We start from the raw sequence: 115343 nt of genomic DNA, 5'->3' as shown, positions 1-115343 counted from the left end.
CTCCCGGTCGAGGAACTCCTCCGCCTCGTCGGGGCCGGCCAGGTCGGGAAGGTGGGCGACGACGGCGTCCTCCCCCGGGCGGACCGGCACCTGCCCGGGGTGGCGGGCGCGGCAGGCGGCGTCGGTGGCGGCCACGTAGTAGTCCAGCAGCCGTACCACGGCGGCCTCCTCCTCGGGCGCGGACGCCGGCCCGTCCTGCTCCGCCAGCCGCCGGGCGAACTGCCGCACCAGGTCGTGCAGCGCGTACCGGCCGAGCTCGTGCTGCTCGACCAGGTGGCTGTCCATCAGCTGCTCCAGCAGGTCCTCCGCCTGGTGCGGCCCGAGGCCGAACAGCGCGGCCGCACCGTGGACGTCGATCCCGCCGCCCGGGCAGCGGCCGAGCAGGCGGAGGGCGCGCCGGTGGCCCTCCTCCATCACCTCGTAGGAGAGCCGGACGGCGACCTCCACGCTGCGGTCCCCGGAGCGGAGCTCGTCCAGGCGCCGGGACTCGTCGGCCAGGCGGTCGGCCAGGTGCCGGACGCTCCACAGCGGACGGTTGCGCAGCCGGGCGGCGGCGATCCGCAGGGCGAGCGGCAGGTGCCCGCAGCGCTCGGCCAGTTCGCTCACCGCCTCCGGGTCCTGGCCGGTCCGGTCGGCGCCGAGGGTGGCTGCGAGCAGCCCGGCGCTCTGGCCGGGGGTGAGCAGGCCGAGGGAGACCGCGTCGGATCCGTCCAGGCCGACCAGGCGCCGACGGCTGGCGACCAGGACCCGGCAGCCGGCCGAGGCGGGGAGCAGCGGGCGCACCTGGGCCGCGTCGGCGGCGTTGTCCAGCACCAGCAGCACCCGACGGCCCGTCAGGGCGGAGCGCCAGAGCGCGGAGCGGGCGGCCACGCCCTCCGGCAGCTGCTCGCCGGGGACTCCGAGGCAGCGCAGCAGGGTGCCGAGCACCGCCGCCGGGTCGCAGGGCCGTTCGCCGGGGCTGAAGCCGCGCAGGTCGGAGTAGAACTGACCGTCGGGGAAGGACGGAGCCAGCCGGTGTGCGGCCCGCACCACCAGGGCGGTCTTTCCGCTGCCGCCCATGCCGTCCACGGTGAGGATGCGCACGGCACCGTCGGTCCGCACCACCCCTTCGGCCGACCCCAACCCCTCGGTCAGCCGGGCGAGTTCGGCCTCCCGGCCGGTGAAGTCGGCCAGGTCGTACGGCAGGGTGCACGGGGCGGGAAGCACGGGCGCGGCCGCGACGGCGGGAGCTCCGGCCGCGGCGGACGACCGCGGGGGCTGCGACGGAGAGGCCGGAGCGGGCTCCACCGGCCTCCGGTCGCCGGACACTTCGGGGCTTCCGCGCAGGATGGACTGGTGCAGACGGCTCAGCTGCTGCCCCGGCTCGACGCCGAGCTCCTCGACCAGCAGGGCCCGGGTGGCCGCGTACTCGGCCAGGGCCTCGGCCCGTCTGCCGGAGCGGTGCAGGGCCAGCATCAGGTGCCCGCGAAAGGTCTCGCGCAGCGGATGCTCCGCACACAACTCCCTTAATTCACCGACCAGTTGCTCGGACTCGCCGAGCGAGAGCCGCAGGTCGAGGAGCTGCCCCACGGCGGCCAGCCGCCGCTCCTCCAGGACGGCCGAGGCGGCCGCGATCACCGAGCCGCCGTGCCCCGCCATCACCGGGCCGCGCCAGAGGGCCAGTGCCCCGCGCAGCCGCTCGGCCGCCTCCGGGAGCCGTTCACCGTCGAGCGCCTCGCGGGCCTGCCGCAGCAGGTGGGTGAACATGCTCAGGTCCAACTGCTCCTGCCCGACCTGGGCCTGGTAGCCGGGGCCGTCGGTGAGCAGCAGCGCGGGGCCGTCGGGGATCCGCTGGCGCAGCTCGGCCACGGCCTTGCGGATCTGGTGCGCGGCGGTCGCGGGCGGGTCCTCCTCCCACGCGGCGGCCACCAGCCGGCTGACGGGAACCATCCGTCCCGGCGACAGCAGCAGCATGGTCAGCACCCGGGCCGGGATCGGCCCGCCGACCCGCAGCCCGGCTCCGCCGAAGCGGATCTCCAACGGCCCCAGCACTCCGAAAGCCGGTCGCTCACCCATCGGGCCCCACCGTCCCTTCCGGTACGCTCCGCTCCGGTTCACCCTGCCAACTCCGCATCGTGACACTCCGTCGGCACGGGACGCGAAGGGCTCGAACAGACTTCCCGACATCGGCCGGCTCCGCCCTCCCCCCTGTGACCACCTCAATCCCGGCGCCGGACGGCGCGGCTGCGTAGGCTGGCGGTGCTTGTCACTCGTCCGTCGTAAGGAGACACAGAGCATGCCGCAGCAGGTGCAGGGCGTCATCGCGCGCGCCAAGGGTGAGCCGGTCCGGTTGGAGACCATCGTGGTGCCGGACCCGGGGCCGGGCGAGGCGGTGGTGAAGATCCAGGCCTGCGGGGTCTGCCACACCGACCTGCACTACCGGGAGGGCGGGATCGGCGACGAGTTCCCGTACCTGCTCGGGCACGAGGCGGCGGGCGTCGTCGAGTCGGTCGGCGAGGGCGTCACCGAGGTGGCCCCGGGTGACTTCGTGGTGCTCAACTGGCGTGCGGTCTGCGGCCAGTGCCGGGCCTGCAAGCGCGGTCGCCCGTGGTACTGCTTCGCCACCCACAACGCCAAGCAGAAGATGACGCTGCTGGACGGCACCGAGCTCTCCCCCGCCCTGGGCATCGGCGCCTTCGCCGAGAAGACCCTGGTGGCCGCCGGGCAGTGCACCAAGGTGGACCCGGCCGCCTCCCCGGCCGCCGCCGGCCTGCTCGGCTGCGGCGTGATGGCCGGGCTCGGCGCGGCGGTCAACACCGGCGCGGTCGGCCGCGGCGACACCGTCGCGGTGATCGGCTGCGGCGGGGTGGGCGGCGCGGCGGTGGCCGGTTCGCGGCTGGCCGGGGCGTCCCGGATCATCGCGGTGGACATCGACGACCGCAAGCTGGAGCTGGCCAAGGGCCTGGGCGCCACCCACACCGTCAACTCCCGTTCGGCGGACCCCGTGGAGGCGATCCGCGAGCTGACCGGCGGCTTCGGCGCGGACGTGGTGATCGACGCGGTCGGCCGCCCCGAGACGTACAAGCAGGCCTTCTACGCCCGTGACCTGGCGGGCACCGTGGTCCTGGTCGGGGTGCCGACGCCGGAGATGCAGCTCGAACTGCCGCTGCTCGACGTGTTCGGCCGCGGCGGGGCGCTCAAGTCCAGCTGGTACGGCGACTGCCTGCCGGAGCGGGACTTCCCGCTACTGGTCGACCTCTACCTCCAGGGCCGGCTGGACCTGGACGCCTTCGTCAGCGAGACCATCCCGCTCGACGGCGTCGAGGGCGCCTTCGACCGGATGCACCGCGGCGAGGTGCTGCGTTCGGTGGTGGTCTTCTGATGACCGCGCGCATCGAACGCCTGGTGACCGCCGGGACCTTCTCGCTCGACGGCGGCACCTGGGAGGTCGACAACAACGTCTGGCTGGTCGGCGACGACCAGGAGGTGCTGGTGATCGACGCCGCCCACGACGCCGAGGCCATCGCGACCGCGGTCGGCGACCGCCGGCTGGTGGCCATCGTCTGCACCCACGCCCACGACGACCACGTCGGCGCGGCCCCCGCCCTCGCCGACCGCGCCGGCGCCCCGATCCTCCTCCACCCGGCGGACCTCCCGCTCTGGCGCCTCACCCACCCCGACCGCTCCCCCGACGGCGACCTGACCGACGGTCAGGTCCTCTCAGTCGCGGGCACCGACCTGACGGTCCTGCACACCCCGGGCCACGCCCCCGGCGCCGTCTGCCTGCACGCTCCGGAGCTCGGGACCGTCTTCACCGGCGACACCCTCTTCGCGGGCGGCCCCGGCGCCACCGGCCGGTCCTTCTCGGACTTCCCCACCATCATCGACTCCATCACGGACAGCCTCCTCAAGCTGCCCCCGGAGACGGTGGTCCGCACCGGCCACGGCGACACCAGCACCATCGGTGACGAAGCCCCGCACCTCGCGGACTGGATCGCCCGGGGTCACTGACCCCCCGCCCCCTGACGCGGCGCCGGGCGAGCGGCCCGGCCGTTCCCCCGGCGCCGCGTCCGCCGTACGGTCCGCGGCTCGGCGCGAAACTCGTGGGCGAGGTAGCGGCCATAGGAGCCGATGCCGCCGGGGGCCGACGTACTCGCCCTTGATCCGGCCCCAGACCTCGGGGCGCTCTCCCAGATCCGTGCGGCAGCACCAGCGGGCATTCCTGTCGGAGCCGTTCCGTAGGCTGCCGCGCATGAGCATGAACGGCGAGTACCTGCGCGTCACCCCGGAGGAGCTGGCCCGGGCCCTGGAGGATCCGGAGTGGGCCTGGGACTTCGCCGACGAGGCCCAGGACCGGAGCGCGGAGGAGGACGGGGGACGGTTCTTCAGCACGCACCGCGCCTGGGACCTGCTCGGGTTCCTGCTGAAGCGCTCGGGCTTCCCGGTGGACGTGGTGCACGGCGAGGAGCCGATGCCCGGAGCCGAGGACTGGGGCTACGGGCCTCCGCGCCACCTGACCGTCGCTCAGGTGAGGTCGGCCGCCGAAGGGCTGGAGCGGCTGAGCTACGACGAGCTGATCGCGGACGTGGTCCAGGCCGAACTGGACGCCACCGAGATCTACCCGCAGATCGACGACACCGCGTCACTGGACTGGGCCCGGGAAGCCTTCACCCCGCTGGTCGACTTCTTCCGCACCGCCGCCTCCGCCGGCCACGCCGTCCTGGTCTGGATCGACTGACCGTCAGATCGTCATACGCCTTGAGTAGCTTCGCTGATCACTGGGTGATTCGTGAAGCTAGAGCGGAGTCCCCAACGGGCCGTACTCCGGCTCCAGTTCGGCGGCCCAGTGGGCGGCGAAGTCCGGCTGGGTGCCGTCGGCGTCGGTGAAGCCGTACTCGCGGTACAGGCCCCAGGTGGCCAGTGCCCGGCCTGACTTGGCCATCACGTCCGGGTCGGCGGCGAGTGCCGCCACGGCGCGGCCGAGGTAGGCCGGGGTTTCGGAGTGGGCGAAGTTCGGGTCCTTGGCGACGGCGTCGCGCCAGTTCTCCTCGGTGACGCCGAAGTGCTCCAGCAGGGCCTCGGAGCGCAGGAACCCGGGGGTGAGCGCCACGGCCGCGACGCCGTGCGGCTTGAGCTCGGCGGCCTGGGCGACGGCGAGGCGGATGACCGAGGACTTGGCGAGGTCGTAGAAGAAGGAGCCCCGGTAGCGTGCGGTGTTCCCGTCGGTGACCTCGACCACCAGGCCGCTGCCCCGCGCGACCATCAGTGGGAGGGCGTGGCGGCTGGTGATCACGTGGGTCTCGACCGCCTGCCGCAGCAGGCGCAGCCCGGTGTCCAAGTCCTGCTCCCAGAGCGGGTGTTCCCAGTCGGTGAGCGGGTCACCGCCCCAGACCGAGTTGACCAGCACGTCCAGCCGCCCGCCCTGCTCGGCAGCGATCCGTTCGACCAGCCCGCGGACCGACGCGGAGTCGGCGTGGTCGACCCGGACGGGGATGCCCAGCCCTCCGGCGGCGGTGACCAGTTCGGCGGTCGCCTCGATCGTCTCCGGCCGGTCCAGCTCCGAACGCCCGCCGCCCGCACTGCTCCGCCCGGTGACGTACACCGTGGCACCGGCCGCGCCGAGTTCGACGGCGATGCCGCGACCGCCGCCGCGGGTGCCACCGGCCACCAGGGCGACCTTGCCCGCCAATGGGCGCTGTTCGCTGCTGCTCATGTGTCCTCCTGGGTACGGGGTCCGGTGGTGAGGCACGGGCTGACCAGGGTGCGCAGTTCGCGCGCCAGCCGCTCGGCCAACGGGCCGTCGCGTTCGACCGCCCAGACCAGCCCGGCGCCCGCCGTCACCGCCTGGATCGATCCGGCGAGCGCCCTGAGGTCGGTGCCCTCGCGCAGCTCGCCCGCGAGCCGCGCCTCTGCCAGCAGGGCTTCCACGGCGCCGAGTTGGGCCAGGTGGGCGGTACGGGCGTGCGCGTGCAGCTCGGGGTCGGCGAGGTCGGCGCAGAGCATCGCCAGGTGGTTGGCGAAGCGCTCGGGGGTGTCCATCGGCGCCGTCCAGTCGGCGACCAGGGCGGTCAACGCCCCCAGCAGGTCGCCGTGCTCCGCCCGTACCCGCTCCGGCCGGGCGGCCGCCTCGGCTGCGGAGTGCCGCGCCAAGGCGGCCAGCAGCCCGGCCTTCGACCCGAAGCGCTGCACCAACGTGGCCGGCGCCAGCCCGACCTCCCGCGCCACGGCCGCGAGCGTCAGCCCGGACGGTCCGCCGCGCCCGATCACCTCGGTGGCGGCCCGCAGGATCACCTCGTCCGGGACTCCTCTGGGTCGACCGGCCATCTGTACTCCCCGATTAGTAAATGAACGTTCGTTTATTAAAGCAGCCGCGCGTACGCCCCGCAAACCGGCCGCACCCTTGGATACGGTGGCCCCATGGCCAACTTCCGCTCGCTGCACTCCCGCAACTCGGCCCTGTCGATCGGATCGGTGGGCTCCGTCCTGTCGATCGGCTCGGTCGGCTCGGTGCTCTCCGTCGGCTCCGTCGGCAGCTTCCTCTCGATCGGGTCGGCCGGCTCCTCCCTGTCCGCCTTCTCCGCCGCCTCCTGGCTGAGCGCCGGCTCCCTGCTCTCCGCCCGCTCCCGCTGCTCGGTGCTCTCCTGGCGCTCCGACCGGGCCGCCCTCGCCACCGGCGCGGCCGCGGCGCTCGGCGTCGCCCTGCTCATCCGAGCCCGGGGTCGCTGACCACCTGTCAACCTGACTACGCGTGCTGCCCGTCCGCCAGGACGAGGTCCGCCAGGAGCAGCAGGCACTCCGGGGCCACCTTCGCGAGCTCCGGGAGCACCTGCTCCCACGGCCCGAGGGCCAGCGCCTCGACCAGCAGGGCCCGCCCGCGTTCACCGGTCCCCCACGCCTCGGCGACGGAGGCCAGGGACTTGCTCCGGCGCTCCAGGTCCGTGACGCTCTCGGCGACGGCCAAGGCCGCCTCGGGCTGGCCGGCCCGCGCCATGCCACGGGCGACCAGGGGCTTCGCCCGGTCACACATGACCGGGGAGTCGATCTCGGCCAACCTCTGTACGGCTTGACCGAAGTCGCCCGCCGCCGCCAGCCCCCCGGCCAGGTACCCGAGACTCCGTTCGTGCTCCATCGCGTCGTCGATGGAGTCGGTCACCGCCACCGCCCGCGCCAGGTCGCCCGCGTCCACCAGCTTCTCGACCGCGGCCGACAAGAGTTCGGGAATCGCGTCCAACGGCAGGTCCTCGCTCAGGGCCAGCGCCGTATTGACGTCCCCTGCCGCCAGGTAGGCGCGCGCGGCGCTGTACCGGTCCCAGCCCCTCCGGTACGGCGAATCACCGGCCTCCGCCAACTCTCCGAGCTGACGAGCCAGTTCGTACGCCTCGCCGAATCTCCCCGCTCCTCCGAGTGCCTCGGCCATGGCCGCCAAGGCGCTGGGCCGGTCCACGAGCCGGAGGCTCCCGACCTCCTCGGTCAGGCTCTCCAGCATCCGCTCGGACTCGCCCTCGCTCTGAACGGCATACGACCCTCCGAGTACGTGGGCCAGGTCCATCGCGCGACCGAGACCGGGCTCCGCCTCGTCGGCGAGTCCGGCGGCTCGGAGGAGCACGCGGCGCCCGAGGTCGTGATGGCCGGCGCCGCCCAGCACCCGGGCGAGGACGGAGAGCTCCTCGACACTGCCACGGGAGACGACGGAGTCCCTGGCAAGGCTCGTCGCAGCCGCCGCCACCGAGCGGGCCTCCTGGACAAGCCCGGCCGTGCACAGGAAGTCGGCAGTACCGACCAACAGCTCCACCCGGTCCCTCGGCGGGACCCACTCGTCCACCGCGTCCAGCGTCATCTCCGCCAGCGCCCCGCACTCCTCGGTGGCTCCGGCAGCTCCCAGCACGGCGCCGGCGGCGTTGAGCACCGCCACGGCGTCGCGCGGGTCATCGAGGTGCTCCGCCAGCCCGAGGGCGGCGGCCAGGTCCCCACCGGCCGCGACCGCGCACCCGACGAGCGCCCTGGCCCACCCTCGCTCCGCTTCGTCGGCGGGAAAGCGGTCGGCGAGCAGCAGCGCCAGGTCGGCGCGCCCGGCCGCCACCAACGCCGGTGCGACGTCGGCGAAGAGCCACTCCATCTGCTCCGGCTCGGTCACCGTCTCGAACAGCTCGGCCATGGCGACCGCCGTCTCCCGGCCGAGCGCTCCGAGAACCGGATCCGACGAGATCTCCCGAGCGACGATCGCGAGGACGTGTGCGCGACCGGAGGCCCAGTCCCTCGCGTACGCGGTGGCGAGGACCCCGTTCACCAGCTCCGTCGCCCTCTCGACCTCACCCATCCTGCGGAGCACGACCGCCAATGCACACCGGTGTTCGGCCTGGGCCATCACGTCGGTCGCGTCGTCCAGGGCCTCAAGGGCCGCGGCGGCGTACGGCTCGACGGTCACGACGTCGGCGGCTCCCCCGCCGCCGTCTGCCGCCACGAGCGCCTTCAGCGCCCCTAGCAAGGCCTCTGCCCTCTCCTTCCCTGCGGGCATCTCCAGGGCGAACCGCAGGGCGTCGCCGTACCGCCCGGCCTCGGCGAGGCCCAGCACGATCGCGGTGAGGACCCGCGCCCGGTCCTCCGGATCCCCGACCGCGTCGGCCAGACCGACCGCGTGGCTCAGGTGACCGCCGGCCGCGAGCTGCTCCGCCGCTGCCGCGAAGGCGAACGGCCGCTCCACCACGCCCCGTTGTGACCGGGCCAGGCCGACCGCGCGGTCCGCGTCGCCGAGCCGCGCCCAGAGGGCGATGAGCCGGTGTGGCAGGTTGACCATCCGGCCGTGCAGCCGATCGCGCGCCACCGCGACCGCCACGGCGGTGCCCACGTCGTGGCGCCCGGTCCGGCGCCCCTCGGCCAGCGTCAGATCCATGGCGGCGGACAGTTCGCTCAGCCCGTGGAAGTCGGATCCGGTCAGCAGCCAGAGCCGCTCGTGCCGGGCCGGGTCGCACACCAGCTGCGCCAGCCGCCGACTCCCTCCCACCTCCTGGAGCAGCTGGGCGTAGCCGCGCAGCAGGTACTCAGGCGTCTCCTCCGGCCACCCCGCCTCCCGGTAGGTGTCGGCCCAGGCGTGCAGCCGCTCCTGATGGGCCTTCAGCTCCACCTCCATGACGAGCTCGGCGGCGCTCCGCTGGATCTCCTCGTGCGCCAGCAGGTAGGCGTCGGGCCCGTCGGCGCGCCAGGTGGCCGAGCGACGCCGGAAGCTCCGCCCGTCCACGGCGGAGAGTTCACGCTCGACGAGGCGCGGGCGACTACCCGTCAGCGCGGCCAGGTCCGCTGCGGTCAGCCCACCACCCGCCGCCACCGTCAGCCCGACGAGCTCCCGGCCGAGGCCGCCCCCGTCGAGCAGTCGCACCAGGTCCCGTTCGGCCAGCGACCGCACGGCCTGCGCGTGGGGTGACGGTGCGAGCCAGTGGTCGATCTCGGTCGAGCGGAGCGGGTGGGCCTGGCCGACGTCTTCGGGAACCGGCGGGTGCGGGCGGCCGGCCACCACGATCCGCATGCCGTGCGCGGGCACCCTCGGGAGCAGCGCGGCGATGCTGTGGCTTTCCGGACCCGCCGTCACGCCTCGGTCCTCGTCCAGGCCGTCCACCACCAGGACCAGCCGCCGCCCGCGCTCCGCGCACCGCCGCGCCGCCCGGTCGATCGCGAGCCGCAGCTGCTCGTCCCGGGTGTAGGGGGTGGTGAGCGGTTCCTCCTCGCCCAGCAGCTCGTACAGCTGCCGTTGGACCACCGCGCAGAAGGCGGCCGCGTCGTTCTGCGCGGCCATGCGGGAGGTGATGAAGAACGAGACGATGTCGACGCCGGGCGGGGGATCCAGCACCAACTGCGCCAACAGCGCGGACTTTCCGGCCCAGGCGGGCGCCAACCACCTCCAGTAGGAGGCGGCCACCGCCTCGGCCGTGCAGAACGCCGCCAGCTCGGCCAGCTCCGCCTCCCGCCCCCTGAACTCGGCCGCCGCGATATCGCCTACCTGGTGCAGGTAGCCGGACGGCGCGGGGGCCCGGATGCCGACGTGCACGTCGCCGTTGATGACCCCGCTGTTGGCCACGGAGGACTGGCCCGAGGCCGTCGCACTGCCGGAGCCCTTGACCGCGTGCCCGCCGCCCTCGCGCATTCTCCGGCGCCCTCCGTCACTGCCGTTGCCGCCCACCGGTCGGTCAATCGTAGTGGCGGCGCCGGCCCGGATGACGCCCCGTCAGCCCCGTCAGCCCTCTCGGCCCCGTCAGCCCTCTCGGCCCCGTCAGTCGGCGGTGGACACCGTCCGCGCGCGGAGGCGCCGGAGCATGCGGGCGTCCTGGAAGCCGACCTCGCGGGCCGCCGCCTCCACCGTGGTGCCCTGGGTGATGAGGTGTTCGGCGCGTTCCACCCGGAGCTCCTGCTGGTAGCGGAGCGGGGTGAGGCCGGTGGCCTGGGTGAAGCGGCGGGTGAGGGTGCGTTCGCTGAGGCCGGCGGTGGTGGCGAGGTCGGTGAGGGTGAGGCGGTCGGCGAAGCCGGCGTCGATCTGGTCCTGGACGCGGTGGACGGAGTCGCTGAGGTGGGAGCGGTGGCGCAGGACGGCGCTGGCCTGGGGCTCGTCGCCGTTGCGGCGGGCGTAGACGACCATGTCGCGGGCGACCCGGGCCGCCGCGGCGGGGCCGTGGCGGACGGCCAGCAGGTGGAGGGCGAGGTCGATGCCGCTGGCGATGCCGGCGGAGGTGATCACCCGGTCGTCCTCGACGTAGAGGACGTCGCGCACCACCGTGGTGGCCGGATAGCGGTGGGCGAGCTCCTCCTGGAGCTCGTGGTGGGTGGTGCAGCGGCGGCCGTCCAGCAGGCCGGCCCGGCCGAGGGCGTCGGCGCCCGCGCAGACGCTGGCGACGGTGCCGCCCGCCGCGTGATGGGCCGTCAGCCGCTCCAGGGTGGAGGAGCACAGCGGCACCTCCACCGAGAGCGAGGAGGAGTGCCAGCCGGGCACCACCACCAGGTCGCCCGCCGCGAGGGCGGGCCACTCGGTGGAGGCGCGCAGGGCGAGGCCCTGGGCGCTGGACACGTCTTCCCGCTCGGCCACGTACCCGGTCCGGTAGCCGAGGCCGAAGTCGGCCGCGGTGGAGAACACCTGGGCGGGGCCGGCGAGGTCCAGCAGGTGCAGGCCGGGGACGAGCAGGAAGAGCACCAGGGTCACGATCCGGTCAGCTCCTTCACGGTGGTGACCCGCGCGAAGCGGCCGGCGAGGGCGTACTCGGTGCGGGCGATGATCTCCTCGGTGGACAGCGTACGCGGGTCGGCCAGCACCTCGGCCAGGGTGCGGTCGGCGGGGGCGTCGCGGTGGGCGATCGGGTGGGTCGCGGTCGCGTCGACGACGAAGGTGACCTCGTAGCCGAGGTCGGCGGCGACCCTGGTGGTGGTCTCGCAGCACTGCTCGGTGCGGATGCCGCAGACCGTCAGGTCCCGGATGCCCTGGAGGGTGAGGAGCTGCTGGAGGTTGGTGGTGGTGAAGGCGTTGTGGCTGGTCTTCACGAGCGTGGGCTCGCCGGAGGCGGGGGCCAGGCCGTCGATCAGGCGGACGAAGCCGTTGGCGGGGTCGAAGACGGTGCCGGTGCCCGGGTCGGCGTGCAGGACCCAGACCACCAGGTCGCCCTGGGCGCGGGCGTGGTCCACCAGCCGCTCCACCTTGGAGACGATCTCCGGGTCGGAGACGGCGGCCCAGTCCTCGCGCTGCCGGAAGGACTCCTGGACGTCGATGACGATCAGTGCGTTGGTCATGCCTCCATCCTGGCCGCCGGGGAGCGCCGGCTGAAGGCACCATCGGGGCCGGATGCGGAACGATCCGGTCATCGGCGGGCGGCATCCGAAGCAGGATTCGGACGGGATCACTCCGGTTCGGGGCCCCAACGACCAGCCCTGCCGGGGGTGTTGACGCATTGAGGCGGGCATGGCATTTTTCAGCGGCCTGAGTGTGCGCATCCGTTCGTGCGCTCGGCGTTCCCCCACAAGGAGACCCATGTTCAAGGGACTTACCGCCGGGCTCGGCACGGCCGCGATCGTCGCGGGCCTGCTGACCTCGGCCGTCACGCCGGCCCAGGCCGTACAGGCGGGCGACCTGACCTCCACGATCGCCCTGAGCAACTGCTCGGCCTCGCTGGTGCGTTACCCCTCCTCGGTGTCCACCGACCGCGCGCTGATGCTGACCAACGGGCACTGCCTGCCGAGCATGCCCTCGGCCGGCCAGGTGATCCAGAACCAGACGGCCAGCCGCTCCGGCACCCTGCTCAACGCCTCCGGCGGCTCCCTCGGCACCGTGAACGCCGACAAGGTCCTGTACGCGACCATGACCGGCACCGACGTGGCGCTCTACCAGCTGACCGACACCTTCGCGTCGATCACCTCCAAGTTCGGCGCCACCGCGCTGACGATCGCCGACACCCACCCGGTCAACGGCTCGTCGATGTTCATACCGTCGGGTTACTGGAAGCAGACCTGGAACTGCTCGATCAACGGCTTCGTGGGCACCCTGCGCGAGGACCAGTGGACCTGGCAGGACTCGATCCGCTACAGCGCGGGCTGCAACACCACGCACGGCACCTCGGGCTCGCCGATCGTCGACGCCACCAGCAAGCAGGTGGTCGGCATCAACAACACCGGCAACGACGACGGCGCCATGTGCACCCTGAACAACCCCTGCGAGGTGAACGCGGACGGCACCACCACCGCCACCAAGGGGCAGAGCTACGGCCAGGAGGTGTACTGGTTCACCACCTGCCTGGGCACCAACCGCGCCATCGACCTCAGCGTCAGCGGCTGCCTGCTCACCAAGCCGGCCGGGACCTCCCCGACCGTCACCAACCCGGGCAACCAGACCACCGCCCTGAACGGTGCCGTGGACCTCCAGATCAGCGCGACCGGCGGCACCGCCCCGCTGACCTTCTCGGCCACCGGCCTGCCGGCCGGCCTGACCATCTCCTCCTCCGGCCGGATCACCGGCACCGTCACCACGGCCGGCAGCTCCAACGTCACCGTGACCGCCAAGGACGCGGGCAACCGCACCGGCTCCACCAGCTTCTCCTGGACCGTCAACGGCGGTGGCGGCGGCACCTGCACCCCGGCGCAGCTGCTCGGCAACGCGGGCTTCGAGTCCGGCAACACCACCTGGACCATCACCTCGGGCGTGATCGACAGCGGCACCAGCAAGCCCGCCCGCACCGGCTCCTACAAGGCCTGGCTGAACGGCTACGGCTCCTCGCACACCGACAGCGCCTCGCAGACCGTCTCCATCCCGGCCGGCTGCAAGGCCACCCTCGGCTTCTACCTGCGCATCGACACCGCCGAGACCGGCACCACCCAGTACGACAAGCTCACCGTGACGGTGAACGGCACCGCGCTGAAGACCTACTCCAACGTGGACGCCGTCTCCTCCTACCAGCTGCGCACCTTCGACCTCTCGGCCTACGCCGGCCAGAGCGTCACCCTGAAGTTCAACGGTGTCGAGGACGCGTCGCTCGCGACCAGCTTCCTGATCGACGACACCTCCATCGCCACCAGCTGACGCACCGACAGTTCCCGGCCCCGGCAGACCGTTTCGTCAGCCGGGGCCGGTAGCGTGCCCGCATGGACAACCTGAAGAACGACGGACCCCCGGTGACGGTCGAGCAGATAGCCGGGGCCCTCGCCGCCCTGGGCTACTTCCAGGGCGAGCCCGGCGCGGAGGCCCTCGCCCGGTTCGCCGCGATGCACAGGACCGCCGAGCTCTACCGGATGGGGCTGCTCAACTCCCTGCTGGGCGTGGTGCAGGCGGAGGCGATGAGCTCCGACTTCGAGTGCCCGGACGACGACGACATGCAGTCGGTCTGGCCCGCGCAGCTGGTCTCCGCCGGGGTCGGCGAGAACGACCTGCTGCAGGCCAACTTCGTCGCCTGGCAGATCTGGCGGGCCTCCTTCCCGCTCTCCCTCTTCGCCCGCAGCGGGAACGCGGGGCCGGTGGCCGTGGCGGCCGCGTACTCCGCCGAGGCGGCGCAGCTGCTCACCAACACGATGGCCGCCGGCTTCGACGCCATCGAGAACGGCGACGACGAGGTCCTCGCCGCCCAGCGCCAGATGCTGGCGATGGTCCGGCAGCGCCTGCAGGACTCCCTCACCCACGTCGACGGCTACCTGACGGAGATCGGGTCGTAGCCCCACGCCGCGTCAGAAGCCGGGCTGGGCCGTCGCGGTGAGCAGGTGGGCACCGGTGGCGGCCCAGCGGCCGGCGAAGGAGCGGGGGGCTCCTGGGGTGGTGGGCAGGCGCAGGTGGGCGTGCCAGGTGCCGTCCGGGCTGAGCGTGACGTCGGCCTCCTCGAAGCCGAGCGGGCGGTGGGTGAGCGGGTACCAGGCCTTGAAGACGCTCTCCTTGACGGAGAACAGCAGTCGGTCCCAAGGGAGTTCGGGGGCGCGGCGGTGCAGGGTGGCCAGCCGGGTCCGTTCGGCGGGGAGCGAGACGGCCTCCAGCAGGCCGGGGCCCAGCGGCGCGCGCGGCTCGGCGTCGATGCCGAGCGTGGGCAGCTCGGCGCGGCGGGCGACCACCGCGGCCCGGTAGCCGGTGCAGTGGGTCATCGAGCCGACCAGTCCGGCGGGCCAGCGCGGTTCGCCCCGGGGGCCGGGCAGGATCGGGGCGGGCGGCTCGCCGAGCCCGGCCAGGGCGCGGCGGGCGCAGGCCCGGACGGCGGTGAACTCGCGCAGCCGCCCGGGGACCATCCGCTCCGTCAGGGCGGCCTCCTCGGGCAGGAGTCCGGCCGTCTCCGGCTCGGCGGTGGACTCGGCCCAGGCCACGCCCCCGGGCAGCAGCCCGCCGATCACCGGAACCCACCGCCGCCCGCCGTGGCCTCCCCCGCTGCCGGGAAGACCCGGCGCAGGCCGCTCGGTCCGCCGCGCGGCCGCCACTCGCGGGGGTAGCCGAGCGAGACCTCCTCGAAGCGGACGCCGTCGTGGACGGTGCTGCGCGGGATGTGCAGGTGGCCGTAGACCACCACGCCCGCGCCGTACCGCACATGCCAGTCGGCGGTGTGCTCGGTGCCGCACCAGAGGGCGAACTCCGGGTGGCGCAGGATCAGGGTCGGCTCCCGGCGCAGCGGGAAGTGGTTGACCAGGACGGTGGGCAGGGCGGGGTCGCGGGCGGCGAGCAGGCGCTCGGACTCGGCCAGCCGGGCCGCGCACCAGGCGTCCAGGCCCGGGTACGGGTCGGGGTGCAGGAGGATCTCGTCGGTGCCGACCACGCCGGCGGCCCGGGCCACCGCGAGGGCCTGCTCCTTGGTGGTGGTGCCGCGCGGGCGGAAGGTGTAGTCGTAGAGCACGAAGAGCGGGGCGACGGTGACCGGGCCGCCCTCGCCACGCCAGACGGCGTACGGGTCCTCGGGCGTCAACACGTCGAGCTCGCGGCAGAGTTCGACCAGGGCGCGGTAGCGGGGCTCGCCGCGCAGCTGCACCGGGTCGTCGGGGGTGGTCCAGAGCTCGTGGTTGCCGGGGGCCCAGATGACCTTGGCGAAGCGTTCGCGCAGCAGGCCCAGGGTCCGGCCGATGTCCTCGAAGGTCTCGGAGACGTCCCCGGCCACGATCAGCCAGTCCTCCGGCGAGGTGGGGTGCAGCCGTTCGGCCACCTCGCGGTTCTCGGGATAGCCGACGTGCAGGTCGCTGACGGCGTACAGGGTGCCCCCGGTCATGCCGGTACCTCCAGGGTGGTGACGGCCGCGAGCAGGCGCCGGGTGTAGGCGGCGGCCGGGCGGGCGAAGACCTCGGTGACCTCACCCGTCTCCACCAGCCGGCCGTCCGTCATGACCGCGACGCGGTCGGCCAGGTGGTGGACCACGCCGAGGTCGTGCGAGATGAAGAGCATCGCGAGGCCCAGGTGCTGCCGCAGGTCCGCCAGCAGGTCGAGGATCTGGGCCTGCACCGAGACGTCGAGGGCGGAGACCGGTTCGTCGCAGACCAGCACCTCGGGCGCGGGGGCCAGGGCGCGCGCGATCGCGACGCGCTGGCGCTGGCCGCCGGAGAGCTCGGCCGGGCGGCGGGGCAGCAGGGCGGCGGAGAGGCCGACCTGGTCGAGGAGTTCGGCCACCCGGGCCCGGCGGGCCCGGCCCCGGACGCCGGTACGGGCCACGGCGGCGCCGACCACCCGCTCCACGGTGTGGCGGGGGTCGAAGGAGCCCAGCGGGTCCTGCGGCACGGACTGCAGGCGCAGCCGCTGGGCACGGCGCCGCCGTTCGGGCAGCTCGCTCCAGGGGGCGCCGCCGAGGCGGACGGTGCCGGAGTCCGGCTGCTCCAGCCCGAGCACCATCCGCGCCACCGTGGTCTTGCCGGAGCCGGACTCGCCGACCAGGCCGAGCACCTCCCCCGCCGCCAGGCTCAGCGAGACGCCGCGCACCACAAGGCGGCCGCCGAACGCCTTGCTGACCTGGTCGACCTCCACGACGGGGGCGGCCGCCGGGGCTGACGGTCGGTCAGGGGCGGTGAGCGGCCCCGCGGTCGCGGCGGAGGGCTCCAGAACGGGGTTCCAGCAGCGGGTGCCGTGGTGGTCGATGGCCGGGAGGGCCTCCAGGCAGGTGCGGTCGGCGCGGTCGCAGCGCGGCGCGTACGGGCAGCCGTCGGGGGTGGGGCGGGGGCGGTCCACGACGGGCGCGGAGAGCCGGCGGCCCCGGGTGGCGGGGCCGGGGACGGCGGCCAACAGGGCGCGGGTGTAGGGGTGGCGCGGTTCGGCGAGCAGGCGCTCGGTGGGGCCGGTCTCGACGATGCGGCCGCCGTACATCACCGCGACCCGGTCGGCGGTCCGGGCCACCACCGAGAGGTCGTGGCTGATCAGCAGCAACGCCGTGCCACCGCGCCGGAGTTCGGCCAGCAGGTCGAGCACCTGGGCCTGCACGGTGACGTCCAGCGCGGTGGTCGGCTCGTCGGCGATCAGCAGGTCGGGCGAGCCCGCCAGGGCGGAGGCGATCAGGGCGCGCTGGCGCAGTCCGCCGGAGAGCTGGTGCGGGTACTGAGCGGCGCGCCGCTCCGCCTCCGGCACGCCCGCCCGGGTGAGCAGGGAGGCGGCCAGCGACGGGAGTTCGCGCCGGGGCGCGAGGCCGTGGACGCGCAGCGGTTCGGCGACCTCCGCGCCGACGGTGTGCAGCGGGTCGAGCGAAGTGAGCGCGTCCTGGAGCACCAGGCCGATCCGCCGACCGCGCACCCCGCGCCAGCCCGCCTCGCCGAGGGCGGTCAGGTCGGTGCCGTCGAACTCCAGCCGACGGGCCGTCACCGCGGAGCCGGGGCCGGTGAGTCCGACCAGGCTGCGGGCGGTGACGCTCTTGCCGGAGCCGGACTCCCCGACCACGGCCAGGCACTCCCCCCGGTCGAGGGTGAAGGAGACCTCCCGGACGGCACGCACCGCGCGCTCGCCGACGCCGAAGCGCACGTCCAGTCCTTCGACGGTGAGCAGCGTCATGCGGGGGTCCTCCGGGTGAAGCGGCGCTGCGCGCGGCGGCCGACGGCGTTCACCGCTAGCGCGGTGAGGGTGATGGCGGCGCCCGGGAAGACCCCGATCCACCAGGCGGTCTGGAGGAAGCTGCGGCCCTGGGAGAGCATCGCGCCCCACTCCGGGGAGGGCGGCTGCGGGCCGAGGCCGAGGAAGCTCAGGCCGGAGGCGGCGATCAGGGCGGCGCCGAAGCCGACGGTGGCCAGCACCAGCATCGGGCCGACGGCGTTGGGCAGCACGTGACGCAGGACCAGCTCCCAGGTGCGCACGCCCAGCAGCCGGGCCGCCTCCACGTAGCCGGAGCGCTGCACCACCCGGGTCTCGGCCCGGACGATCCTGGCGTAGCCGGGGACGAAGGCGATGGCGATGGCGGCCATCACGTTGCCCGAGCCGGTGCCGAGCACGGTGACGGCCAGCAGCGCGAGCAGGATCGGCGGCAGCGAGAGCAGGATGTCGGCGGCGCGCATCAGCACCTGGTCCGTGGTCCGGCCGCCGAGCGCGGAGGCCAGCCCGAGGGCGGCTCCGCCGGCCACCGCGAGGGCGGTGGCGCCGAGGCCGAGCAGGATCGAGGGGCGGGCGCCGTGCAGCACCCGGGAGAACAGGTCGCGGCCCAACTGGTCGGTGCCGAACCAGTGCTGGGCACTGGGGGCGGCCAGCGCGTGGATCGGGTCGGTCTCCACCGGGGAGGCGGAGGTGAACAGGCCGGGGGCGATGGCGACTGCGGTGATCAGGGCCAGCAGGGCGGAGGCCAGGACCAGGGTGGTCCGGCCGGAGGCGGCGGTCTGGGCCATGGTCAGCGGCTCCTCAGGCGGGGGTCTGCGGCGAGGTGGAGCAGGTCCACCAGGGTGGAGATGAGCACGAAGACCAGCGCGGAGAGCAGCACCAGGCCGATCACCAGCGGCATGTCCTTGTTGACGGCGCCCTGGAGGCTGAGCGCCCCGATGCCGGGGCGGCCGAAGACCGTCTCGACCAGCACGGCGCCACCGAGCAGCGAGCCGGTCAGCCAGCCGGTCAGGGTGGCCACCGGGCCGGCGGTGTGCCGCAGGGCGTGGCGCAGCAGCACGGCGGCGGGGGCCAGGCCGCGGGAGCGGGCGGTGAGCACGAAGGGCTGCCCGAGGGCGGTCTCCAGGCCCTCGCGGAGCACCTGGGTGAGCACCCCGGCGAGCGGCAGGGCCAGGGTCACGGCGGGCAGCACCAGGGCCGAGAGGTCCTGGTCCCCGGCGACCGGGAAGATCCGCAGCTGGAAGGAGAAGGCGGTCAGCAGCAGGATGCCGATCCAGTAGGAGGGGCTGGAGACCGCGAGCAGCTCCAGCAGCGAGCTCAGGGCCCGCAGGGCGGGCCGGCGGCCGGCCGTCGCCGTGGCGGTGAGCAGCGCCAGGGCGACGGCCAGCACCAGGGCCGCCAGGGCGAGCTGGACGGTGGGGCCGAGCTGATCGCCGATCAGCCCGGCCACCGGCCGCTGGAGTTGGTAGGACTCCCCCAGGTCGCCGCTGAGCAGGCGGCCCAGGTAGTGCAGGTACTGCACCGCGACCGGCTGGTCCAGCCCGTAGGTGGCCCGGATCTCCGCCTTCACCTCGGGGGTGGCGGCGGTGCCGGGGCCGAGCATCACGGTGACGGGGTCACCGGGGACCAGCTGGAGCGCGGCGAAGGCGACCGTGGCGGCCCCGATCAGGACCGCGAGGGCACCCAGCAGGCGGACGAACAGCCTTCGCAGCACCCCGAGCGTCACCGAGCGGAGCCCCTGAGGGGCCGTCAGGTCGTTCTCGGTCATGTCACTTACCCAGCCAGGCGTCGTGGAAGCGGAGCCAGGTGTTCGGGTCGGCGGTGAGGCCGTGCACCTGGGCGGACTGGCCGACGGTGGCGGTGCGCACGTACAGCGGCACGATCAGGCCGAGCTCGATCGCGCGCTGCTGGGTCTTGCCGTAGACCTCCTGACGGACCGTCTTGTCGAAGGTCTCCTTGCCCTTGGTGGTCCACTCGTCCAGCTGGGCGTCCTTGTAGAAGGTCGCGTTCTGGCCGCCCTTGGCGGGCTGGCTGGCACTGTGGAAGTACAGCCGCAGCACGTCCGGGTCGAACCGGGCCCAGCTGTAGTCGGCGATGTGCACCTTGCCGCCGTAGACCTGGGCGATGTAGGTGCCGATGTCGAGGCGGGGGCGGGTGACCTCGATGCCGATCTTCTTCAGGTCGGCCTGGATGGCCTGGCCGAGGGTGTCGCGCTGCTCGCGGACGAACTCGGTGGGCGGCAGCGGCCACTCGATGGTGAGCCGCTGGCCGTTCTTGGTGCGGTAGCCGTCGGCGTCCTTGGTGGTCCAGCCGGCCTCGTCCAGGGACTTCTCGGCGAGCGCCTTGTCGTAGGCCCAGCTGTTCTCGAGGGACTTGTCGTAGTAGGGGGTGGTGGGCGCGACGGGGCTCCAGGCCCGCTTGTTGACGCCGAAGTAGACGCTCTTCACGTCGGTGTCGACGTCGATGCCGCGCTGCACCGCCTTGCGCACCAGCGGGTCGTCCAGCGGGGCCTTGGAGGTGTTGAGGACGAGGGAGTACACCGCACCGGGGGCGTCGGTGGAGACGGTCTTCAGCTTGGCGTCGGCCTGGACGGTCTTCACGCCGGACGGCGGGATCGGGTCGGCGACCTGGACCTGGCCGCTGTTGAGCGCGCCGAGCCGGACGGAGTCCTCGGTGAGGAAACGGACCGTCAGCTTGTCCAGGTAGGCGGGGCCCTGGTGGGCGGCGCCGGCCGGGGCCCAGTTGTAGTCCGGGTTCTTGGTGAAGACGGCGCTCTGGCCCTTGGTGTAGGCGGAGAAGACGAACGGTCCGGTGCCGACGTCGGCCGGGCCGCCGGCGCCGAGCTTGGAGCCGTTCTCCTTGATGGTCTTCGGCGAGTAGAAGCCGAGGTAGGGGGTGGAGGCGGCCTGCAGGAAGGGGGCGAAGGGCTCCGAGAAGGTCACCTTCACGGTCTTCGGGTCGATCACCTCGGTGCCGCTGTACGGGCCGAGCAGGCTGGCCGCGTACTGGGACTTGGTCTCCTTGGCCACGATCCGGTCGAAGTTGACCTTCACGGCCTCGGCGTCGAAGGGGGTTCCGTCGGTGAACTTCACGCCCTCGCGCAGGTGGAAGGTGAAGCTCTTCAGGTCCGGCGCGGCCTCCCACTTGGTGGCCAGCCAGGGCTGGAACTCGCCCTTGGCGTCCTGCTGGACCAGGGAGTCGAAGACGTTGCGCTGGATCGCGCCGGTGACGTCCTGCTGGCTGACGTGGATGTCGAAGGAGATCGGCTCCACGTCGGTGGCGTAGGTGAGCGAGCCGCCCTGGACGGGGGCGCCCTGCGCACCGCCGTCCTTGGCCGGGGCCGCCGAACCGGTGGCGCCGGAGCCGCAGCCGGTGAGCAGCAGGGTGCCCGCGGCGAGTGCGGCGAGCAGCGGGACGGGACGGGGCCCGGTTCTGGGCATCGGTGTGCTCCGTTTGTTGCGAGAGGAAAGTAAGAGGTGCTGAGCTGCTCGGAAGTCTGCCGAGGCAGTGCCGCAGGCGGACCCCTACGCAACCCCTAGCCCACCCCTGGGCTGCCCCGCCGGGCCACGGGTTCCGCCACCTGACCGGGCCGGGCGATCCCGACCGCGCCCTCGTCAACTCCGGCCGTCTGATGCATGCTTGGTTGCCCGCCGATCGCCATCGGGGCGATCCGAGGCGGAGGGGGGAATTGCATGTCGTCCACCGGAACACCGGCGATCCCACCACGGCCGACCGCACCGCCGTCGACCGGCGGCGTGCCGTACGGCTCCGTCGTGGTGCGGGTCGACAAGCGGCTGCTGTGGGTCGGGAACGCCGCCTACCCGCTGAACAACGTCACCAGGGTCTGTGCGACGGCGCTGGAACCCGACCGCCGCGCGGCGCTCCACCGGGTCTGGATGCGGTTCCTGGCGTTCGCCGCCTTCGGCGTGGTCATCGTCATCGCCACGACCAATTCCTACGGCAACACCGACGAGGACGTCGCCCTGACCGTGGCCGGACTGCTCACGGCCTACCTGCTCTGCGACGCGCTGCGCGCGATAGCCGGCAGCTCGGTGCCCGTCCTGCTGGTGGACACCGCCGGGGGCCCGACCGCGGTGGTGACCTCCTCGGATCGGCGCAGGATCACCGAACTGCTCGACATCCTGACCCACACCCTGGAGAACCCCGACCACGAATTCCGGTACACGATGCAGAGAGTGACGGTGAATCCGAGGTACTACCAGATCGGCGACAACATCAATCTGTACGGCGGCAGCGGCAACGCGGGGAAGGTGCTCACGTGAACCAGCACCACGGGGACAACATCCACCTGCACGGCGGCAGCGGGAACATCGGCAAGGTGGTCCACCACCACGCCACCGCTGCCGACCCGCCGGAGCTGGCCCGGGCACTGGCCGCCCTCGCCGGCCAACTGCGCGAGATCCGGGAGCTGCTGGGCCCGCTCGACGCCGAGGTGGTGGCGGAGACCCTGGCGGTGATCGAGGCGCCGGCGCCGCCCGCGCAGGAGCGGCGCCGGGCGCTGCTGGCGGTGGCGGGCATCGCCGCCACCGTCGGCGCGGTCGGGGCCCCCGTGGCGGAGGCCGTGCAGCGGGTGCTGGCGCTACTGGGCTGAGCCGGGGAGCGGGTAGCGGGGGACGGAGGTCCGGCTGAGGATGCGCCAGCCGGCCTCCGTCCTGGTGTAGACGTCGACGTAGTCGCCGTTGTGCACCCTGCCGTCGGCGAGGATCGCCAGGTAGCGGCTGCGGCCGCGGGCGGTGCCGTCGTCCTCGGCCCAGAAGGTGCTGTCCAGGGTCTGGTGGTCGGGGGATTCGGGGCCGAGGTCGGCGCTGAACGCCCGGATGGCCTCCAGGCCCTTGAACAGGGCACCCGTGCGGGCGAGTTCGATGACGCCGTCCTCGGCGAAGACGGTGCCGAGGGCCTCGGCATCGGCGTTGTCGAAGGCGTGCGAGAAGCGGGCCAGCAGCTGGCGCAGCTGCTCGGCGTCCTCGACGGTCAGGCGGTCGGTCATGTCAGGTCTCCTGGGGACGGGAACGGGCCCGGCCGGAGGCGTCCGGCCGGGCCCTGGGGCACGGAGGGTCAGACGGCGACGGGGGCCAGCTGCTGGATGATGCCGAGGCGGTCGGGCAGGACGCTGTAGCGGACCACCTTGCCGTCGCGGACGGTCAGGCGGCTGACGCTGTGTCCGACGAAGGGCCGGCCGGTGGCGGGGACGCCGAAGATCGGGCCGACGTGGATGCCCTCGATCCGCCAGTAGGCGATGACCAGGTCGCCCTCCGCCACCAGGTCCTCGACCGTGGCCTTGACGTCCCGGACGTTGTTCCAGAGCCAGCGCAGGTGCTCGCGGAAGTCCTCCAGGCTGCCGGGGCCGTCGGGGCCGACCCGGCTCTCGTCGACGGCGTCCTCGGCGATCAGCTCCTCGACCAGGTCGATCCGCTGGCCGCTGACCAGCTCGTGGTAGTAGCGCAGGACGACGGCCTTGTTGTCCTCAAGGGTGCTCACTGTTCGTTCTCTCCTCGGTGGTTGACGGAAGAATGGGTGGTCAGCGGGTGGCGGCCGGCGGCAGGAGGATGCCGCCGTTGGCGCTCAGGCCGCCGTCGACCGGCACGGTGACGCCGGTGACGTACGAGGCGGCGGGCGAGGTCAGGAACCAGACCACCTCGGCCTGCTCCCGGGCCTCGGCCCAGCGCTGGGCCGGGATGCGGCGGGTGATGAAGGCGGAGAACTCCGGGTCCGCGACCTGGGCCGCCGTCAGGGCGGTGACGGTGCCGCCCGGGGCGATGGCGTTGATCCGGATGCCCTCGGCGGCGTAGTCGATGGCGGTGGCGCGCACCAGGTTGATGACGGCGGCCTTGGTGGCGTTGTAGGCCCAGGTGCCCGGGTCGCCGCGCAGGCCGGAGACCGAGGAGGTGGCGACGATCGCGCCGCCCCCGGCGGCCCGCAGGGCCGGGACGGCGGAGCGGATGCCGAGCACCACGCTGCGCACGTTCACCGCGAACAGCCGGTCGAAGCGCTCCACCGCTCCCGCCGACTCCAGCGGACCGCCGCCGCCCGTACCGGCGTTGAGCACCGCGGCGTCGAGGCGGCCGAACCGCTCCACGGCCAGCTCGACGGCCAGCTCGTTGGTCTCCTGCTCGGAGACGTCGCCGACCAGGGTGGCGACCCCGTCGAGCTCGGCGAAGGCGTCGAGGCCGTACTTGTCCACGTCCACCGCGACCACCCGGTGGCCGCGTTCGGCGTAGAGCCGCACCAGTGCCTCGCCGATCCCGGAGGCCGCTCCGGTCACCAGTACTACCGGGTTGCTGCCCATGCCCGCTCCTTCGTCTCGATCCACTGCCGGACGGCGTCCGCCGTCGTCGGGGTGTGCTGCTCCAGCACGGTGAAGTGGTCACCGGTGATGTCCCGCACCTCGTGCGGCACCGGCCAGTAGGCGCGCCAGTCGTGACGGCCCGTCGGGTCGATCACCGTGCCGCGCAGGGGGGTGTCGGCGCGCAGCGCCAGGACGGGCGCCTGCACCGGGCCGGGCTGCCAGCCGGCGAAGACGGAGTTGTAGCCGCCCATCGCGGTCAGGCTGGCGTCGCTCCAGACCATGTCGTACTGCTGGATCCGCTCGACCATGCCGGTGAGCATCGCGGTCAGCCACCACTCGCCCATGCCCTCGCGCACCGCGCTGTCGATCGGGTACGAGTCCACCAGGCCGAGCCCGGCCACCCGCCGCCCGGCCGCCTCCAGCCGTTCGGTGACGGCGTGCGCCACACAGCCGCCCATCGAGCGGCCTAGCACCACGAACGGCCGGTCGGGGCCGACCAGTCGGAGCACCGCCTCGGTGTGCAGGGTGAGGAAGGTGTCCAGGTTGTCGGGGAGCTTGTCGCTCGGGGTCCAGCCGGGCGAGGGGAGCACGAAGAAGTCGCGCTCGCCCTGGAAGGCGTGGGCGAGCCGGGCGTACTCGTGCGGACCGGAGATGGCGCTGAGCGCGGGAAAGGCGACCACGGCCGTCTCCCCGTCCCCCGAGGCCAACTGGAGCGGCTCCAGGGCGTGTTCGGCCCGCTCGTCGACGGTGAACCGGGACCGCAGCGCGGAGGCCACGCCGATCAGCGCGGAGGCCTCCGGGAAGCTGTCCTGGGCGGCGAGCCGACGGTAGAGGGTGGAGAGCGGATGGCGCGGGTCCTCGCCGTCTCCCGTCGCGGCCACCGTGACGGCGCCCGGGGTGGGCGCCTCCGCCACCAACTCCACCAGGTGAGTGGCGAGTTGCGCCGGGTCCGGGTGGTCGAAGGTGAGGGTCGGGGCGAGCCGCAGGCCGGTGACGGCGGTCAGGCGGTTGCGCAGCTCGACGGCGGTCAGCGAGTCCAGGCCCAGGTCGTTGAACGGGCGCTCGTCGCCGACGGCGGCCGGCTCGGTGCCGAGCACACCGGCGACCTCGGTGCGCACCAGCTCCAGCAGGGCGGCGGTCCGCTCCGCCCCGGTGAGCGCGAGCAGCTTCGGCAGCAGGGCCGGGCCGGCGGCCGCCGCACCCCGGGCAGCGGCCCGGCGGGCGGCCGGGACCAGGGCGGTGAGCAGCGCGGGCAGGGCCGGCTGGTTGCGCAGGGCGGCCAGGTCCAGCGGGGCCGCCACCAGGTAGGGGTCCTCGGCCCGCGCGGCCGCCTCGAACAGCCGGGCGCCCTGCTCGGCGCCGATCGCCCGGAGACCCGCACGGGCGGCCCGGCGGCGGTCGGCCTCACTGAGGTGCGCGGTGACGGCGCTGGCTTCGGCCCACTGGCCCCAGGCCAGCGACTGGGCCGGCAGGCCGATCGAGCGGCGGTGGGCGGCGAGCGCGTCCAGGTAGGTGTTGGCGGCGGAGTAGCTGGCCTGCCCCGGGCCGCCTAGGACGGCGGCGACCGAGGAGTAGAGCACGAAGGCCGCGAGGTCGTGACCCCTGGTCAGCTCGTGCAGGTGGCGGGCGCCGTCGGCCTTCGGGGCCCAGACGGTCCGCAGCCGCTCGGGGGTGAGGGCGGCGAGCACGCCGTCGTCCACCACACCGGCCGTGTGCACCACGGCGGTCAGCGGGTGCCGCTTCGGTATCGCGGCGATGGCGGCGGCGAGCGCCTCGCGGTCGCCCGCGTCGGCGGCGGCGATGGTCACCTCCGCGCCCAACTCCACCAGCTCGTCCTGGAGTTCCTCCGCGCCGGGAGCCTGGGCGCCGCTGCGGGACAGCAGCAGCAGGTGCTTCACGCCCCGCTCGGCGACCAGGTGACGGGCCAGCAGCCCGCCCAGCACACCGGTGCCACCGGTGATCAGCACCGTGCCCTCCGGGTCCCAGGGCCGGGCGGCGCCGACCTCCGGGGCGGTGGCGCGAACCAGCCGGGGCACGTGCACCCGGCCGGCCCGCAGGGCGAGTTGGGGCTCCTCGGTGGCCAGCGCGGCCGGGATCAGGTGCTCGGAGTCGTGGTCGGTGTCCAGCAGGACGATCCGGCCGGGGTGCTCGGACTGCGCGGAGCGCAGCAGTCCCCAGACCGGGGCGAGCACCGGGTCCGGTGCCTCCCCGAGGACCGGGACGGCGCCGCTGGTCACCACGGCCAGCCGGCTCCCCCCGTTCGCCTCGTCCGCCAGCCACGCCTGCGTGGCGGTCAGCACCTCGGCGAGCACGCCCTCGTGGCCGGTGATCCGCAGCTCGCTCCAGCTGTCGGCAGCCGCCGGCTCGGAGGCCGCGATCTCCGGCCACTCCAGCCGGAACAGGGCGTCGCGGTCGGCGCCGCCGGCCGGGGCGAGTTGTTCGGCGGAGACCAGCCGGGCCCGCAGGGCCTCGACGGAGGCGACCGGGGCGCCGGTCTCGTCCGCGACGTCGACCGAGATGGCCTCCGGCTCGGTGTAGCGCAGGCGCACCCGCAGGGCGCTCGCGCCGACCGCGTGCAGCCGCACGCCGGTGTAGGCGAAGGGAAGCCGGCTGGTGCCGGCCGGGGTGTCGGTCAGGCCGTGGTGGGCGGTGACGTGCACGGCGGCGTCCAGCAACGCCGGGTGAAGGCCGAACTCCGCGGCGCTCTCGCGGACTTCCTCCGGCAGCGCGACCTCGGCGTAGAAGGTGTCGCCGTCCCGCCAGGCCGCCCGCAGGCCCCGGAAGGCCGGGCCGTAGGCGAGCCCGGCGGCGGCCAGCTCCTGGTACACCTCCTCGGTGGGCAGTGCGGTGGCACCCGCCGGGGGCCACGCGCGCAGCGCCTCGCCCGGGGCGCCGGGGCCGGCCAGCAGCAGGCCGGAGGCGTGCCGGCTCCACTCCTCCGTCCCGGCCGGGCGGGAGTGCACGGTGACCTCGCGGGCCCCGGTCCCGTCCGCGCCGCCGACGGCGACCTGGACGTGCACGGCGCCCTGCTCGGGCAGCACCAGCGGGGCCTCCACCACCAGCTCGTCCAGGGTGCCGGCGCCCAGCTCGTCGCCTGCCCGGACCGCGAGCTCCAGCAGCGCGGTGCCGGGGACGATCACGGTGCCCTGGACGGCGTGGTCGGCCAGCCAGGGGTGGGTGCGCAGCGAGAGGCTGCCGGTGAGCAGCACGCCCTCCCCGTCCGGGAGGCGGACGGTGGCGCCGAGCAGCGGGTGGGCGGCCTCGGCGAGGCCGAGCCCGCTGGCGTCGGCCCCGCGGTGGGCGGGCTCCAGCCAGTAGCGGCGGCGCTGGAAGGGGTAGGTGGGGAGGGTCAGTCCGGCGGGGCGGGAGGGGTGGCCGAGCAGGGCGGTCCAGTTCACCCGGTGACCCTGGACGTGGATCCGGGCCAGCGCGGTGACGGCGGTCTCGGCCTCGTCGCGGTCGCGGCGCAGCGCGGTGGCCGTGACAGGAGTGTCGAGGGCGGCGCCGACCAGGCCGCTGAGCGTGCCGTCCGGGCCGAGCTCGACGAAGGTGCTGACGCCCTCGGCCGCCAACTCCCCGATGACGTCGGCGAAGCGGACCGCCTCGCGGACCTGGCGGACCCAGTACTGCGGGTCGGTGAGCTCGGCGGCGGTGGCGATCCGGCCGGTCAGGTTGGAGACCACCGGGATCTGCGGGGCATGGAAGGTCAGACCGGCGGCGGTCCGCCCGAACTCGGCGAGCATGCCGTCCAGGTGGGCGGAGTGGAAGGCATGACTGACCTTCAGCTGCTTGGTCCGCCGGTCGGCGAACCGCTCGCGGACGGCAGCCACGGCCTCGGCGTCACCGGAGACCACCACCGAACGCGGGCCGTTCACGGCCGCGATCTCGGCACCGGCAACGAGGGCCTCGCGGACCTCCTCCTCGGTGGCCTCGACCGCCACCATCGCACCGCCGCCCGGCAGTTCCTGCATCAGCCGGGCCCGGGCCGCCACCAGCGCGGCCGCGTCGGCCAGCGACAGCACCCCCGCCACGTGGGCCGCGGCCAGCTCACCGATCGAATGGCCGGTGACGTAGTCGGGCCGCACGCCCCAGGACTCGAAGAGCCGGAACAGCGCGACCTCCACCGCGAACAACGCCGGCTGCGTCCACCCCGTCTCGTCCAGACCCTCACCACTCGCGATCACCTCGGCCAGCGGCAGACCGAGGGCCGTCTCGACGGCCTCGAAAGCCTCGGCGAAGACCGGGAAGGCGGCGGCCAACTCCCGCCCCATGCCCACCCGCTGGCTACCCTGCCCGGAGAACAGGAACGCCAGACCGCCCGAGCGGGCCGTCCCGCGCACCACGCCCGGCCCGTCCAGCGCCCGCAGCGCCTCGACCCCGCCGAGCACCACCGCCCGCTCCTCGAAGACCGCCCGGTCGGCCACCAGGGCCCGGGCCAGCTCCAGCGGGGGCTCGGACGCCAGCAGTTCGGCCACCTGGGCGGCCCGCGCCGCCAGCGCCTCCGGTGAGCGGCCGGACACCACGAAGGGCAGCACGGCCGGGGCCTCGGTGGCCTCGATCGTGAGCTCTTCCTCCGGCGCCTGCTCGATGATCACGTGCGCGTTGGTGCCGCTGGCCCCGAAGGCCGAGACGCCGACCCGGCGCGGGCCTTCGACCTCCGGCCAGGCGCGCTGCTCGGTGAGCAGCTCCACCGCTCCGGCGTCCCAGTCCACGTAGGGGGTGCGCTGCTCGGCGTGCAGGGTGCGCGGCAGCACGCCGTGGCGGATCGCCAGCACCGACTTGATCACGCCCGCCACACCCGCCGCCGCCTGGGTGTGACCGATGTTGGACTTCAACGAGCCGAGCAGCAGCGGCTGTTCGCGGTCCTGCCCGTAGGTGGCCAGGATCGCCTGGGCCTCGATCGGGTCGCCCAGCCGGGTGCCGGTGCCGTGCGCCTCGACGGCGTGGACGTCGGCGGCGGCCAGCCGGGCCCCGGCCAGTGCCTGGCGGATGACGCGCTGCTGGGCGGGGCCGTTGGGGGCGGTCAGGCCGTTGGAGGCGCCGTCCTGGTTGACGGCGCTGCCGCGCAGCACCGCCAGCACGGGGTGCCCGTGGCGCCGCGCGTCCGAGAGCCGCTCGACCAGCAGCAGGCCCACGCCCTCCGCCCAGCCGGTGCCGTCCGCCTCGGCGGCGAAGGCCTTGCAACGGCCGTCGGCGGACAGGCCGCGCTGGCGGGAGAACTCCACGAAGCCCTGGGCGGTGGCCATCACGCTCACCCCGCCGGCCAGCGCGAGGTCGGACTCGCCGGAGCGCAGCGACTGGGCGGCCAGGTGCAGCGCGACCAGCGAGGAGGAGCAGGCGGTGTCCACCGTGACGGCCGGGCCCTCGAAACCGAAGGTGTAGGAGATCCGGCCCGAGGCCACGCTGTCCAGGCCGCCGATCCCCAGGAATCCCTCCAACTCGCCCGGGGCGTCGTGCAGTCGGGGCGTGTAATCGCTGCCCGCGATCCCGGCGAAGACCGCCGTCCGGCTGCCGCGCAGACCGGCCGGGTCGATGCCGGCCCGCTCGAAGGCCTCCCAGGCCGTCTCGAGCAGCAGGCGGTGCTGCGGGTCGGTGGCCAGCGCCTCGCGCGGCGAGATGCCGAAGAACTCCGCGTCGAACTCGGGCGTGGTGTCGAGGAATCCGCCGTGCCGGGTGTAGGAGGTGCCGGGGTGGTCCGGGTCGGGGTGGTAGAGCGCCTCCAGGTCCCAGCCGCGGTCGGCGGGGAACTCGCCGATGGCGTCCACGCCCTCGCTGACGACCCGCCAGAGGTCGTCCGGCGAGGTGATCCCGCCGGGCAGGCGGCAGGCCATGCCGACGATGGCGATCGGCTCGTACTTGGCCCGCTCCACTTCCTGGAGCCGCTTGTTGGCCTTCTGGGCGTCGGCCAGGGCCCGCTTCAGGTAGTCCCTGAGCTTCTGGTCGTTGGACATCGTTGCCTCTCGGATCACGTGCGGGTGGTTGCGGTGCGGGCGCTCAGTCGGAGTTGCCGTCGATCAGGGCGAAGAGCTCCTCGTCGGTGGCGCTGTCCAGGTCCAGGTCGAACTCGTCCTCGGCGGAAGGGTCCTGGCCCCAGCGGTCGACCAGCGCCCGCAGCCGGGCCAGCACCTGGTCGCGGTCCTGGTCGGCCGGGCCGTCCAGCAGCCGCTCCAGCGCGGCCACCGACTCCAGCGCTCCGAGCTCCACCGCCCTGTCCCCTACCGGCAGTTCGGCCAGCAGGTGGGCGGCCAGCGCGGCCGGGTTCGGGTGGTCGAAGACCAGGGTGGCGGGCAGCTCCAGGCCCGTCCCGGCGCCGATCCGATTGCGCAGTTCGACGGCGGTCAGCGAACTCAGGCCCAGGTCCCGGAAGGCCCGGTCGGCGCCGACCTCCCCGGTGTCGGGGTGGCCGAGCACGGCCGCCGCCTCCCGGCGGACCAGGTCCAGCAGCAGCGCCTCGCGGGCCGACGGGTCGTCGAGGACCGCGAGCCGGGCCACCCACGGGGCGGTCTCGCCCACCTCGGCGGCCTGGACGGCCGGGGCCGTCACGGTGGAGTTGGTGACGGTGGCGTCCAGCCAGTACCGCTGACGCTGGAAGGCGTAGCCGGGCAGCGCCACCCGGCGCGGACGGGCTCCGGCCAGCACGGCCGGCCAGTCCACCGCCGCGCCGCGCACCCAGAGTTCGGCGGCCGAGAGCAGGAAGCGGTCCAGGCCGCCGTGGTCCCGGCGAAGGGTCCCGGTGACGACCGAACCCCGTCCGGCCCCGGCGGACTCCAGGGTCTCCTGGAGCGGGACGGTGAGCACGGGGTGCGGGCTCACCTCGACGAAGACCGTGTGGCCCTCGGCGGCCAGCGCTCGGGCCGCCTCCTCGAAGCGGACGGTCTCGCGCAGGTTGGTCACCCAGTACTCGGCGTCCAGCGCCGCGGTGTCCTGCCAGTCACCGGTGACGGTGGAGAGCAGCGGCACCTCGCCGGTGCGCGGTCGGACCGGGGCGAGCAGCTCCAGCAGCTCCTCCCGCAGGCCGTCCACCTGGGCGGAGTGCGAGGCGTAGTCCACCGGGATCAGCCGGGCCCGGACCTCCTCCGCCCGGTAGCCCTCGACCAGTTCGGCCAGCGCCTGCGGCTCGCCGGAGACCACGGTGGCGGAGGGGCCGTTGACCACGGCGACCGAGAGCCGGCCGCCCCAGGCGGCGATCCGCTCGGTGACCTCGGCGGCGGGCAGCGCCACCGAGGCCATTCCGCCCCGGCCCGAGAGGGCCAGGATGGCCCGGCTGCGCAGGGCCACCACCCGGGCGCCGTCGGCCAGGCTCAGGCCGCCGGCCACCACGGCGGCGGCGATCTCGCCCTGGCTGTGGCCGACCACCGCGTCCGGGCGGACGCCGTGGGCCTGCCAGAGCTCGGCCAGCGAGACCATCACGGCCCACAGCACCGGCTGCACCACGTCCACCCGGTCCAGGCCGGGCGCGCCCGGCTCGCCGCGCAGCACGTCCAGCAGGGACCAGTCGGTGTGCGGGGCGAGGGCCGCCGCGCACTCCGCGATCCGGGCCGCGAAGGCCGGTGCGGTGTCCAGGAGTCCGACCGCCATGCCGGCCCACTGGGAGCCCTGGCCGGGGAAGACGAAGACGGTCCGGCCGTCCACGTCGGCCCGGCCGGTGACCAGCGCGGGCGAGGGGTCGCCGGCGGCGAGCAGCTTCAGCCCGGCCGGGTCGCCGACCACCACGGCCCGCTCCTCCAGCGCGCCCCGGGTGGTGACCAGGGCGTGCGCCACGTCGACCGGCTCGGCGCCCTCCAGCGCCTCGGCCACCCGCCCGGCCTGCTCGCGCAGGGCCTGCGGGGTGCGGGCCGAGACCACGAAGGGCAGCACCGGCGGGGTGGCGCCGCGCTCGGGAGCGGGCGCCTCCTGCGGGGCCTGCTCGATGATCACGTGGGCGTTGGTGCCGGAGACCCCGAAGGAGGAGATCCCGGCCCGGCGCGGGCGGTCCACCCCGGGCCAGTCCTGACGCTCGGTCAGCAGCTCGACCGCACCGGCCGACCAGTCCACGTACGGGGACGGCTCGTCCACGTGCAGGGTCTGCGGCAGCACGCCGTGGCGGATGGCCTGCACCATCTTGATCACCCCGGCCGCGCCGGCGGCGGCCTGGGTGTGGCCGATGTTGGACTTCAACGAGCCGAGCAGCAGCGGCTGTTCGCGGTCCTGGCCGTAGGTGGCGAGCAGCGCCTGGGCCTCGATCGGGTCACCCAGGCGGGTGCCGGTGCCGTGGCCCTCGACGGCGTCCACCTCGTGCGCGGCAAGGCCCGCCTGGGCCAGCGCCTGCCGGATGACGCGCTGCTGGGAGGGACCGCTCGGCGCGGTCAGGCCGTTGGAGGCGCCGTCCTGGTTGACGGCGCTGCCGCGCAGCACCGCCAGCACCTGGTGCCCGTTGCGCCGCGCGTCGGAGAGCCGCTCCACCAGCAGCAGGCCCACGCCCTCGCCCCAGCCGGTGCCGTCCGCCGCCCCCGCGTAGGCCTTGCAGCGGCCGTCCTCGGAGAGCGCCCGCTGACGGGAGAACTCCACGAAGGTGGTCGGGGTGGACATCACCGCGACGCCACCGGCCAGGGCCAGGTCGCACTCCCCGGCCCGCAGCGACTGGGCGGCCAGGTGCAGGGCGACCAGCGAGGAGGAGCAGGCGGTGTCGACCGTGACGGCCGGGCCCTCGAAACCGAAGGTGTAGGAGATCCGGCCCGAGGCGACACTGCCCGCGCTGCCGTTGCCGAGCCAGCCCTCCAGCTCCGCCGGGACCTCACGGACCCGGGGCGCGTAGTCGTGGTACATCATCCCGGCGAAGACGCCGGTCCGGCTGCCGCGCAGCGTGGCCGGGTCGATGCCCGCGCTCTCCAGCGCCTCCCATCCGGTCTCCAGCAGCAGGCGCTGCTGGGGGTCGGTGGCCAGTGCCTCGCGCGGGGAGATGCCGAAGAACGCGGCGTCGAACTCGGCGGCCCGGTCGAGGAATCCGCCGTGCCGGGTGTACGAGGTGCCGGGCCGCTCCGGGTCCGGGTCGTAGAGGTTCTCCAGGTCCCAGCCGCGGTCGGTCGGGAACTCCCCGACCGCGTCCCGGCCTTCGGCCACCAGCTGCCAGAGCTCGTCCGGCGTGGTCACCCCGCCGGGCAGGCGGCAGGCCATGCCGACGATGGCGATCGGGTCGTCGGCGGGCAGCGGCGCCGGGGACGCCGTACGGACCGCCGGGGCCTTCGCCGCGCCCAGCAGCTCGGTGAGCAGGTGCTCGGCGAGGGCGGCCGGGTTGGGGTGGTCGAAGACCAGGGTGGCGGAGAGGCGCAGACCGGTGGCCGCGCCGATCCGGTTGCGCAGCTCCACGGCGGTCAGCGAGTCCAGCCCGAGGCTGGTGAACGGCCGCTGCGCGCCGACCGAGCCGGCGTCCGTGCCGAGCACGGCGGCCACCTCGGTGCGGACCAGGCGCAGCACCGTGGCGAGGCGCTCGGCCCGGTCCGGCAGCGCGGCCAGCCGCTCCGTGAGCGGGGCCTCCCCCGCCGCCGCGCCACCGCTGCCCGCTGCCCGGCGGACCGGGCGGACCAGGCCGCGCAGCAGCGCGGGCACCGGACGGCCGCGCAGGGCGGCCAGGTCGAGCGGGGCGGGGACCAGCACCGGACGGTCCGTCAGCAGGCCGGCCGCGTCGAAGAGCGCGGCGCCCTCGGCCGAGCCGATCGGGCGGATCCCGAGCCGGGCCAGGCGGGCGTGGTCGGTGGCGCTCAGGTGGCCGGTGATGCCACTGGCCTCGGCCCACTGGCCCCAGGCCAGCGACTGGGCCGGCAGGCCGATCGAGCGCCGGTGGGCGGCCAGCGCGTCCAGGTAGGTGTTGGCGGCGGAGTAGCTGGCCTGCCCCGGCGAACCGAGGACGGCGGCGACCGAGGAGTAGAGCACGAAGGCGGCCAGCTCGTGACCCCTGGTCAGCTCGTGCAGATGGCGGGCGCCGTCGGCCTTCGGGGCCCACACCGCCTCCAGTCGGGACGGCGTCAGCGAACCGAAGACACCGTCGTCCACCACACCGGCCGTGTGCACCACGGCGGTGAGCGGGTGCTCGGCCGGTACCGCGGCGATCGCGGCGGCCAGCGCCTCGCGGTTCGCCGCGTCGGCGGCCGCGATGGTCACCCGTGCGCCCAATCCGGCCAGCTCCTCGCGGAGTTCGGCCGCACCGGGGGCAGCATCGCCGCTGCGGGAAAGCAGAAGCAGGTGCTTCACGCCGCGCCCGGCGACCAGGTGACGGGCCAGCAGCCCGCCCAGCACGCCGGTTCCACCGGTGATCAGCACCGTGCCCTCCGGGTCCCAGGGCCGCGCCTCGCCGTGCTCCGGCACGCCCACCCGGGCCAGCCTCGGCACGTGCACCCGGCCGTCGCGCAGGGCGAGTTGGGGCTCGCCGGAGGCCAGCACCGTCGGCAGCAGCCCGGCGACGTCACCGTCCACCAGGACGATCCGCTCCGGGTGCTCGGACTGCGCGGAGCGCAGCAGCCCCCAGACCGGGGCCACCACCGGATCCGGTGCCTCGCCGGCGACGGAGACGGCACCGCTGGTCAGGACGACCAGCCGGGCCCCCTCGTTCGCCTCGTCCGCCAGCCACTCCTGCGTGGCGGTCAGCACCTCGGCGAGCACGCCCTCCCGGGCCTCGGCCCGCAGGACGGTGTGGGCGGAGAGCCCGTCCGCCCCGTCCGTCTCGGGCAGCGCGAGCTCGGGCCACTCGACCGCGAACAGCGCGTCCCGGTCGACCGCCGGGGCGGTGCCCAGTGCGCCGTCCTGCACCGGCCGGGTGACCAGGGAGGCGAGCGAGATCACCGGGCGCCCCTCGGCGTCGGTGGCCTCGATGGCGTAGTCGTCCGCGCCGCTGACGGTGAGCCGGACCCGGATCCGGGCGGCGCCCGCCGCGTGCAGCGAGACCCCCCGGTAGGCGAACGGCAGGCGCCGCACCCCGGCCTCGCTGCCGTGCAGGGCCGGGAGTTGGGCCGCCGCGTCCAGCAGGGCCGGGTGGATGCCGAAGCGGGAGGCGTCCGGGACGAGCTGCTCGGGGAGGGCGGCCTCGGCGTACAGGGTGTCACCGTCGCGCCAGACCGTCTCCAGGCCGCGGAAGGCGGGCCCGTACTCCAGGCCGACCCCGGCCAGCAGCTCGTACGCCTCGGTGACCGGGACCTCCTCGGCGCCCTGCGGCGGCCAGACGAAGGGCTCGGCAGCGGCCGTGCGCTCGGAGAGCAGACCGGAGGCGTGCCGGGTCCACTCCCCCGCCACGCCCGCCCGGGAGTGGACGGCGACCGGACGCTTCCCGTCCTCGGCCGACTCGCCGACGGTGACCTGGAGTTGGAGAGCACCCTCGGCCGGGAGCAGCAGCGGCGACTCGACCACCAGCTCCTCCAGGGTGGCCGCGCCGACCTCGTCACCGGCCCGGACGGCGAGTTCGACCAGGGCCGCACCGGGCGCCAGGACGGTGCCGAGCGCCACGTGGTCGGCCAGCCAGGGGTGGGTTCGCAGCGAGAGGCTGCCGGTCAGCACCACGCCCGAGGAGCCGGCCGGGGTCAGGGCCGCGCCGAGCACCGGGTGCTCGACCGCACCGAGGCCCAGACCGCCGGCGTCGGCGGTCCGACGGGCGGGCTCCAGCCAGTAACGGCGGCGCTGGAACGGGTAGGTGGGCAGGTCGAGCTGCGGGCGGCGGGCGCCGCCGAACAGCGCGGCCCAGTCCACCGGGTGGCCCTGGACGTGGATCCGGGCCAGCGCGGTGACGGCGGTCTCGGCCTCGTCGCGGTCGCGGCGCAGCGCGGCTGCCGTGACGGGCTCGTCCAGGATGGTGCCGACCAGGCCGCTGAGCGTGCCGTCCGGGCCGAGCTCGACGAAGGTGCTGACGCCCTCGGCCGCCAACTCCCTTACCACGTCGGCGAAGCGGACCGCCTCGCGGACCTGTCGGACCCAGTACTGCGGGTCGGTGAGCTCGGCGGCGGTGGCGATCCGGCCGGTCAGGTTGGAGACCACCGGGATCTGCGGGGCGCTGTAGCCGAGGTGGGCGGCCACCCGGCCGAAGTCGGCGAGCATGCCGTCCAGGTGGGCGGAGTGGAAGGCGTGACTGACCTTCAGCTGCTTGGTGCGGCGGTCGGCGAAGCGCTCGCGGACGGCGGCCACGGCCTCGGCGTCGCCGGAGACCACCACCGAACGCGGGCCGTTGACGGCCGCGATCTCCGCACCGGGGACCAGGACCTCGCGGACCTCCTCCTCGGTCGCCTCGACCGCCACCATCGCACCACCACCGGGCAGTTCCTGCATCAACCGGGCCCGGGCCGCCACCAGCGCGGCCGCATCGGCCAGCGAGAACACCCCCGCCACGTGGGCCGCGGCCAGCTCACCGATCGAGTGCCCGGCCAGTAGGTCCGGCCGCACGCCCCAGGACTCGAAGAGCCGGAACAGCGCGACCTCCACCGCGAACAACGCCGGCTGCGTCCACCCCGTCTCGTCCAGACCCTCACCACTCGCGATCACCTCGCCCAGCGGCAGGCCGAGCGCCTCGGCCACCGCGTCGAAGGCCTGCGCGTAGACCGGGAAGGCGGCGTACAACTCCCGCCCCATGCCCACCCGCTGGCTACCCTGCCCGGAGAACAGGAACGCCAGACCACCGGAGCTGGCCGTCCCGCGCACCACGCCGGGGCCGTCCAGCGCGCGCAGCGCCTCGACGCCGCCGAGCACCACCGCGCGCTCCTCCAGCGCGGCCCGCGCGGTCACCAGCGACTGGGCGACCGCCGACGGGTCGGCCGTCGAGGCGAGTTCGGCGACCTGGTCGGCCTGGGCCACCAAGGCCTCCGGCGTCCGCGCGGAGAGCACGAAGGGCAGCACGGCCGGGGCCTCGGTGGCCACGACCACCGCGGCCTCCTCCGGCGCCTGCTCGATGATCACGTGCGCGTTGGTGCCGGAGACCCCGAAGGCGGAGACGCCGACCCGGCGCGGGCGGTCCAGCGCGGGCCAGGGCTGGTCCTCCGTCAGCACCCGCACCGTGCCCGCCGACCAGTCGACGTGCGGGGAGGGCTCGTCCACGTGCAGGGTGCGCGGCAGCACGCCGTTGCGGATCGCCAGCACCGACTTGATCACGCCCGCGACACCCGCCGCGGCCTGGCTGTGGCCGATGTTGGACTTCACCGAGCCGAGCCAGAGCGGGCGTTCGGCGTCGCGCTCCTGCCCGTAGGTGGCGATCAGGGCCTGCGCCTCGATCGGGTCGCCCAGCGTGGTGCCGGTGCCGTGTGCCTCCACCGCGTCCACCTCGTGGGCGGCGAGGCCCGCCTGGGCCAGCGCCTGGCGGATGACGCGCTGCTGGGAGGGACCGCTCGGCGCGGTCAGGCCGTTGGAGGCGCCGTCCTGGTTGACGGCGCTGCCGCGCAGCACCGCCAGCACCTGGTGCCCGTTGCGCCGCGCGTCGGAGAGCCGCTCCACCAGCAGCAGGCCCACGCCCTCGGCCCAGCCGGTGCCGTCGGCGGCCGCCGCGAAGGCCTTGCAGCGGCCGTCGGGCGACATGGCCCGCTGGCGGGAGAACTCCACGAAGGTGGTCGGGGTGGTCATCAGCAGCACGCCGCCCGCCACCGCCAGGTCCGACTCCCCGGCGCGCAGTGACTGCGCGGCCAGGTGCAGGGCGACCAGCGAGGAGGAGCAGGCGGTGTCCACCGTGACGGCCGGGCCCTCGAAACCGAAGGTGTAGGAGATCCGGCCCGAGGCCACCGAGCCGGCGTTGCCGATCCCCAGGTAGGCCTCCAGCTCGTCCGGCACCTGCTGCCCGGCGCCCGCGTAGTCGCGGCCGGAGATGCCGGCGAACACGCCGGTCCGGCTGCCGCGCAGCGCGGTCGGGTCGATGCCGGCCCGCTCGAAGGCCTCCCAGGTGGTCTCCAGCAGCAGGCGCTGCTGGGGGTCGATCGCGGGGGCCTCGCGCGGCGGGATCCCGAAGAACTCGGCGTCGAACTCGCCGATGCCGTCGAGGAATCCGCCGTGCTTGGAGTACGAGGTGCCGGGCCGGTCCGGGTCGGGGCTGTAGAGCGACTCCAGGTCCCAGCCGCGGTCCGCCGGGAACTCGGTGAGCGCGTCCACGCCCTCGCTGACCAGGCGCCAGAGGTCCTCGGGCGAGGCGACCCCGCCGGGGTAGCGGCAGGCCATGCCGACGATCGCGATCGGGTCCTCGTCCAGGTCCGCGAGCCGTACGGCGGGCGTCTCGGTGAGCTCCTCGGCGCCCCACAGCTCGCCGGCCAGCCAGTCGGCCAGGGCGGCGGGGGTCGGGTGGTCGAAGACCACGGTGGCGGGCAGGCGGCGGCCGGTGGCCGCGCCCAGGCGGTTGCGGAACTCGACGGCGGTGAGCGAGTCGAAGCCCTGCTGGCGGAAGGCCTTGGCCGGGTCGATCGCCTCGGCCGAGCCGTGCCGCTGCACGGCGGCGGCCTCGGCACGGACCAGGGCCAGCAGGCTCCGGCGCCGCTCGGCGGCGGGCAGGGCGGCCAGACGGGCCGTCAGCTCGCCCTCGGCCGCCGGTGCGGCGGCGCCCACGGGCTCGGCCGTGCGGCGGACCAGCTCGGCGGCGATCGGGTGGCGACGGCTGCGGAACAGCACGGGCCAGTCGGCGTCCACCACCACCAGGGTGATGTCGCCGTGGTCCAGAGCCTGGCCGAGCAGCTCGACGGCCTGCACCGGCGGCAGCGAGACCAGGCCGTGGCGCAGCAGCTGCTCCTCGGCCCCGTCGGCGGCGATGCCGTCCCCCGCCCAGTGGCCCCAGGCGATCGAGGTGGCCGGCAGGCCCGCGGCGCGGCGGCGCTCGGCGAGGGCGTCCAGATAGGCGTTGCCGGGCGCGTAGTTGCCCTGCCCGGGGATGCCGCACAGACCGGCCACCGAGGAGAACAGCACGAAGGCGGAGAGCTCCAGCCCGGCGGTCAGCTCGTCCAGCAGCTGCGCGGCGCCCGCCTTGGCGCGGAGCGCCAGCTCCAGCTGAGCGGCCGTCAGGGAGGGGATCAGGCCGTCGTGCAGCGCGGCGGCGGTGTGCACCACGGCGGTCAGCGGGCGGTCGGCGGGGATGCCCGCCAGCACGGCGGCGAGCGCCTCGCGGTCGGCCACGTCGGCGGCGGCGAAGCTCACCTCGGTGCCCAGGGCGGCGAGTTCGGCGGCCAGCACGGCCGCACCGGGTGCCTCGGCGCCCCGGCGGCTGACCAGCAGCAGGTGCTCGGCGCCACGCCCGGCCAGCCAGCGGGCCACGTGGCCACCGAGGGCTCCGGTGCCTCCGGTGATCAGCGTGGTGCCACTCGGCCGCCACGGCTGCTCGGCCGCTCCGGCCGGGGCGGCGGGGACCAGGCGCCGGGCGAAGACCCCGGCGGGGCGCAGCGCGAGCTCCACCTCGCGGTCGGCGGAGGTGTCGGCCAGCAGGGCGGCCAGCTGCTGCCAGGTGCGGTCGTCCGGTTCGGCCGGAAGGTCGGCCAACCCGCCGTGCAGGGCGGGGAGTTCGGCGGCCAGGATGGCGCCGAAGCCCCAGACCAGGGCGTGCTGCGGGTCGGTCACCGGATCGGCCGGGCCGGTGGAGACGGCACCCCGGGTCAGGTACCAGAGCGGGGCGTGCGCCCCCGCGTCCTCCAGGGCCTGGGCCAGGGTGACCTCGGCGGCGTAGGCCCACGGCACCGCGGGGTGCTCGGGGTGGGCGCCGCCGCGCAGCTGGAGCAGGGAGACCACGCCGTCGAACGGCCCGGCGGCGATCAGGGTCTCGGCCAGCGCGGCGCGGTCGGTGCCGCCGAGGACCACCACGGGCACGGCGCCGTGCGCGGCCAGCGTCTCGGCGAGCGCCGCCGCCCACGGGTGGCCGGTCTGCTCCTCCGGGGTGACGATCAGCCAGGTGCCGTGCAGCTTGCCGGCCGTGGCCGGGGTGACGGGGCGCCAGGTGATCCGGTGGCGCCAGCCGTCGGCGACGGTGGCCGCCCGCTGCCGGTCCCACCAGGAGGCCAGGGCCGGCAGCACGGGGGCGACCCGCTCGCCGTCCAGGCCGATGGCCTCGCCGAGCCGCCCGGCGTCGCCCTCGGCGACCAGGCCCCAGAAGGTCTCGTCGGGGGCGCCGCCGGTGCCGGTGAGCTGCTCGGGCGAGCGGCTGGCGTCCAGCCAGTACCGCTGCCGCTGGAACGGGTAGGTGGGCAGCTCGGCGTGGTGCGGGCGGGTGCCGGCGAAGGCGGCCGTCCAGTCCACCGGGACGCCCCGGACGTGGAGTTCGGCCGCGGAGGCGAGCCAGCGCTCCCGGCCGCCGTGGTCGCGGCGCAGCGAACCGGCCACCACCGGGTCGGTCACCCCGGCCGCGTCGAGGGTGTCCTCGATCGCGCCGGTGAGCACCGGGTGCGGGCTGACCTCGACGAAGACGGTGTGCCCGTCCTCGGCCAGGCGGCGGGTGGCCTGCTCGAAGCGGACGGTGGAGCGCAGGTTGCGGTACCAGTACCCGGCGTCCAGGGCGGCGGTGTCCTGCCAGTCCCCGGTGACGGTGGAGAGCAGCGGCACCTCCCCGGCGCGCGGGGCCACGGGGGCGAGCAGCTCCAGCAGCTCCTCGCGCAGCGCCTCGGTCTGCACCGAGTGGGAGGCGTAGTCGATGTTGACCGGGCGGGTGCGGACGCCCTCGGCCTCGTACGCGGCGGCCAGTTCGGCCAGTGCCTCCAGGTCGCCGGAGACCACGGTGGAGAGCGGGCCGTTGACCACGCCGATCGACAGGCGGCCGGGCCGGGCGGTGATCCGGGCCTCCACCTCGGCGAGCGGGCGGGCCACCGAGAGCATGCCGCCCTTGCCGGAGAGGGTGGCCAGCGCCTGGGCCCGGCGGGCCACGATCCGGGCCGCGTCGGCCAGGGTGAGGCCGCCGGCCACGTAGGCGGCCGCCACCTCGCCCTGGCTGTGGCCGACCACGGCGTCGGGGCGCACCCCGTAGGACTTCCAGAGCGCGGCCAGGGCCACCATGACGGCCCAGAGAGTGGGCTGGACCACGTCGACCCGGTCCGGGTCCGGTCCGCCGGGCACTCCGCGCACCACGTCCAGCAGCGACCAGTCGGTGTGCGGGGCGAGCGCCTCGGCGGCCTCGGTGAGCGCGGCGGCGAACACCGGCTCGGCCTCGAGCAGTCCGGCGGCCATGCCGGTCCACTGGGAGCCCTGGCCGGGGAAGACGAAGACCACCTTGCCGGGGGTCCCGGCCCGGCCGCGCACCACCTGGGGGGCGGTCAGGTCGGCGAGGGCGTCCGGGCCGCCGATGGCGACGGCGCGCTCCTCCAGGTGCGCCCGGCCGGTGGCCAGGGTGTGGGCCAGGTCCAGCGGTGCGACCCGGTCGACGGTGCGTGCGAGGCGGGCGGCCTGGGCCTCCAGCGCCTCGGGGGTGCGGGCGGAGAGCAGGTAGGGCAGCACCTCGGGCGCCTCGGTGCCGGGCTCTCCCGTCTCCTCCTCGGGGGCCTGCTCGACGATGACGTGCGCATTGGTGCCGGAGACGCCGAAGGCGGAGACGGCGGCGCGGCGCGGGCGGTCCAGGGCCGGCCAGTCCTGACGCTCGGTCAGCAGCCGGACGGTGCCCTCGGACCAGTCGACGTGCGGGGAGGGCTCGTCCACGTGCAGGGTGCGCGGCAGCACGCCGTGGCGGATCGCCAGCACCGACTTGATCACGCCGGCCACCCCGGCGGCGGCCTGGGTGTGGCCGATGTTCGACTTCAACGAGCCCAGCCAGAGCGGCCGTTCGGGGTCGTGGGCCTGCCCGTAGGTGGCGATCAGGGCCTGCGCCTCGATCGGGTCGCCCAGGCGGGTGCCGGTGCCGTGCGCCTCCACCAGGTCGACGTCGGCCGGGGTGATCCCGGCGGAGGCCAGCGCCTGGCGGATGACGCGCTGCTGGGAGGTGCCGCTCGGGGCGGTGAGCTGGCTACTGCGGCCGTCCTGGTTGACGGCCGAGCCGCTGAGCACGGCCAGCACCCGGTGGCCGTTGCGGCGGGCGTCGGAGAGCTTCTCCAGCACCAGCAGCCCGGCGCCCTCGCCCCAGCCGGTCCCGTCGGCGGCGGAGGCGAAGGCCTTGCAGCGGCCGTCGGGCGCCAGGCCGCGCTGGCGGCTGAACTCGATGAACAGGCCGGGCGCGGAGAGCACGGTGGCGCCGCCGGCCAGGGCCAGCGAGCACTCGCCGGAGCGCAGCGCGCTCGCGGCCAGGTGGACCGCGACCAGGGAGGAGGAGCAGGCGGTGTCGACGGTGACGGCCGGCCCCTCCAGGCCCAGGGTGTAGGCGATCCGGCCGGAGGCGACCGAGGTGGTGGTGCCGGTGAGCACGTAGCCGTCGGTCTGCTCGGCGGGCAGGTGGTGCATGGAGGGGCCGTACTCCTGCGCGATGACGCCCGCGAAGACGCCGGTGCGGCTGCCGCGCAGCGACTCCGGGTCGATCGCGGCGTGCTCCAGCGCCTCCCAGGCCGTCTCCAGCAGCAGGCGCTGCTGGGGCTCGGCGGCGAGCGCCTCGCGCGGCGAGACGCCGAAGAACGCGGCGTCGAACTCGCCCGCCTCGTAGAGGAATCCGCCCTCGCGGGCATAGCTGCGGCCGGGCCGGTCCGGATCCGGGTCGTACAGGTGCTCCAGGTCCCAGCCCCGGTCGGAGGGGAAGGGGCCGACCACGTCGCGCTCCTCGGCGACCAGCTGCCACAGGGCGTCCGGGGTGTCGGCACCGCCGGGGAAGCGGCAGGCCATGCCGACGATGGCGATCGGCTCCTCCGGGCCGTCCTCGGACGCGGCCGCGCGGGCCTCGGCGTCCTTCAGCCGCTGGCGGGTCTGGTGCAGCTCGGTGGCCACCTTGTTGAGGTAGTCGCGGAGCTTCTGCTCGTTGCTGCTCATCTCTGCGTTCGCCTCTCAGGAAATTCCGAGCTCGTTGTCGATGAAGTCGAAGATGTCGTCGTTGCTGACTTCGCTGATCCGGTCCGCGATGCCGTCGTCCGACGCGGCCGCCGGCGCACCGCCTAGGCCTGCCAGCAGGGCCGCCAACCGGGCTGCCGCATCGGCCCGGCCGCCCTCGCCGAGCGCTCCCAGCGAGCGCTCCAGGCGGTCGAACTCGGCGTCCAGGTCGAGCGGTTCGGGCTCTGAGGCCGGCTCGGCGGGGGCCAGCCGCTCCCGCAGGTGGGCGGCCAGGGCGACCGGGGTCGGGTGGTCGAAGACGGCGGTGGTGGGCAGGCGCAGTCCGGTGGCGGCGTTGATCCGGTTCCGCAGCTCGATCACGCCGAGCGAGTCGAAGCCGATGTCCATGAAGCCGCCGACCGGTCCGACCGCCTCCGGGCCAGGGTGGCCGAGCACGGCGGCCGCGGTGGAGCGGACCAGGGCGAGCAGGATCCGCTCCTGCTCACCGGCCGCCTTGCCCGCCAACTGTCCGGCCAGTGCCGCCGGTTCGCCGCTCGCGGCCGGGCGGGGACGGTGCCGGACCAGGCCGCGCAGCACCGGCGACAGCCGGTCCGCGGGCACCGCGGCGGTGTCCAGCCGGGCCGCCGCGAGGGCGGCGTACGGGGTGCCGAGGCCGTCGAGCGCGGCGTCGAAGAGGGCCAGGCCCTGTTCGTCCGTCATCGGCGCCAGGCCGGTCGCGGCCAGCCGCTCGCTCTCCGCCGCGCCGAGCCCGGCCGCCATCCCGCCGGCCTCCGCCCAGACGCCCCAGGCCAGCGAGGCCGCAGGCAGACCGCGCACCCGGCGGTGCTGGGCCAGCGCGTCCAACTGCGCGTTGGCGGCGGCGTAGTTGGCCTGTCCGGGGTTGCCGAGCAGGGCGACGGCCGAGGAGAAGAGCACGAAGGCGGCCAGCTCCAGGTGTTCGGTGGCGCGGTGCAGGTGCCAGGCGCCCTCCGCCTTGGGCCGGGCCACGGTGCGCAGCCGCTCGGGGGTGAGCGAGGTCAGCACCGTGTCGTCCAGCACCCCGGCGGTGTGCACCACCGCGGTCAGCGGGTGCTCCGCCGGGACGGCGGCGACCAGGGCCTCGACCGCCGCCGGGTCGCCGATGTCGGCGGACGTGGCGGTGGCCACGGCTCCCAGGCGGGCGAGCTCGGCCAGCAGCTCCGGCGCGCCGGGGGCGTTGACGCCCTGACGGCTCGCCAACAGCAGGTGCCGGACGCCGTGGTGGGTGACCAGCCGCCGGGCCACCAGCGCGCCGAGCGCCCCGGTGCCGCCGGTGACCAGCACCGTGCCCCGATCGGCGAGCGGGCGGGGCAGGGTGAGCGCCAGCTTGCCGGTGTGCCTGGCCTGGCTGAGCCGGCGCAGCGCCTGCGGTGCCTGCCGGACGTCCTGGCTCAGCACCGGAAGCGGGGTCAACTCGCCTGCGGCGAACAGCCCTTCCAACTCGGCGAAGATCTCGGCGATCCGGTCCGGGTGCACGTCGAACAGGTCGAAGGCCAGGTAGGCGGCCCCGCCGTGCCCGGCGGCCACGGTGGCCGGGTCGCGCTGGTCGGTCTTGCCCATCTCGACGAACCGCCCGCCCGGGGCGAGCAGCCGCAGCGAGGCGTCGGTGAACTCACCCGCGAGGGCGTTGAGCACCACGTCCACGCCGCGCCCCTCGGTCGCGGAGCGGAAGGCCGCCTCGAAGTCCAGCGTCCGGCTGGAGGCGATCCGGTCCTCCTCGACGCCGAGGCCGCGCAGCACCTCCCACTTGGCCGGGCTCGCCGTACCGTGCACCACCGCACCGCCCTGGCGGGCGAGTTGGACGGCTGCCTGGCCGACGCCGCCGGTGGCGGCGTGCACCAGCACGCTCTCGCCGCGCTTCAGCCCGGCCAGGCCGTAGAGCCCGTGGTGCGCGGTGAGGAAGGCGACCGGGACGGTGGCCGCCTCGGCGTCGCTCCAGCTCCGGGGCACCTTGACCAGCAGGCGGTGGTCGGTGACCGCCACCGGGCCGAGGGTGCCCTGCACCAGACCGGCCACCCGGTCGCCGACGGCCAGCCGGGTCACGCCCGGACCCGTCTCCACGACCGTACCCGCCGCTTCGGCGCCGATCCGGGCGCCGCCCGGGTACATCCCGAGGGTGATCAGCACGTCCCGGAAGTTCAGCCCGGCGGCGCGGACGGCGAGGCGCACCTCGCCCTCGCCCAGCGGGCGCTCCGCCTCGGGCGCGGGCAGCAGCGCCAGGCTCTCCAGGCTGCCGGGGTTCGCGGTGTCCAGCCGCCACGGGCCGTCCGGCACCGCCAGGGTGTCGGCGGGGCGGACCTTGGCGAGCCTGGGGGCCAGGATCTCCCCGGCGCGCAGCGCGAGTTGGGGATCGTCGGCGGCGAGGGCCGTGGCGACCGCCTCCTCCGAGGCCAGGGTGCCGTCCAGGTCCAGCAGGACCAGCCGGCCGGGCTGCTCGGTCTGCGCGGTGCGGACCAGGCCCCAGACGGCCGCGGCGGCCGGGTCCGGGACGTCCTCGCCGGGGTGGGTGGCGACGGCCCGCTCGGTGGCCAGGGCCAGCGTGCCGCCCTCCCCCGCGAGCCAGGCCTGGATCAGGTCGAGCGCCTGCTCGGCGTCCTGGACCGGCGCGAGCGCGTTCTGACCGGCGGCCACCTCCGCGACCGAGGCGAGCACCGGCCATCCGGGCGTCAGGCGCCCACTGTCCAGCGCGGCCCAGGGCTGACCGTCCGTCGGGCGGCCCGCTCCGTCGGCGGCCGTCAGGGGCCGCCAGTCCAGGCGGTACAGCGAGTCGGCTCCGGCGGTCGCCGCGGCGGCCCGCAGGGTGAGCGCGCCGACGGTGGCGACCGGCAGGCCAGCCGGGTCCGTCACCGCGAGGGCGACGGTGTCGGGGCCGGTCGGGGTGATCCGGGCGCGCAGGGCGGTCGGGCCCGGACGATGGACCGTCACCTCCCGCCAGGCGAACGGCAGCACGGTGCGCTCGGCGTCCAGGACCACCGCGTGCAGCACCGCGTCCAGCAGCGCCGGGTGCAGCGCGTACTCCGCGCCGTCCGCCGCCGGGGCGATCTCCGCGTACAGTTCCTCCCCGACCCGCCAGGCGGCCGTCAGGCCCTGGAAGGCGGGCCCGTAGCGGTAGCCCTGCTCGGCCAGCCGCCCGTAGAGGCCGTCGAGGTCCACCGGCTGCGCGCCGCGCGGCGGCCAGTCCGCGCCGCCGGACGCCTCGAAGGCCTCGGCCGCGGGCGCCGCGAGGGTCCCGGCCGCGTGCTGGGTCCACTGCTCGTCACCCTGCTCGGCCTGCGAGCGGATCCGCACCGCCCGCCGTCCCTCGCCGTCCTCCGCGCCGACCAGCACCTGCAGCCGCACCCCGCCGCGCTCGGGCAGGGTCAGCGGAGCCTCCAGGTCCAGCGACTCCACGGTGCCCGCCCCGGCCCGCGCCGCCGCCTGCGCGGCCAGCTCCAGGAAGGCCGTGCCGGGCAGCAGCACCGAGCCGCCGACGGCGTGTCCGGCCAGCCACGGGTGGGTCCGCAGCGAGATCCTGCCAGCGAGCAACCAGCCCTCCCCGTCCGGGAGTTCGGTGGCACCGGAGAGCAGCGGGTGCCCGGTGGCGGCCAGGCCGCCCGCCCCCGCGTCCGCCGCCCCGGTCGGCTGCTCCAGCCAGTACCGCCGCCGCTCGAAGGGGTAGGTCGGCAGCTCGACCGGCCCGGCCGGGCCGGGGAGGGCGGCGTTCCAGTCCACCTCGACGCCGTGCACGTGCAGCCGGGCCAGTGCCTCGGTCAGCGTCTCCCGCTCGGGCCGCCCGGCCCGCAGCACCGCCGCCAGCGCGCGCGGGGTCTCGCCCGCGCCGTCCAGGCTCTCCTCGGCCAGCGCGGTGAGCACCGGGCCGGGGCCGAGCTCCAGGTAGGCGCTGACGCCGAGCCCGTCCAGGGCCAGCACGCCGTCGTGGAAGCGGACCGCCTCGCGGATGTGCCGCACCCAGTACCCGGGGTCGGTCAACTGCCCTGCGGTGACCGGTGCTCCGGTCAGGTTGGAGATCACCGACAGCTGCGGCTCGGCGTAGCTCAGCCGCTCCGCCACCGCCCGGAAGTCCGCCAGCACGGCGTCCATCTGCGGCGAGTGGAAGGCCCGGCCGACCGTGAGCAGCTTGGTCCGCCGCCCCTCGGCCCGCCAGCGCTCCGCCAGCCGCCGCACCTGCTCACCGTCGCCCGAGACCACCACCGAGCGCGGGCCGTTGACGGCCGCGACCGACACCCCGTCACCCAGCTCGGGCAGCACCTCCGCCTCGGTGGCCTGCACGGCGGCCATCGCACCGCCCGCCGGCAGGGCCTCCATCAGCCGTCCGCGCGCCGCGACCAGCCGGACCGCGTCCGCCAGCGAGAACACCCCGGCCAGGTGGGCCGCGCTCAACTCGCCCACCGAGTGGCCGATCAGGTGGTCCGGCCGCACCCCGCGCGCCTCGGCGAGGCGGTGCAGCGCGACGTGCAGGGTGAAGAGGGCGGGCTGGGTGTACGCCGTGGTGTCCAGCAGCTCGGCCTCGGCGCTGCCCGGCTCGGCGAACAGCACCAGCTTCAGCGGCACGTCGAGCTCGGCGTCGAAGAGCGCCGCGATCTCGTCCACCGCCGCGGCGAACTCCGCTTCCCGCTCGTACAGTTCGCGCCCGGCCCCGGCCCGCTGGCTGCCCTGGCCGGAGTACAGGAAGGCCGTCCTGGCGCCTCGCACGGCCGTGCCGCGCAGCACCTCGGGCACGTCCCGGCCCTCAGCCAGCGCGCGCAGGCCCTCGGTGCGGTCACCGAGCACGGCGGCCCGCTGCTCGAAGTGGGTCCGGCCGGTGGCCAGCGCCTTGGCCAGACCCGACCGACCCGCCACGTCCGCCAGTTGACCGGCCTGGGCCCGCAGGGCCGGCTCGCTCCGCGCGGAGAGCAGCAGCGGCCCGTCCTCCTCCTCCGCGACGGACACCTGCGGCTCCTCGGCCGGCGGCGCCTCCAGGATCAGGTGGGCGTTGGTGCCGCTGATGCCGAAGGAGGAGACGGCGGCCCGGCGCGGGCGGCCGGTCTCCGGCCAGGCGGTGGTGCCGGTCGGCACCCGCACCGAGCCCGCGCTCCAGTCCACGTGCGGGGTGGGCGCGTCCAGGTGCAGGGTGCCGGGCAGTTCGCCGTGCCGGAAGGCCTGCACCAGCTTGATCACGCCGGTGACCCCGGCGGCGGCCTGGGTGTGGCCGATGTTGGACTTCAACGACCCGAGCAGCAGCGGCTCCTGACGCCCCTTCCCGTAGGTGGCGATCAGGGCCTGCGCCTCGATCGGGTCGCCGAGCGCGGTGCCGGTGCCGTGCGCCTCCACCGCGTCCACCTCGTGCGCGGCCAGCCCGGCCTGGGCCAGCGCCTCCCGGATCACCCGCTCCTGGGCCGGGCCGTTGGGCGCGGTCAGGCCGTTGGAGGCGCCGTCCTGGTTGACGGCGCTGCCGCGCAGCACCGCCAGCACCCGGTGCCCGTGGCGCCGGGCGTCGGAGAGCCGCTCCAGCAGCACCAGGCCGACGCCCTCCGCCCAGGCGGTGCCGTCGGCGCCCCGCGCGAACGGCTTGCACCGGCCGTCGGCGGCCAGGCCGCGCTGGCGGCTGAACTCGGTGAACATCCCCGGCGTGGACATCACCGTCACACCCCCGGCCAGCGCCAGGTCGCTCTCGCCCGAGCGCAGCGACTGGGCGGCCAGGTGGATCGCCACCAGGGAGGAGGAGCAGGCGGTGTCCACGGTGATGGCCGGGCCCTCGAGGCCCAGCGCGTACGCCAGCCGCCCGCTGGCGACGGAGCCGAGCGTGCCGGTCAGGGCGTGGCCCTCGTAGCCGCTGGGGGTCTCGTGCAGGCGCGGCCCGTACTCCTGCTGCATCGCGCCGACGAAGACGCCGGTGCGGGTGCCCCGCAGGGTGGCCGGGACGATCCCGGCCCGCTCGGTCAGCTCCCACGCGGACTCCAGCAGCAGGCGCTGCTGCGGGTCCATCGCGGCGGCCTCGCGCGGGGCCAGCCCGAAGAAGGCCCCGTCGAAGGTGTCGGCGTCGTGCAGGAAGCCGCCCTGCCGGGTGTACGAGGTGCCCGGGCGCTCGCCCTCGGGGTCGTAGAGCGCCTCCAGGTCCCAACCGCGGTTGTCCGGGAACGGGCCGATGGCGTCCCGGCCCTCGCGCAGCAGGTCCCAGAGCCGCTCGGGGCTGTCCGCCCCGCCCGGCCACCGCCCGCTGAGGGCGACCACGACCACCGGGTCGTCATCGACGCCGCCGCGCACGGCTGCTGACGGCGCCTCGGGCTCGCCGGCCCCGGCCAGGTAGGCGGCGACCGCGCCGGGGGTCGGCCGGTCGTAGGTGAGGGTGGCGGGCAGGCTCAGGCCGGTGGCCCCGGCCAGCCGGTCGCGGAACTCGACGGCGGCGACCGAGTCGAAGCCCAGCTCCTTGAAGGTGTGCGCCGGGTCGACCGCCTCCGGGCCGCGCTGCCCGAGCACCAGCGCGGCGGCCGAGCGGACGGCGGCCAGCGCCTCGGCCTCGGTCAGCCCGCCGGTGGCCTGCTCCACCTCGGCCTCCACCACCGCCCGTTCGGGCAGCGGCGCGGTGGTGCCGTCCAACCAGAGCCGCCGGCGCTGGAAGGCGTAGGTGGGCAGCGCCAGGTGCCCGCCGCCCGGCCCGTACAGCGCGGCCCAGTCCACCGTGCCGCCCCGGACGTGGAGTTCGGCCAGCGAGGTGCGGAACTGCTCCAGCCCGCCGTGGTCGCGGCGCAGCGTTCCGGTGACGGCGGCGTCCGTCCCCTCGGTGGTCTGGCCGAGGCCCAGGGTCAGCACCGGGTGGGCACTGCTCTCCACGAAGCTGCGGTGCCCGTCGGCCAGGGCGGCGCGGACCGCCTGCTCCAACTGCACGGTGGAGCGCAGGTTGCGGTACCAGTAGGCGGCGGTCAGTTCGGTGGTGTCCAGCCGGCCGCCGGTGACGGTGGAGTAGAAGACGGTGTCGGTGGCGCGCGGGCTGATCGCGGCCAGCAGCTCCGGCAGGCGCTCCGCGAGCGGCTCGACCTGAGGCGAGTGGGAGGCGTAGTCCACCGGCACCAGCCGGGCCCGGACCTCGCGCTCCCGGTAGCGCTCGACCAGCTCGGCCACCGCCGCTCGGTCTCCCGAGACCACCGTCGAGGCGGGGCCGTTGACGGCGGCGACGCTGATCTTCCCGTCTCCCCTTGCCAGTTCGGCGGCCACCTCGACGGCGGGCAGCGGCACCGCCGCCATCGCGCCCTGCCCGCTGGTGCCGAGCCCGGCGATGGCCTGCGCACGCAGGGCGACCACGGCGGCGGCGTCCTCCAGCGAGAGCGCCCCGGCGGCGTACGCGGCGGCGATCTCGCCCTGGGAGTGACCGATCACCGCGTCCGGCCGCACGCCCGAGGCGCGCCAGAGCGCGGCCAGGGCGACGTTGACGGCGAACAGCGCGGGCTGCACCACGTCGACCCGCTCCAGGCCGGCCGCGCCGGGCTCGCCGCGCAGCACGTCCGTCAGCTTCCAGTCCACGTACGGGGCGAGCGCCCGCTCCACCGCGGCGATCTCGGCGGCGAACGCCGGTGCGGTGTCCAGCAGTTCGCGGGCCATGCCCTCCCACTGCGACCCCTGGCCGGGGAACACCAGCACGATGCCTCCGCCCCGGTGGGCCCGGCCCTGCACCAGGCCGGTGGCCTGCTCGCCGGCCTCCAACGCCTGGAGTGCCTCCAGCAGTTCGGCCCGGTCCGCACCGCTGACCACGGCACGGTGTTCGAAGTGGCTGCGGGTGGTGGCCAGCGCCCGGCCGACCACCGACGGGTGCGGCCCGTGCTCGTCCTGCGCGAACTCCCGCAGCCGGGCTGCCTGCTGACGCAGCGCCGGGGCCGAGCGGGCGGACAGCGGCCAGAAGCCCCGCCCGTCCCCGCCCTCCGGCCGGTCCGCCCGCAGGGGCGCGGCGCCGAGCACCACGTGCGCGTTGGTGCCGCCGACGCCGAAGGAACTGACACCCGCCAGTGGTGCGTCCTCGGGCCAGGCGGCGGCCTCGACAGCGACCGCGAGGCCGAGCCGATCGAACGGGATGTCGGGGTTCGGCGTCTCGAAGTTGAGGCTGGCGGGCACCGTCCGGTGGTGCACCGCGAGCACGGTCTTGAGCAGACCGACGATCCCGGCCGCGCCCTCCAGGTGGCCGACGTTGGTCTTGGCCGAGCCGACCAGCAGCGGGGCGCCCTCCGGCCGGCCGGCCCCGAGCGCCGCGCCGAGCCCGGCCGCCTCGATCGGGTCGCCGACCCGGGTGCCGGTGCCGTGCAGCTCGACGTACCCGATCCGCCCGGGGGCGACGCCCGCCCGCCGCACCGCCTTCCGGACCACCTCGGCCTGGGCTTCCGCGCTCGGAACGGTCAGGCCCTCGGTGGCGCCGTCGCTGTTCACCGCGCTGCCGTGCAGCACCGCGTAGACCCGGTCGCCGTCCGCGAGCGCCCGCACCAGGGGCTTGAGCACCAGCAGCACGCCGCCCTCGCCGCGCGCGTAGCCGTTGGCCCGGGCGTCGAAGGTGAAGCAGCGGTCGTCCGGCGAGAGGGCGCCGAAGCGCTCGACGGTGAGGGTGGAGTCCGGCGCCAGGTTGAGGTTCACCCCGGCGGCGAGGGCGTACTCCGACTCGCCCGACCGCAGGCTCTCCACCGCCAGGTGGACGGCCACCAGGGAGGAGGACTGCGCGGTGTCCACGGTCAGGCTCGGGCCGCGCAGGTCGAGCGCGTAGGAGACCCGGTTGGCGATGACGCCCTTGTTGAGGCCTGTCAGGGTGTGCCGCGAGACACTGCCGGTGCGGGCCGCCAGAGCCGCGTAGTCGGCCCCGATCGCGCCGACGAACACCCCGGTCCGGGAGCCGCCGAGCGCGGCGGGCAGCACACCGGCGTCCTCCAGCGCCTCCCAGGCGAGTTCCAGCACCAGGCGCTGCTGCGGGTCGGCGGCGGCCGCCTCGGCGGGCGAGATGCCGAAGAACTCCGGGTCGAAGGCACCGACTTCGTCCAGGTACCCACCCGCCCGCGGCCGCTCACCCTCCGCGAACCGCCCCGGCGGGAACACCCCGACGGCGCTGCCGCCCTCCGCCAGCAGGCGCCAGAACGCCGCCGGGTCCGCCGCCCCCGGCAGCCGGCAGGCGGCACCCACCACGGCCACCGCGTCCGGCGAGGCGGTGTCGGGCACTGCGCCGTCGGGCGCGGAGGGGTCGAACGGTTCCAGGCGAGGCATGGTCGGTCACTCCTGTGGGGAGGCTGTTTCCTTGCCCCTCACCCTTCCGCCCGCCCCGCCCCGCCGGGCCCCTAGGCAACCCCTGTCGTACCCCTAGAGCTCCCCCCACGAGCGCGCTGCTGCCGCACGCGCACGCCAGATGTGCCGGAGGAACACCGGACACCCGTACCGGATGTCCCAGCAGTCCCAACTCCGCCCCATCGTGGATGAGTTGCTCCGGATTCCATCCTCGGGACGGCCCTCCGAGCGGTACGGTGACTGACCCGCGACAGGCGCGGGTGCAGGGGGGTTAGGCATGACGTCCGGACATCGTTCCATCCAGGAGAAGTACTCGATCAACCTCGGGTGCCGCGTGAGCGTGCAGCCCGGGCTCACCGCCACCAGGATCGACTGGAGCATCGCCACCCTGACCGGCGAGGACCCGAACCGGCCCCGGCAGGGCAGCGCGGCCGCGAACTTCACCTGCCCGCGCTGCCGGCGCGGGTTCCGCGTCACCGTGGAGAACAGCGCCAGGGCCCGCACCAAGCGGTGGATCTACGTCGTGGTGGGGGTGGTGCTGCTGCTCTCGCTGCTCTACGTCGTCCCGCAGATCATCTCGATCGGCGGCCAGACGGTCGACGAGAACGACCCGAACGCCACGGACGGGCTCGGACTCCTGCTGCTCTACGCCGTCTTCGCGTTCATCGCGGGTCTGACCTACGCCCGCTACGGCTGGTCCTACGTCGGCATCAAGAAGTTCCGCCGGGTGGCCGCCGACGGCAAGAACTCGGTCCTGGCGAAGGGGCACCGGCTGTTCTGACGCCCGCTCAGGACGCCAGCGGCCGCCCGGTCGGGTGACCGGGCGGCCGGGCTGCCGGGCGGAGCGCGGTCCGGGTGGTCCGGGGGCCGTCAGGCCGGCCGGGCCTTCGCCTCGGTCGGCTCCGCTGCGCCACCGGCCGCCGGGACCACCCGGGCCAGGTCGGCCCGGCGGCGGACGCCGAGCTTGCGGTAGACCCGGGTCAGGTGCTGCTCCACGGTGCTGACGGTGATGTAGAGCCTGCGGGCCACCTCCCGGTTGGACAGCCCCCGGGCGGCCAGTTCGGCCACCCGGCGCTCGGCCTCCGAGAGGCCTTCCAGCGGGGCGGCGTCCTGCACCACCGACAGGGTCGGTGTGGCGCGCAGCCGCCGGTCCGTCTCCCGGGCCCGGCCCGGATCGCCGTCCGTTCCGTGGGCCTCGCTCAACTGGGCCAGCGCCCCCGCGAGTTCGTGCTCCGCCCCGGCCTCCTCCAGCAGGCCGACGGCCCGCTCCAACAACGGGGTGCGTTCCGCCCGCTCACCGGCCGCCGCACGGACCAGCAGCGCGAGACCGCGGATGCGGGCGTGCCCGGCCGAACCGAGCCGGGCCAGCTGCCGGTCCGCAAGCTGGGCCGCGGCGCCCGGGCGGCCGAGCGCCAGCTGCGCCCGGGCCGCACCGATCCGCCAGGGTGCCAGGGCCGGCAGGTGGTCCAGCCCCCAACGGGCCATCACCTCACCGCAGCCCCGGTACTCCGCCAGCGCCTCCTCGGCCCGGCCGGTCGCCAGCAGGTGCCCGGCCCGGGCGTGCCGGTGGTGCAGCCCGGCCGGGGTCAGCTCCATCCCTTCGGGGGCGGCCAGCCCCAGGTAGTGCGCGGCGTCCTCGTGCCGGCCCAGGGCGGTGCGGGCGGCGGCCAGCGTGGAGAGCGGCAACCCCACCGCCACGCCCCAGGCCTCCGGCCGGACCTGGGCGAAGGCCGCCCGCGCCTGTTCGTCGGCTGTGCGCAGGTCGCCCAGCCGCAGCGCGGTCTCGGCCCGCAGCGCCGAGAACAGCGCCTGCCAGGTCGGGTTCCCCCGCGCGCCCGAACGCTCGGCGACCGGGCCGCACCAGCGGGCCGCACGGTCCGCCCGGTCGGTGTAGAGGAGCACGGTCAACGCGGAGGTCAGCGCGTCCATCGGCACGCCGCCCAGTCCACCGGCGCGCAGCACCGCCTCCGCCCGCAGCACCGCCTCGGCGGGCTCGACCGTACCGGCGAGCAGCGCCTCCAACAGCCGCAGCCCGTCCGCCCGGTAGGCGCTCCGGTCCGGTCCGGCAGCGGAACCGTCCCGCTCGCCCGGGTACCAGTACGCCAGCCAGGAGCGCAGCCTGGCCGCGCCCTGCGGGTCGGCTCCGCCGTGCTCGAACCGGGCCAGGGCGTCCTGGCCCTCCGTCAGGCGGCCGCGCCAGTACAGGTAACGGATCGAGCGGAGCTCGTGCCGGACCGTCGAGGCGCGGTCGGTGACCGTGCCGGGCAGTGAGGGCACGCACTCGATCCGGTCCTCGCAGGCCGGGGCCAGTGGCCCGAGCGGGTCCGGGGCAGTGTCCCCGAGGTCCTGCTCGACCTCGGGGAAGCCGACCGGGGCCGCCGGGGCGGGCGGCGGAGTCGCCGCGTTCGGGATCGCCGTCGCGCCGTCCGGATTCCCGGGTGCGAGCTTCAGGGCGGGTGCCGGGGTCGCGGTCGGCACAGAGGCCGGGACCGGGGCGGGAGCTGGAACCGGAGCGGGAGTTGGAGTCGAGGTCGGGTGCGGGTCCTGGTTCGGGTCCGGGGCCGGCACGGGGGTCGGGGCCGGGGAGGCGGTCGGCCCGGCCACCGGGGCGGGCACGGCCCACGGACTGCGCAGGTGGCCCTCGGCCGCACGGAACTGTTCGGCCACCGCGCCCTCCGCGGCGCCGCGCCGCCGCAGCAGCTCGCCCGCCCGCCGGTGCAGCGCGGCCAGTTCGCTCGGCCGGACGGCGGCCAACAGGTCACCCCCGGCCGTCGGGTGACGGAAGCCGTCGCCCCGGAACAGCCCGGCCGCGTTCAGCAGGTAGAGCGCCCGGGCGACGGAGTCCGGTACCAGCAGCAGGAGTTCGGCCAGCAGCTCCGGCCCGGCACCGGGGCCGAGCACCGCCACGCCACGTGCGCAGCGCAGCGCCAGCGGGTCGATCCGGTGCAGGCAGTGCATCAGCCCGCGCCGGTAACCCTCCCCCACGACGAGCCGACCCCCCGTTCCCGACCCGACCGTTCCCGACCCGGACGCCGCCGCACCGACCGACCCCACCGCCGCCGCCACACCGACCGCCGCCGCCCCGGCCGCCGCCGGGTCCACCGCTGCGGCGGCCCGCTCCTGGTCGTCCATCAGCGCGTGCACCAGCAGCGGGTTCCCGCCCGTCAGCGCGTGCGCCTCGGCCGCCAGCCGGTCGGCGGCGCCGCTGCCCAGCCGCTCGCGGAACAGCTCCGCGACCACCTCCACCGGCAGCAGCTCCAGCCGGACCTGGTGGTGGTGCGGCTGGCGGGCCAGCTCGACCTCGAAGAAGGGGTTGGGCGGGGTCATGGTCTCGCGCGAGCCGAGCACAGTGAGCACGGGCGCGTTCCTGGTCCGGCGCACCAGGTAGAGCAGGAACTCCAGCGACTGCGGGTCGACGTCCTGCCGGTCGTCCACCGCCACCAGGACGGGGCCCCGGCCCGCCAGGCCCCGGACCAGGCCGAACAGGCCCTCCAGGGTCCGCTGGGTGAGCTGGCCGGGGCCACCGTCGGCGGCCACCGGGCCGGAGCTCTCCGCCACGCCCTGGGCGAGCAGCCGCTCGGCGCTCTCGGCCTCCGCGTGGTCCAGGTCGGCGCTCTGGAACAGCTGTCGGGCCAGCCCGAGCGGGAACTCGCGCTCCAGCGGCGAGCCGGTGCCCAGCAGGACCTGCGCGCCCTGACGGCTCGCCAGATCGGTGAAGGAGTACAGCAGTTCGGTGCGACCGCTGCCGACCGAGCCGTGCAGCGCCGTCACGCCACCCGCCCCGGCGGTGCAGCGCTCCAGGCCCCGGACGAGGCGGGCGAACTCGTTCTCGCGCCCGGTGGGCCGGGCTCTGGGCGGATCCAGCGGGGCGGGCGGGAGGGAGAGGTGCGTGGGCATCGGGTACTCCTGGAGCAGGCGGCGCGCCGGACGGGCAGGCGGATTGCCCTCCGCGTGCGCGGTTCAGGGAACGCGGGGTGCGGCGAACACACGGGCCGCCGAACACGGGGTTCGGCGAACGCGGGCTTCGGGGACAGCAGGGGAAAGCGTTTTCCATCGGCCCGCCGCACGTGTCTGCTGCTGCGCGGGGCCGACCGCCCTCAGCGACAGAGCGAGCTGGCGCGGCGGTGCAGGTCCACGTCGAGCCTGGCGACCAGACGCAGGCGCGCGGCACCACGGCCGACCGTCACCTGCTCCACTGCCATCCCCGCTTCCGTTCCCCCGGTCCACCACGCCAGGGGCGTGGGGCGTGACGCCGTGTCACCGGACACCACCGGGACACCTGCTGCGGCGGTCCTCCCGGCCCGGTCGCGTTCGGCCCACGGCCACGGCCCGGCACCTGACGGAGTCCACCTGCGATCGAGTCTATGAACCCCCTAGTGACGGAGTCAATCGGCGTCCACGCCGACGCTGCACGAGCCCGTTCTGCTCCGTGGCCGCACCATCGTGGTCGGCTGAGCTGCGCAACTGCCCGGGGGCCCGGCGGGCTGACGGCTCGTCAACCCGCCGGGCCCGTCTAACCCACCGTGATCATCAGCTCGGCGACGTCCGGATCCGGATGGCCCCGCCACGCGGCGAGCTCCTCGCTCCACCACTCCGGAGTCCGGAGACGACCGGTGATCCACCCGACCAGCCGGGCCGCGAGCACGACGCCCTCCGCCGACCCGCGGGCGCGCAGCTGGTCGAGCACGGCCCGCAGCGCGTGCTCCGGCAGCTCGTCGTCCCAGCGGAGACCGAGGCCCTCCGGTAGTCCCGTCCAGCGCAGCGGATGGCCTTCGAGCAGGTCCAGGATCCGGCTCCAGCGCTCTGCGGCCGGATCGCCCCCGACCAGCGCCCGCACCGCCGGGACCATCGCCGTCCGTACGGCCGCCCCGCCGAGCCCGACGGCCGCGAGCCGGTCCGCCAGGACGTCCAGCAGGACGGGCGCGCCGACCTCGGGGCCGAACTGGCCTCCGGCCAGTGCCGCGAGCCGGGTCCGGGCCTGCTCCGCGACCGACCCGTCGTCGGCGCTCGGACCGCCCTGCGCCAGCAGCGCCAGACGGTCCACCACGCGGGTCCAGACCTCGACGTGGGCAGGGCCGTCCTCCACTCCGGAGATCAGCCGGACCGCCGACCGCCAGATCCGGCCCGGCCGCCCGAAGGTCAGCAACTCCCGCTCCACAGCGGCGACTCCGGGTCCGTCGGCACGCATCACGTCACGCAGGACGGTGAACGCGCCGTCGGCGACATCCGGATCCGGGTGCTCCGTCGCCGCGCCCAGGAACCGCTCCAACGCGGGCCGCAGCACCGCGTCGCGCTCCTGCGTGACGGCCCCGGACACCGCCTCCCAGACGGCCGGTTCCCCCAGGGCGTCCGACAGCCGGGCCGCCACCTCCGGGCGGTCGAGGAATCCCGTGAGCAGGGCCGCCAGCCGAGCCCGCACGTCCCGGTGCAGGCCCGGGGAGTCCCACACCGTCAGGGCCGTGCGGAGCACCACCCGGTCCGACAGGTCCCCCAGGGCGGCGACCAGTTCCTTCCCGGCGCCGACGCCGACCCGGGACACCGTGCCGGTCAGCCATCCGGTCAGCAGCGACTCGGCCTCCCCCTCGCCGCTCCGGGCCAGCAGGTGACGGACCGCCAGGGCGGCCGCCCGTCCGCGCACCCCGCTCCCACCCAGGTGGGCCACCACCAGCGGCAGCGCCTCCTCGGGCGGCGCCACCTGCGCCACCTGCCACAGCGCGGCGGCCGCCACCGGCTGCGGCCCGCGTTCGACCGCCTCCCTCAGCAGGACGGGATCGGTCAGCACCCGAGCGGCGGCCACCCGTCCGGCCGGCTCGGCCGCGTCGTCGAAGACGTCCGGCCCCACCAGCGCCGTGTGGGCCGCCGCGGCCTGCGGACCCGTCCCGGGCGGCAGCGGCGGCGCCCAGGCGACGCCGTGCTCCCGGGCCCGGGTGAAGACGCCCGCCAGCAGGTCGGTCCGACGGCGGGACAGCACCTCCCAAACGGCCTCCGTCGGGACGGAGGCCGGCTCGGCGCCGACCAGCCGGCCACAGCGGACGTCCCGCCCGCCGCCGGCCGGGCGCAGCCACAGCGCGGCCGCCAACTCCCGCAACTCGTCGTGCTGTTGCCCCCGGATCCCGTCCCGATCGGACTGCCCCTGCCCGCCCAGCAGGTACGCCTCCAGGCGGGCATCCACCGTCGGCAGTGGGGGCAGCATCGCGGCCAACCGCAGCCAGCGCCCGGGTCGGCGCATCGCCGGGGTCGCGTGCAGACGTTCCCACACTCCCTCCGCCACCGGCACGGAGAACCCCAGCTCGACCGTGCCGCTCCGCGGAGCACGCGGGTGCCCGGCCAACTGGGCCAGCAGACCGGTGAGTTCCGCCGCACGCGGGAGGTCTCCGTCCGCCGCGGCGCGGTGGGTGCTCCGGCGCAGCCAGGCGGCCATCGGCCGCAGGCAGTGCGCCGTGGTGTCCCTGGCCTGGGCCACCGTCAGGGCGGCGTCCCGCAGCACCTCGGCCGGCACGGCGGCCAGGAGGCCCTCCGGTGCACCGGCGATGCGCCGGAGCACACACTGCCGCACCTCGGGACGGTCGTGCCAGGCCCGTGCGGAGAGCCGGACCACCCGGGCGTACTCGGCCGGATCGCCCTGCGCGGTCGCGCAGTCCAGCAGGGCGGCCCACCCGTCGGCCCGTTCGTGGTGGCGCGGCGAGCCCGCCACCTCCGTCAAGCGCTCCTCCGCCTCCGCCAGCGGGAGCAGCCGGACCACCCGGAGCAGCCTCGCCCCGCAGCGGGCGGGCCGGTCCGCCAGGTAGGAGCGGACCAGCGCGGCCCGCCGCTCCGCCCCGAGCGCCAGCACCAGGCCGGCCGCCGGGAGGTTCCCGCTCGTGGACTCCTCGATCAACTGCGACGCCACCTCGGCCCGACGGTCGGGCCCCAGCAGGGCGAGCAGCGGCTCGACGAGCGGGCCCTGGTGCAGGCCGGCTCGGCGGGTCGGGCGGCAGGTGCGGGCGAGCAGCACCAGCTGCTCTTCCGGCAGACGCCTGAGCGCCCTTGCCGTACGGCTGCTCAACTCGCCTTCCGCCAGCGGGATCTCACCGATCCCACCCGCTCGGACGAGCTCCGCGAGCCGACCGGGCCGATGTGTCAGCAGCTCGGCCGCGGCCTCGCCGGTGAGCAGGTGGGGCGCCGTGGCCAGCAGGTGGAGTCCCGCCTCCGGGTCCCGCCGGGTCGCGGAGGTGACCAGGCGCCGGTTCATGCCGCGCCAGGGGGTCCGGTCCGCGGCTCGGCGCGGCCCCCGGCCCTCCGCCCTCTCCTGCTCGGCCAGGAACCGGACCACCGCGAGCGGCGCGCTCCTCGCCAGTCCGACCAGCACCCCGTCGGTGAGCCTCACCCGCGACAGCCAGGGGTGGACGGCCTCCGGGGAGCAGGCCGCCAACAGCTGCGCCGCCTCCCGCCGTCCGTACCGGTCGTACACCTCGGACAGCAGTCGGTCGGCCAGCTCACGCCTGCCGGTCCTGCGCAACTGCCGGTAGAGGGCCAGCCGGTGGGCCTGCGGCGCGGTCCCGGCGACCTCGGCCAGGGCCTCGTCCGGAACGGGCAGCCGTCCGGCCGCGGCCAGGGCGCGGGAACGGAGGGCGGGGTCGTGGAGCGCCGCCACCACGCGGTCGAGGTCCCGGCGGACGGTCGCCAGGAAGAGCGCCGTGTGCCGGTCCTCGTCGCTCCCGCCGTCCAGGGAGGCGTGCACCTCGCGGTACTCGTCGGGGGTCAGCCGCCGGGCCCACTGCGCGATCGCGCGCTGCCGGGCGGACCGGGGCAGGTCCTGGTGACTCGGGATGCCCCAGCGGTCCTTCTGCTGCTCTGCCACCGCGCTCACCTGCTGGTGAGGCGCGCGGCCTTTCGCTTCGTCGTCATGGCCGGGGATGCTGCCACCCCACCGACCGCGTGCGCAACTCCCTTACCGGTCGGGGCCCGGCGCGCAACCATCGGCGGTCTGCCCACGTCCTTGTTCGTGACTGGCCGGGAACGAGCCGAGGAGGCACCCGATGAAACGCCTGGTCGTGATCCCCCTGGTGGCCGTCCTGCTCGGCGGCGGCGTGGCCTCGGCCGCGCCCGCCGCCCCCGCCGCACCGGCGGCAGCAGGCTCGGTGACCTGCCCCACGGGCTGGGGCAGCCTGCCGAAGTCCGCCACCTCCACCAACTCCCAGCCCCTCACCAACGTCCGCGCCGGTGCCCATTCCTGCTTCGACCGCCTCGTCCTCGACGTACCGGGCACCTCCGCCGCCCACCCGGTCGGCTACCACGTCCAGTACGTCGACACCCTCTACCAGGACGGCTCCGGCCGCCCCATCGCCGTCCGCGGCGGAGCGGTTCTGGAGATCTACGCCGACGCCCCCTCCTACTCGCCCGCGACCGGCACCCCCACCTACCCCGGCCGCGCCGGCCAGCCGCTTCCCGGCGTGGACCTCACCGGTTACCGCACCTTTGTGGAGGCCAAGTTCGCCTCCAGCTTCGAGGGCCGCACCCAGCTCGGCCTCGGCGTCCGGGCGCGACTCCCCTTCCAGGTCTTCCAGTTGGACGACCGCCTGGTCATCGACGTCGCCCACAGCTGGACCGCGACTCCCTGACCCGACTCCGCCCGAAGCACCTGACCGGTTCGCCGCCGGCACGGCGCGGCGGCTTCACCCTCGGACGCGGAGGCCGTCGAGGGCGATGCCGAGGAGCCGTTGGGCCCGGGCCCGCCCGTCCGGCGCGTCGGTCCAGTCGACGCGCCACAGGAAGCCGACCAGGAGCAGCACGTCCGCGGCGTCCACGTCGGGCCGCACCTCTCCGGCCTCCCGGCAGGCGGCCAGCAGCCGTTCGATCGCGTCGACCACCGGCTGGTAGTGCTCCGCGGACAGGTCGCTCCGGGTGGCCGCGTCCAGCGCCCCGGCCATTCCGTGCTTGACCCGCCCGAACTCCGCCAGCCGGTCGAACCACGACCGCAGCGCCGGCCACGGCTCCTGACGGGCCGACAGTTCCCCGGCCAGCGAGACGAGTTCAGTGACGTCCTGCCGGTAGACCTCGAGCACCAGCGCCTCCCGCGTGGCGAAGTGCCGGTAGAGCGTGCCCTGCCCGACGCCCGCCTCCCCCGCGATCGACTTCAGCGTGACCTCGCCCCCGGAGCGCGCCAGCGCACCCCGCGCCACCGCCAGGATCCGCGCACGGTTCTGCTCCGCGTCGGCACGTCGTGCCGCCGGTGAATCCTCAGCCATTCCCAACCCTCCGACCGTCGCCCCCATCATAAGCGGACACGTGTCCGCTACGCTTGCCGCAGTTCCGGACACGTGTCCGGTTCGACTCCAAGGGGGCACACCCATGTCCGGAACCGACGGCATCCGAGGCAAGACCATCGCCATCACCGGTGCGAGCAGCGGCATCGGCGAGGCCACCGCGCTCCTGCTGGCGGAGCGCGGCGCCCGCCTCGTCCTCGGCGCCCGGCGCACCGACCGCCTGCGCGACCTGGCCGCCCGCATCGCCGATCTGGGCGGCGAGGCCGTCTGGGCCGCCACCGACGTCACCCGCCACGCCGACCTGGCCGCCCTGGTGACGCTCGCCCGGGACCGGTTCGGACGCCTCGACGTCCTGGTCGCCAACGCCGGGATCGGCCCGGTCTCCCCGCTCGACGACCTGCGGGTCGAGGACTGGGACGCGATGGTCGACGTCAACTTCAAGGGCGTCCTCCACGGGATCGCCGCCGCGCTGCCGGTCTTCCGCGCCCAGGGCGGCGGCCAGTTCGTCCACGTCGTCTCCACTGCGGGCCTGAAGGTCGTGCCGAACCAGGCCGTGTACGCCGCGACCAAGAACGCGGTCCGCACCGTCTCCGAGGGCCTGCGCCTGGAGGCCGGGCCGGACGTCCGGGTGACCGTGGTCTCACCCGGTTTCGTCCGGACGGACTTCATCGACTCCGTCCCCGACCACCGCGTGCGCGCCGAACTCGCCTCCGCGAAGGACGAGTTCGCGATCCCTCCGGCGGCGGTCGGCGAGGCCATCGCCTTCGCGGTCGCCCAGCCCGCCGCCGTGGACGTCAACGACATCGTCGTACGGCCCACCGCCCAGCGGTGAGGCGCCGCGACCGGCCCGGCCGGCCGCTCGCCCTCAGCCCGGGTAGACGAGCGAGCCCAGCGGCGGACAGGGCAGCAGGGCGTGCGAGACGCCGGGCCGCTCGACGAAGGCCCGGAGCTCACCCGCCTGGAGGCGGTGCGACTCCAACCCGTCGGCGTACCAGGCGTCGCGCCTGGCCCGGCCGTAGTCCCAGGAGTCGTCGATCAGACTGAGGCTGAAGTTGCCCGAGGCGCGCTGGAGGTCCGCCCGGACGGCGGCGGCCTGGAGCGCGGTCTGGGTGGCGGCCAGGTCGACGCGGGTCATCAGGACGCCGACCGTGTCGGGTTCACGGGTCGGCATCGGGGCCTGCGGAAGCAGGGACACCCCGTTGTCCAGACGGCCGATGTTGTCGACGCTCGCGTCCCGGGACTGCTTCATCATGATCTGCGCCTCCCGGTGCAGCCAGAACAGCTCGTCCAGGTCCGCCTGGGATATCCGCATCCGCGCGTACAGCGCCTGGAACCGCGGATCGCGGTGGAGCGGTGCCACCACCGGCATGTGGAGGAGCACGCAGTCGTTGTAGCCCCCGTCCACCGCGGCCTCCAGGTGGAACAGGGCCACCTCCCACTGCCCCTGCGCGATGGCCAGCCCGGCGAGGCTCCCCCGCCCGGCGGCGGCCAGCCAGGCGGCCTGCGGCCCCAGCGCCGTCGCGCGCTCGACGACCTCGTGCAGGCCCCGGGTGCCCGCCGTCGGGGCACCCCTGGTCAGCATGTCCGCCAGCACCTCGTGCAGACGGTTCATCACGGTGTTGACGGTGTCGACCACGGGTCACCTCGGGCTTCGGCGGGGAACGGTCACGGAAGTGCCGATCGTGCGGCGCTCCGGTGAAGATGACGGTCCGTCAGAGTGATCAGTTCCGACGGCTCTCCGACTTCCCGGCCGCACCGCCTCCCCACCCCTGCCGGCCCGGCCCTCACGGGGCCCCGACGGAGCCCCGACCGGCCGCCCCGGTACCGCCGAGCGGCTGAGCACGGGAGATGAGTAGCCGTACTCATGGCCGAGCACCCGCTCCGGCCTCACAATCTCCGTCATGACGACCGGTTCACTGCCCTGTCCGGGTTGCGGAGCGCCACTGGCCACCGCCCCCGGAACCGCCCGCTGCCCCGCCTGCCGGCTGCCGCTGCTCGGACAGGACGCTGCCGCGCTCTGGCAGGTGACCGTCGCCCTGAACGCGCTCGACGCCCAACGGCAGGGCCTGATCGTCCGGCGCGACCAGCTCCTCGGCGCCCTGCGTGCCCGACAGGACCTTCCCGACCCGCCGACGCCGCTGCCCTGGTCGCAGCAGCTGTCTGCGGGCCCCGTCGGCCCCAACTGGGCGGCGCCCGCCGCACCCTGGGGGCGGCCGCCCGTGCCCGCAGCAGGCAAGGAGGTCTCCGGGCCGTCGGCGCAGACCGTGCTGCTGGTGCTCGGCGGCCTGATGGTGGCGATCGCCGCGCTGGTCTTCACCGTCGTCAGCTGGGGCAGCCTCGGCATCGGCGGCCGGGCCGCCGTGCTCGCCGGCGTCACCCTGTGCGCGCTCCTCGCCCCGCTGCCGCTGCGCCGCCGCGGCCTGACCGCCACCGCCGAGACCTCCGCCGTGCTCGGCCTGGCCCTGGTCCTGCTGGACTGGCTCGCGGCCCGCACCGTCGGCCTCGCCGGTCTCGACCGCGTCCCCGCCGCCTCCTACTGGGCGGCCGCCACCGCCCTGACCGCCCTCGGCGCGGCGTCCTACGGCACCGTCCTCAAGCTCCGCGGCCCGCGGGCCGCCGCCCTGGCCCTCGCCCAACTGCCGCTCTCACTGGCCGCCCTGGCGATCGACACCGACATCGGCGGCTACGCGACGGCCTTCCTGCTCACCGCCCTGCTCGACCTCCTCCTGGCCACCCGCACCTCCCGCCGTGCTCCGGGCGCCCGCACGGACACCGTCACCGCCACGCCCGTCACCGCCCCGGCCTCCACGGCGGGCGGCCTCAGCCACGCGCTCGTCGCCTGCGGCGTCGGCTTCACCCTGCTCGGCGCCCTCACCTCCGCCACCCAGCTGCTCACGGCGACGTCCCTGACGGAGGCCCGGCTCGCCTGGCCCGCGCTCGCCCTGCTCTCGGCCCTCGGCGTCGCGGTCTCCACCGGGCGTCCGGCCGGCCTGCTCCCCCGCACGGTCGGACACGAACTGCGCTGCGCGGCCGCCGTCCTGGCCGGCGCCGCGCCGCTCGCCGCGATCGGCGCGAGCCTGCGCTTCTCGCTCCCCGCCTCCTGGGTCCCGGCCGGTTACGCCGTCCCCGGCGCGCTCCTGCTGCTCGCCGCGCTCCAGGTCCTGACCTCCGCCACGCCCGTGACCGCCCCGTCCGAGGCCGCCGCCTCCGAGGCCGGCACGCCCGAGGCCGCCACCTCCGAGGCCGGCAGGTCGAGCAGGACGCCCGACGCGGACGGCGGCGCCCTCGGAGGGTCCCCGGCCCAGGGAGCCACCCCGCACCCGGCAGCCGCCGACGCCACCGGTCCCGCGACGCCGCCCGCCCCGCCCACCTCCCTCGGCCTGTTCATCGCCGGAGCCGCCGCCGTCCTCCTCGCCCAACTCGCCGTCCTGCCCGCCCTGGCCCGTGCCTTCTTCGGCCCGGTCGAGCGCTGGGCCCTCGCCTGGGACTGGCCCGGTACCGACGCCACCGAGCTCCACACCACCACCTGGTCGTTCCCCCTCGCCCCCGCCGCCCTGTTCGCGCTGCTGACCGCCCTCCTGGCCACCACCGCGCTCCGCTGCACCCGCACCGGCCGCACCGCCCCCGCCCGCGTCCTGCTCCGCACCGCCCTCGCCACCGGCTCGACGCTCGCCTGCCTGCTCCCCGCCCTCTTCGAACTCCCCCTCACCACCGGGGCGTTCTGGGCCCTGGCGCTCACCGCGGCCGCCACCGCCGCCCTCGTCCTCGCCCTCCAGCGCCCCACCGACCCCACCTCCCACCTGCTCGTGCTCCTCCCGTCCGCCACCGCCGCCGTGATCTGGGGCGGCACCGACCGGACCGCGACGCTCGTCGTCTGGTCCGCCCTGACGGCCGGCGCCGCGCTCCTCGCCTCCCGGCTCCCGCACCGCTGGGCAGCACCCTTCGGCGGCTTCGCCGTGGCCTCCCTCGCCGTCACCGCCCTCGCCGCCGGGCAGACCGGCGGTCTGGCGGCGTACGAGCTCGCGTTCCTCCTCCTCGCCGTGACCACCCTCACCGTCGCGGCGGCCGCCGGCATCGCGCACCGGGGCGACCGCAGCTCGCTCGCCCTGGCCGTGGAGGGGACGGGATACGCCCTCGCGCTCCCCGCCTTCGCCCTGACGGCCGGTCACCCGGGGGCGCTCAGCCTGGCCCTGGCCGTCGGCGGTGTGCTGGCGCTCGCCGTGGCGCTGCGGCCGGACCGCCGCCGGGCGGCACTGGTCGGCACCGGGCTGCTGGTGCTCTCCTCCTGGGTGCGGCTCGCCCTGGCCGGGGTCACCGTCCCCGAGCCGTACACGCTGAGCGTGGCGGCCGCCGCGCTGACCATCGGTCACCTGCGGCGGCGCCGCAGCCCGGAGCTCTCCTCCACGGCCGCCTACGGCGCCGGACTCGGCCTCGCCCTGCTGCCCAGCCTGGTCGCGGTCTGGGCCGAGCCGACCTGGCCGCGCCCGCTGCTGCTCGGCACGGCGGCCCTCGCCCTGACCGTCCTGGGTGCCCGGCAGCGGCTCCGCGCCCCGCTGCTCTTCGGTGCCGTCACCCTCACCGCCGTGGCGGTGCACGAGCTCACCCCGCTGGTGACCCAGCTCATCGGCGCCCTGCCCCGCTGGGTCCCGCTGGCGGCGGCGGGTCTGCTCCTGCTGGTCCTCGGGGCCACCTACGAGCGTCGCCTGCGCGACGCCCGCCGGGTCCGCGACGGTCTGCGGCGCCTCCACTGAGGGTCCCCGCCGGGCACGGACGGTCCGGGGCCGGCCCCGAGCCGACGGACCGGGGCCGGTACGGAGTTGACGGACCGCTCCGGCGCAGATGACGGCATGTCAGGCGCTTGACGCGGGCGGGGGCGGCTGTGGTTAGGGTGATCCATGACTGTCTCCGCAACGATGATCACGATCGACTGCTCCTCCCCGCGCGAACTGGCCCAGTGGTGGGCCACCGTGCTCGACGCCGAGATCTCCCAGGACTTCGGCGAGTTCGTGATGGTCGGTGCGAAGCCGTTGACGCTCGGGTTCCAGCAGGTGTCCGAACCCAAGCTGAGCAAGAACCGGGTCCACCTGGACCTCACGGCCGACGACCTGGCGGCCGAGGTCCGGCGGTTGGTGGAGCTGGGCGCCACGGTCGTCGGCGAACAGCAGGCGCCCGGCCTGTCCTGGACCGTTCTCCAGGACCCGGCCGGCAACGAGTTCTGCGTCAGCCACGGCCACTGACGGACCGCACGCGCGTACGAGCGCCTCACCGACCAGGCTGGAGCCCCGATGGAATCGAAGATCGTCGACCGCCAAGACCTCTCCCGCTACGAGGTCATAGTCGACGGCGACCGGCTCGCCGGCTTCGCCGAGTACCGCCTCGGGGAGGGCGAGATCGCCTTCACCCACACCGAGGTCAACCCGGCCTTCGAGGGCCAGGGCCTGGCGAGCTCGCTCGCCCGCTTCGCCCTGGACGACGCCCGCGAGCGCGGCCTCGCCGTGCTCCCGTACTGCCCGTACATCAAGGCCTGGATCGCCAAGCACCCGGAGTACGTGGACCTCGTCCCGGTCGACAGCCGCGACTACTTCGAGCTCTGAGCCCCCGCCCCCCTCGCCCGTCCCCGCCCGTCCGCCGGGGACCCGTGAACCCGGCCGGGGTGCCGCGTACCTGATCGCGCGGCACCCCGGTCGTCCCGCTCTCCGTCCCCCGCCGTTCACCTTCCGCCGCCAGACTCCAGGGCGGAGGTGCGGAGTGGACCGGAAGACCAGCACGGCGCAGGGCCAGGGGGCGTTGGCACCCTGGCGGGTACTGCTCGGCGAACGGCCCGGGGGCGGCCCCGAGCGGCTGACGGAGGACCACATCGTGGTGCTGCCGGACGCGGTGGTGGTGCTCGACGGAGTCTCGACCGTCAGCGACGAGACACCGCTCGGCGGCTGGTACGCGCGGACCCTGGGCGCGCAGCTGTCCGAGCAGCTCCTCGGCCGTCCGGCACTCCCGCTGCCCGCCCTGCTGGCCTCCGCGATAGCCGCCGTCGCCACCGGGCACGGCCTCCGGCCGGGCCGCGGCCCGGCCGCCACCGTCGCCGTGGTCCGCCGCAACGGCCCCCGCCTGGAGGCGGCCGTGCTCGGTGACAGCCCGGTGGTGGCGTTCCACCGGGACGGCTCCGTCTCGGTGCTCAGCGACGACCGGCTGGCCGGACTGCTCGACCCCCGTCCACAGACCACCGAGTACCGCGCCCGGCTCGCCGCCGGGTCCGGCTTCGACCGTCGCCACCGCGAACTGATGCGTGAGCTCCGCGAGTTCCAGCACACCGTGATCAACCGCGACGGCGGCTACTGGGTCGCCGAGGCCACCCCCGAGGCCGGACTGCGCGCCGTCACCGCCGCCTGGCCCCTCGCCGACCTGTCCGACGTCCTCCTGCTCACCGACGGCGTCTCCTCCGCCGTCACCGACCACCACCTGCTCGACTGGCCCGCCCTCGTCACCGACTCCCGCCGCACCCACCCCCAGCAGGTCGTCGACGCGATCCACCACGCCGAGACCACCGACCCCGACGCCATCGCCTGGCCCCGCGCCAAACCCCATGACGACAAGGCCCTGGCCCACCTGCGCCTCGACTCCTGAACAGGCGCCGCCCTGAGAGCCCCTGACGGCCCGTCGGACGGCCTCGTCAGGAGTTGTCAGGAGTAGTCGTTGCGGCCCAGGCAGAGGCTGAAGGAGGCGCTGCGGCGCTCCTCGCGGTAGGTGGCGATGGTGCCCGGGACCTCGTCGCAGGCGTCCTCGTTCACCAGGTGGATCATCTTGATCACCACGAACTCGGCCTCGGGGGCGGAGCACGGCACCACACTGACCTCCGGGTCCTCGGTGGTGCCGGTGTTGTGCACGCAGTCACCGGCGTCGGCGGTGATCGGGGCGTCGCGGTAGTAGTAGCCGGCCACCACCAGCGCCGCCGCGACCAGGGCGACCAGCCCGAGCCCCGCCAGGCCGCCCCGCAGCAGACGCCGGGCCCGGCGCCGCGGCGGGACCCACGGCGGCGGTGCGTCCGGGCCCGGGCCCGACGCTGCGGCCGGGTCCCAGGCTCCCCCGGGCCGGTCCGCGGCGTACTGGTCGGCGGTCGGCGGTGTGCTCATCTCGGAATCCCCCCGTGGTCGTCGCGCACTCTCGGCCCCGAGAGACTAGGGCATGACAAAGCGGGCGTGAAGAGCCGTTCTCGGGAAGTGCCTCGGATTTCCACCGGTCGGACGAGTACTCAAATCCGGTTAATCACCTGCGGAGTGGAGGAATTATGACACAACCCCACGTCAGACACGTGGGTTGTCCTGAAAATGCGTCAACTGGCGTGCGCGTCCCGGCAGGATCGAAGGCGAATCGGAGCGCACTCCGCGACCGCCCCTCCCACGGTGCGCCCGAGAATGACGAGAACGCGTCACCTGCTCCCCTCCGATTCGACCCTGCCATCCGTCCACCGGCTTTTCCGCACTGACGACTTGGGTGATTCGTGAACGCTGTTCCGGCCGTGCACCTGCGGACCACGGCTCTGCCGGAGATCTCCGAGCTCCGCGCCCTGCTCGGCGGGGACGCGCTCCTCCAGGAGGAGGGCGAGGTCCGCCCCTACGCCGGGGACCGCGCCGACACGGTCGAACACGAGTTGCCGCTCGCCGTCGCGCTGCCGCAGGACGTCGAACAGGTCCGGCGGGTCGCCCGGTGGGCCAGCCGTCACCGCGTGCCGCTGGTACCGCGCGGGGCGGGCAGCGGGCTCGCGGGCGGGGCGTCCGCGCTGGCGCGCGGGGTCGTGCTCTCGCTCGAACGGCTCTCCGCGATCCGGGAGTTGAACGCCGCCGACCAGTACGCCGTGGTGGAGGCCGGGGTGGTGAACGGCGCGCTCGGCCGGGCCGCCGCCGCACAGCGGCTGTTCTACCCGCCGGATCCGGGCAGCGCCGGGGTCTCCACCATCGGCGGGAACGTGGCCACCAACGCCGGGGGGCTGCGCTGCGTGAAGTACGGCGTCACCGCCGACAACGTGCTCGGACTCGAAGTGGTGCTCGCCGACGGCCGGTTGGTCCGCACGGGCGGGCGCACCCTCAAGAACGTCGCCGGGTACGACCTGACCCGGCTGTTCGTCGGTTCGGAGGGCACCCTCGGCATCATCACCGCGGCGACCCTGCGGCTGCGCCCGGTGCCGACCACCGAACCGGCCACCTTCACCGCCGGGTTCGACGGCCTGCGGGCCTCCGGCGCGGCCGTCGCCTCGATCGCCCGGCTGTCCGGACGGCCGTCCATGCTCGAACTGCTCGACCGCGCCGCGCTGGACGCCGTCGAGGCCTACCGGCCGAGCGGCGCGGACACCACCTCCGCCGCCCTGCTCATCGGCCAGGCCGACGGCGGCGACGCCCAGCGGCTGGTGGCCGAGATGGTGCGGCTCTGCCAGGAGCAGGGGGCCACCTCGATGACGATGTCCAGCAGCGCGGACGGGGCCGAGGAGATGCTCTCCGTCCGGCGTTCGGCGGGGGAGGCGCTGCTCGCCTCCGGCGCGGCCACCATCGTGGAGGACGTCGTGGTGCCGCGCAGCCGCCTGGTCGAGATGCTGGGCCACATCGAACGCACCGGCCGGGAGGGCACCGTCCGGATCGCCACCGTGGGCCACGCCGGGGACGGCAACCTGCACCCGGTCCTGATCCTCCCCGACCGCACCCCCGAGACCGTCCGCGAGGCCCACCGCAAGACCGAGCAGCTCTGGCGCAAGGCCCTCGACCTCGGCGGCTCGATCACCGGCGAACACGGCGTGGGCACCCTCAAGCGCAGCCGACTGGCCACCGCCCTGGACCCGGCCGTGCTCGACCTCCACCGCAGCGTCAAGCACGCCTTCGACCCGCTGGGGATCCTCAACCCTGGCAAGGCCTTCTGAGACACCCGTCGCCCGGCCGGCCCGGGCGGGTGACCGGGCCGGCCGGCGGACTGGGAGAATCGCCCGGTGATCGGCACGAACAGCTTCGGCATCGACATCCGCACCTCCACCAGCACCGGGCGCCGCGGCCTCACCGTCGTCACCGCCGCGGTCCATCCGATCGTCGACGGGCGCGACATCATCGCCGAGGCCTTCGCCCCGGGCCCCGGCCACGAACCGGAGCGGCTGCTGAGCGCGGACCGGGGGCTGCGCGCGGGCGACGAGCCGCGTGAGGTGGAACTGGCGGAGGCCGAGTGCACCTGGGGCTGCTGCGGTGCGCTCTGCACCACCGTCGAACGCGTGGGGGACCACGTGCTGTGGCACAGCTGGCGCGACAGGAACGGGCCGGCCCCCGAGCTGCCCGACTTCCGTTTCGACGCCCGCCGGTACGACGCCGAGGTCGCCCGCGCCGAGCAGGACCACAGCTGGGAGTGGCCCGCCCGGACCACGGCCCGGCTCCTCGGCGAGCGGCTGCGCGCGGACGCCGCAGCGCTGGAGCGGTGGCGGTTCGGCTTGATCAGCGCCTCCTCGTGGCGGCCCGGCACGGTCGACGTCCTGCTGGGCCACCCCACCGCCCGTGCCTCGGGGAGTGCCCCGTGGCTGCAGTTCCGCAAGGAGCTCATCGTGACGGACGAGGACCCGGCGGTGCAGGCGGCGCGGTTCGCGCGGGAGTTGACGGAGCACGATCCACGCTCCTACGCCGACCTCTGCGGCGGCTCGGCCGACTCCGCCCGCGCGCTCGGATTCCCTTGGCCGCCACCCCGCAGGTGAGGCGCCCGGCCCGGTGCCGGCGGACGCCGCGCGGCCGGGCTCAACTCACCCGTGTGGAAGGCTTCCTGGCCAGGAAGGCCTCGGCGACGGCGAGGTTGATCAGCCAGCAGGTCCACCCGGCGGCGGCGTAGGCCTGGTCGAACGGGGCGCCGAGCGCGTCGAAGAGCGGGAGCCAGACCCGGAGGGTGACGGCGGCCAGGATCAGGGCGTAGGAGCGGACGGCCCAGACCCGGTGGCGGTCGATGCGGCGCTGACGGGCCGTCCGGAGGGCCGCGGCGGAGGTGCCCAGGAGCAGCACCGCGAGGAGGCCGAAGCCGATCGGGGCGATCGGCGGGTAGAGGCCGTACGGGGCGAGGGCCAGACCGCCGAGGCCCGTGACCGCCGCGCTCAGCAGGTAGACCCGCCCGACGAAGCGGTGCACGGCGGGCCGCCGGGTTCTCAGCCGGGCCACGAACTGCCAGGGGCCGAGCAGCAGGGCCACCGTCCCACCGCCGATGTGGCACAGCAGCGGGACGAGGTGCGCGAGGTAGGTGGCGCGCTGGTCCTCCAGGAAGGTCTCGGGGTCGAGGGTGAAGTAGCGCGCGGAGAGCAGGGCGACCGCCGCCCCGAGCAGGGCGAAGAGGGCGAGCGCGGTGCGGCGCGGGAGGAGGGAGGCGGGGCGGTCGGCCCGGTGGTGCGTGGCGTTGTCCATGGGGCGCAAGGTAGGCGCGGCGGCCCCGGCGGGGCGTCCCCCGCCGGGGGCTGCCGCCGTGGTCCCCCTCGGGGGTGGCCGGGCGGGTGCGGAGTACCCCCGAAGGGTGATGCGCCGGGGGTGCGGACGCCGATACGGTGCCGCGGACCGACCCCTGCGACCCGCCCGGGAACACCACCACATGACGCGACCGTCCCGCAGCCTCGTGCTCGACCTGCTCCTCGCCGCCGCCTTCCTCGCCGCCATGCTCGTCGAACGGGTCGCGGCGGCACCGGAGTTGGGCGACCGGATGCCGCTCGCCGTGCTGCTCAGCACCGTCCAGGCGGCCGCCGTCGCCGCCCGCCGCTCGACCCCGCTCAGCGCCTACCTGGCGGGCACGGCCGCGCTGTCGGCCGAGTCGCTCTGGGTGCTGACCTCGCCGGTCGCCCCGTACGCCAACATCGTGGTGCTGCACGCGCTCGGCCTGCACGGCACCCGGGCCCGGGCGTGGGCCGGGCCGTTCATCGCGCTGGCCGGGATGGCCGGGTACTTCACCGGCTCGGAGGGGGCCCGCACCTATCCGGCGATTCCGGCCGGGGTGCTCTTCCTCTGGCTGCTCGGCTGGGCGATCGGCTACGGCTCGGCTCGGCGCCTGGAGGAGCGGGAGGCGGCCAGGGCCAGGCTGCACCGGGAGGCGGTCAGCGGCGAACGGGCCCGGATGGCGCGGGAGTTGCACGACCTGGTCGGGCACACGGTGAACGTGATGCTGGTCCAGGCGGGTGCGGCCCGGCGGTTGCTGGAGCGCGATCCGGAGCGCACCCGCACGGTGCTCACGGAGCTGGAGCAGACCGGCCGGGACGCCCTGGACGAGCTGGACCGGGTGCTGGCCGCGCTCCGGCACCAGCCGGAGCAGGATCCGGACGACCCGTCAGGGCGGCCGGGGCTGGCGGACCTGGGCCGGCTCACCGGGCGGATGGACCGGGCGGGGCTGACGGTCGGCCTGCGGCTGGACCCGGGCGAGGTCGCCCGGCTGCCGCGCAGCATCGACGTCTCGGCCTACCGGATCGTCCAGGAGGCGCTGACCAACACCGTCAAGCACGGCCGGGCCGCGACCGCCGACGTCTCCGTGCGGCGGCTCGGGGACCGCCTGGAGATCGAGGTCAGCGACGACGGCCGGGGACCGGCCGAGGGCTACGTGCCCGGGGGCGGCCTGATCGGCATCTCGGAGCGGGTCTCGATGCTGGGCGGAAGCGTGGAGCACGGGGGAGGTGACCTGGGCGGCTTCCGGCTGCACGCCGTCCTGCCGGTCCGGTGACGGCGGGTCAGGAGGGGCAGGGTCGGGAGGCGGAGAGTCCGGAGCGGCGGCGGATCCGGCTGGTCGTGGCCGAGGACGACGCCCTGCTGCGGGCCGGGATCGCCCTGGTGCTGGGCACCGACGAAGGCCTGGAGGTGGTCGGGCAGGCAGCCGACGGACTGGCGGCGGTCCGGCTCTGCCAGGAGCTGCGGCCGGACGTGGTGCTGATGGACGTGCGGATGCCGGGGATCGACGGGATCGAGGCCACCCGCCGGATCGTGGCCGGGCCGCATCCGGCCCGGGTGCTGGTGCTGACGGTGTTCCAGCACGACGAGTACGTCTGGGAGGCGCTGCGGGCGGGGGCAAGCGCTTTCCTGCTCAAGCGGGCCTCACCGGAGCGGCTGATCGAGGCCGTCCGCGCGGTGGCCGCCGGCGAGGCCCTGCTGGACCCGGCGGTGACCCGGGCGCTGGTGGACCGGATCGCCTCCGCCGCGCCCGGGCAAGCGCTTTCCCAGCCCGAGGACCCGCGCCTGTCCCGCCTCACCACCCGCGAACGCGAGGTGCTCCGGCTGGCCGCCGAGGGCTGCTCGAACCCGGAGATCGCCACCCGGCTGTTCCTCGCCGAATCCACCGTCAAGACCCACATGAAGCGGGTGCTGGCCAAGCTCGGCGCGCGCGACCGGGCCCAGGCCGTGGCCATCTCCTACCGCGGCGGGCTGATGTCCTCCTGACCCGCCGCCACCGACCCGGCGGCCGGCCCGCGCCGGGCCCTCACCGCCCGCGAGACCCGCACCGCCAGGTACCCGAGCAGCCACGGCAGCACGGTGACCAGCCCGATGTAGAAGCCGACGTAGCCCCCCAGGAAGTCGGCCAGCCAGGTCTCCTCGTCCCAGGTGTCCGTCGGGAACACCGCGACGACGCCGACCACCGTGACCGGCAGCAGCGGCAGCAGAACCGAGGCGAACCGGGCCCGCCGGCCCGGGTTCCGGGCACAGCTGACGCCCAGCGCGGCCATGACGAACGGCCCGAGCGGCACCCAGAACGCGGCGGGCAGGAGGAAGACCACCCACCAGTCGCCCGACATTCCGAACATCATCAGCGGCCCCCGGAGGTGATCGTCAAGCCATCACCGCCACCCTCGCCGGGTCGCGGACGAAGGGTCAACACGATTTCCGACGCCCCGTCAGCAAGCGCTTTCCACCGGCTCCCCCGGGACTCTGGCCGCAGCACCACCCCGCCCGTACACTGCTGCCCTGCCCGGCCATTACCGGGCAGTAGGTACGGAGGAGCGAGATGACCGACGGCCGGGTGCACGCGTTCGGCGACGACGCGCTGGGCGAGCACGACGCGGTGGCCCTCGCGGCCGCCGTCCGCTCCGGAGCGGTGAGCCCGGCCGAGCTGGCCGCCGCCGCGTCCGGGCGCGCGGCGCGGGTCGAGGCGCTGCGCCCCGTCGCCTTCGCGCTGCACGACGCCCCGCGCTCCGCCCCCGGCGCGCCCGACGGCCCGCTGTACGGCGTCCCCACCTACCTCAAGGACAACGTCGACCTGCTCGGTGTGCCGACCGGCCACGGCAGCGCCGCCTTCCGGGCCCGCCCGGCCCGGCGCAGCGCGCCGTTCACCGAGCTGTTCATGACCAGCGGGGTGACGGTGCTGGGCAAGACCCGGCTGCCGGAGTTCGGGCTGAACGCGACCACCGAGTACGCCGCCGCCGAGCCGGTCCGCAACCCCTGGGACCCCTCGCGCTCCGCCGGTGCCTCCTCCGGCGGTTCGGCCGTGCTGGTGGCCTCCGGCGTGGTGCCGATCGCGCACGCCAACGACGGCGGCGGCTCGATCCGGATCCCGGCGGCGGCCTGCGGCCTGGTCGGCCTCAAGCCCACCCGCGGCCGGCTGGTCCCCAACGAGCAGGGCCGCCAACTCCCGCTGGACATCGTCACCGACGGCGTGGTCACCCGGTCCGTCCGCGACACGGCCGCCTTCTACGCCGCCGCCGAGCAGCAGCACCGCAACCCCGCCCTGCCGCCGATCGGCCTGGTCGAGGGCCCGGGCAGCCGCAAGCTGCGGATCGGCCTGGTGGTGGACTCGCCCATCGCGGTCAGCGACGACCGGACCCGCCGCGCGGTGGAGGAGACCGCCGCCCGGCTGGAGGCGATGGGCCATCAGGTCACCCCCGCCACCCTGCCCTTCGGCACCGACTTCTCCCGCGACTTCCTCCTCTACTGGGGCTTCATCGCCTTCGTGATCGCCTCCACCGGCCGCCTGGTGGTGGACCGCAGCTTCCGCTCCCGCGACCTCGACCCGCTCACCACCGGCCTACGGCGCAGCTTCCTGCGCGAGTACCGCCGGGGCCCGGGCGTGCTGCGCCGCCTGCGGCAGGCCGAGCGCACCTACGCCGGCATCTTCCGCGACCACGACGCGATCCTCTCCCCCACCCTGGCCCACACCACCCCGCCGCTCGGCCACCTCAGCCCCACCGTGGAGTTCGAGGAGCTGACGGAGCGTCTGCTGCGCTACGTGGCCTTCACCCCGGTCAACAACGTCACCGGCGGCCCGGCGATCACCCTCCCCACCGGCGCCGCCCCCGACGGCCTCCCGATCGGCGTCCACCTCTCCGCCGCCCACGGCCAGGAGCGCCTGCTCCTCGAACTCGCCTTCGCCCTGGAGGCCGACCGCCCCTGGCGCCGCATCCAGGACTGACGGGCCGCGCCCTCCGCGCACCCGACCGTCCTCCGTCGGTCCGAACTGGCAAGATCGGGCGAGCGAGGAAGAACGGTTGGGAGCGCGGAGGGGCGGTCCCGTCACACGGATGGAGACAGAGCATGGCCAGCAAGGCCGCGAAGCAGCCGCCCGCGTCGCACGTCGCCGACAGTCACGACCTGATCCGGGTCCACGGCGCGCGCGAGAACAACCTCAAGAACGTCAGCGTGGAGATCCCCAAGCGCCGCCTCACGGTGTTCACCGGCGTGTCCGGCTCCGGGAAGAGCTCGCTGGTCTTCGACACCATCGCCGCGGACTCGCAGCGGATGATCAACGAGACCTACAGCGCCTTCCTCCAGGGCTTCATGCCCAACCTGGCCCGCCCCGACGTGGACGTGCTGGAGGGCCTGACCACGGCGATCATCGTGGACCAGCAGCGGATGGGCTCCGACCCGCGCTCCACCGTCGGCACCGCCACCGACGCCAACGCGATGCTGCGGATCCTGTTCAGCCGCCTGGGCAAGCCGCACATCGGCTCGCCGCAGGCGTTCTCCTTCAACGTCGCCTCGATCAGCGGCGCGGGCGCGGTGACGGTCGAGAAGGCCGGGAAGACCGTCAAGGAGCGGCGCAGCTTCAGCATCACCGGCGGCATGTGCCCCCACTGCGAGGGCCGGGGCTCCGTCAGCGACCTGGACCTGGCCGAGCTGTTCGACGACTCCAAGTCGATCTCCGAGGGCGCCATCACCATCCCCGGCTACAAGGCGGACAACGTCTGGACGGTCGGCATCTTCGCCAACTCCGGCTTCCTGGACCCGGACAAGCCGATCCGGGAGTTCAGCAAGAAGGAGATGCAGGACTTCCTCTACCGCGAGCCGACCAAGGTCAAGGTCAACGGGGTGAACCTCACCTACGAGGGCCTGATCCCCAAGCTCCGCAAGTCCTTCCTGTCCAAGGACCCGGAGGCGATGCAGCCGCACATCCGGGCCTTCGTGGACCGCGCGGTCACCTTCACCTCCTGCCCGGAGTGCGGCGGCACCCGGCTGAGCGAGGCGGCCCGCTCCTCGAAGATCGGCAAGGTGAGCATCGCCGATGCCTGCGCCATGCAGATCAGCGACCTGGCGGGCTGGGTGCGCGGGCTGAAGGAGCCCACGGTGGCGCCGCTGCTCGCCTCCCTCGGGCACACCCTCGACTCCTTCGTGGAGATCGGCCTCGGCTACCTCTCGCTGGACCGGCCGGCCGGGACGCTCTCCGGCGGCGAGGCGCAGCGGGTCAAGATGATCCGTCACCTCGGCTCCTCCCTCACCGACGTGACCTACGTCTTCGACGAGCCCACCACCGGCCTGCACCCGCACGACATCCAGCGGATGAACGAGCTGCTGCTGCGCCTGCGGGACAAGGGCAACACGGTGCTGGTGGTGGAGCACAAGCCGGAGGTCATCGCGATCGCCGACCACGTGGTCGACCTCGGTCCGGGGGCCGGGACGGCGGGTGGCACGGTCTGCTTCGAGGGCAGCGTCGAGGGGCTGCGCGAGGGCGGCACGGTGACGGGCCGTCACCTGGACGACCGGGCCTCGCTCAAGGCCGAGGTGCGCAAGTACTCCGAGGTGCTGGAGGTCCGCGGCGCGAGCACCCACAACCTGCGGAGCGTGGACGTGGACGTCCCGCTCGGGGTGCTGGTGGTGATGACGGGCGTGGCCGGCTCGGGCAAGAGCTCGCTGGTGCACGGCTCGCTGGTCCGCAGCCGGGCCGCCGCCGAGGCGGGCGTGGTGGTCGTGGACCAGACCCCGATCAAGGGCTCCCGGCGGAGCAACCCGGCCACCTACACCGGGCTGCTCGACCCGATCCGCAAGGCCTTCGCCAAGGAGAACGGGGTGAAGCCGGCCCTGTTCAGCGCCAACTCCGAGGGCGCCTGCCCGACCTGCAACGGCGCCGGGGTGATCTACACCGACCTGGCGATGATGGCCGGGGTGGCGACCACCTGCGAGCAGTGCGAGGGCAAGCGCTTCGACGCCTCGGTGCTGGACTACCACCTCGGGGGCAAGGACATCAGCGAGGTGCTGGCGATGTCGGTGACGGAGGCCGAGGAGTTCTTCGGCCCCGCCGGGGCCGGCGCCACTCCGGCCGCGCACCGGGTCCTGGACCGGCTGGCGGACGTCGGCCTCGGCTACCTGACGCTCGGTCAGCCGCTCACCACCCTCTCCGGCGGCGAGCGCCAGCGGCTCAAGCTGGCCACCCACATGGGCGAGAAGGGCGGGCTCTACGTGCTGGACGAGCCGACCACCGGCCTGCACCTGGCCGACGTGCAGCAGCTGCTCGGCCTGCTGGACCGGCTGGTGGACTCCGGCAAGTCGGTGATCGTGGTGGAGCACCACCAGGCCGTGATGGCCCACGCCGACTGGATCGTCGACCTCGGTCCGGGCGCCGGCCACGACGGCGGCACGGTGGTCTTCGAGGGCACCCCGGCCGAACTGGTCGCCGCCCGCTCCACCCTGACGGGCGAGCACCTGGCGGCGTACGTCGGCGCCTGAGCCCGGGCGGCACCGGCTTTCGGCGGCCCGGCCGGACTGTCCACCCCCGTGGGGCAGTCCGGCCGGGCCGCCGGCTCGTGGGAGCGAGCGCTCGGTCGGCATGGTCCCTCCACCGCCCCGACCCGCTCCGCCCGCCGCTCCGTCAGGAGGCGTGTGCCACCCCCTGCCGGCGGACCGCCCCGACCCGCCCGGCCTCGCCGAGGATCGCGACCGCGACCGGGCCGGAGCGGCGGAACACGTCCCGCACGAAGCGGGTGCGCCGGGCGCCGAGGTCCCGCAGCGCGGGGCCGTGGTCGACCGCCACGAAGAGCGCGGCGGCGAGCAGCAGCAACCGCCACCCACCGACCGTCACCCGCCGGGCGGCCGGGCCGAGTTCGGCCAGCGAGTCGGCCAGCCGGTCGCAGTGGAACGGGATGTGCCGCTCCTCGTCGGCCATGATCCGCCCGGCCACCTCGCTCACCAGCGGATCGGCGGCGCCGTCCCGGACGGCGCGGTAGTACGGGACGGCGACCAGCTCCGCGATCATCAGCACCAGCAGCTCGGTGCGCATCCCGAGCAGCCGCCGCACCCGGACGAAGATCCGGTCGCTCCAGTGCCCGTCCAGGGTCGGGCGACCGCCCGCCTCCAACAGCCGGGCCAGCAGCCGGGCGTGGTTCTGCTCCTCGGCGACGAAGAGCCGGGCGGCCAGGGCGTAGTCCGGGTCCCCCTCCTTGTCGGCCTTGCCGATCAGGTTGGCCCCGTCACCGTCCTCGCCGACCTGGAACTTCTGCAGGCTGGCCCAGACGGTGTCCGGCAGTTGCGCCCCCGCCGACCAGTCGGGCTCGGCGGTGGCGGCCCGGCGGGCGGCCTCGGCGTGGAAGTGGTCCACCCACTGGGCGAAATCGTGCTCGGGCATGGCGGTCCCCCTCGTGACGGCGGTGCGACTCGCTCCGCCCTGCGACGTGGACGACTCTAGACCGAGAACTGAACACGTTCAACACGGTTCGCCGCAGGCCACCCGTCCGGGGTCGCTCAGCCGACCGCCACCGCGCGCGCCGCCTCGGCCATCGACCGCTCCCCCGCCGCGTTCGGGTGGAAGGCCGCCGCGCCGCTGCCGAACAGCGGTTCCATCCACCGCGTCCCCGAGGGCTTGCACACGTCGTGGCCCACCGAGGGCGCGTACACGTCCACGTACCGGGCACCGTGCGCGGCGGCCTGGGCCGCGATCACCGAGTTGAGCCGCTTCTGGGTGTCGCGCAGCCAGGGCGCGTCGCCCTTCGCGATGCTGACGGTGGCCCAGCAGTTGGACCCGTCGTCCGGCAGGATCGCCGGGTACCCCGTCACCAGCACCGTCGCCCGCGGCGCCCGCTGCCGGATGCCGTCCAGCACCGCCCCGACCTTCGCCCCGGTCGCGTCCACCTTCGCTGCCAGCTGGTCGGTCCCGCCCGAGGTGTAACTCCCCTTGCAGGGAGCGCCGTTGCCGTTGAAGAAGCCGAGCGTGGTGCAGCGCACGATGATGTCGGCGAAGCCCACGTCGTTGCCGCCGATGGTCAGCGTCACCAGGTCGGTGTCGGCGGTCAGCGCGTTGAACTGCGGCCCGGCGGAGCCGCTCTGCGTGCTCGTCATGTGGACGGTGGTGGCTCCGCCGCAGGTGACGTCCGCCGTCGCGGCCGGCGCCAGCGCCCCGGCCAGCACCGAGGGGTAGTTCTTGTCCGACCGCGCACAGGCGGTGTCCACCTGCGTCGGCACCCCGGCGCCGGAGGCGTAGGAGTCGCCGAGGGCGACGTAGCGGGCGTACGGGGCGGCCTGGGCCGCAGCGGCGGCCGGGCCGGCGGCGGTGAGGGCACCGGCGGCGAGGGAGGCCGTGAGGGCGAGGGTGGTGAGGGCCGCGCGGGCGCGCGGGATTCCGGTCGTCGGCATGGGGGTGCCTCCGTGGCGGTGACGAGGGGTGGGGGACGGCACACCGCCACGGAGCTGCACCAGCCGTGGTTACCGGGCGGTCTTACCGCTCGGTAAGGATGTGGCCCGTCCGTCCCCCAGTCAAGCACCGTGACAGCACGGCGAGTTGACCTTCCGCCGACCGGCCGAAGGCCGCCCCGCCGGGCGGCACCCGTTCAGCGGTCCTTGAACTCCTCGATGGCGTCGTGGACCACCTTCACCATGCTCTCGCTGCCCACGTGGCCGGAGTCCTCGGAGATGTGCAGCCGGGCTCCCGGCCAGGCGTTCACCAGCCGCCAGGCCGACTGCGGCGGGCAGCCCATGTCGTGCCGGCCGGTCACCACCACGCCGGGGATGCCGGCCAGGCGGGGCGCGCCGCGCAGGAGCTGGTCCTCCGTCAGCCAGGCGCCGTGGCCGAAGAAGTGGGAGCAGATCCGGACGAAGGCGATCTGGTCCTCGTCCACCCGGTCGCTGTACATGCCCGGCCGGTTGTTGGGCTCCGCCGAGATGACGGCGTCCTCCCAGGCGAGCCAGTCGACGGCGGCCTTCGCCCGGACGGCGCGGTCGGGGTGCTCCATCAGCCGGGCGTAGGCGGCCGGCAGGTCGCCGTCCCGCTCCGCCTCGGGGACGCCGTCACGGAAGCGGTCCCAGGCCTCGGGGTGGAAGCGTCCGGCGCCGCGGTAGAGCCAGTCGATCTCGGCGCGGCTGCTGGTCATCACCGCCTGGAGGATGAGCTCGCTGACCCGCTCCGGGTGCCGCTGCGCGTAGGCCAGGGCGAGCGTCACACCCCAGGAGGCGCCGTTCACCAGCCACTTCTCCACGCCGAGGTGCTCGCGCAGGCGCTCCATGTCCTCGATCAGGTGCCCGGTGGTGTTCAGGCTCATGTCCGCCGCCGGGTCACTGGCGTGCGGCGTGCTGCGGCCGCAGTTCCGCTGGTCGAAGCGGATCACCCGGTACCGCTCCGGGTCCCAGGCCCGCAGCGGGTTCCGCGGCGATCCCGCCCCGGGCCCGCCGTGGACGCCGACCGCGGGTTTGCCGTCCGGACTGCCGTACTGCTCGTAGTACACGCGGTTCCCGTCGCCGGTGTCGAGGAAGCCGCTGTCGTAGGGCGTGATCGGTGGGTAGAGAGGCATGACAGTGCTCCTAGCACGGGGGCGTGCCGGTGCCAACCTTCTTCTCCCTAGGTTCCCGAGTCGCCGGCCCGTGCCGACGATGGACGCATGAGCGAGCGAGGTGGATGGGGAGCGGGAGCGGCGGCCGGGGTGGCCGTCGCCGTGGCGCTGCTGAGCGGGTGTCAGCAGTCGCCCGGCGCGGGCGGCGCGGGGCCCTCGGCCGCGCCGGCCGCCGAGGCACCGGCGGTGCCGGCGGCTTCGGCCGGCGACCGGGAGCTGCTGGAGTGGGCCGAGCAGGTGCACACCGCCGACTGCATGCGGAAGGCCGGCTTCACGTACTACGTGGAGTGGGTCCGCGACACCACCGCCGAGGACGGGCGCCGCTCCGACTTCGGTTCGGCGGACACCTCCTGGGCCCAGGCCTACGGCTACGGCATCCAGCGCCGTCCCCCGAAACCGTCGGCGTCCCCGGGAGCGCACCGGACCAACGCGGACTACGTCGGCGGGCTGTCCCCCGAGCGGCGCGGCGCCTACACCGCGGCGCTCAACGGGGACCGGGCCGACTCGGTCACCGTCCCGCTCGCCGACGGCAACTCCGCCTTCACCCCGCGCGGGGGCTGCACCTCGGCCGCCCGGCGGGAGCTGTACGGCGACCTGGACCGCTGGTTCGCGCTGGACATCCGGGCGAGCAACCTCCAGTTGGAGACCGGCCCGCTGGTGGCCGCCGACGCCCGGTACACGGAAGCGCTGACGGCCTGGCGCACCTGCATGGCGGCGGCCGGGCACCCGGCGCAGAGCCCCGGCGAGGCGCGCCGCCAGGTGGCCTCGGCCGCCCAGGAGCTCCGCGCCGCCGGGGAGAAGCAGTCCCAGGAGAGCCAGGGACCTGACGCCGCCTGGCAGTTGGAGGTGTCGACGGCGACGGCGGACGCGCGCTGCTCGGGGTCCTCGCAACTGGTGACGGTCGCCGAGCGGGTGGCCGCCGAGGCGCGCGGGCGGATCCGCGAGCAGAGCCGTGCCGAGTTCGCCGAGTACGACGCCCTGCGGGCGCGGGCCGTCGGACGGGCCAGGGAGCTCATCGAGGTTTCGACGCGGACCACCCGCGTCGAGTCACAAGGGGAGATACGACGATGAACCGCTTCAAGAAGCTCGGGTTGGCCGCCGCCGCGACGGCGGGCCTCGCACTGGCGCTGGCGACGCCCGCCTCCGCGGACGCGGGCCGGGTCGTCAACGACTACTGCCACACCGGCGACTTCTGCGCCTTCTACCTGCCCAACTACCAGTACACCTCCGGCAACCAGGCCATCGCCTGGGCCGGCGACAACTGGGACTGGCAGTACGCCACCCAGGGCAAGTGGGGAACCATCGACAACAACTCCGAGTCCTGGTACAACGCGGGTGCCCCCGACACCTACGACAAGGTGAAGGTGTACGAGTTCGCGGGCGGCAAGAACCTCCTGTTCTGCCTGCCGCGCAACTCGGGCATCGCCCGCAACGCCAACGTGGCGAACATCGCTTCCTCCCACGTCTGGGTCAGCAGCTGCTGACACCGTGAACCACGCCGGCCCCGCCCTCTTCCGGGCGGGGCCGCCGTCGTTCTCAGGCGCGGGCGCGGAACATCTCCAGCGGCGGGTGGGCGAGCGCCTCGGCCCAGAACTCATCGCCGTACTGGCGCAGTCCGGCCTCGGTGATCTGCAGCGGCACCCACTCGACCTCGCGGAAACCGGCGGCCTGCAGGCACTTCTCGTAGACCTCGCGGCTCGGCGCCGAGGAGACGATGGTGATCGGCTCCGGCTCCAGCAGCGCGGTGACCCGGACCCGGTTCCCGGTCTCGATCTCACCGGCGAACTCGCAGCGGAAGCCGTAGTTCTCCAGGTCCGCGCAGTCGAAGGCGTAGTCCGGCTTCTGGGCCAGCACGAAGAACTCGCCGCCCGGCACCAGGTTGCGGTGGATGTTGCGGCACATCCGCTCCATCTCGGCCACCGTCTGGGCGTAGTTGAGACACTGCACGCCGAGCGCCACGTCGAACTTCGGCTCCAGATCGCCGAGTTCGAGGACGTCACCGACCTCGTAGCGCACGCCCAGCGGCTCGCGCCGCTCGATCTCCCGTGCGGCGGCGATCATCTCCACCGAGATGTCCACCCCGAACACCTCGCCCGCGCCGCGCCGCTTGAACTCCCGGCTGTAGAAGCCGGTTCCGCAGGCCAGGTCGAGCACCGACCGGCCCCGGACGTCGCCCACCAGCTCCAGGAAGCTCGGCACCTCGCCGAAGCGCATCAGCGGCAGGGCCTTGAAGCCCTCGAAGGCCTCACCGATCTGGTCGTACTGCTGCCCGCTCATGGACAGTCCCCCTTCCGGGCCGCACCCCGTTGCGCGGCCGTGGCGGAAATCCTCTCCCCGCACCGGTGGGCGGCCGTATTGGCGGATGACACAGAGAAGTCGGGCCGGATCGCGGTTCCCGCAGGCAGACGTTACGGATCGTCAGAAACGGTCGGCCGCACGGAGAACGAGCGGGCCGTGCGCGCTCGCTCCCGCTCGGAGGCGGCCGCCCCCGTTCCGGCGATCACATTCGCCTTCAGCACTGCCGTGCGAACCGGAACGATCACATTCGGTCTCTTCCGATCCTTCGCCCCGACTCCCGCCCGGACTCCGCAATCATGATCTCGGAAGCCGACGGACGGTCTGGGGAGACAGCGACGTGAGACCGGACGGGCGGCGAATACCGGCACCTCGGCACCTCTGAACGAACCGATCAGATCCAGAACGGGCAACCGACGCCCCGGGCACCGCGCGGGGTCGGTCGGTCCGTGCTGTCCGCTCGTGCCCAATCGCGGTGCACACCGCGCCCCGGCAGCCCTGTGGGCGCCCTTCCCCGAGGAGTAGTCATGCTTGGCCTGGGAGCACCACCCACGCCGCAGTCGAGCCGGTCCACGCAGTCCAGCCTGTCCACGCAGGCGGCCAGGCTGCTGGCCACGACCACCAAGTCCGAACCGCAGATGCAGGGGATCACCTCCCGGAACCTGCTGCGCACCCTGCCCTGGGTGGAGGTCGCGGCCGGCACCTACCGGGTCAACCGGCGCCTGCTGCTCAGGACCGGGGCCGGACGGGTGCTCTTCGTCCAGGAGGGCGCGGACCAGGTCCGGCTCGTCCCCGCCTCGCTGGACGCGCTGCCCGCCCTGCGCGGCTACGCCGACCAGGAGGTGCTGGCCGAGCTGGCCGCGGGCTTCCGGGTCCGCGAGGTCCGCGCCGGTGACCTGCTGGCCGGCCAGGGGCAGCCGGTCGAGGAGGTCTTCCTGATCGCCCACGGCCGCCTGGAGCGGATCGTCGAGGGCAGGTACGGCGAGTCGCAGGTGGTCGGCGTGGTCACCGACGGCGCCCACCTGGGCGACGAGGCCCACCTGGGCCCGGACGCCGAGTGGTCGGCCACGCTGCGCGCCGCCACCGACGCCACCGTGCTCGCCCTCCCCTGGGCGCGGTACCGCGAACTCCTGGACCGCACGCCCTCGTTGCGGGCCCACACCGAGGAGTTCCGGGCCCGGGCCGGCCGCGCCGTCAACCGCAAGGGCGAGGCCGAGATCGCGATCAGCGCCGGCCACCGCGGCGAGCCGGAGATCCCCACCAGCTTCGTCGACTACGAACTCGCGCCCCGCGAGTACGAGTTGTCGGTGGCGCAGACCATCCTCCAGGTGCACACCCGGGTCTCCGACCTCTACAACGACCCGATGGACCAGCTGCAGCAGCAGCTGCGCCTGACGGTGGAGGAGCTGCGCGAGCGGCAGGAGCACGAGATCGTCAACAACCGGGAGTTCGGCCTGCTCCACAACGCCGCCTACGACCAGCGGATCTCCACCCGCAGCGGCCCGCCCACCCCGGACGACCTGGACCAGCTGCTGGCCATGCGGCGCTCCACCCACGCCTTCTTCGCCCACCCGAAGGTGATCACGGCCTTCTTCGCCGAGTGCAACAAGCGCGGCCTGTACCCGGCCCCGGCCGAGGTCAACGGCAAGCTCGTGCCCGGCTGGCGGGGCGTGCCGATCTACCCGCTCTCGAAGATCCCGGTCTCCGACACCCAGACCTCCACCATCATGGCGATGCGCTTCGGCGAGGAGCAGCAGGGCGTGATCGGCCTGCGACCCCAGGACCTCCCGGAGGAGGTCGAGCCGGGGCTGAACGTCCGCTTCATGGGCATCAACCAGCAGTCGGTGATGCGCTACCTGGTCAGCGGCTACCACTCGGCCGCCGTCCTGGTGCCGGACGCGCTCGGCCTGCTGGAGAACTGCCAGATCGGGGCCTCCGCATGACCGCCGCCGAACTCCAGGACCTGGGGCGGCTGTTGCGCGGCCCGAGCGGCCTGGGCACGGGCAGCCTCTACCCGACGCTGCCCGTCGAAGCGCCCGAGGCCGAGGTGCCCACGGCGGAGGCCGTCGCCCTGCCCGGGCCGCCGCAACTCGCTTTCCCGGTGCAGGAGATCGAGGTCTCCGAGGCACCGGTCGCCTTCTCCCTGCCCGGCCTGCCCGGCCTCGCCGTACCCAGCCTGACGCCCGCCACCGCTCCGGAGCCGCCCCTCTCGGGCAAGCCGGCTCCGGGCGACCCGGTGCCGGGGCTGTACTTCCACCCCGTCGCCGAGCCGGACCCGGCCCGCGTCGAGGAGGTCAGCCGTCGGATCAAGGACTGGGCGGTGCACGAGGTCGCGCTCTACCCGCCGGAGTGGGAGGACCAGTTCGACGGCTTCTCGCTCGGCCGCTACATGGTGACCTGCCACCCGGACGCGCCGACGGTGGACCACCTGATGGTGGCCACCCGTCTGATGGCGGCCGAGAACGTCCTGGACGACGTCTACTGCGAGGACCACGGCGGCTCCCCGGTCGGCCTCGGCGGGCGCCTGCTGCTGGCGCACACCGCACTGGACCCGCTGCACACCACCGCCGGGTACACCCCGGCATGGCAGGAGTCGCTGCAGTCCGACGCGCCGCGCCGGGCGTACTACTCCGCGATGGAGTACTTCCGCCAGGCCGCCAGCCACTCCCAGGCCGACCGCTACCGGCACGACATGGCCCGCCTGCACATGGGCTACCTGGCCGAGGCCGCCTGGGACGAGACCGACTACGTGCCCCAGGTGTGGGAGTACCTGGCGATGCGTCAGTTCAACAACTTCCGCCCCTGCCCGACCATCACCGACACGATCGGCGGCTACGAGCTCCCCGCCGACCTGCACGCGCTGCCCGCCCTCCAGCGGGTGATCGCCCTGGCCGGGAACGCCACCACCATCGTCAACGACCTGTACTCCTACACCAAGGAGCTGCAGAGCCCCGGCCTACACCTCAACCTCCCCGTGGTGATCGCCCGGAACGAGGAGCTGGACGCCCGGGACGCCTACCTCAAGGCCGTCGAGATCCACAACGAGCTGATGCACGCCTTCGAGGCCGAATCGGCCCAGTTGGCCGTCGAGTACCCGAACCCGGCGCTGCTGCGCTTCCTGCGCGGCGTCGCGGTCTGGGTCGACGGCAACCACAACTGGCACCAGACCAACACCTACCGCTACACCCTGCCCGACTTCTGGTAACCGCCGCCGGCTTCCCCGGCAGGCCCATCGTCCGCATCACGAGGAGATTCCCCCATGACCACCACCGCTGACCCGAACACCGCGTCGATCCCGGCCCCCGCCAGCGCGTACCAGGGTGACATCGCCCGCTACTGGAACAACGAGGCCCGCCCGGTCAACCTGCTCCTCGGCGACGTGGACGGCCTCTACCACCACCACTACGGCATCGGCGACGTCGACCAGGCCGCGATCCAGGCCGACGACCCGGCCGAGCGCGAGCAGAAGGTGATCAACGAGCTGCACCGCCTGGAGTCCGCCCAGACCAACGTGCTGCTCGACCACCTCGGCCCGATCACCGCCGAGGACACCCTGGTCGACGCCGGCTGCGGCCGCGGCGGCTCCATGGTGATGGCCCACCAGCGCTTCAACTGCACCGTGGAGGGCGTCACCCTCTCCTCCACCCAGGCCGACTTCGGCAACAACCGCGCCCGCGAGCTCGGCATCGACCACGCCGTCCGCTCCCGGGTGGCCAACATGCTCAACATGCCGTTCGAGACCGGCCAGGCCGCGGCGTCCTGGAACAACGAGTCCAGCATGTACGTGGACCTCGAGGACCTGTTCTCCGAGCACTCCCGCATCCTCAAGCTGGGCGGCCGCTACGTCACCATCACCGGCTGCTGGAACCCCACCTACGGCCAGCCCTCCAAGTGGGTCTCCCAGATCAACGCCCACTTCGAGTGCAACATCCACTCCCGCCGCGAGTACATGCGGGCGATGGCCGACAACCGCCTGGTCCCCCAGGCCGTCATCGACCTCACCCCGGCCACCCTGCCCTACTGGGAGCTCCGCGCCACCACCTCGATCGTCACCGGCATCGAGGAGGCCTTCATCGAGTCCTACAAGGACGGCTCCTTCCAGTACCTCCTGATCGCCGCCGACCGCGTCTGACCTCGCGGTAGCACTCTCGCAGTAGCGCCCCGCAGGGGCGCGAGGCTCTGTTGATCTGCGGCTCCGCCGCGTGGGCGCGAGTCGGAAGGCAGCTCACCTGCAACTGGGGCTCCGTCAGCCAGTTGCAGGTGCTGCCGTTCCCCCGCGCGCAGTTCCTCGCGCCCCCGGCGTGTCCACCAGGCGTAGGCGGTACGTGCCGCGCGGCGGGTCCTGCGGCAGGCGGCCGGCGCCCAGCGCGGTGAGCAGGACGTTCGGGTCCGTACCGAGCTCCACCGTCCTGGGCTCGCCGTCCAGGCGGACCCGCATCAGGCCGAGGTCCAGCTCCAGCACGTCCGGAAGGAGCGGCACCGCGGGACACGTCCGCCGCAGGTGCTCCGCGAACGCCCATGCCTCCTCCGTGGCGAAGAGTTCGGGCGTCCGCTGCCGGGCGTACCCCGCCAGCAGCTCCCGCACCCCGCCCTCCCCCAGCGTCAGCAGCAGCAGCCGCACCGTGTGCACCAGGGTCCCGGCCAGCGCCCCCGCCCGGAACTCCAGGATCAGCTCCCGCAGCAGCCCGATCGCCGGATCCGCCGCCAACTCCCGCTCCAACGCGGTCCGCGGCTCCCTGCCCACGGCCAGCCCGCCGAGCGCGGCCTCCCACTCCTCCGGCGACGGCCCCGTCTCCGCGGCCTCCCCCACCACCCGCCGGGAGACCGGCGCCGCGACGACCCCCGGAACCCACATCTCCCGCACCCGGTCCGTCAACTCCCCTACCTCGGAGGCCTCCAGACCCGGTGCGGCGGACGCCATGACCTCGAACAGCACGGCCCGCAGCGCGGGCAGCCGGGGCAGCACCCGCTCGGCGAGGAGCAGCAACTCCTCGTCCGGCAGGCCGCTGTGGGCGTCCAGCCAGTAGCCCCGGTGCTCGAACCCGCCTGCGAGGTGGACCTCCCAGACCCGTTCCAGCGGCAGCTCGGCGAGCAGGTCGTCCACCGTGCAGCGCCCGTTGCGCTCGTTGGCGAGCACGTTGTGAAGGTCCAACAGCAGCCCGCAGTCGGCCTGTTCGGCCACCTGCGCCGCGAACGCGCCGTCGCTCAGCTCGTCCGCCCGGGGCCGCAGGTAGTTGGTGCCGAGCTCGACCGCGAACGGCACCGGCAGGGCGTCGGCCATCGCCCGCACGGACCGGACGCCGCGCCGCACGCCCGCCGGGCTCTGCCGGGGCGGCAGCATGAAGCCCGTGCGGAATCCCTCGGCCCCGCCGCCCACCCGGCTGAAGGCCAGGTGCTCGCTGACCCACGGCACGTCCATCCGAGCCGCCAACTCACCCAGCAGACGGATGTGCTCGGCCTCCGGGAGGACCGTCCCGCCCACCGGGTCGCCGATGCTGTGCAGCAAGCGGGCGCCCGGCAGGTCGGCCAGGCGGCGCAGGGCTTCGTCGTCGGTGCCGACGGTGCCGTCCGGCCGGGCCCGCCAGAAGGTCTGCGGTTCGACCTCGACCACGTCGAGCTTCTCCCCGCACTCCTCCAACAGCCCTTCCAGGCCCCGTACGTAGGTGAGCCCGACTCCCAGACGGTCCATCCGCCCGGCCCCTCCCGCGCCGCCCGGCCCGCGCCTCAGCCGGCCACCACCGACCCACCGCCCAGGGTGAACTCGGCCGAACGGCCGAAGGACCAGTCGAAGCCGGAGTGGCAGCTCGGGCAGTTGTCCTGGTTGACGGCGGCCTTGACCGTGGCGGCCATCAGGTCCAGCCCGTCGGCCTCGGCCAGCGAGAGGGTGAGCTCGGCCGGGGCGTCGACGACAGTGGTGAAGGACATGGGAAACCTCCTGCGCGGAGCCCGGCGGTGCCGGGCGCGGTGATGGTGGGAGCAGCATGCCGCGCATCGCGCTCCCACCTCCCGCCCCGACGCCCAAACTGCCGGTCAACTGCCGCCCACCGCGGGCCCGTTCCCCTCCCCGGGCCGCAGGGCCACCGTCAGCAGCACCGACACCGCCGCCACCACGCCGATCGCCACCGCCGGGCCGACCACCTGCGCCACCCCGCCCGCGATCGCCGCCCCCAGCCCCTGGCAGGTCATCCTCCCGGCGGACTCGACCCCCTGGACCTGTCCCCGCACCGCCTCGGGCGTCGCCTCCAGCAGACGCTCCTGCAAGGGCAGGGTGGCGGCGAAGCCCACGCCCGCCACCAGCACCGCCACCGCGAGCACGGGCGTCGGCGGCCGCAGCGCGAAGAGCAGGAAGGGCAGGGCCAGCAGCAGCCGCAGGCCGAAGGCCCAGCGCCGCCGCTGCCGCGCGTCCAGCAGCCGCCCGACCGTCAGGTCCCCGAGCAGCATCCCCGCGGACCCCGCCGCGAGCAGCAGCCCGGCACTCCCGCCGGCGTACGGGATGAACAGCGCCTCGCAGCCGACGATCAGCCCGTTCGGCACCCAGAGGTTCAGCAGCAGCACCCGCTGCCCGGGGTCGGCGAACAGGGCCGCGTTGGCGCTCCAGGTGGCCCGCAGCCCGGGCCGCCGGGCGAGGCGGACGGAGCGCTCCCGTACCGTGGCCGCGACCAGGGCCAGCGCGCCGGCGTTCAGCAGGCCCGCGACCGCGAAGAGCTGGTGGGGCGTCAGGTGACGGGCCAGCAGGCCCCCCGCCGCGAAGCCGAGGACGGCGGTCGCCCCGGAGGTGACGTTGGTCAGCGAGCGAGCTGACGCATAGCCGCCCGGCGGGACGGTCTCGGCGAGCAGGCCGAGCCGGGTGCCGGTGGCCAGGGACTGGAAGAGGCCGAGCACCAGCAGCACCCCGAAGCGGGCGGTCAGCGGCAGGCCGGGCAGGGCCTGGACGGCGGTGCCGGCCAGGGTGACGCCGTGGAGGGCGAGCAGGGTGCGGCGGGGGTGGCGGCCGTCGGCCACCGACATCAGGGTGAGGGCTCCGAGCACGGTGGCGAAGGTGGCGCCGTACATGCTGACGGCGGTCAGGAAGGGCGAGCCGGTGCGGTCGTCGACCAGGGAGCCGAGGGCGAAGCCGGAGAGCGTGGTGGCGGCGACGGTGAGGGTGAAGGAGGCGTACAGCCCGGCGAACTCGCGGTCGCGGAGCAGGGTGAGGTAGCCGGTACGGGCCGGCGTCAGGGTGTCGATGGGCATGAAAAAAGCCTCCGCACGCACCAAGTCGGGGCGCTGGAGGCGAACGCACGCACTATAGCATTCAGTACGCCCCGTGAACGTGACTACGGTCTCAGTGATCTTGCTTTGCCATTCGTTTACACTCCTGTAGACCGACCAGACACGTACGCACTGACGAAAGAAGGAGCCGCGGTCCCCGCGATGGACGAGCCTCCCAGTTCCACCCGTGCCGTTCCCGTACAGCAGGACGACCAGTCCGGAGCGGGGGTGGCACGGTGACCGAAGTCCTGCTGCTCCTGCTCGCCCTCGCCCTCACCCTGGCCTGCGCCGTCTTCGTGGCCGCCGAGTTCTCCCTCACCACCGTCGAGCGCGGTGAGGTGGAGCGCGCCGCCGAGGCCGGTGAGCGCGGCGCCGCCGGCGCCCTGGCCGCCGTCAAGCGGCTCACCTTCCAGCTCTCCGGGGCCCAGCTCGGCATCACCGTGACCAGCCTGGTCATCGGCATGCTCGCCGAGCCCTCGGTCTCCGCGCTGCTGCGCGGCCCGCTCACCGCGATCGGGCTGCCCCACGGGGCCGTGGACACCGTGGCCGTGCTGCTCGGCGTGCTGCTCTCCACCGTGGTCCTGATGGTGGCCGGTGAGCTGGTTCCGAAGAACTGGGCGATCTCCCGCCCGCTCGCCGTGGCCAAGATCGTGGCCCGGCCGCAGTACCTGTTCTCGGCCGCGTTCTCCCCGCTGATCGGGCACCTGAACAACTCCGCGAACCGGGTGGTGCGCCGCTTCGGCCTGGAGCCCGCCGAGGAGCTGGCCTCGGCCCGCACCCCACAGGAGCTCATCGCGCTGGCCCGGCACTCCGCCCGCGAGGGCGCGATAGAGCCCGACACCGCCGACCTCTTCGTCCGGGCGCTGCGCCTGCGGGAGTTGACGGCGGAGAACGTGATGACCCCTCGGGTCGACGTGCAGGCCCTGGAGGAGCACGCCACCGCCGCCGACGTCGCCAACCTGACCCGGGCCACCGGCCTGTCCCGCTTCCCGGTCTACCGGGGCAGCATGGACCAGGTGGTCGGCACCGTGCACATCCGGCACGCCCTGGGCGTCCCGGCCGCCGAGCGCTCCTCCCGCCGGGTCACCACCCTGATGACCCCGCCGCTGCTGGTGCCCGAGACCCTCACCGTGGACCGGCTGCTGGACCAGCTGCGCGGCGAGGAGAGCCTGGCCGTGGTCATCGACGAGTACGGCGGCACGGCCGGCATCGCCTCGCTGGAGGACATCGTCGAGGAGGTGGTCGGCGAGGTCCGCGACGAGCACGACCCGACCGAGGTGCCCGACCTGTTCTTCGTCGGCACCCTCACCGACGGCCGCCGTCAGTGGGACGCCGACGGCATCACCCGCACCGACCAGCTGGAGACGCTCGGACTGCCCTCCGCCGAGGGCCCGTACGAGACCCTCGCCGGGCTGATCGCGCACCGGCTGGGCCGGATCCCCACCCCGGGCGACCTGGTCGAGCTGGAGGGCTGGCAGCTGGAGGTCGAGAGCGTCGACCACCACGTGGCGGAACGGGTGCGGATCACCGCCCCTGAAGCCCCGTCAGCCGACGAACCGTCGGACGGCCGCGCCTCGGACCACAGCGCGGACCGCAGCGCGGACCGCACCGCCGAGCGCACGGAGGAGGACCGGTGACCGCGCTCCAGCTCTTCATCGGCCTGCTGACCCTGGTCAGCAACGCCTTCTTCGTCGGCGGCGAGTTCGCCCTGATCTCGGTGCGCCGCAGCCAGGTCGAACCGCAGGCCGAGGCGGGCGACCGCCGGGCCAGGACCGTCATCTGGGGCCTGGAGCACGTCTCGGCGATGCTCGCGACCGCCCAGCTCGGCATCACCGTCTCCTCCCTGGTGCTCGGCGCCGTGGCCGAGCCGGCCATCGCCCACCTGCTGGAGCCGGTCTTCCACGCCGTCGGCGTGCCGGACGCGCTCACCCACCCGATCGCCTTCGTGATCGCGCTGACGGTGGCCACGTACCTGCACATGCTGCTCGGCGAGATGATCCCGAAGAACCTGGCGCTGGCCGCGCCGCAGAAGGCGGCGATGCTGCTGGTGCCGCCGCTGGTGGCGACCACCAAGGCGCTGCGCCCGCTGGTCTTCTCGATCAACGCCTTCGCCAACGCCATCCTGCGGATGCTCAAGGTGGAGCCCAAGGACGAGGTCGGCTCGGTCTTCACCGAGGACGAGCTCTCCCGGATGGTGCAGGACTCCTCGGACGCCGAGCTGCTCAGCGAGCGCGACACCGAGCTGCTCCAGGACGCCCTGGAGCTGGGCAGCCGCCCGGTCTCCGAGGTGGTCACCCCGACCGCCCAGGTGGTCTTCGCCCGGCCCGGCACCACCCCCGCCCAGCTGGAGGAGCTCGCCGCCCGGACGGGCTTCTCCCGCTTCCCGCTGCTGCGGGCGGACGGGACGGTCTCCGGCTACCTGCACGTCAAGGACGCGCTGGAGCAGGACGAGAACCGCGACCTGCCGTTCCCGTCCCGGGCCCTGCACCCGATCGCCCGGGTCGCCGAGTCCACTCCGCTGGACGACGTGCTCACCGCGATGCGGCGCTCCGGCACCCACCTGGCCGCGGCCGTCGCCCCCGACGGCTCGGCCACCGGTCTGGTGACCCTGGAGGACGTGCTCAAGGAGCTGGTCGGCCCCGCCGCCCACTGAGCGAGCCGCCCGCCGTCGAAGGCCCGGCTGCGCGCCCTCCCGGGGGTGCGCGGCCGGGCCTTCCCCGTACGGATGCCGCCCCGGGCCGGAAGTGGTGTGCTGGCAACACACCCACTCGGCACGAGGACAAGAGGAAGTGACCGGCCATGGCCGTTCTGATCCACGCGGTGCTCCCGGGGATCACCGCCGAGCAGTACGACACCCTGAACGCCCGGCTCCAGCAGACGCCGGAGATCTTCGCGGGCTGCCTCTCGCACGTCTGCGTCGCGACCGACCAGGGGTTGGAGATCTTCGACCTCTGGGAGAGCGAGGCGCAGATGGACGCGTTCGCCGACAGGATGATGCCCGTCGCGCAGGAGCTGGGCTGGCCCACCGGCTCGGGGCGCCCGCAGGTCCACCAGGTCCACAACCACTGGGTGCCCGGGGCGTAGGCTCCGCGCGTCCCCGGCGTTCGCGCGCCGCAGGCGGTACCGTGGGCGATCCACCGCGACCTCCGAGGAGCGGACCCGATGCCCCGTGCCAACCGTGACCTGACCACCATCGCCGACACCATCGAACCGACCGACCACGTCGTGCCCCCGGCCCTGCAGGCCAGGGTCCGCGGCGTGGTCGCCGCCCACGCCAGGGACGGCGAGGACTGCCGTCTGCTGCTGGAGGCCCTCGGCCTCTCCGCCGGAGCGCTCGAACCGGCCGGCGAACAGCGCTCCGCCCAAGGCTCCTGACGCCCCGTCGGACGGGCCGCCCTCCCCGTGGAGGGCGGCCCTCCGTCGTGTCCGGGACCTTGGTCCGCGCACAGTCGCGACATAGGACCCTCGGTAAAGCCCGCGTGAAGGCGGACATTAGAGAGGTCTAGACCAGTGTGGCGGTCACCGCCGCCCGCTCGGCCGACGCCGTCTCGACAGCAGGGGTTACGCCATGAGTTCCACCGTCCAACGCGCCGGACAGCAGCCCGCCGACGCCCCCGACCCGGGCCAGTACCGGCCCGGACGCACCGTCAGCGACTGGGACCCGGAGGACCCGGTCTTCTGGCGGGCCACCGGACGCAAGGTGGCCAACCGCAACCTGTGGATCGCGGTGCCCGCCCTGCTGGTCGGCTTCGTGGTCTGGCAGGTCTGGTCCGTCACCGCGACCAACCTCAAGGACGTCGGCTTCGGGCTCACCACCTCCCAGCTGTTCTGGCTCACCGCCATCCCCGGCCTGACCGGTGGCACCGCCCGGATCTTCTACACCTTCCTCGGCCCGAAGATCGGCCAGCGCCGCTTCACCGCGCTCTCCACGATCGTGCTGGTGGTCCCGCTGCTCTGGCTGGGCATCGCCATCCAGGACACCTCCACCCCGTACCTGGTGCTCGCCGCCATCGCCGCGCTCTGCGGCTTCGGCGGTGCCAACTTCTCCTCCTCCCTGGCCAACATCGGCTTCTTCTTCCCGAAGAAGGAGAAGGGCAACGCCACCGGCATCAACGGCGGGCTCGGCAACCTGGGCGTCTCGGTGGTCCAGCTGCTCACCCCGATCCTGATCACCTCCTCGGTGCTGGCGATCGGCTCCGCCCAGCACAAGGCGAACGGCACCGCCGTCTACCTGCAGAACGCCGCCTTCGTCTGGATCCCGGTGATCGTCCTGCTGGCCGCCGTCAGCTGGTTCGGACAGAACGACCTCAAGGTGGCCTCCACCCCGTTCAGCCGGCAGAAGGTCATCTTCCGGCGCAAGCACACCTGGCTGATGACCTGGCTGTACGTCGGCACCTTCGGCTCCTTCATCGGCTTCGCCGCCGCCCTGCCGCTGCTCATCAAGACCACCTTCCCGGACTACTCCGTCGCCACCTACGCCTGGATGGGCCCGGCCGTCGGCGCCCTGGCCCGCTGGGCCGGCGGCTGGATCGCCGACAAGCTCGGCGGCGCCAAGGTCACCCTGCTCTCCTTCGCCGGGATGGCGGTCTCCATCGTCGGCGTGATCACCTTCCTGCCCTCCGGTGCGGACGGCGGCTCGTTCTGGGGCTTCTTCGCCTGCTTCCTGGCCGCCTTCTTCTTCTCCGGCATCGGCAACGGCTCGACCTTCCGGCAGATCCCGGTGATCTTCCGGGCCCGCGCCCTGAAGGGCCTCACCGAGGGCACCGCCGCCCACGACCAGGCGCTGAAGCAGGCCGAGATGGAGTCCGGAGCCGTCACCGGCTTCACCGCGGCGATCGCCGCCTACGGCTTCTTCTTCATCCCGGCGATGTTCGCCAACTTCGCCGTCACCAGCGCGATGTGGGGCTTCGTCGCCTTCTACCTGAGCTGCCTGGCGGTCACCTGGTGGTACTACGCCCGCAAGGGCGCCGAGTACCCGAGCTGACCCCGCGTCACTCCCCCGCCCCCGTCACCACCTCCTGGCCGGGCCGCCTCAGTGCGGCCCGGCCAGCGTGCGCCGGGCCCGGTCGAGGAAGGCCTCCAGGGCGAAGTCGAAGGCGGCGTCGGCCCGGCGGCCCTCGGGGACGGCCGCGAGGGCGCGGGCGAGCAGCGGGGTCGAGCCGTCCGGGGCCGGCTCCCACATCGTCTCGGGCGAGGCCAGGTCCAGCGCGGAGCCGAGGACCAGGTTGTCCAGCGCGGCGATCAGCACCATCACCACCGAGTCCGCGAAACCCGCCTCCAGCAGCACCGCGACCGCCTTGTCGTAGTGGGCCAGCACCTCGGGCGCGACGACCTGGGCCATCGACAGCAGCGTGATGGCGCGCGGGTGGGCGGCGAAGGCCGCGCGGTAGGAGAGCGCCCAGGCCTCCATCGCCCGGTCCCAGGGCCGCAGGTCGAGGGTGCCCGGGTCGATCTCGGCCGCCAGCCGGAGCCGCAGCAGTTCGACGATCCCGGCCCGGCCCTCGACGTGGTGGTAGACGGAGGCGGTCTGCACGCCGAGCCGCTTGGCGATCTGCGGCACGGAGAAGTCGCCGTGCTCGTCGACCAGGGCCAGCGCGGTGGCCGCGATCCGCTCCTGGTCCAGCAGCGCTTTGCTGGGACGCCCCATCGCTCCCCTCCTCAGGTCTTCCCGCACCCTAGCCGCACGGGCTAGGGTGCAGAAACCATCATGCTTTAGGTTTACGGAACCGACGTCTGACCTGCCGTCACCTTCCCAGGAGTTCACCGTGACCCCCGACCTCGTCGTGCTCGCCGCCCGGATGCACACCCTGGACCCGGGCCGGCCGCAGGCCACCGCCGTGGCCGTCCGGGACGGCCTGATCACCGCCGTCGGCGACGCCCGGGACGCCCGCGACTGGCGCGGGCCCGGCACCGAGGTGGTCGACCTCGGCGCGGCGACCCTCGTGCCCGGTCTGACCGACGGCCACAGCCACCCCGCCCTGGGCCTGGAGATGGCCGCCGGCACGGACTTCTCCGCCGTGCGCGACCTGGACGGGCTGCGCGCGGCGCTGACCGCCGCCGAGCGGACCGACGGGTGGGTGGTCGGCTGGGGGCTCGACCACAACGCCTTCGGCGGCCGCCCCGTCCACCGCGAGCTGCTGGAGTCCGTGCTCGGCCCGGAGGTCCCCGTCTTCCTCCGCCTGTACGACGTCCACTCCGCGCTGGTCAGCGGCGCCGCCCTGCGCGCCGCCGGGATCGACGGGCCGCGCACCTTCGCCCAGCGCGCCACCGTCGTCTGCGACGCCGACGGCGTCCCCACCGGCCACCTGATCGAGCACGCCGCGATGGACCCGGTCACCGCGATCCTGCCGCGCCGCCCGCTCGCCGAACGCCGCGAGGAACTGCGGGGCCTGCTCACCGAGATGGCGTCCACCGGCCTGACCGGCGCCCACGTGATGGACGCCGGCGGAGAGGTGCTGGACCTGCTCCGCGCGATCGAGGAGCGGGAGGAGCTGCCGCTGCGGCTGCGAATCAACCCGTGGTGCATGCCCGGCACCGACCGGGACGGGCTCGACGGACTCGCCGCACTGCACGGCACCGCAGGGCGCGGCTGGCTGGTCGGGGGCGTCAAGCTGTTCATGGACGGCACCGTCGAGGGCGGCTCGGCCTGGCTGGAGCACGGCGACTGCCACGGGCAGAGCCGCGAGGGGCTCTGGCTCGACCCGGCCGAGTACACCGCCGCGGTCCACCACCTGCACGCCGCCGGGGTGCGGACCGCCACCCACGCCATCGGCGACGCCGGCGTGCGCCACGTCCTGGACACCGTCGCCGCGCTCGGCCCGGACGGGCGGATGCGCCACCGCGTCGAGCACATCGAGACCCTGCCGCGCGAGCAGGCCGTCCGGTTCGCGCAGCTCGGCGTGATCGCCTCCATGCAGCCAGCCCACAGCGCCTTCACCCGCGCCGACCGGACCGACGAGTGGGCGCGGCGCCTCGGCCCCGAGCGCGCCGCGCTCGCCTGGCCCTGCCGCACCCTGCGCGACACCGGCGCGGTGCTGGTCCTCGGCTCCGACTGGCCGGTCTCGAACTCCGACCCGCGTGTGGTGCTGGCCCACGCGCAGCTGCGCCGCGCCCCCGGCACGGACATCCCGCCGGTGGTCCCCGAGCAGGGCCTCACCGCGCTGATGGCGCTGGAGGGTTGCACCACGCACGCCGCCGTCACCGCGGGCGAGGCCGACCGCGCCGGACGGATCGCCCCGGGCATGCGCGCCGACCTCACCGCCCTCGCCCTCGACCCGCTCACCGTCCCGGCGGACGAACTCGCCCAGTCCCCGGTCGCCCTGACCGTGTCGAACGGCCGGATCACGCACCGGAACGGCTGACCCGACCGTCCGTCACTCGCCGCCTGCCGCCACCACGCGCCGGGCCTCCTCCGAGCGGGCTTCCTCCGAGCGGGCCTGCTCACGGCGGGCCAGCAGTCGGTCCAGCAGCGGACCGGTACGCATGGTGCGGCAGTCGGTGATCGGGCCGTCCAGGACGGCCCGGGCGTCGCCCGGACGGCCCGCCGCGAGCAGGGCCTCGGCCAGCGGATCGGCGGCCAGGGCGTGCATCACGGTCTGGCCGGAGCGGCGGCCGATCGCGGCCGCGGTGCGCAACTCCCGCAGCGCTCCCGGGAGATCGCCCCGGTCCAGGGCCACCCGGCCCAGGCCGGTGTGGGCGGCGGTCTGGCCCGCCAGGTCCCCGCCCTCCCTGGTGTGGGCCAGCACCTCCGCGAAGTCCCGCTCCGCCTCCCGGTGGCGGCCCAGCAGGCGGTGCGCCTCGGCCACCCAGCGCAGCATGCTCATCCTCGGCCAGACCGCACCGCCCCGCCCCGCCGTCTCCAACGCCTCCCGGAACAGCCGCAGCGCCTCCTCCTTCCGCCCCTCCGCCAGCAGCAACTGCCCCAGCCCGCGCAGCGCGTGCGCCTGCCCGTAGAGGTCACCGGCCGCGGCGAACACCTCGGCTCCGCGACGGCAGCGGTCCATCGCCTCGCCCGTCCGTCCCTGGAGCCGGTCGAGGTAGGAGAGCACCCAGCCCGCGTACGCCCGGCCGTGCTCGTCGCCCAGCTCGCCGAAGAGCGCCGCGCCCTCCTCCAGGGTCTCCCGGGCCGCGTCCCACTCCTCGTGGGTGGCCCTGCACCGGCCCAGGCCCACCAGGAGCGCGGCCTCGGCCCGGCGCTCCCCCGCCGCCCGGGCCGCCGCCAGGCCGAGCTCCTGCACGGTGCGCCAGCCCGCCAGGTCGCTGCGCAGGTCGAAGAGGTACTCCCCGAGTGCCGCCAACTCCCAGCAGGCGGAGGCATGTTCGTCCCCGTGCGGCAGACCGGCCGCCTGCCGCACGGTGGCCACCAGCGCCTCGCGCTCCTCCCCCAGCCAACCGACCGGATCGGCCGTCACCGCCGCCGGCCCGTCCTCCTCCACCGCCTCCGGGGTCGGCGGCGGCCCGGGCTCGCTGCCCGTCAGTTCCTGCCGACCGCGCCGCACTTCGCCCGCCGATCGGTCCGGCCCGCCGATCCGGGCCGGATAGTCGCTGCCCTGGTGGGCCACCCGGCCCGCCCGCACCAGCGTGACCCAGCGACGCAGCACCCGGCCCAGGGCCGCCTCCCGCTCCCCCGGCGGCTCCTCCGCCTCGGCCCGCTCGCGTCCGTACGCGCGGACCAGGTCGTGGTAGCGGTAGCGCACCTGCCGTGCGCCGGCCGGGCGGTCGGCCTCCAGCAGGTGGGTGGCCACCAGGGCGTCCAGCAGGTGCTCGGTCTCGGCCAGTGGGCGGCCAGACGCGGCCGCCGCCGTCCAGGCGGCGAAGTCGGGGGCGTCCAGCAGGGCCGTGCGGCGCAGCAGGGCGCGGGCGGGCCCGGACAGCGTCCGGTGCGTGAGGGAGAGCCCGGCACGGACGCCCAGGGTGCCGTGGGTCAGTTCGTCCAGGCGGCGGCGTTCGTCGGCCAGGCGGTCCACCAGCTCGGCCATTCCGCGGTGCGGGTGCGCGGCCAGTTTGGCGGCCACGATCCGTACCGCCAGCGGGAGGTGGCCGCAGAGCCCGGCCAGGGTACGGGCCGCCTCGGGCTCCGCGCCGACCCGCTCGGGCCCCGCGACGGCGGCCAGCAGCGCCACGGCGGAGGCCTCGTCCAACGGGCCGAGCGGCAGGGAGATCCGCAGGTCCAGGCCGGGCAGGCGCCGCCGGCTGGTGAGCAGCACCGCGCTGCCCGGGGTGCCCGGCAGCAGGGGGCGGGCCTGCTCCTCGTCGGCGGCGTTGTCCAGCAGTACCAGGACCCGGCGGTCGGCCAGCAGGGTGCGGTAGAGGGCGGCGCGTTCGGCGGTGGTGCCGGGCAGGCGGCGGCCGTCCACGCCGAGGGCGCGCAGGAAGCCGGCCAGCACCTCGCCGGGGTCGGCGGGGCGTCGGTCCGCCCCGCGCAGGTCGACGAAGAGCTGGCCGTCGGGGTAGGCGGCCCGGCGTCGGTGGGCGACGTGGACGGCCAACGCGGTCTTCCCCGCTCCGGCCTGGCCGCTGATCAGACAGACCGGGACGGCCTCCGGGCGCCGGTCGGCGGCGAGGGCCCGCAGCAGGGCCCGGACGGCGGCCGGTCGGTCGACGAACGCCTGGCTGTCGGACGGCAGTTGGGCGGGCACGGGCAACACCGCACCGCCCGGCCCCTCCTCCGGCGCACCCTCCCGCACGGGCTTCGGCTCGGGCTCCGACAGCGGCCTCGGCTCGCGCTCCGACCGAGGCCTCGGCCCGGGCCCCGGCTCGGGCTGCACCGACCGGTCGGCGAGCACGGCCCGGTGCAGGCGGGTGAGTTCGGCGCCGGGGTCGAGGCCGAGCTCCTCGGCCAGCGTGCGGCGGGTCCGGGTGTACAGCTCCAGGGCCTCGGCGCGCCGGCCGGAGCGGTGGAGGGCGAGCAGGGTGAGCTCCGTGAAGCGCTCGCGCAGCGGGTGTTCGGCAGTCAACCCGGCGAGCTCGTCAACGAGTTCGCGGTGGCGGCCGCATGCGAGGTCGGCCTCGACGCGCCGCTCCAGGCAGCTCAGCCGCTCCTCCTCCAACTGCGCCGCCGCTGCCGCGAGCACCGGGCCGCCGAGTCCGCCGAGGGCCGGTCCGCGCCAGAGCGCCAGGGCCTCCCGCAGCCGTGCGGCCACCCGCTCCGGGTCGCCCGCGGCCCGCTCCACCGATGCCCGGAACCTGCCGAGGTCCGTGCCGTCCTGAGCGACCGTCAGGACGAAGCCGTCGTCCCCCGTCCGTTCCGGCCCCACCGCCGCGCCGCCGGTGCCCGCGGCGAAACGCCGCCGCAGGCCGCCCACCACGTTGAACACCTGCTCGCGCGCGGTGGCCGGCGGCTCCTCCCAGAGCGCCCGGGCCAGGCGGCCGACCGTGACCACCCGCCCGGCGTCCAGCAGCAGGACCGCCAGCGCCCGCCGGTCCCGTGGGCCGCCGGTCGGCAGCTCCCGCCCATCTCCGTCGGTCACCCGGAGCGGTCCGAGCAGCGCGAACTCCATCCGTCCCCCGTCCCCCGTCCCCCGTCCCCCTGACGTCCCGTCACCGGTCTCCCGGTGGCCGATCGATGGGGAACCAGTGGCCGCCGATCGTAGCGTGGACATGCCCGACGGCGAAGAGCCCCGCACGCCCCCACACCCTCCCGGAGGACCCTCCATGCGTACCCGTTGGCGGAGAACCGCCGCCCTCCTGCTCGGCACCGCGCTGACCCTGGCCGTCCCGGCCACCGGCCACGCCACCGCCCCGGCCGGCCCGGCCGCCCCTGCTGCCCCGGCCGTCCCCTCCGGCCCCGCCGTGGCCGTGGCCCTCGGCGACAGCTTCATCTCCGGCGAGGGCGGCCGCTGGCTGGGCAACACCGCACGCTACGACGGCAGCCGCAACGGCACCGACCGCGCCTGGACCGGCAGCCGGTACGACCCCGCCCGGGTGTACGGCACCACCGGCGCCGTCGAGGGCTGCCACCGTTCGGACACCGCCGAGCTGAACAGCGCCACCGCCCTGCCGGTGGCCGAGCGGTACAACCTGGCCTGTTCCGGTGCCGAGACGGTGCACGTGCTCAGCACGGCGGCCGGCGGCCAGGCCTTCAAGGGCGAGGCCCCGCAGAACGACCGGCTGGCCCAACTCGCGCGCGGCAAGCGGGTCTCGCTGGTCGTGCTCTCGATCGGCGGCAACGACCTCGGCTTCGGCGAGATCATCGGCGAGTGCGCGTACGACTGGGCGTTCAGCCGGCTCTGCATGAACGAGCAGCAGGCGGTCGTCGACGGCAGGCTGCCCGGGGTCCGGGCCAAGGTCACCGCCGTGGTGGACGACATCCGCTCGGTGATGACCGCCGCCGGGTACCGGAACGCGGACTACCGGCTGGTGCTCCAGTCCTACCCCTCCCCGATCCCGGGCGGCGAGGAGTTCCGCCTGCGCGAGGGCGACTCCAACCGGCTGAACCGCGACGGCTGCCCGTTCAACAACCGCGACGCCTCCTGGGCCCGCTACTCCCTGGTGCCCCAACTCGCCGAACTGGTCGGCTCGGTGGCCGCCGCGAAGGGCGCCGAGTTCCTCGACCTCCAGGAGACCATGAGCGGACACGAGGTCTGCTCCCTCGGCACCACCCAGGTCGGCCAGAGCGGGCCGGACGCCCGCAGGCACGAGTGGTTCCGCTTCCTCGACTACGCCAACACCCAAGGGACGCTGGAGGAGTCGATGCACCCGAACGCCTTCGGCCAACGCGCCCTCGGCGCCTGCCTCTCCCTGCTCTCCGCCGCCCGGCCGGGCCGCTACGGCTGCGAGAGCGACTACCTCGGCGACGGCTCGCCCACCGCGATGCGGCTGCTGCCGCGGAGCTGACGCCCGGGGGTCCGCTCGGCCCGCTACGCTGGGCGGACCCCCGGCAGCACCCGTGAACGGAACCATCCGCATGGACCTCAGCTTCACCGGCCACGTGATCGAGTGGCGCGGCCCGGCGCCGTACTACTACGTCCCGCTGCCGGAGGAGGAGTCGGCGGCCGTCCGTCAGGTGGCCGCGCAGGCCAGCTACGGCTGGGGCGTGATCCCCGTGGAGGCCCGGATCGGCTCCCGCGCCTTCACCACCTCGCTCTTCCCCAAGGACGGGGCCTACCTGCTGCCGCTGAAGCTCGCCGTCCGCACCCCGCTGGGCCTGACCACGGGCGACCCGGTGGACGTGGAACTGACCGTACGGCTCTGACCCCTGACCCTCCCTCATCCGTCCGGGGCGTCCTGCCGCAGCTCCTCCAGGTACAGGTGCAAAGCCGCCGCCCCCGCCAACAGGGCCCGGCCCCGCGCGGTCAGCCGTCCGTTCCACTCCGCCAGCGCCGCCTGCAGCGGTTCGGCCCCGCCGGCCGTCCGGACCTGCTCCAGCACCAGCGCGATCTGCGGCAACCCATACCCTCCGCGCCGCAGTTGACGGGCCAGCAGCGCGTCCCGCACCCGGGCGGGCCCGTACACCCGGTACCCGGTACGGCGGTCCCGCTCGGGCACCACCAACCCGGCCGCCTCCCACTTGCGCAGGGTTGCCGGGCGCAGACCGAGACGGTGCGCCAGGTGCCCGATCAGCAGGCCGCCCTCCTCCGTCCCCCGCTCCTCCACCGGCTCCAGGTCGCGCAGCGCCACCGCCACCGACTCCAGCGTCCGGCGGTCCTCGGCCAGCAGGGCATGGCTCGCGTCGATCAGCCGCAGCGCCTCCTCCACCGCACCCCCGTTGACCGCGCGCATCACCGCGCCCGCGCTCGCGTGGCCGTGGCCGGGGACCAGGGCCAGGAAGGTGCGCAGGGCGGTGGCGTGCAGCGGGGTGTAGGCGCGGTAGCCGTGCGGGGAGCGGTCGGCGGGCGGCAGGAAGCCGGCCTCCTCGTAGTTGCGCACCGCCTGGGTGGAGAGGCCGTGCTCCCGGGCCAGATCGACCGGGCGCAACCTCTGCTTGAGACTTTTGTCGTCCATCCTCGGGCCCAGACCTCCAAAAGTTCACACCGAAGGTTCAAGGATACGGTGGAAGCCATGACTCCCCCCACCCTCTCCGAGGTCACCGCTCCGTTCACTCCCGCGCGCCTGGCCGCCCTCCTCTCCCCTGCCGTCCGGGTGCTCGGCCTGGGCGAGCCGACCCACGGGGTCGAAGCCTTCCTCGACCTGCGCAACGAACTCTTCCGCCACCTGGTCGAACACTGCGGCTACCGCTCCATCGCCCTCGAATCCGACTGCCTGTCAGCCCTGGCCGCGGACGCCTACGTCGCGGGCCGCACCGAGGACCTCGACCACGCCACCGCCCACGGCTTCAGCCACGGGTTCGGCGCCTACCCGGGCAACCGCGAGCTGCTGCACTGGATGCGGCAGTGGAACGCCGCCCACCCTCCGGAGGACCGGCTCCGCTTCGACGGCATCGACGGCCCGCTGGAGGTCAGCGGCGCCGCCGCCCCCGGCCCCGCGCTCACCACCCTGCACGGCCTCCTCTCCCCTCACCTCGAACTGCCCGTCGCCCTGGACGAGTTGAACTCCCTCCTCGGCGACCCCTCCCAGTGGACGGACCCCGGAGTGATGTGGGACCCGGCCAAGTCCGCCGGCCGCACCCCGGAGGCCGGCCGGCTCCGCCTGATCGCCGACGACCTCAGCGCCCTGCTCGCCGCCCGGGCCCCGCAGCTGCTGGCCGCCACCTCCCCCGAACACCTGTGGCTGGCCAACCTGTACGCCCGCACGGCCACCGGCCTCCTGCGCTACCACGCCGCCCAGGCCGACCCCGGCCCGCAGCGCCTGACCTCACTGGTCGCCCTGCGCGACCTGATGATGGCCGACAACCTCTCCGCCGTCGCCGACCGCGAGGCCCACCGCGGCCCGACCCTCGCCTTCGCCCACAACAGCCACCTCCAACGCACCGAGAGCAGCATGCGGTTCGGCGGCCAACGCCTCACCTGGTGGAGCGGCGGCGCCCTCCTCGCCACCCGCCTGGCCGACCGCTACGCCTTCACCGCCACCACCTTCGGCACCCGCGCCACCGACCACCCCGCCCCCGACACCCTCGAAGGCCTGCTCCTCACCGCCCAGCCCCACCCCCGGGCCCTCCTCCCCGGCCCGGCCCTCGCCGCCGCCCTTCCCCCGGGCACCCCCGTCCGCACCCCCGCCGACCACACCTACGCACCGCTCGACCCGGTCACCGTCGGCCACGCCGACGCCGTCGTCTTCCTCCGCGACGTCTGACCCAGGGTCACCGCAGCACGGGATAACCGTTCGCCCCGCTCGTCGGGGCACTGCGAGGATGGCCGGGATGAACGCGCTGAACGTGGTGACCTCGGTGGACGCGGCCTGGAGCCGGCTCGGACGACATGACGGCTCGGCGGAGGCGGTCGCGGAGCTGCGGCGCATCGCGCGCGGTGGACCGGCGGACGGGTACCAGCTGTTCTACCGGCTCTACCGCGACCCCACGGGCATGGAGGCGTTCGCGCCCGACGCGCTGCCGTTCCTGACGGCACTGGCACGTGATCCGTCCCTGCCGGACCGGCACGAGGTGGCAGCGACCCTGTTCATGCTGGTCGGTGCCGCACGGACGCAGCCCGCCGAGCGGATCGCCCCTGGCTGGCACGCGGCCTGGCGTTCCTGCCGAGCGGCGGCCGAGCACCTCATCGAGGATCCGGACCTGCGGACCCGCCGGTGGGCCGTCGACCTGGTGGAGCGTCACGCCCCGCTGCTGGAGCGGCTCCGGTCGGAGGAGGAGCCCGCGGTGCGGATCAAGCTCCTCATGAGGCTCGGTGAGCTCGCCGCCGGGAGCTCGGACTCCGACGACGCTCGGCTCGCGCTGGAGGCCGCCGCCACGGCATCGGCCGCCCTGCGCCTGGCGGCCCTCCGCGGCCTCGCCCGGCTGGATCCCGAGGGAGCCGCCGGCCTGCCGGAGCAGTTGGTCACCGTCTTCCGGGAGCCGGGGGCGGCGGCCTCGGTCGGGGCCGAGTGGGACCTGCCCGACCCGGAGTACCGCACCGAACTGCCCGGTCTGATCCTGGGGACGGCCGAGGACCTCCCGGGACCACTGGCCGCACGGTTCACCTCCGAGCTCGCCCGGACCGGTGAACTCACTTACCGGACAGCCGCGTTGGACGCTGCCTGGAAGGTACTGGTGGTCCGCCCCTCAGCCGGCCCGGGGCTGGTCCGGGTGGCGGGCGAGCTGCTGGACGACCCGGAGCCGGCCGTCCGGGTCCGGGCCGCGAACCTGCTGGCGGTGCTCGGGCCGTCGGCCGCCCCCTTCACGGACGCGCTGCTCGCGCACCTCGACGATCCCGGCGAGGACGAGGTGCGCGACGGCCGCGTCACCGACTACGCGCACTGGGCCCTCGGGCGGATCGGCGACCCACGGGTGATGCCGCGCCTGGTCGACGGGTTGACCGCCCTCGACCGCGAGCCCGACCGGGGGTACCAGGCGTGTGACCCTCACCGGCCCGAGCCCTACGACGCCCTGCTCACGCTGGAGGAGCACGCCGACGCGCTGCGCCCCGCCCTGCTGGAGCTGGCCCGGGCCGGGTCCGGGACCCGCCCCGGACGGACCGCGGCCGCCGTCCTGTCCGCGTGGGACGGAACCACCCCTCCGTGGGAACCCACCCTGCGCGGGGACTTGGAGGCCACGGCGGCCAGGCTCACCGAGATGCCACCGCGCTACCAGCCCTGGCAGGACCCGCTCACCCACCTCGCCGCCGTGGCCGCGGTCGCCGCACTCTCCCGACGCGGGCCCCTCGCCCCGCCGGTCCGCAGCGCGGTGGAGCACGTCCTGTCCCTGGACCGGCGCCTCGCCGTCACCTTCGACTACCGGGCCTTCCTGGACGACGAGCGCCTGCGTGCCGTCCTGCGGCGGGCGTTGGACGGCGAGGCCGTCCGGATGCCCCACCTCTGCCTGCCGACCCAGTACTGAGCCGGCCACCCTCTCACGGCGTGCGGCCCCACAGCCGCCCGACCGGGGGCTCGGCCCGGATCGCCTCGGCGCGGAACGACACCCGCCGGTCCCGGCCGGTCAGTGTGACGGCCCCGGCCTCCAGAACGGCCTCGGTGAGCGGCCAGCCGGACCAGGCGTCCACCACGAAATCACTGACACCGCCGCACACCAACACGAACTCGTAGGCATTGTGGCCCCGTTCACGCCAGAGCTCAGCCGCACCCGCCGCCACTGCGAAGGCGGAGAGCCGCGGCGTCACGGAGCTGCCGCGCTCGTCGACCAGGAGCGACTCCAACCGGTGGTCCGTCAGCGGTGGCGGGGGCGAGCCGAGGACGGAACGGATCACCTCCGGGTCGGCCAGCGCGGCGGACCAGTCGGGCTCACTCATAGAACACCTTCGCGGTGGTGGGCGGCAGCACCGCGTACCGGCGCCGCTCCAGCGGGCCGTCGAACCAGCGCCGGGCCGTGTAGGGGTCCCCGTCCTCGGAGCGGTAGGCGTTGAGGCGCCCCGGACGCACGCCGTGGGCGGTGAACCGCAGCGAGAACTCCCGCCCCGCCACGGCGACTTCGATCCGGCGCTCCGGGGTCGGCACCCAGTCCCCGAACGCCACGTCGACCACCGTCGCCCCGGGCACGCCCCGCATCCGGAGGTCCTCCACCGCGACGAACTCCAGCTGCGCCTCGAACCGGTCGCAGCCCGCCTCGGTCCACTCCGGCGGCGCGAGGTCGGGGAACCGCGGAAACTCCACCCGCAGGGTCACCGCAGCGCCGTACGGGCTCAGGTGCACCGAGCGCAGCACCAGCCCCGCCAGGGGCGGCAGTTCGCGGTACAGCCCGGTGAACCGCTCCGCGTGCAGCAGCAGCCCCGGCCGGACATCGGCTGACACGGCCCGCCCCCTTCCCGTCCGGACTCCTCTGAGCTGCGATGATATCCAGGAACGTCCCCGGCCTCTCACGGCGAGCAGGTCCGGCAGGTGCTTCGGGGCGGCCTCCTCGGCCGCTGCGCGGGGAAGGCGTTGACCTACGGGTTCGAGGCGAGGTCGGCGATCCCCGTGGCCCAGGCCCGGAACGCCGCGCGGGCGTCGGGCGCGACGCGGTCCCTGACGGCGGGCACCTCACCCGGTTCCAGCCCGGCCCAGTGCTCAGCGGTGAACACGGTGTCCAGGAACGGCTCCAGCAGGTCGCCCCACACGTCGGCGCGGCGCAGCAGGGCGATCCCGTGCCGTGCGCAGAACGCCCGCAGTTCGGCCCGTTGCCCCGCCGGGAAGAACACCGTCTCCCCCTCGACGGTCCGCACCTCCGGCGGCGTGGCGTCCGGGTCGGCGTCCCGGACCGCCCGGACGGGGACGACCCGCTCCTCCGGGGAGGACCCGGTACGAGGAACGCGGAGGTGATCGGTGGCGAGGACGGCATCCGGTCTCATCGGGCCGTCCTGCCCTGCCGTCAGGGAGGTCGCCGTCAACCGGTGGCCCGGTCTCACGCTCCCGGTGCCCAGCGGGTGGGCTCGGGCGCGGGGCCGTCCAGGGCGTTGCGGAGCCTGTCGCGGAAGGTCTTCGGCGGAGCGTCGTTCCCCTCGACCACGTGCACCAGCCGGGCAGTCGTGACCCGCAGGTGGCACTCGCGGTGGTGCTGCCGCAGCCAGACCAGCCAGGAGCCGTCCCCTGCACGGAACGCCTGCCGGGCCGGTACGTCCCCCGGCCTGGCGTGACGCGCCAGCAGGTCCGGAACGTGTTTCAGGGCGGCCTCCTCGGCGACCGCCAGGGCGTCCTCCTCACTGCCGCCCACCGGATGACTGGCCACCAGGGTCCAGTGGTGCAGCTTCAGTTCGACCCCGTCGGCGTGCTTGGTCATCCGGGTGTCCTCCTCGATGAGGACGTACCACTGGGCAGCAGTCATGCCCCGAGCCTAGGCAGCCGGTCGGCCGGACCGGGAGGCCCATCGGCAAGCCGGTGCGAACCGGTGACCGCACCGCGACACTCCCGGTGGACCGGGGCCGCACTGCCCCACGGGAGCGGTGATCGGTTAGGCTCGCGGGCCGTGAACGCGAAGACGATCAAGGTGTACGAGGCGGTCCGGGAGGACTTCCGGCGGGATGCCGGGCGGCGGGGGTTCACCCTGTCGCAGGCCCAGGAGGCGGCCGTGGAGCGGCTGGCCCGGCTGGCGGGGGAAGTGGTCGGCGCCAGACGGCTGTTCAGGGCGCCGGCGCCGGTGCGGGGGCTGTACGTCTGGGGGCCGGTCGGGCGGGGGAAGAGCTGGCTGGTGGACACCTTCTTCGAGGCGGTGCCGGGTGAGCGGAAGCGACGGCTGCACTTCCACGACTTCTTCCACCTGCTGCACGAGGGCGTGGCGCACGCGGCACCCGTGGGCGCCGACTCCCGTACCAGCGCCGTCGACCGGGCCGTGGAGGAACTGCTCGGGGACGCGGAGCTGTTGGTCTTCGACGAGTTCCATGCCCATGACGCGGGTGACGCGATGCTGGTGGCCCGGCTGTTCCGCACCCTGCTGGACCGGCGGGTCACCCTCGTCACCACCTCCAACTACCCGCCCTCCGGCCTGATGCCGAACCCCGTCTACCACCACCTCTTCGAGCCGACGATCGCCCTGATCGAGGAGCGGATGGACGTCCTCGACGTGTCGGGGCCGACCGACTTCCGCCGCATCGGCCAACTCCCCTCCGGCGGGCGCAGGTTCGCGGAGGGCGCGGTGCTCGACCGGGAGGAGGCCCAACGGGCGGGCTTCGCCGCGCCGACGGCCGAGGAGCGAACCGCGGTGGCGGGCCACCTGCGGGAGTTGACGGTCCGCGCGGTGCGCGGCGGCACCGTCTGGGTCGGGTTCGGGGAGCTCTGCGAGAGCACCACCTCCGTGCCGGACTACCTGGCGCTGGCCGGCCGCTTCGACACGGTGGTGGTGGACGGTGTCGTCCCGCTCGCCGAGGCCACGGCGGACGGGCGGCAGCGCTTCGGGAACCTGGTGGACGTCTGCTGCGACCGCGACGTCCGGCTGGTCCTGATCGGGGCCGACCCGCTCGCCGGGGCCGGGCCGGAGATGCTGCGCGACCTGGACCGGGTCGCCAGCCGCCTGGCGATGCTGCAAAAAGTCCCGGCGGCGCGGTAGCCGAAGGGCCCCGGCGGGCAGGGGATGCCGCCGGGGCCGCACGTACGGCTACGGGACGGGCTGCTGCTGGGTGACGCAGTGGATGCCGCCGCCGCCGAGGCCCAGGTAGTCGATGTTCAGCTGGACCACGGTGCGGCCCGGGAAGAGCGACTGGAGCTTGGACTTGGCGGCGGCGTCGGCCCGGGAGTCGCCGAACTGGGCCGCGATGACGGCGTCGTTGCAGACGTAGTAGTTGGCGTAGGAGCCGACGAAGGCCGGGTCCGACTGGCGGATGGAGTAGTAGTCCGGGCCGCCGAGCTTGGTGGCCTGGATGCGGACGCCGCGCGCGTCGGTGGCGGCGGCGAGCACGTTGTACTGGTTGATCTCGTCCTTGGTCCAGACGTCCGACGGGTCGTCAGTGGCGTTGGGGTACTGGACGAGCGCCTTGCCGGGCTCCAGGAAGCGCGAGGTGGCGTCCACGTGGTCGCCGGTGATGTCCTGGCCCGCCACACCGGCGAACCAGATCACCTTGCTCGCGCCGTAGGCGTTCTTCAGCGCCGTCTCGGCGGTGGCCTGGCTCATCCCGGGGTTCCGGTTGGAGACCAGCAGGCTGCTCTTGGTGGCCATCACGGTGCCGGCGCCGTCGGTCTCGACCGCCCCGCCCTCGCCGATGATCGAGGCGGCGGTGAACGGCAGGCCGAGCAGCGCGGCGACCCGGGAGGCCACCTTGCCGTCGTTGGTGTAGACCTGGTTGCCGCCCCAGCCGTTGAAGTTGAGGCCGATGGTGTCCAGGCCGCCGAGGCCGTTGGTACGGAAGACCGGGCCGGTGTCGCGCATCCAGCAGTCGTTCACCGGGATGCTGGTGATGATCGTGATGTTCGCGGCGGTGCAGAGCTGGCGGGCCCGGGCCGCCGAGGCCGGGTTGGCCAGCATGTAGACCGGCTCGTAGCGGGCGATGGTGTTGGCCACGAGGGCGATGTTGCCCTGGATCTGGCTGAGCGAGGGCACCTTGCCACCGCGGCGGCCTCCGCTGCGGCCGGTCCAGATGGTGGCGTCGTCCGGCCAGGCCATCCAGGTGCGGGTGTGCCGGACGGTGTCCACCGGCACGGAGAAGGTGCCGGCCGCCAGGCCGGTGGAGCCCGCGAGGCCGGGCGAGGCGGAGCCGCGGGTCACGGACGCCCCGGCGGTGCCGCCGCCGGCCACCGCCCAGGTGGCGCCCGCCGCGGCGAGCCCGGCGGCGGCGAGGAAGCCTCGTCTCCCGAGGGAGGTGTGCGACTGCGCGTGGGGATCGCGTGCGCTGGTCATGTGGTGACCTTCCGTCAGTGCGGCCGTGGTCGCTCCAGGGCCATGCCCAGAAGGTAAAACTGACCAAGCGCTCGGTCAATACTTTGGGCAGCACTTCGTGCAGGTTGACGTCACCTCGGCCTCACCCGGCTCGGTAGAGTGCGCGGATGGCCCAGCTCGAAGACCAGACGCCGACGACCGTCCGCAAGCCCCGTGCCTCGACCAAGGGCGAGCAGACCAGGGCCAGGCTGCTCACCGCCGCCCGCGAGCTCCTGGCCGGAGACGGCGAAGTCCCCTTCACCACACGGAACGTGGCGGCCCGCGCCGGGGTCACGCACGGGATGTGCCACTACCACTTCCAGACCCGCACGGACCTGATCGTGGCCGTGGTCGAAGCGATCCGCCCGGAGTGGGTCACCCCGCTCGAGGAGGCCGTCGCGGCCCCCGGCCCCTTTGCGGAGCGGCTGGAACGGGTCATCGCGCTGCTCGGCCAGCCCGAGGCCGGGGACCTCTCCCGGCTGCACTCCGCCCTGCACTGGTTCGCCGTGAACGACGAGCGGGTGCGCGATGCGCTGGCGGCGGAGTACGGACGCTGGCGGGCCTGCTTCACCACGCTGTACGGGGTGCTGGCGGACGAGCACGGCGGCGTGGTGGACCCCCGGCCGCTGGGCGAGGCCGCCGCGGCCGGGACCGACGGGCTCGCCGCCTACCAGTCCCTGGAGCCGGCCTACGACCCGCGCCGGGCCCTGCGCGCGCTCTTCCTAGGCCTGGCGGCCGGCGTCACGGCGGGCACCGGCTGAGGCCGCGCCCGGCGGGACCTGCTGACCCTACGTCAGCCTCCCGCCTCGGCCGCTGCCGCCCGGTGCTCCGCCCGCAGCCCGCTCGCCACCGCGCACACCAGACTCGCCGCGATGATGCCCTCCGCCCAGAACAGCGCGACGTAGTCCATCAGGCAGCCGATCGGCGGCGAGCCGGTGGCGGCGTTGCGCAGCCCGATCAGCGCGAACAGGGTGGCGGCCATCCAGCCGAGCGCGGGCCAGACCAGCGGACTGCGCTTGCGGATCAGCACCTGGGCGCCGCCCAGCACCGAGAGCGCCAGCGCCCACATCGTGGCGATCATGAACCAGGCCAGGATGAAGGTGCTCCGGGAGCGGGTGATCTTCGCCTCCAGCACCGCCTCGGACGGAGCCTCCGAAACGTCCTTCGCCTTGGTCAGGAAGAACGGGTCGGCATCGGTGAACAGCACCTCCAGCGGCACCGGTTGGCCACCCGAGGAGGCCGCCCAGCTCGCCGACAGCTTGTACCGGTCGAAGGGGTAGTCGCTGGGCGTCCCGCCGTACAGGCCGAGGGTGATCGCCTGCGGCTGGGCCGCCTGCCCCGCCTCCACCTTCAGCTTGGTGGCGGTCTGCGCGCTGACGGTGACCTCGACCGGGCGGGTGAAGGTCAGTGACTCCGGGCCGGTGGCCAGGGCGCCGTGCGGGACCAGGACGGTGTAGAGGGTGACCTCCTGCGCGTTCGGGTCCACCTCCTGCACCGTCATGTCCAACTCCACGCCGTCGCCGACGACTTCGACCCCCAGGCGGCGCGGTTCCTGACGGCTGTTCCGCTCGTCCAGGTAGAGCGTGATGCCGGCCGCCAACAGCACCACGATCAGGGCCAGCAGGCCGAACTGCCAGCGCGCCGGACGGGCCCGTCGCACCGCGCTCAGCGGGCTCACCGAACGGGCTCCGGCTGCTGCTGGGTCGAGCAGTGGATGCCGCCGCCGCCCGCCGCGATCGCGTTGATCTCGACGGGCACCACCTGGCGCCCCGGGTGGAGCTCGCCGAGGATCCCGGCGGCCCGGTCGTCGGAGGCCTTGTCGCCGAAACTCGGCATGATGACGCCGCCGTTGACGACGTAGTAGTTGAGGTAGGTGGCGAGGAAGTCCTTGCCGCGGTCCGGGAGGCGGCTCAGGTCGGGCTCGACCAGCTCGACGATCCGCAGCTTGCGGCCGTTGGCGTCGGTGGCCTCCTTGAGCACCTGGAGCGCCTGGTCGGAGGCGCGGGACCAGATGTCCGGCTCGGCGTCCGGCCCGGGGCGGTGCAGCACCACCACGCCGGGCTCGGCGAAGCGGGCGAGGGCGTCGATGTGGCAGTCGGTGATGTCCTGCCCGGCCACGCCGGCGAACCAGAGCACCTTGCGGACCCCGAAGAGCTCCTTGAACGCGGCCTCGATCTGGTCCCGGCTCTTGCCCGGATTGCGGTTGGGGTTGACCCACGAGCTCTCGGTGGCCATCAGCGTGCCCTCGCCGTCCACCTCGATGCCGCCGCCCTCCCCGGTGATCGGCGCCTCGATCCGGCGGAGGGAGTAGCGCTCCAGCACCCTCCGGGCCACCTGCGAGTCGTTGGCGTGGGTCTGCTTGTTGCCCCAGCCGTTGAAGTTGAGGTCGACCCCGGCCAGCGCTCCCCCGCCGGTGACGAAGGTCGGGCCGGTGTCGCGGGCCCACAGGTCGTCCACCGCGAGGTCGATCACCTCCACGCTGGACCCGCACAGCTGCCTGGCCTCGGCGCTCTGCTCCGGACGGGCCATCAGGACCACGGGCTCGAACCGGGCGACGGCCTGCGCGACGCGGGCGATGTCCTGCCGGACGGCGGGCAGGTCATCGCCCCAGACCTGGTCCAGGGCGGGCCAGGCCATGAAGGTCCTGGTGTGCGGCTTGGCCTCCGACGGCATCGCGAGCGGCACGGGCGTCGGGGACGGCGAGGGCGACGGGGACGGCGAGGCCGAAACCGGAGCCGAAGGAGATGACCCCTCGTCAGCCCCCGACGACGAACATCCGTCCAACAACGCCACGGCGGCCAGAACCGACCCCGACCTCAGCAGCGTCCGGCGCGACAGGGCTGGCTCTCTCACGGTCGGTTCCCCTTGCTCCACGAAAACCCACAGAACGTCAGACTCCCGACCCTAGGCGCGCCGGCCCCCGATCCCCGTGATCCCGTACCCGGCCGAACGGGCGATTCGCCCGGCCGACCACCGCAAGAAGCTCGGCTCACAGGCCGGCCGGCAGACGGCCGGCGTGATCCCCCACGACCAGATGAGGATCGCGCGCCACGTGCTCGCGGGGGCGGAGGGAGTGACAGCAGAGGTCCTCGATCAGCTCCTCCCCACCGCGCTACGCCGCCGCCTCCGGATCAGCCAGCCGGACGACGGCCGTGCCGGCCTGGCTCTCGCCGAACTCCCAGGCCGCGACGAGGCGATGGCCCCCGGCTGCCGCGGCGTCGGTGGTCGCCGGCCAGGCGTCGGCGGCGCGGTAGCGGGCGCCTCGGGAGCGGGCGTCCTGCGGAGGGAGGCTGAGGTGGCGCAGCCGGCGGCGGAGGGTGGGCTCGGGGACGGTGGCCAGGGCGTCCTGCCACGGTTCGGCGGCGGTCGGTTCGCGGTCCTCGCCCGGGAGGGGGGTCCAGTCGGCGGGGGTGCCGGTGGTGAAGGTGGCCGCGCGCATCGCGTCCGTCAGCGTTCCGTCGGTGGCGATCCGCAGCACCACGCCGAGCCAGTTGTTGAGGGCGGTGGCAGAGGCCAGGTCGACGCCGTGCCGGGCCAGCAGAGCGGCCAAGTCGGCGCCGCGGATCAGCACTTCGCCGCTCTCCTCCGACTCCACGCCCGCGGCCCGGACCGCGGCGGCGAAGTCGGCGTCGAACGGCCGCGGCCCCTTGTGGCCGTCCTCGCCCCAGGGGCCGGTGCCGTCCAGCAGCATCGGGTCGAAGCGGAACAGGCTCTCCGCCGGGAGGAACCTCCGGCCGGCCGCCCCGAGTACGTACTCGTCGGCCCCGTACGGGAATTCGCGGGGTTCGGGATCGGCGAGCTGCTCCGCGCCGCACCACCCGTTCGGGAACAGGTACTCGTCCAGCGAGTCGTCGGCGTGGAAGACCCCGTAGCGCGCACCGGGCTCCTCACCACCCGAGTCGCCGAGCAGGATGGCGAACGCCTCCACCAGGACGGCGTCGAAGGGGGCCGGAACGGAACGGTCGGCGGTCATGGGTGCAGGCTACCCGTGGCCGGGCCGGCACGTACTCCGGGTACCCGCCGCACGGCACCGCAGCCCCGGCGGCGTCGGGCGTTCCTTCCGACACCGCCGGGGCCGCGCACCGCCCGGCAGCCGGCCCTACAGCGCGCGCCGCGCCGCCGCGATCGCCTTCGGGTCCCAGCCCGGACGCGGGACCGAGTCCAACAAGAGCTGGGTATAGGGGTGTTGCGGCCTGGCCAGCACCTCAGCGGTACGGCCCTGCTCGACGATCCGGCCCTGCCGCATCACGATCACGTCCTCGGTGACGCAGCGCACGACGCCCAGGTCGTGGGTGATGAACAGGTAGCCGATCCCGGTCCGCTCGCGGATCTCCGCCAGCAGGTTGAGGATCTGCGCCTGCACCGAGACGTCG

The 115343-nt window shown here is 74.7% G+C and carries 81 protein-coding genes and 1 pseudogene (2 of these 82 only partly in view); 38 read left to right on the top strand and 44 right to left on the bottom strand.

All coding sequences use genetic code 11. The features are described from left to right. Positions 1-2055 carry the 5' portion of an AfsR/SARP family transcriptional regulator gene (locus tag ACWCYY_RS12615; protein WP_345280064.1) on the bottom strand. It extends 1062 nt beyond the left edge of the window, so 2055 of the gene's 3117 nt are visible here — the first part of the coding sequence; it begins with the start codon at positions 2053-2055; its stop codon lies off the left edge, out of view. A 220-nt stretch (positions 2056-2275) separates the two neighbouring features. Between ACWCYY_RS12615 and ACWCYY_RS12610 the strand changes: the two genes are divergently transcribed. The 3 genes from ACWCYY_RS12610 (at position 2276) to ACWCYY_RS12600 (ending at position 4717) form a co-directional block, all read left to right on the top strand. Next, positions 2276-3361 (top strand): S-(hydroxymethyl)mycothiol dehydrogenase, encoded by a 1086-nt coding sequence (locus ACWCYY_RS12610; protein ID WP_449795992.1) that lies wholly within the window; start codon positions 2276-2278, stop codon positions 3359-3361. After that, the gene (locus ACWCYY_RS12605; protein ID WP_449795991.1) at positions 3361-3990 is read left to right on the top strand and encodes an MBL fold metallo-hydrolase; all 630 of its coding nucleotides are present in this window, start codon (positions 3361-3363) and stop codon (positions 3988-3990) included. The genes ACWCYY_RS12610 and ACWCYY_RS12605 overlap by 1 nt, the downstream gene beginning before the upstream one ends. A gap of 241 nt (positions 3991-4231) precedes the next feature. After that, a complete protein-coding gene (locus tag ACWCYY_RS12600; RefSeq protein WP_449795990.1) occupies positions 4232-4717 on the top strand; it encodes a YfbM family protein in 486 nt (161 codons plus the stop codon). A gap of 57 nt (positions 4718-4774) precedes the next feature. Here ACWCYY_RS12600 and ACWCYY_RS12595 read toward each other — a convergent pair whose 3' ends face one another. Then, on the bottom strand, positions 4775-5692 hold the full coding sequence (locus ACWCYY_RS12595; RefSeq protein ID WP_345280060.1) for an SDR family oxidoreductase: 918 nt from the start codon (positions 5690-5692) through the stop codon (positions 4775-4777). Continuing rightward, a complete protein-coding gene (locus ACWCYY_RS12590) occupies positions 5689-6303 on the bottom strand; it encodes a TetR/AcrR family transcriptional regulator (RefSeq protein ID WP_449795989.1) in 615 nt (204 codons plus the stop codon). The genes ACWCYY_RS12595 and ACWCYY_RS12590 overlap by 4 nt, the downstream gene beginning before the upstream one ends. A 93-nt stretch (positions 6304-6396) precedes the next feature. Here ACWCYY_RS12590 and ACWCYY_RS12585 point away from each other — a divergent pair, with 93 nt between their 5' ends. Continuing rightward, the gene (locus tag ACWCYY_RS12585; protein WP_449795988.1) at positions 6397-6705 is read left to right on the top strand and encodes a hypothetical protein; all 309 of its coding nucleotides are present in this window, start codon (positions 6397-6399) and stop codon (positions 6703-6705) included. A 16-nt stretch (positions 6706-6721) separates the two neighbouring features. Here ACWCYY_RS12585 and ACWCYY_RS12580 read toward each other — a convergent pair whose 3' ends face one another. The 3 genes from ACWCYY_RS12580 to ACWCYY_RS12570 all read right to left on the bottom strand — a co-directional run bounded on the left by ACWCYY_RS12580 (position 6722) and on the right by ACWCYY_RS12570 (position 11742). Then, complete coding sequence (locus ACWCYY_RS12580; RefSeq protein ID WP_449795987.1) at positions 6722-10114, bottom strand: hypothetical protein; 3393 nt, start codon at positions 10112-10114, stop codon at positions 6722-6724. 126 nt (positions 10115-10240) lie between these two features. Beyond that, positions 10241-11161, bottom strand: coding sequence for a GlxA family transcriptional regulator (locus ACWCYY_RS12575; protein WP_345280051.1), 921 nt, complete (start codon positions 11159-11161; stop codon positions 10241-10243). Then, positions 11158-11742, bottom strand: a complete 585-nt coding sequence (locus tag ACWCYY_RS12570) for a cysteine hydrolase family protein (RefSeq protein WP_449795986.1) — start codon at positions 11740-11742, stop codon at positions 11158-11160. The genes ACWCYY_RS12575 and ACWCYY_RS12570 overlap by 4 nt, the downstream gene beginning before the upstream one ends. A 238-nt stretch (positions 11743-11980) precedes the next feature. Here ACWCYY_RS12570 and ACWCYY_RS12565 point away from each other — a divergent pair, with 238 nt between their 5' ends. Beyond that, complete coding sequence (locus ACWCYY_RS12565) at positions 11981-13522, top strand: putative Ig domain-containing protein (protein ID WP_449795985.1); 1542 nt, start codon at positions 11981-11983, stop codon at positions 13520-13522. 62 nt (positions 13523-13584) lie between these two features. Then, entirely contained in the window at positions 13585-14148 is a 564-nt protein-coding gene (locus tag ACWCYY_RS12560; RefSeq protein ID WP_449795984.1) for a DUF6245 family protein, read from the top strand. 12 nt (positions 14149-14160) lie between these two features. On the opposite strand, the gene ACWCYY_RS12555 is transcribed toward ACWCYY_RS12560, so the two are convergent. Genes ACWCYY_RS12555 through ACWCYY_RS12530 form a run of 6 tightly spaced genes read right to left on the bottom strand, consistent with a single transcriptional unit; the run spans position 14161 to position 20898 of the window. Further along, positions 14161-14808 carry a 4'-phosphopantetheinyl transferase family protein gene (locus tag ACWCYY_RS12555; RefSeq protein WP_449795983.1) on the bottom strand — a complete coding sequence of 216 codons (648 nt, stop codon included), beginning with the start codon at positions 14806-14808 and terminating at the stop codon, positions 14161-14163. Then, positions 14805-15668, bottom strand: coding sequence for a metallophosphoesterase family protein (locus tag ACWCYY_RS12550; protein ID WP_449795982.1), 864 nt, complete (start codon positions 15666-15668; stop codon positions 14805-14807). The genes ACWCYY_RS12555 and ACWCYY_RS12550 overlap by 4 nt, the downstream gene beginning before the upstream one ends. Then, the gene (locus ACWCYY_RS12545) at positions 15665-17425 is read right to left on the bottom strand and encodes a dipeptide ABC transporter ATP-binding protein (RefSeq protein WP_449795981.1); all 1761 of its coding nucleotides are present in this window, start codon (positions 17423-17425) and stop codon (positions 15665-15667) included. The genes ACWCYY_RS12550 and ACWCYY_RS12545 overlap by 4 nt, the downstream gene beginning before the upstream one ends. Beyond that, complete coding sequence (locus ACWCYY_RS12540) at positions 17422-18246, bottom strand: ABC transporter permease (protein WP_380149659.1); 825 nt, start codon at positions 18244-18246, stop codon at positions 17422-17424. Before ACWCYY_RS12540 ends, ACWCYY_RS12545 begins: the two co-directional genes overlap by 4 nt. 2 nt (positions 18247-18248) lie before the next feature. Beyond that, entirely contained in the window at positions 18249-19226 is a 978-nt protein-coding gene (locus ACWCYY_RS12535; RefSeq protein ID WP_345280041.1) for an ABC transporter permease, read from the bottom strand. A gap of 1 nt (position 19227) precedes the next feature. Then, positions 19228-20898: an ABC transporter substrate-binding protein gene (locus ACWCYY_RS12530; RefSeq protein WP_449795980.1), complete on the bottom strand. Its 1671-nt coding sequence runs from the start codon at positions 20896-20898 to the stop codon at positions 19228-19230. A 252-nt stretch (positions 20899-21150) separates the two neighbouring features. On the opposite strand from ACWCYY_RS12530, the gene ACWCYY_RS12525 reads away from it, so the two are divergent. Both ACWCYY_RS12525 and ACWCYY_RS12520 read left to right on the top strand, forming a co-directional pair. After that, positions 21151-21741, top strand: coding sequence for a DUF6232 family protein (locus ACWCYY_RS12525; protein WP_345280037.1), 591 nt, complete (start codon positions 21151-21153; stop codon positions 21739-21741). Then, positions 21738-22070: a hypothetical protein gene (locus ACWCYY_RS12520; RefSeq protein WP_345280035.1), complete on the top strand. Its 333-nt coding sequence runs from the start codon at positions 21738-21740 to the stop codon at positions 22068-22070. The genes ACWCYY_RS12525 and ACWCYY_RS12520 overlap by 4 nt, the downstream gene beginning before the upstream one ends. Here the strand turns inward: ACWCYY_RS12520 and ACWCYY_RS12515 are convergent. From ACWCYY_RS12515 to ACWCYY_RS12490, 6 genes and pseudogenes are all read right to left on the bottom strand, one after another. Next, complete coding sequence (locus ACWCYY_RS12515; RefSeq protein WP_345280033.1) at positions 22059-22466, bottom strand: nuclear transport factor 2 family protein; 408 nt, start codon at positions 22464-22466, stop codon at positions 22059-22061. The two genes, ACWCYY_RS12520 and ACWCYY_RS12515, sit on opposite strands and share 12 nt — an antisense overlap. A 68-nt stretch (positions 22467-22534) precedes the next feature. After that, the gene (locus ACWCYY_RS12510; protein WP_345280032.1) at positions 22535-22957 is read right to left on the bottom strand and encodes an ester cyclase; all 423 of its coding nucleotides are present in this window, start codon (positions 22955-22957) and stop codon (positions 22535-22537) included. Positions 22958-22997: 40 nt separating this feature from the next. Beyond that, complete coding sequence (locus ACWCYY_RS12505; RefSeq protein ID WP_449795979.1) at positions 22998-23765, bottom strand: SDR family NAD(P)-dependent oxidoreductase; 768 nt, start codon at positions 23763-23765, stop codon at positions 22998-23000. Beyond that, entirely contained in the window at positions 23747-29716 is a 5970-nt protein-coding gene (locus ACWCYY_RS12500; protein ID WP_449795978.1) for an SDR family NAD(P)-dependent oxidoreductase, read from the bottom strand. Before ACWCYY_RS12500 ends, ACWCYY_RS12505 begins: the two co-directional genes overlap by 19 nt. 241 nt (positions 29717-29957) lie before the next feature. Then, a pseudogene (locus tag ACWCYY_RS12495) lies at positions 29958-42563 on the bottom strand (type I polyketide synthase); the annotation flags it as partial. A 57-nt stretch (positions 42564-42620) separates the two neighbouring features. Continuing rightward, positions 42621-51851 carry an SDR family NAD(P)-dependent oxidoreductase gene (locus tag ACWCYY_RS12490; RefSeq protein WP_449795977.1) on the bottom strand — a complete coding sequence of 3077 codons (9231 nt, stop codon included), beginning with the start codon at positions 51849-51851 and terminating at the stop codon, positions 42621-42623. A gap of 295 nt (positions 51852-52146) precedes the next feature. On the opposite strand from ACWCYY_RS12490, the gene ACWCYY_RS12485 reads away from it, so the two are divergent. Then, complete coding sequence (locus tag ACWCYY_RS12485) at positions 52147-52650, top strand: hypothetical protein (RefSeq protein ID WP_345281762.1); 504 nt, start codon at positions 52147-52149, stop codon at positions 52648-52650. A gap of 89 nt (positions 52651-52739) precedes the next feature. Here ACWCYY_RS12485 and ACWCYY_RS12480 read toward each other — a convergent pair whose 3' ends face one another. Both ACWCYY_RS12480 and ACWCYY_RS12475 read right to left on the bottom strand, forming a co-directional pair. Beyond that, a complete protein-coding gene (locus tag ACWCYY_RS12480; protein WP_449795976.1) occupies positions 52740-55766 on the bottom strand; it encodes an AAA family ATPase in 3027 nt (1008 codons plus the stop codon). A gap of 616 nt (positions 55767-56382) precedes the next feature. Further along, positions 56383-59709 carry a hypothetical protein gene (locus ACWCYY_RS12475; protein WP_449795975.1) on the bottom strand — a complete coding sequence of 1109 codons (3327 nt, stop codon included), beginning with the start codon at positions 59707-59709 and terminating at the stop codon, positions 56383-56385. A gap of 178 nt (positions 59710-59887) precedes the next feature. Between ACWCYY_RS12475 and ACWCYY_RS12470 the strand changes: the two genes are divergently transcribed. After that, a complete protein-coding gene (locus ACWCYY_RS12470; protein ID WP_449795974.1) occupies positions 59888-60469 on the top strand; it encodes an AMIN-like domain-containing (lipo)protein in 582 nt (193 codons plus the stop codon). Positions 60470-60523: 54 nt separating this feature from the next. Here ACWCYY_RS12470 and ACWCYY_RS12465 read toward each other — a convergent pair whose 3' ends face one another. Then, positions 60524-61096: a TetR/AcrR family transcriptional regulator gene (locus ACWCYY_RS12465; RefSeq protein WP_345281752.1), complete on the bottom strand. Its 573-nt coding sequence runs from the start codon at positions 61094-61096 to the stop codon at positions 60524-60526. 103 nt (positions 61097-61199) lie between these two features. Here ACWCYY_RS12465 and ACWCYY_RS12460 point away from each other — a divergent pair, with 103 nt between their 5' ends. Beyond that, complete coding sequence (locus ACWCYY_RS12460) at positions 61200-61946, top strand: SDR family oxidoreductase (RefSeq protein WP_449795973.1); 747 nt, start codon at positions 61200-61202, stop codon at positions 61944-61946. Between the two features lie 33 nt (positions 61947-61979). On the opposite strand, the gene ACWCYY_RS12455 is transcribed toward ACWCYY_RS12460, so the two are convergent. Beyond that, positions 61980-62750 carry a hypothetical protein gene (locus ACWCYY_RS12455; protein ID WP_345281748.1) on the bottom strand — a complete coding sequence of 257 codons (771 nt, stop codon included), beginning with the start codon at positions 62748-62750 and terminating at the stop codon, positions 61980-61982. Between the two features lie 265 nt (positions 62751-63015). On the opposite strand from ACWCYY_RS12455, the gene ACWCYY_RS12450 reads away from it, so the two are divergent. From ACWCYY_RS12450 to ACWCYY_RS12435, 4 genes are all read left to right on the top strand, one after another. Then, the gene (locus tag ACWCYY_RS12450) at positions 63016-65865 is read left to right on the top strand and encodes an SCO7613 C-terminal domain-containing membrane protein (protein WP_449795972.1); all 2850 of its coding nucleotides are present in this window, start codon (positions 63016-63018) and stop codon (positions 65863-65865) included. Between the two features lie 144 nt (positions 65866-66009). Further along, positions 66010-66351, top strand: a complete 342-nt coding sequence (locus ACWCYY_RS12445) for a VOC family protein (RefSeq protein ID WP_345281744.1) — start codon at positions 66010-66012, stop codon at positions 66349-66351. A 48-nt stretch (positions 66352-66399) separates the two neighbouring features. Next, on the top strand, positions 66400-66708 hold the full coding sequence (locus ACWCYY_RS12440; RefSeq protein WP_345281742.1) for a GNAT family N-acetyltransferase: 309 nt from the start codon (positions 66400-66402) through the stop codon (positions 66706-66708). A 154-nt stretch (positions 66709-66862) separates the two neighbouring features. Further along, complete coding sequence (locus ACWCYY_RS12435) at positions 66863-67735, top strand: hypothetical protein (protein ID WP_449795971.1); 873 nt, start codon at positions 66863-66865, stop codon at positions 67733-67735. A gap of 56 nt (positions 67736-67791) precedes the next feature. On the opposite strand, the gene ACWCYY_RS12430 is transcribed toward ACWCYY_RS12435, so the two are convergent. After that, positions 67792-68241 carry an LppU/SCO3897 family protein gene (locus tag ACWCYY_RS12430; RefSeq protein WP_449795970.1) on the bottom strand — a complete coding sequence of 150 codons (450 nt, stop codon included), beginning with the start codon at positions 68239-68241 and terminating at the stop codon, positions 67792-67794. 368 nt (positions 68242-68609) lie between these two features. On the opposite strand from ACWCYY_RS12430, the gene ACWCYY_RS12425 reads away from it, so the two are divergent. Together ACWCYY_RS12425 and ACWCYY_RS12420 are read left to right on the top strand one after the other, a co-directional pair. After that, positions 68610-70016, top strand: coding sequence for an FAD-binding oxidoreductase (locus ACWCYY_RS12425; RefSeq protein WP_449795969.1), 1407 nt, complete (start codon positions 68610-68612; stop codon positions 70014-70016). A gap of 66 nt (positions 70017-70082) precedes the next feature. Continuing rightward, complete coding sequence (locus ACWCYY_RS12420; protein WP_449795968.1) at positions 70083-70826, top strand: hypothetical protein; 744 nt, start codon at positions 70083-70085, stop codon at positions 70824-70826. A gap of 40 nt (positions 70827-70866) precedes the next feature. Here the strand turns inward: ACWCYY_RS12420 and ACWCYY_RS12415 are convergent, their stop codons facing one another. Next, positions 70867-71517 carry a DUF2306 domain-containing protein gene (locus ACWCYY_RS12415; protein WP_449795967.1) on the bottom strand — a complete coding sequence of 217 codons (651 nt, stop codon included), beginning with the start codon at positions 71515-71517 and terminating at the stop codon, positions 70867-70869. Positions 71518-71698: 181 nt separating this feature from the next. On the opposite strand from ACWCYY_RS12415, the gene ACWCYY_RS12410 reads away from it, so the two are divergent. Both ACWCYY_RS12410 and ACWCYY_RS12405 read left to right on the top strand, forming a co-directional pair. Further along, positions 71699-72811, top strand: coding sequence for a sensor histidine kinase (locus ACWCYY_RS12410; RefSeq protein ID WP_449795966.1), 1113 nt, complete (start codon positions 71699-71701; stop codon positions 72809-72811). After that, positions 72808-73521: a response regulator transcription factor gene (locus ACWCYY_RS12405; protein ID WP_345281729.1), complete on the top strand. Its 714-nt coding sequence runs from the start codon at positions 72808-72810 to the stop codon at positions 73519-73521. Before ACWCYY_RS12410 ends, ACWCYY_RS12405 begins: the two co-directional genes overlap by 4 nt. On the opposite strand, the gene ACWCYY_RS12400 is transcribed toward ACWCYY_RS12405, so the two are convergent. After that, positions 73494-73874 carry a hypothetical protein gene (locus tag ACWCYY_RS12400; RefSeq protein WP_449795965.1) on the bottom strand — a complete coding sequence of 127 codons (381 nt, stop codon included), beginning with the start codon at positions 73872-73874 and terminating at the stop codon, positions 73494-73496. The two genes, ACWCYY_RS12405 and ACWCYY_RS12400, sit on opposite strands and share 28 nt — an antisense overlap. 209 nt (positions 73875-74083) lie before the next feature. Between ACWCYY_RS12400 and ACWCYY_RS12395 the strand changes: the two genes are divergently transcribed. Both ACWCYY_RS12395 and ACWCYY_RS12390 read left to right on the top strand, forming a co-directional pair. After that, positions 74084-75484, top strand: coding sequence for an amidase (locus ACWCYY_RS12395; protein ID WP_449795964.1), 1401 nt, complete (start codon positions 74084-74086; stop codon positions 75482-75484). 122 nt (positions 75485-75606) lie between these two features. Further along, positions 75607-78012 carry an ATP-binding cassette domain-containing protein gene (locus ACWCYY_RS12390; RefSeq protein WP_449795963.1) on the top strand — a complete coding sequence of 802 codons (2406 nt, stop codon included), beginning with the start codon at positions 75607-75609 and terminating at the stop codon, positions 78010-78012. A 142-nt stretch (positions 78013-78154) separates the two neighbouring features. Here ACWCYY_RS12390 and ACWCYY_RS12385 read toward each other — a convergent pair whose 3' ends face one another. The 3 genes from ACWCYY_RS12385 to pip all read right to left on the bottom strand — a co-directional run bounded on the left by ACWCYY_RS12385 (position 78155) and on the right by pip (position 81062). Next, entirely contained in the window at positions 78155-78907 is a 753-nt protein-coding gene (locus ACWCYY_RS12385; protein ID WP_449795962.1) for a ferritin-like domain-containing protein, read from the bottom strand. 116 nt (positions 78908-79023) lie between these two features. Further along, complete coding sequence (locus ACWCYY_RS12380; RefSeq protein WP_345281721.1) at positions 79024-79911, bottom strand: SGNH/GDSL hydrolase family protein; 888 nt, start codon at positions 79909-79911, stop codon at positions 79024-79026. 194 nt (positions 79912-80105) lie between these two features. Then, positions 80106-81062: a prolyl aminopeptidase gene (pip, locus tag ACWCYY_RS12375; protein ID WP_345281719.1), complete on the bottom strand. Its 957-nt coding sequence runs from the start codon at positions 81060-81062 to the stop codon at positions 80106-80108. 87 nt (positions 81063-81149) lie between these two features. On the opposite strand from pip, the gene ACWCYY_RS12370 reads away from it, so the two are divergent. Together ACWCYY_RS12370 and ACWCYY_RS12365 are read left to right on the top strand one after the other, a co-directional pair. Beyond that, positions 81150-82172: a hypothetical protein gene (locus ACWCYY_RS12370; protein WP_449795961.1), complete on the top strand. Its 1023-nt coding sequence runs from the start codon at positions 81150-81152 to the stop codon at positions 82170-82172. Further along, positions 82169-82585, top strand: coding sequence for a peptidase inhibitor family I36 protein (locus ACWCYY_RS12365; protein ID WP_345281716.1), 417 nt, complete (start codon positions 82169-82171; stop codon positions 82583-82585). Before ACWCYY_RS12370 ends, ACWCYY_RS12365 begins: the two co-directional genes overlap by 4 nt. Before the next feature lie 52 nt (positions 82586-82637). Here ACWCYY_RS12365 and ACWCYY_RS12360 read toward each other — a convergent pair whose 3' ends face one another. Then, complete coding sequence (locus ACWCYY_RS12360) at positions 82638-83378, bottom strand: class I SAM-dependent methyltransferase (RefSeq protein ID WP_449795960.1); 741 nt, start codon at positions 83376-83378, stop codon at positions 82638-82640. Positions 83379-83923: 545 nt separating this feature from the next. On the opposite strand from ACWCYY_RS12360, the gene ACWCYY_RS12355 reads away from it, so the two are divergent. From ACWCYY_RS12355 to ACWCYY_RS12345, 3 genes are read left to right on the top strand one after another with little or no spacing between them, the layout of a single operon-like run. After that, positions 83924-85339: a family 2B encapsulin nanocompartment shell protein gene (locus tag ACWCYY_RS12355; protein ID WP_449795959.1), complete on the top strand. Its 1416-nt coding sequence runs from the start codon at positions 83924-83926 to the stop codon at positions 85337-85339. Continuing rightward, positions 85336-86601, top strand: coding sequence for a family 2 encapsulin nanocompartment cargo protein terpene cyclase (locus ACWCYY_RS12350; protein WP_345281711.1), 1266 nt, complete (start codon positions 85336-85338; stop codon positions 86599-86601). Before ACWCYY_RS12355 ends, ACWCYY_RS12350 begins: the two co-directional genes overlap by 4 nt. Before the next feature lie 54 nt (positions 86602-86655). Further along, positions 86656-87528: a geranyl diphosphate 2-C-methyltransferase gene (locus ACWCYY_RS12345; RefSeq protein ID WP_345281709.1), complete on the top strand. Its 873-nt coding sequence runs from the start codon at positions 86656-86658 to the stop codon at positions 87526-87528. Positions 87529-87642: 114 nt separating this feature from the next. Here ACWCYY_RS12345 and ACWCYY_RS12340 read toward each other — a convergent pair whose 3' ends face one another. The 3 genes from ACWCYY_RS12340 to ACWCYY_RS12330 form a co-directional block, all read right to left on the bottom strand. Continuing rightward, on the bottom strand, positions 87643-89085 hold the full coding sequence (locus ACWCYY_RS12340) for a DUF692 domain-containing protein (RefSeq protein ID WP_449795958.1): 1443 nt from the start codon (positions 89083-89085) through the stop codon (positions 87643-87645). Between the two features lie 35 nt (positions 89086-89120). After that, a complete protein-coding gene (locus tag ACWCYY_RS12335) occupies positions 89121-89321 on the bottom strand; it encodes a hypothetical protein (protein ID WP_345281705.1) in 201 nt (66 codons plus the stop codon). Positions 89322-89426: 105 nt separating this feature from the next. After that, the gene (locus ACWCYY_RS12330; RefSeq protein WP_449795957.1) at positions 89427-90629 is read right to left on the bottom strand and encodes an MFS transporter; all 1203 of its coding nucleotides are present in this window, start codon (positions 90627-90629) and stop codon (positions 89427-89429) included. Between the two features lie 254 nt (positions 90630-90883). On the opposite strand from ACWCYY_RS12330, the gene ACWCYY_RS12325 reads away from it, so the two are divergent. The 5 genes from ACWCYY_RS12325 to ACWCYY_RS12305 all read left to right on the top strand — a co-directional run bounded on the left by ACWCYY_RS12325 (position 90884) and on the right by ACWCYY_RS12305 (position 95631). Then, positions 90884-92284 carry a hemolysin family protein gene (locus ACWCYY_RS12325; RefSeq protein WP_449795956.1) on the top strand — a complete coding sequence of 467 codons (1401 nt, stop codon included), beginning with the start codon at positions 90884-90886 and terminating at the stop codon, positions 92282-92284. After that, the gene (locus ACWCYY_RS12320) at positions 92281-93300 is read left to right on the top strand and encodes a hemolysin family protein (RefSeq protein ID WP_345281701.1); all 1020 of its coding nucleotides are present in this window, start codon (positions 92281-92283) and stop codon (positions 93298-93300) included. Before ACWCYY_RS12325 ends, ACWCYY_RS12320 begins: the two co-directional genes overlap by 4 nt. 146 nt (positions 93301-93446) lie before the next feature. Continuing rightward, a complete protein-coding gene (locus tag ACWCYY_RS12315) occupies positions 93447-93731 on the top strand; it encodes a hypothetical protein (protein WP_345281700.1) in 285 nt (94 codons plus the stop codon). A 78-nt stretch (positions 93732-93809) separates the two neighbouring features. Continuing rightward, entirely contained in the window at positions 93810-94022 is a 213-nt protein-coding gene (locus tag ACWCYY_RS12310; protein ID WP_345281699.1) for a hypothetical protein, read from the top strand. 193 nt (positions 94023-94215) lie between these two features. Beyond that, positions 94216-95631: a NarK family nitrate/nitrite MFS transporter gene (locus ACWCYY_RS12305; RefSeq protein WP_449795955.1), complete on the top strand. Its 1416-nt coding sequence runs from the start codon at positions 94216-94218 to the stop codon at positions 95629-95631. Between the two features lie 48 nt (positions 95632-95679). Here the strand turns inward: ACWCYY_RS12305 and ACWCYY_RS12300 are convergent, their stop codons facing one another. Further along, positions 95680-96294 (bottom strand): TetR/AcrR family transcriptional regulator, encoded by a 615-nt coding sequence (locus ACWCYY_RS12300; RefSeq protein ID WP_345281697.1) that lies wholly within the window; start codon positions 96292-96294, stop codon positions 95680-95682. 151 nt (positions 96295-96445) lie between these two features. On the opposite strand from ACWCYY_RS12300, the gene ACWCYY_RS12295 reads away from it, so the two are divergent. Next, entirely contained in the window at positions 96446-98008 is a 1563-nt protein-coding gene (locus ACWCYY_RS12295) for an amidohydrolase (protein ID WP_449796066.1), read from the top strand. 12 nt (positions 98009-98020) lie between these two features. On the opposite strand, the gene ACWCYY_RS12290 is transcribed toward ACWCYY_RS12295, so the two are convergent. After that, entirely contained in the window at positions 98021-101146 is a 3126-nt protein-coding gene (locus ACWCYY_RS12290; RefSeq protein WP_449795954.1) for an AfsR/SARP family transcriptional regulator, read from the bottom strand. 154 nt (positions 101147-101300) lie between these two features. Between ACWCYY_RS12290 and ACWCYY_RS12285 the strand changes: the two genes are divergently transcribed. Together ACWCYY_RS12285 and ACWCYY_RS12280 are read left to right on the top strand one after the other, a co-directional pair. Further along, the gene (locus tag ACWCYY_RS12285) at positions 101301-102482 is read left to right on the top strand and encodes a GDSL-type esterase/lipase family protein (RefSeq protein WP_449795953.1); all 1182 of its coding nucleotides are present in this window, start codon (positions 101301-101303) and stop codon (positions 102480-102482) included. A 70-nt stretch (positions 102483-102552) separates the two neighbouring features. Further along, complete coding sequence (locus tag ACWCYY_RS12280) at positions 102553-102840, top strand: DUF1905 domain-containing protein (RefSeq protein WP_345281692.1); 288 nt, start codon at positions 102553-102555, stop codon at positions 102838-102840. A 14-nt stretch (positions 102841-102854) separates the two neighbouring features. On the opposite strand, the gene ACWCYY_RS12275 is transcribed toward ACWCYY_RS12280, so the two are convergent. Beyond that, entirely contained in the window at positions 102855-103589 is a 735-nt protein-coding gene (locus ACWCYY_RS12275) for a MerR family transcriptional regulator (RefSeq protein WP_449795952.1), read from the bottom strand. 57 nt (positions 103590-103646) lie between these two features. Here ACWCYY_RS12275 and ACWCYY_RS12270 point away from each other — a divergent pair, with 57 nt between their 5' ends. Together ACWCYY_RS12270 and ACWCYY_RS12265 are read left to right on the top strand one after the other, a co-directional pair. Beyond that, entirely contained in the window at positions 103647-104837 is a 1191-nt protein-coding gene (locus tag ACWCYY_RS12270) for an erythromycin esterase family protein (RefSeq protein WP_449795951.1), read from the top strand. Positions 104838-104904: 67 nt separating this feature from the next. Next, entirely contained in the window at positions 104905-106533 is a 1629-nt protein-coding gene (locus ACWCYY_RS12265) for a hypothetical protein (RefSeq protein ID WP_449795950.1), read from the top strand. A gap of 13 nt (positions 106534-106546) precedes the next feature. On the opposite strand, the gene ACWCYY_RS12260 is transcribed toward ACWCYY_RS12265, so the two are convergent. The 4 genes from ACWCYY_RS12260 to ACWCYY_RS12245 form a co-directional block, all read right to left on the bottom strand. Beyond that, the gene (locus tag ACWCYY_RS12260) at positions 106547-106942 is read right to left on the bottom strand and encodes a hypothetical protein (RefSeq protein WP_449795949.1); all 396 of its coding nucleotides are present in this window, start codon (positions 106940-106942) and stop codon (positions 106547-106549) included. Beyond that, positions 106935-107441: an Imm50 family immunity protein gene (locus ACWCYY_RS12255; RefSeq protein ID WP_345281682.1), complete on the bottom strand. Its 507-nt coding sequence runs from the start codon at positions 107439-107441 to the stop codon at positions 106935-106937. Before ACWCYY_RS12255 ends, ACWCYY_RS12260 begins: the two co-directional genes overlap by 8 nt. Before the next feature lie 134 nt (positions 107442-107575). After that, on the bottom strand, positions 107576-107977 hold the full coding sequence (locus ACWCYY_RS12250; RefSeq protein WP_449795948.1) for a hypothetical protein: 402 nt from the start codon (positions 107975-107977) through the stop codon (positions 107576-107578). A 53-nt stretch (positions 107978-108030) separates the two neighbouring features. Beyond that, positions 108031-108450, bottom strand: coding sequence for a hypothetical protein (locus ACWCYY_RS12245; protein ID WP_380149653.1), 420 nt, complete (start codon positions 108448-108450; stop codon positions 108031-108033). A gap of 141 nt (positions 108451-108591) precedes the next feature. Here ACWCYY_RS12245 and zapE point away from each other — a divergent pair, with 141 nt between their 5' ends. Next, positions 108592-109668, top strand: coding sequence for a cell division protein ZapE (zapE, locus tag ACWCYY_RS12240; protein ID WP_449795947.1), 1077 nt, complete (start codon positions 108592-108594; stop codon positions 109666-109668). A gap of 48 nt (positions 109669-109716) precedes the next feature. On the opposite strand, the gene ACWCYY_RS12235 is transcribed toward zapE, so the two are convergent. Further along, entirely contained in the window at positions 109717-110952 is a 1236-nt protein-coding gene (locus ACWCYY_RS12235; protein ID WP_449795946.1) for an agmatine deiminase family protein, read from the bottom strand. 146 nt (positions 110953-111098) lie between these two features. Between ACWCYY_RS12235 and ACWCYY_RS12230 the strand changes: the two genes are divergently transcribed. Beyond that, complete coding sequence (locus ACWCYY_RS12230) at positions 111099-111731, top strand: TetR/AcrR family transcriptional regulator (RefSeq protein ID WP_345281674.1); 633 nt, start codon at positions 111099-111101, stop codon at positions 111729-111731. Positions 111732-111763: 32 nt separating this feature from the next. Here ACWCYY_RS12230 and ACWCYY_RS12225 read toward each other — a convergent pair whose 3' ends face one another. The 4 genes from ACWCYY_RS12225 to ACWCYY_RS12210 all read right to left on the bottom strand — a co-directional run. Next, positions 111764-112648, bottom strand: coding sequence for a DUF4436 family protein (locus ACWCYY_RS12225; protein WP_449795945.1), 885 nt, complete (start codon positions 112646-112648; stop codon positions 111764-111766). Beyond that, positions 112645-113655, bottom strand: a complete 1011-nt coding sequence (locus tag ACWCYY_RS12220) for an agmatine deiminase family protein (RefSeq protein WP_449795944.1) — start codon at positions 113653-113655, stop codon at positions 112645-112647. Before ACWCYY_RS12220 ends, ACWCYY_RS12225 begins: the two co-directional genes overlap by 4 nt. Positions 113656-114082: 427 nt before the next feature. Beyond that, positions 114083-114943 (bottom strand): hypothetical protein, encoded by an 861-nt coding sequence (locus ACWCYY_RS12215; protein WP_345281668.1) that lies wholly within the window; start codon positions 114941-114943, stop codon positions 114083-114085. Positions 114944-115069: 126 nt separating this feature from the next. After that, positions 115070-115343 carry the final stretch of an ABC transporter ATP-binding protein gene (locus ACWCYY_RS12210; protein ID WP_449795943.1) on the bottom strand. The gene runs 557 nt beyond the window's last position, so the window shows 274 of its 831 coding nt (coding positions 558-831); the start codon falls outside the window, past its right edge; the stop codon is at positions 115070-115072.

The sequence above is a fragment of the Kitasatospora sp. NPDC001664 genome, from assembly GCF_053596675.1.
The sequence above is the reverse complement of the archived record's forward strand: the minus strand, read 5'-3'. Positions and strand labels throughout refer to the sequence as shown.

What these genes read in the sequence shown, in the direction of transcription:
- ACWCYY_RS12610 (WP_449795992.1), top strand. Translation starts at nt 2,276, where the DNA reads ATGCCGCAGCAGGTGCAGGGCGTCATCGCGCGCGCCAAGGGTGAGCCG.
- ACWCYY_RS12605 (WP_449795991.1), top strand. Translation starts at nt 3,361, where the DNA reads ATGACCGCGCGCATCGAACGCCTGGTGACCGCCGGGACCTTCTCGCTC.
- ACWCYY_RS12600 (WP_449795990.1), top strand. Translation starts at nt 4,232, where the DNA reads ATGAGCATGAACGGCGAGTACCTGCGCGTCACCCCGGAGGAGCTGGCC.
- ACWCYY_RS12595 (WP_345280060.1), bottom strand. Translation starts at nt 5,692, where the DNA reads ATGAGCAGCAGCGAACAGCGCCCATTGGCGGGCAAGGTCGCCCTGGTG.
- ACWCYY_RS12590 (WP_449795989.1), bottom strand. Translation starts at nt 6,303, where the DNA reads ATGGCCGGTCGACCCAGAGGAGTCCCGGACGAGGTGATCCTGCGGGCC.
- ACWCYY_RS12585 (WP_449795988.1), top strand. Translation starts at nt 6,397, where the DNA reads ATGGCCAACTTCCGCTCGCTGCACTCCCGCAACTCGGCCCTGTCGATC.
- ACWCYY_RS12580 (WP_449795987.1), bottom strand. Translation starts at nt 10,114, where the DNA reads ATGCGCGAGGGCGGCGGGCACGCGGTCAAGGGCTCCGGCAGTGCGACG.
- ACWCYY_RS12570 (WP_449795986.1), bottom strand. Translation starts at nt 11,742, where the DNA reads ATGACCAACGCACTGATCGTCATCGACGTCCAGGAGTCCTTCCGGCAG.
- ACWCYY_RS12565 (WP_449795985.1), top strand. Translation starts at nt 11,981, where the DNA reads ATGTTCAAGGGACTTACCGCCGGGCTCGGCACGGCCGCGATCGTCGCG.
- ACWCYY_RS12560 (WP_449795984.1), top strand. Translation starts at nt 13,585, where the DNA reads ATGGACAACCTGAAGAACGACGGACCCCCGGTGACGGTCGAGCAGATA.
- ACWCYY_RS12550 (WP_449795982.1), bottom strand. Translation starts at nt 15,668, where the DNA reads ATGACCGGGGGCACCCTGTACGCCGTCAGCGACCTGCACGTCGGCTAT.
- ACWCYY_RS12545 (WP_449795981.1), bottom strand. Translation starts at nt 17,425, where the DNA reads ATGACGCTGCTCACCGTCGAAGGACTGGACGTGCGCTTCGGCGTCGGC.
- ACWCYY_RS12540 (WP_380149659.1), bottom strand. Translation starts at nt 18,246, where the DNA reads ATGGCCCAGACCGCCGCCTCCGGCCGGACCACCCTGGTCCTGGCCTCC.
- ACWCYY_RS12535 (WP_345280041.1), bottom strand. Translation starts at nt 19,226, where the DNA reads ATGACCGAGAACGACCTGACGGCCCCTCAGGGGCTCCGCTCGGTGACG.
- ACWCYY_RS12530 (WP_449795980.1), bottom strand. Translation starts at nt 20,898, where the DNA reads ATGCCCAGAACCGGGCCCCGTCCCGTCCCGCTGCTCGCCGCACTCGCC.
- ACWCYY_RS12525 (WP_345280037.1), top strand. Translation starts at nt 21,151, where the DNA reads ATGTCGTCCACCGGAACACCGGCGATCCCACCACGGCCGACCGCACCG.
- ACWCYY_RS12515 (WP_345280033.1), bottom strand. Translation starts at nt 22,466, where the DNA reads ATGACCGACCGCCTGACCGTCGAGGACGCCGAGCAGCTGCGCCAGCTG.
- ACWCYY_RS12505 (WP_449795979.1), bottom strand. Translation starts at nt 23,765, where the DNA reads ATGGGCAGCAACCCGGTAGTACTGGTGACCGGAGCGGCCTCCGGGATC.
- ACWCYY_RS12500 (WP_449795978.1), bottom strand. Translation starts at nt 29,716, where the DNA reads ATGTCCAACGACCAGAAGCTCAGGGACTACCTGAAGCGGGCCCTGGCC.
- ACWCYY_RS12490 (WP_449795977.1), bottom strand. Translation starts at nt 51,851, where the DNA reads ATGCCTCGCCTGGAACCGTTCGACCCCTCCGCGCCCGACGGCGCAGTG.
- ACWCYY_RS12485 (WP_345281762.1), top strand. Translation starts at nt 52,147, where the DNA reads ATGACGTCCGGACATCGTTCCATCCAGGAGAAGTACTCGATCAACCTC.
- ACWCYY_RS12480 (WP_449795976.1), bottom strand. Translation starts at nt 55,766, where the DNA reads ATGCCCACGCACCTCTCCCTCCCGCCCGCCCCGCTGGATCCGCCCAGA.
- ACWCYY_RS12470 (WP_449795974.1), top strand. Translation starts at nt 59,888, where the DNA reads ATGAAACGCCTGGTCGTGATCCCCCTGGTGGCCGTCCTGCTCGGCGGC.
- ACWCYY_RS12465 (WP_345281752.1), bottom strand. Translation starts at nt 61,096, where the DNA reads ATGGCTGAGGATTCACCGGCGGCACGACGTGCCGACGCGGAGCAGAAC.
- ACWCYY_RS12460 (WP_449795973.1), top strand. Translation starts at nt 61,200, where the DNA reads ATGTCCGGAACCGACGGCATCCGAGGCAAGACCATCGCCATCACCGGT.
- ACWCYY_RS12450 (WP_449795972.1), top strand. Translation starts at nt 63,016, where the DNA reads ATGACGACCGGTTCACTGCCCTGTCCGGGTTGCGGAGCGCCACTGGCC.
- ACWCYY_RS12445 (WP_345281744.1), top strand. Translation starts at nt 66,010, where the DNA reads ATGACTGTCTCCGCAACGATGATCACGATCGACTGCTCCTCCCCGCGC.
- ACWCYY_RS12440 (WP_345281742.1), top strand. Translation starts at nt 66,400, where the DNA reads ATGGAATCGAAGATCGTCGACCGCCAAGACCTCTCCCGCTACGAGGTC.
- ACWCYY_RS12430 (WP_449795970.1), bottom strand. Translation starts at nt 68,241, where the DNA reads ATGAGCACACCGCCGACCGCCGACCAGTACGCCGCGGACCGGCCCGGG.
- ACWCYY_RS12415 (WP_449795967.1), bottom strand. Translation starts at nt 71,517, where the DNA reads ATGGACAACGCCACGCACCACCGGGCCGACCGCCCCGCCTCCCTCCTC.
- ACWCYY_RS12410 (WP_449795966.1), top strand. Translation starts at nt 71,699, where the DNA reads ATGACGCGACCGTCCCGCAGCCTCGTGCTCGACCTGCTCCTCGCCGCC.
- ACWCYY_RS12400 (WP_449795965.1), bottom strand. Translation starts at nt 73,874, where the DNA reads ATGTCGGGCGACTGGTGGGTGGTCTTCCTCCTGCCCGCCGCGTTCTGG.
- ACWCYY_RS12395 (WP_449795964.1), top strand. Translation starts at nt 74,084, where the DNA reads ATGACCGACGGCCGGGTGCACGCGTTCGGCGACGACGCGCTGGGCGAG.
- ACWCYY_RS12390 (WP_449795963.1), top strand. Translation starts at nt 75,607, where the DNA reads ATGGCCAGCAAGGCCGCGAAGCAGCCGCCCGCGTCGCACGTCGCCGAC.
- ACWCYY_RS12385 (WP_449795962.1), bottom strand. Translation starts at nt 78,907, where the DNA reads ATGCCCGAGCACGATTTCGCCCAGTGGGTGGACCACTTCCACGCCGAG.
- ACWCYY_RS12380 (WP_345281721.1), bottom strand. Translation starts at nt 79,911, where the DNA reads ATGCCGACGACCGGAATCCCGCGCGCCCGCGCGGCCCTCACCACCCTC.
- pip (WP_345281719.1), bottom strand. Translation starts at nt 81,062, where the DNA reads ATGCCTCTCTACCCACCGATCACGCCCTACGACAGCGGCTTCCTCGAC.
- ACWCYY_RS12370 (WP_449795961.1), top strand. Translation starts at nt 81,150, where the DNA reads ATGAGCGAGCGAGGTGGATGGGGAGCGGGAGCGGCGGCCGGGGTGGCC.
- ACWCYY_RS12365 (WP_345281716.1), top strand. Translation starts at nt 82,169, where the DNA reads ATGAACCGCTTCAAGAAGCTCGGGTTGGCCGCCGCCGCGACGGCGGGC.
- ACWCYY_RS12360 (WP_449795960.1), bottom strand. Translation starts at nt 83,378, where the DNA reads ATGAGCGGGCAGCAGTACGACCAGATCGGTGAGGCCTTCGAGGGCTTC.
- ACWCYY_RS12355 (WP_449795959.1), top strand. Translation starts at nt 83,924, where the DNA reads ATGCTTGGCCTGGGAGCACCACCCACGCCGCAGTCGAGCCGGTCCACG.
- ACWCYY_RS12350 (WP_345281711.1), top strand. Translation starts at nt 85,336, where the DNA reads ATGACCGCCGCCGAACTCCAGGACCTGGGGCGGCTGTTGCGCGGCCCG.
- ACWCYY_RS12345 (WP_345281709.1), top strand. Translation starts at nt 86,656, where the DNA reads ATGACCACCACCGCTGACCCGAACACCGCGTCGATCCCGGCCCCCGCC.
- ACWCYY_RS12340 (WP_449795958.1), bottom strand. Translation starts at nt 89,085, where the DNA reads ATGGACCGTCTGGGAGTCGGGCTCACCTACGTACGGGGCCTGGAAGGG.
- ACWCYY_RS12335 (WP_345281705.1), bottom strand. Translation starts at nt 89,321, where the DNA reads ATGTCCTTCACCACTGTCGTCGACGCCCCGGCCGAGCTCACCCTCTCG.
- ACWCYY_RS12330 (WP_449795957.1), bottom strand. Translation starts at nt 90,629, where the DNA reads ATGCCCATCGACACCCTGACGCCGGCCCGTACCGGCTACCTCACCCTG.
- ACWCYY_RS12315 (WP_345281700.1), top strand. Translation starts at nt 93,447, where the DNA reads ATGGCCGTTCTGATCCACGCGGTGCTCCCGGGGATCACCGCCGAGCAG.
- ACWCYY_RS12310 (WP_345281699.1), top strand. Translation starts at nt 93,810, where the DNA reads ATGCCCCGTGCCAACCGTGACCTGACCACCATCGCCGACACCATCGAA.
- ACWCYY_RS12305 (WP_449795955.1), top strand. Translation starts at nt 94,216, where the DNA reads ATGAGTTCCACCGTCCAACGCGCCGGACAGCAGCCCGCCGACGCCCCC.
- ACWCYY_RS12300 (WP_345281697.1), bottom strand. Translation starts at nt 96,294, where the DNA reads ATGGGGCGTCCCAGCAAAGCGCTGCTGGACCAGGAGCGGATCGCGGCC.
- ACWCYY_RS12295 (WP_449796066.1), top strand. Translation starts at nt 96,446, where the DNA reads ATGCACACCCTGGACCCGGGCCGGCCGCAGGCCACCGCCGTGGCCGTC.
- ACWCYY_RS12290 (WP_449795954.1), bottom strand. Translation starts at nt 101,146, where the DNA reads ATGGAGTTCGCGCTGCTCGGACCGCTCCGGGTGACCGACGGAGATGGG.
- ACWCYY_RS12285 (WP_449795953.1), top strand. Translation starts at nt 101,301, where the DNA reads ATGCGTACCCGTTGGCGGAGAACCGCCGCCCTCCTGCTCGGCACCGCG.
- ACWCYY_RS12280 (WP_345281692.1), top strand. Translation starts at nt 102,553, where the DNA reads ATGGACCTCAGCTTCACCGGCCACGTGATCGAGTGGCGCGGCCCGGCG.
- ACWCYY_RS12275 (WP_449795952.1), bottom strand. Translation starts at nt 103,589, where the DNA reads ATGGACGACAAAAGTCTCAAGCAGAGGTTGCGCCCGGTCGATCTGGCC.
- ACWCYY_RS12270 (WP_449795951.1), top strand. Translation starts at nt 103,647, where the DNA reads ATGACTCCCCCCACCCTCTCCGAGGTCACCGCTCCGTTCACTCCCGCG.
- ACWCYY_RS12265 (WP_449795950.1), top strand. Translation starts at nt 104,905, where the DNA reads ATGAACGCGCTGAACGTGGTGACCTCGGTGGACGCGGCCTGGAGCCGG.
- ACWCYY_RS12260 (WP_449795949.1), bottom strand. Translation starts at nt 106,942, where the DNA reads ATGAGTGAGCCCGACTGGTCCGCCGCGCTGGCCGACCCGGAGGTGATC.
- ACWCYY_RS12250 (WP_449795948.1), bottom strand. Translation starts at nt 107,977, where the DNA reads ATGAGACCGGATGCCGTCCTCGCCACCGATCACCTCCGCGTTCCTCGT.
- ACWCYY_RS12245 (WP_380149653.1), bottom strand. Translation starts at nt 108,450, where the DNA reads ATGACTGCTGCCCAGTGGTACGTCCTCATCGAGGAGGACACCCGGATG.
- ACWCYY_RS12235 (WP_449795946.1), bottom strand. Translation starts at nt 110,952, where the DNA reads ATGACCAGCGCACGCGATCCCCACGCGCAGTCGCACACCTCCCTCGGG.
- ACWCYY_RS12230 (WP_345281674.1), top strand. Translation starts at nt 111,099, where the DNA reads ATGGCCCAGCTCGAAGACCAGACGCCGACGACCGTCCGCAAGCCCCGT.
- ACWCYY_RS12215 (WP_345281668.1), bottom strand. Translation starts at nt 114,943, where the DNA reads ATGACCGCCGACCGTTCCGTTCCGGCCCCCTTCGACGCCGTCCTGGTG.